At 46.1% G+C, this 93,445-nt stretch carries 88 protein-coding genes, 4 tRNA genes and 2 other RNA genes (1 of these 94 cut by a window edge); 63 read left to right on the plus strand and 31 right to left on the minus strand.

The window, feature by feature from the left end:
- The 14 genes from uppS to tilS form a co-directional block, all read left to right on the plus strand.
- Positions 1-562, plus strand: partial view of a polyprenyl diphosphate synthase gene (gene uppS, locus IEW88_RS04135; protein WP_008900627.1) — the 3' portion only. It extends 206 nt beyond the left edge of the window; the window shows 562 of its 768 coding nt (coding positions 207-768); its start codon lies off the left edge, out of view; it ends in the stop codon at positions 560-562.
- Positions 563-567: 5 nt separating this feature from the next.
- Positions 568-1,431, plus strand: a complete 864-nt coding sequence (locus tag IEW88_RS04140) for a phosphatidate cytidylyltransferase (protein WP_053425488.1) — start codon at positions 568-570, stop codon at positions 1,429-1,431.
- A complete protein-coding gene (gene ispC / locus IEW88_RS04145) occupies positions 1,431-2,624 on the plus strand; it encodes a 1-deoxy-D-xylulose-5-phosphate reductoisomerase (protein ID WP_147904931.1) in 1,194 nt (397 codons plus the stop codon). Before IEW88_RS04140 ends, ispC begins: the two co-directional genes overlap by 1 nt.
- A complete protein-coding gene (rseP, locus tag IEW88_RS04150; protein ID WP_147904930.1) occupies positions 2,624-3,976 on the plus strand; it encodes a sigma E protease regulator RseP in 1,353 nt (450 codons plus the stop codon). The genes ispC and rseP overlap by 1 nt, the downstream gene beginning before the upstream one ends.
- Positions 3,977-4,003: 27 nt before the next feature.
- Positions 4,004-6,496, plus strand: coding sequence for an outer membrane protein assembly factor BamA (gene bamA, locus IEW88_RS04155; RefSeq protein WP_147904929.1), 2,493 nt, complete (start codon positions 4,004-4,006; stop codon positions 6,494-6,496).
- A 20-nt stretch (positions 6,497-6,516) separates the two neighbouring features.
- Positions 6,517-7,035 (plus strand): OmpH/Skp family outer membrane protein, encoded by a 519-nt coding sequence (locus IEW88_RS04160; protein WP_147904928.1) that lies wholly within the window; start codon positions 6,517-6,519, stop codon positions 7,033-7,035.
- The gene (lpxD, locus tag IEW88_RS04165; protein WP_147904927.1) at positions 7,035-8,081 is read left to right on the plus strand and encodes a UDP-3-O-(3-hydroxymyristoyl)glucosamine N-acyltransferase; all 1,047 of its coding nucleotides are present in this window, start codon (positions 7,035-7,037) and stop codon (positions 8,079-8,081) included. Before IEW88_RS04160 ends, lpxD begins: the two co-directional genes overlap by 1 nt.
- Positions 8,082-8,098: 17 nt before the next feature.
- Positions 8,099-8,551 carry a 3-hydroxyacyl-ACP dehydratase FabZ gene (fabZ, locus tag IEW88_RS04170; RefSeq protein WP_053425494.1) on the plus strand — a complete coding sequence of 151 codons (453 nt, stop codon included), beginning with the start codon at positions 8,099-8,101 and terminating at the stop codon, positions 8,549-8,551.
- A 1-nt stretch (position 8,552) separates the two neighbouring features.
- Positions 8,553-9,323, plus strand: coding sequence for an acyl-ACP--UDP-N-acetylglucosamine O-acyltransferase (gene lpxA / locus IEW88_RS04175; RefSeq protein ID WP_053425495.1), 771 nt, complete (start codon positions 8,553-8,555; stop codon positions 9,321-9,323).
- Positions 9,323-10,498, plus strand: coding sequence for a lipid-A-disaccharide synthase (gene lpxB, locus IEW88_RS04180; protein ID WP_147904926.1), 1,176 nt, complete (start codon positions 9,323-9,325; stop codon positions 10,496-10,498). Before lpxA ends, lpxB begins: the two co-directional genes overlap by 1 nt.
- Entirely contained in the window at positions 10,495-11,118 is a 624-nt protein-coding gene (gene rnhB / locus IEW88_RS04185) for a ribonuclease HII (RefSeq protein ID WP_147904925.1), read from the plus strand. The genes lpxB and rnhB overlap by 4 nt, the downstream gene beginning before the upstream one ends.
- A complete protein-coding gene (gene dnaE / locus IEW88_RS04190) occupies positions 11,111-14,581 on the plus strand; it encodes a DNA polymerase III subunit alpha (protein WP_147904924.1) in 3,471 nt (1,156 codons plus the stop codon). Before rnhB ends, dnaE begins: the two co-directional genes overlap by 8 nt.
- A gap of 17 nt (positions 14,582-14,598) precedes the next feature.
- Positions 14,599-15,555, plus strand: a complete 957-nt coding sequence (gene accA / locus IEW88_RS04195) for an acetyl-CoA carboxylase carboxyl transferase subunit alpha (protein WP_147904923.1) — start codon at positions 14,599-14,601, stop codon at positions 15,553-15,555.
- Between the two features lie 115 nt (positions 15,556-15,670).
- Positions 15,671-16,966, plus strand: coding sequence for a tRNA lysidine(34) synthetase TilS (tilS, locus tag IEW88_RS04200; protein WP_147904922.1), 1,296 nt, complete (start codon positions 15,671-15,673; stop codon positions 16,964-16,966).
- 97 nt (positions 16,967-17,063) lie between these two features.
- Here tilS and IEW88_RS04205 read toward each other — a convergent pair whose 3' ends face one another.
- Complete coding sequence (locus IEW88_RS04205) at positions 17,064-17,972, minus strand: GGDEF domain-containing protein (RefSeq protein WP_053425500.1); 909 nt, start codon at positions 17,970-17,972, stop codon at positions 17,064-17,066.
- A gap of 156 nt (positions 17,973-18,128) precedes the next feature.
- Complete coding sequence (locus tag IEW88_RS04210; RefSeq protein ID WP_053425501.1) at positions 18,129-19,274, minus strand: patatin-like phospholipase family protein; 1,146 nt, start codon at positions 19,272-19,274, stop codon at positions 18,129-18,131.
- A gap of 129 nt (positions 19,275-19,403) precedes the next feature.
- Here IEW88_RS04210 and IEW88_RS04215 point away from each other — a divergent pair, with 129 nt between their 5' ends.
- The 3 genes from IEW88_RS04215 (at position 19,404) to ffs (ending at position 21,035) form a co-directional block, all read left to right on the plus strand.
- On the plus strand, positions 19,404-20,276 hold the full coding sequence (locus tag IEW88_RS04215; protein WP_053425502.1) for a DUF3014 domain-containing protein: 873 nt from the start codon (positions 19,404-19,406) through the stop codon (positions 20,274-20,276).
- Entirely contained in the window at positions 20,276-20,866 is a 591-nt protein-coding gene (locus tag IEW88_RS04220; protein WP_147904921.1) for a lysophospholipid acyltransferase family protein, read from the plus strand. The genes IEW88_RS04215 and IEW88_RS04220 overlap by 1 nt, the downstream gene beginning before the upstream one ends.
- A 71-nt stretch (positions 20,867-20,937) precedes the next feature.
- Positions 20,938-21,035: signal recognition particle sRNA small type (gene ffs, locus IEW88_RS04225), an RNA gene on the plus strand.
- Positions 21,036-21,111: 76 nt separating this feature from the next.
- On the opposite strand, the gene IEW88_RS04230 is transcribed toward ffs, so the two are convergent.
- The 9 genes from IEW88_RS04230 to hisG form a co-directional block, all read right to left on the minus strand.
- A complete protein-coding gene (locus IEW88_RS04230) occupies positions 21,112-21,612 on the minus strand; it encodes an LURP-one-related/scramblase family protein (protein ID WP_147904920.1) in 501 nt (166 codons plus the stop codon).
- A gap of 178 nt (positions 21,613-21,790) precedes the next feature.
- Positions 21,791-22,423: a bifunctional phosphoribosyl-AMP cyclohydrolase/phosphoribosyl-ATP diphosphatase HisIE gene (gene hisIE / locus IEW88_RS04235; protein ID WP_053425505.1), complete on the minus strand. Its 633-nt coding sequence runs from the start codon at positions 22,421-22,423 to the stop codon at positions 21,791-21,793.
- Positions 22,420-23,193: an imidazole glycerol phosphate synthase subunit HisF gene (gene hisF / locus IEW88_RS04240; protein WP_147904919.1), complete on the minus strand. Its 774-nt coding sequence runs from the start codon at positions 23,191-23,193 to the stop codon at positions 22,420-22,422. Before hisF ends, hisIE begins: the two co-directional genes overlap by 4 nt.
- Positions 23,175-23,912, minus strand: coding sequence for a 1-(5-phosphoribosyl)-5-[(5-phosphoribosylamino)methylideneamino]imidazole-4-carboxamide isomerase (hisA, locus tag IEW88_RS04245; protein ID WP_147904918.1), 738 nt, complete (start codon positions 23,910-23,912; stop codon positions 23,175-23,177). The genes hisF and hisA overlap by 19 nt, the downstream gene beginning before the upstream one ends.
- 36 nt (positions 23,913-23,948) lie before the next feature.
- Positions 23,949-24,551 carry an imidazole glycerol phosphate synthase subunit HisH gene (gene hisH / locus IEW88_RS04250; RefSeq protein ID WP_147904917.1) on the minus strand — a complete coding sequence of 201 codons (603 nt, stop codon included), beginning with the start codon at positions 24,549-24,551 and terminating at the stop codon, positions 23,949-23,951.
- Positions 24,551-25,621: a bifunctional histidinol-phosphatase/imidazoleglycerol-phosphate dehydratase HisB gene (gene hisB / locus IEW88_RS04255; protein WP_147904916.1), complete on the minus strand. Its 1,071-nt coding sequence runs from the start codon at positions 25,619-25,621 to the stop codon at positions 24,551-24,553. Before hisB ends, hisH begins: the two co-directional genes overlap by 1 nt.
- Positions 25,618-26,700 carry a histidinol-phosphate transaminase gene (gene hisC, locus IEW88_RS04260; RefSeq protein ID WP_147904915.1) on the minus strand — a complete coding sequence of 361 codons (1,083 nt, stop codon included), beginning with the start codon at positions 26,698-26,700 and terminating at the stop codon, positions 25,618-25,620. Before hisC ends, hisB begins: the two co-directional genes overlap by 4 nt.
- Positions 26,697-28,040 (minus strand): histidinol dehydrogenase, encoded by a 1,344-nt coding sequence (gene hisD / locus IEW88_RS04265; RefSeq protein ID WP_147904914.1) that lies wholly within the window; start codon positions 28,038-28,040, stop codon positions 26,697-26,699. The genes hisC and hisD overlap by 4 nt, the downstream gene beginning before the upstream one ends.
- A 3-nt stretch (positions 28,041-28,043) precedes the next feature.
- Entirely contained in the window at positions 28,044-28,946 is a 903-nt protein-coding gene (gene hisG, locus IEW88_RS04270; protein ID WP_147904913.1) for an ATP phosphoribosyltransferase, read from the minus strand.
- Between the two features lie 448 nt (positions 28,947-29,394).
- Between hisG and IEW88_RS04275 the strand changes: the two genes are divergently transcribed.
- The 8 genes from IEW88_RS04275 to IEW88_RS04310 all read left to right on the plus strand — a co-directional run bounded on the left by IEW88_RS04275 (position 29,395) and on the right by IEW88_RS04310 (position 37,935).
- Positions 29,395-29,655, plus strand: coding sequence for a hypothetical protein (locus tag IEW88_RS04275; RefSeq protein WP_053425513.1), 261 nt, complete (start codon positions 29,395-29,397; stop codon positions 29,653-29,655).
- Between the two features lie 89 nt (positions 29,656-29,744).
- Complete coding sequence (gene yoaA, locus IEW88_RS04280; RefSeq protein WP_147904912.1) at positions 29,745-31,664, plus strand: DNA repair helicase YoaA; 1,920 nt, start codon at positions 29,745-29,747, stop codon at positions 31,662-31,664.
- A gap of 27 nt (positions 31,665-31,691) precedes the next feature.
- The gene (gene tsaB / locus IEW88_RS04285; RefSeq protein WP_147904911.1) at positions 31,692-32,414 is read left to right on the plus strand and encodes a tRNA (adenosine(37)-N6)-threonylcarbamoyltransferase complex dimerization subunit type 1 TsaB; all 723 of its coding nucleotides are present in this window, start codon (positions 31,692-31,694) and stop codon (positions 32,412-32,414) included.
- 66 nt (positions 32,415-32,480) lie between these two features.
- A complete protein-coding gene (locus IEW88_RS04290; protein ID WP_053425516.1) occupies positions 32,481-32,786 on the plus strand; it encodes a hypothetical protein in 306 nt (101 codons plus the stop codon).
- Between the two features lie 90 nt (positions 32,787-32,876).
- Positions 32,877-33,620 carry an SDR family NAD(P)-dependent oxidoreductase gene (locus tag IEW88_RS04295; protein ID WP_053425574.1) on the plus strand — a complete coding sequence of 248 codons (744 nt, stop codon included), beginning with the start codon at positions 32,877-32,879 and terminating at the stop codon, positions 33,618-33,620.
- Entirely contained in the window at positions 33,617-34,096 is a 480-nt protein-coding gene (locus IEW88_RS04300; protein WP_147904910.1) for a DUF2878 domain-containing protein, read from the plus strand. Before IEW88_RS04295 ends, IEW88_RS04300 begins: the two co-directional genes overlap by 4 nt.
- Positions 34,089-34,592, plus strand: a complete 504-nt coding sequence (locus IEW88_RS04305; RefSeq protein WP_147904909.1) for a chalcone isomerase family protein — start codon at positions 34,089-34,091, stop codon at positions 34,590-34,592. Before IEW88_RS04300 ends, IEW88_RS04305 begins: the two co-directional genes overlap by 8 nt.
- A gap of 529 nt (positions 34,593-35,121) precedes the next feature.
- Positions 35,122-37,935: a TonB-dependent receptor gene (locus IEW88_RS04310; protein WP_147904908.1), complete on the plus strand. Its 2,814-nt coding sequence runs from the start codon at positions 35,122-35,124 to the stop codon at positions 37,933-37,935.
- 102 nt (positions 37,936-38,037) lie between these two features.
- On the opposite strand, the gene IEW88_RS04315 is transcribed toward IEW88_RS04310, so the two are convergent.
- On the minus strand, positions 38,038-39,345 hold the full coding sequence (locus IEW88_RS04315) for an alkaline phosphatase (protein WP_147904907.1): 1,308 nt from the start codon (positions 39,343-39,345) through the stop codon (positions 38,038-38,040).
- A 262-nt stretch (positions 39,346-39,607) separates the two neighbouring features.
- Between IEW88_RS04315 and IEW88_RS04320 the strand changes: the two genes are divergently transcribed.
- The 3 genes from IEW88_RS04320 to IEW88_RS04330 are packed head-to-tail and all read left to right on the plus strand — an operon-like array spanning position 39,608 to position 41,866.
- Positions 39,608-40,204 (plus strand): Slp family lipoprotein, encoded by a 597-nt coding sequence (locus IEW88_RS04320; RefSeq protein WP_053425521.1) that lies wholly within the window; start codon positions 39,608-39,610, stop codon positions 40,202-40,204.
- Positions 40,167-41,027 carry a class I SAM-dependent methyltransferase gene (locus IEW88_RS04325; protein WP_053425522.1) on the plus strand — a complete coding sequence of 287 codons (861 nt, stop codon included), beginning with the start codon at positions 40,167-40,169 and terminating at the stop codon, positions 41,025-41,027. Before IEW88_RS04320 ends, IEW88_RS04325 begins: the two co-directional genes overlap by 38 nt.
- A complete protein-coding gene (locus tag IEW88_RS04330) occupies positions 41,027-41,866 on the plus strand; it encodes an alpha/beta fold hydrolase (RefSeq protein WP_147904906.1) in 840 nt (279 codons plus the stop codon). The genes IEW88_RS04325 and IEW88_RS04330 overlap by 1 nt, the downstream gene beginning before the upstream one ends.
- On the opposite strand, the gene IEW88_RS04335 is transcribed toward IEW88_RS04330, so the two are convergent.
- Entirely contained in the window at positions 41,848-42,378 is a 531-nt protein-coding gene (locus IEW88_RS04335; protein WP_188713504.1) for a hypothetical protein, read from the minus strand. The two genes, IEW88_RS04330 and IEW88_RS04335, sit on opposite strands and share 19 nt — an antisense overlap.
- Here IEW88_RS04335 and fadD point away from each other — a divergent pair.
- The 3 genes from fadD to IEW88_RS04350 all read left to right on the plus strand — a co-directional run bounded on the left by fadD (position 42,360) and on the right by IEW88_RS04350 (position 46,777).
- Positions 42,360-44,018 carry a long-chain-fatty-acid--CoA ligase FadD gene (gene fadD / locus IEW88_RS04340; RefSeq protein WP_147904905.1) on the plus strand — a complete coding sequence of 553 codons (1,659 nt, stop codon included), beginning with the start codon at positions 42,360-42,362 and terminating at the stop codon, positions 44,016-44,018. The genes IEW88_RS04335 and fadD overlap by 19 nt on opposite strands.
- An 83-nt stretch (positions 44,019-44,101) precedes the next feature.
- On the plus strand, positions 44,102-45,247 hold the full coding sequence (rnd, locus tag IEW88_RS04345) for a ribonuclease D (protein WP_147904904.1): 1,146 nt from the start codon (positions 44,102-44,104) through the stop codon (positions 45,245-45,247).
- Between the two features lie 153 nt (positions 45,248-45,400).
- The gene (locus IEW88_RS04350; protein WP_229670291.1) at positions 45,401-46,777 is read left to right on the plus strand and encodes a DUF4397 domain-containing protein; all 1,377 of its coding nucleotides are present in this window, start codon (positions 45,401-45,403) and stop codon (positions 46,775-46,777) included.
- A gap of 58 nt (positions 46,778-46,835) precedes the next feature.
- Here IEW88_RS04350 and minE read toward each other — a convergent pair whose 3' ends face one another.
- Genes minE through minC form a run of 3 tightly spaced genes read right to left on the minus strand, consistent with a single transcriptional unit; the run spans position 46,836 to position 48,624 of the window.
- On the minus strand, positions 46,836-47,096 hold the full coding sequence (minE, locus tag IEW88_RS04355) for a cell division topological specificity factor MinE (protein ID WP_008900582.1): 261 nt from the start codon (positions 47,094-47,096) through the stop codon (positions 46,836-46,838).
- A 4-nt stretch (positions 47,097-47,100) separates the two neighbouring features.
- On the minus strand, positions 47,101-47,910 hold the full coding sequence (gene minD / locus IEW88_RS04360) for a septum site-determining protein MinD (RefSeq protein WP_053425526.1): 810 nt from the start codon (positions 47,908-47,910) through the stop codon (positions 47,101-47,103).
- Positions 47,911-47,922: 12 nt separating this feature from the next.
- Positions 47,923-48,624, minus strand: coding sequence for a septum site-determining protein MinC (minC, locus tag IEW88_RS04365; RefSeq protein WP_147904903.1), 702 nt, complete (start codon positions 48,622-48,624; stop codon positions 47,923-47,925).
- 141 nt (positions 48,625-48,765) lie between these two features.
- Here minC and IEW88_RS04370 point away from each other — a divergent pair, with 141 nt between their 5' ends.
- The 5 genes from IEW88_RS04370 to IEW88_RS04390 all read left to right on the plus strand — a co-directional run bounded on the left by IEW88_RS04370 (position 48,766) and on the right by IEW88_RS04390 (position 52,029).
- Positions 48,766-49,044 (plus strand): YcgL domain-containing protein, encoded by a 279-nt coding sequence (locus IEW88_RS04370; RefSeq protein ID WP_053425528.1) that lies wholly within the window; start codon positions 48,766-48,768, stop codon positions 49,042-49,044.
- A 3-nt stretch (positions 49,045-49,047) separates the two neighbouring features.
- Positions 49,048-50,187 (plus strand): lytic murein transglycosylase, encoded by a 1,140-nt coding sequence (locus IEW88_RS04375; protein ID WP_147904902.1) that lies wholly within the window; start codon positions 49,048-49,050, stop codon positions 50,185-50,187.
- The gene (locus tag IEW88_RS04380) at positions 50,184-50,846 is read left to right on the plus strand and encodes a fumarylacetoacetate hydrolase family protein (protein WP_147904901.1); all 663 of its coding nucleotides are present in this window, start codon (positions 50,184-50,186) and stop codon (positions 50,844-50,846) included. The genes IEW88_RS04375 and IEW88_RS04380 overlap by 4 nt, the downstream gene beginning before the upstream one ends.
- Before the next feature lie 13 nt (positions 50,847-50,859).
- Positions 50,860-51,357: a YcgN family cysteine cluster protein gene (locus tag IEW88_RS04385; protein WP_147904900.1), complete on the plus strand. Its 498-nt coding sequence runs from the start codon at positions 50,860-50,862 to the stop codon at positions 51,355-51,357.
- A gap of 66 nt (positions 51,358-51,423) precedes the next feature.
- On the plus strand, positions 51,424-52,029 hold the full coding sequence (locus tag IEW88_RS04390) for a mechanosensitive ion channel domain-containing protein (protein ID WP_229670293.1): 606 nt from the start codon (positions 51,424-51,426) through the stop codon (positions 52,027-52,029).
- Between the two features lie 61 nt (positions 52,030-52,090).
- On the opposite strand, the gene cysZ is transcribed toward IEW88_RS04390, so the two are convergent.
- Positions 52,091-52,807, minus strand: a complete 717-nt coding sequence (gene cysZ, locus IEW88_RS04395) for a sulfate transporter CysZ (RefSeq protein ID WP_147904899.1) — start codon at positions 52,805-52,807, stop codon at positions 52,091-52,093.
- A 185-nt stretch (positions 52,808-52,992) separates the two neighbouring features.
- Between cysZ and IEW88_RS04400 the strand changes: the two genes are divergently transcribed.
- The 4 genes from IEW88_RS04400 (at position 52,993) to IEW88_RS04415 (ending at position 59,830) form a co-directional block, all read left to right on the plus strand.
- On the plus strand, positions 52,993-56,394 hold the full coding sequence (locus IEW88_RS04400) for an AAA family ATPase (RefSeq protein ID WP_147904898.1): 3,402 nt from the start codon (positions 52,993-52,995) through the stop codon (positions 56,392-56,394).
- 19 nt (positions 56,395-56,413) lie between these two features.
- Entirely contained in the window at positions 56,414-57,253 is an 840-nt protein-coding gene (gene zipA, locus IEW88_RS04405; RefSeq protein ID WP_147904897.1) for a cell division protein ZipA, read from the plus strand.
- Between the two features lie 89 nt (positions 57,254-57,342).
- On the plus strand, positions 57,343-59,373 hold the full coding sequence (ligA, locus tag IEW88_RS04410) for an NAD-dependent DNA ligase LigA (RefSeq protein ID WP_147904896.1): 2,031 nt from the start codon (positions 57,343-57,345) through the stop codon (positions 59,371-59,373).
- Between the two features lies 1 nt (position 59,374).
- Positions 59,375-59,830, plus strand: coding sequence for a DUF2919 family protein (locus tag IEW88_RS04415; RefSeq protein WP_147904895.1), 456 nt, complete (start codon positions 59,375-59,377; stop codon positions 59,828-59,830).
- Positions 59,831-59,837: 7 nt separating this feature from the next.
- On the opposite strand, the gene IEW88_RS04420 is transcribed toward IEW88_RS04415, so the two are convergent.
- The 5 genes from IEW88_RS04420 to IEW88_RS04440 form a co-directional block, all read right to left on the minus strand.
- Positions 59,838-61,454, minus strand: coding sequence for a response regulator (locus IEW88_RS04420; RefSeq protein WP_147904894.1), 1,617 nt, complete (start codon positions 61,452-61,454; stop codon positions 59,838-59,840).
- A 369-nt stretch (positions 61,455-61,823) separates the two neighbouring features.
- Positions 61,824-61,899 (minus strand) — tRNA-Val (locus IEW88_RS04425).
- Positions 61,900-61,937: 38 nt separating this feature from the next.
- A tRNA-Val gene (locus IEW88_RS04430) sits at positions 61,938-62,013 on the minus strand.
- A gap of 35 nt (positions 62,014-62,048) precedes the next feature.
- Positions 62,049-62,124 (minus strand) — tRNA-Val (locus tag IEW88_RS04435).
- Positions 62,125-62,174: 50 nt separating this feature from the next.
- Positions 62,175-62,250, minus strand: a tRNA-Val gene (locus IEW88_RS04440).
- A gap of 184 nt (positions 62,251-62,434) precedes the next feature.
- Between IEW88_RS04440 and gltX the strand changes: the two genes are divergently transcribed.
- Together gltX and IEW88_RS04450 are read left to right on the plus strand one after the other, a co-directional pair.
- The gene (gene gltX, locus IEW88_RS04445) at positions 62,435-63,847 is read left to right on the plus strand and encodes a glutamate--tRNA ligase (protein WP_147904893.1); all 1,413 of its coding nucleotides are present in this window, start codon (positions 62,435-62,437) and stop codon (positions 63,845-63,847) included.
- 114 nt (positions 63,848-63,961) lie between these two features.
- Entirely contained in the window at positions 63,962-64,741 is a 780-nt protein-coding gene (locus IEW88_RS04450; protein WP_053425536.1) for a DUF481 domain-containing protein, read from the plus strand.
- 62 nt (positions 64,742-64,803) lie between these two features.
- On the opposite strand, the gene serA is transcribed toward IEW88_RS04450, so the two are convergent.
- From serA to IEW88_RS04475, 5 genes are all read right to left on the minus strand, one after another.
- Complete coding sequence (serA, locus tag IEW88_RS04455; protein ID WP_147904892.1) at positions 64,804-66,030, minus strand: phosphoglycerate dehydrogenase; 1,227 nt, start codon at positions 66,028-66,030, stop codon at positions 64,804-64,806.
- Positions 66,031-66,062: 32 nt separating this feature from the next.
- A complete protein-coding gene (gene rpiA / locus IEW88_RS04460; RefSeq protein WP_147904891.1) occupies positions 66,063-66,719 on the minus strand; it encodes a ribose-5-phosphate isomerase RpiA in 657 nt (218 codons plus the stop codon).
- A 114-nt stretch (positions 66,720-66,833) separates the two neighbouring features.
- Complete coding sequence (locus IEW88_RS04465) at positions 66,834-67,424, minus strand: 5-formyltetrahydrofolate cyclo-ligase (RefSeq protein ID WP_147904890.1); 591 nt, start codon at positions 67,422-67,424, stop codon at positions 66,834-66,836.
- Between the two features lie 143 nt (positions 67,425-67,567).
- A non-coding RNA gene (ssrS, locus tag IEW88_RS04470) (6S RNA) lies at positions 67,568-67,752 on the minus strand.
- Positions 67,753-67,778: 26 nt separating this feature from the next.
- Positions 67,779-68,084, minus strand: coding sequence for a cell division protein ZapA (locus IEW88_RS04475; protein WP_185148630.1), 306 nt, complete (start codon positions 68,082-68,084; stop codon positions 67,779-67,781).
- Positions 68,085-68,186: 102 nt separating this feature from the next.
- Between IEW88_RS04475 and IEW88_RS04480 the strand changes: the two genes are divergently transcribed.
- From IEW88_RS04480 to IEW88_RS04530, 11 genes are all read left to right on the plus strand, one after another.
- Positions 68,187-68,768, plus strand: a complete 582-nt coding sequence (locus IEW88_RS04480; protein WP_053425579.1) for a UPF0149 family protein — start codon at positions 68,187-68,189, stop codon at positions 68,766-68,768.
- 12 nt (positions 68,769-68,780) lie between these two features.
- Positions 68,781-70,094, plus strand: a complete 1,314-nt coding sequence (gene pepP / locus IEW88_RS04485) for a Xaa-Pro aminopeptidase (RefSeq protein ID WP_147904888.1) — start codon at positions 68,781-68,783, stop codon at positions 70,092-70,094.
- A 15-nt stretch (positions 70,095-70,109) separates the two neighbouring features.
- Positions 70,110-71,351: a 2-octaprenyl-6-methoxyphenyl hydroxylase gene (gene ubiH / locus IEW88_RS04490; RefSeq protein WP_147904887.1), complete on the plus strand. Its 1,242-nt coding sequence runs from the start codon at positions 70,110-70,112 to the stop codon at positions 71,349-71,351.
- Between the two features lie 33 nt (positions 71,352-71,384).
- A complete protein-coding gene (locus IEW88_RS04495; protein ID WP_147904886.1) occupies positions 71,385-72,590 on the plus strand; it encodes an FAD-dependent monooxygenase in 1,206 nt (401 codons plus the stop codon).
- 344 nt (positions 72,591-72,934) lie between these two features.
- On the plus strand, positions 72,935-74,014 hold the full coding sequence (gene gcvT, locus IEW88_RS04500) for a glycine cleavage system aminomethyltransferase GcvT (protein WP_147904885.1): 1,080 nt from the start codon (positions 72,935-72,937) through the stop codon (positions 74,012-74,014).
- 253 nt (positions 74,015-74,267) lie between these two features.
- Positions 74,268-74,657, plus strand: coding sequence for a glycine cleavage system protein GcvH (gene gcvH, locus IEW88_RS04505; protein WP_053425545.1), 390 nt, complete (start codon positions 74,268-74,270; stop codon positions 74,655-74,657).
- Positions 74,658-74,884: 227 nt separating this feature from the next.
- The gene (gene gcvP / locus IEW88_RS04510) at positions 74,885-77,776 is read left to right on the plus strand and encodes an aminomethyl-transferring glycine dehydrogenase (protein ID WP_147904884.1); all 2,892 of its coding nucleotides are present in this window, start codon (positions 74,885-74,887) and stop codon (positions 77,774-77,776) included.
- A 522-nt stretch (positions 77,777-78,298) separates the two neighbouring features.
- Positions 78,299-79,189, plus strand: a complete 891-nt coding sequence (locus IEW88_RS04515; RefSeq protein ID WP_147904883.1) for a retron St85 family effector protein — start codon at positions 78,299-78,301, stop codon at positions 79,187-79,189.
- A 164-nt stretch (positions 79,190-79,353) separates the two neighbouring features.
- Positions 79,354-80,325: a retron St85 family RNA-directed DNA polymerase gene (locus tag IEW88_RS04520; protein WP_147904882.1), complete on the plus strand. Its 972-nt coding sequence runs from the start codon at positions 79,354-79,356 to the stop codon at positions 80,323-80,325.
- Between the two features lie 357 nt (positions 80,326-80,682).
- A complete protein-coding gene (gene drt2 / locus IEW88_RS04525; protein WP_147904881.1) occupies positions 80,683-81,963 on the plus strand; it encodes an antiviral reverse transcriptase Drt2 in 1,281 nt (426 codons plus the stop codon).
- A gap of 82 nt (positions 81,964-82,045) precedes the next feature.
- The gene (locus IEW88_RS04530) at positions 82,046-82,468 is read left to right on the plus strand and encodes a hypothetical protein (RefSeq protein WP_147904880.1); all 423 of its coding nucleotides are present in this window, start codon (positions 82,046-82,048) and stop codon (positions 82,466-82,468) included.
- A gap of 27 nt (positions 82,469-82,495) precedes the next feature.
- Here IEW88_RS04530 and IEW88_RS04535 read toward each other — a convergent pair whose 3' ends face one another.
- Positions 82,496-82,711, minus strand: coding sequence for a hypothetical protein (locus IEW88_RS04535; RefSeq protein ID WP_127687189.1), 216 nt, complete (start codon positions 82,709-82,711; stop codon positions 82,496-82,498).
- Between the two features lie 130 nt (positions 82,712-82,841).
- On the opposite strand from IEW88_RS04535, the gene IEW88_RS04540 reads away from it, so the two are divergent.
- From IEW88_RS04540 to IEW88_RS04580, 9 genes are all read left to right on the plus strand, one after another.
- On the plus strand, positions 82,842-83,216 hold the full coding sequence (locus IEW88_RS04540; RefSeq protein ID WP_147904879.1) for a hypothetical protein: 375 nt from the start codon (positions 82,842-82,844) through the stop codon (positions 83,214-83,216).
- A 79-nt stretch (positions 83,217-83,295) separates the two neighbouring features.
- Positions 83,296-83,661: a hypothetical protein gene (locus IEW88_RS04545; protein ID WP_147904878.1), complete on the plus strand. Its 366-nt coding sequence runs from the start codon at positions 83,296-83,298 to the stop codon at positions 83,659-83,661.
- A gap of 13 nt (positions 83,662-83,674) precedes the next feature.
- Positions 83,675-84,421, plus strand: a complete 747-nt coding sequence (locus IEW88_RS04550; RefSeq protein ID WP_147904877.1) for a hypothetical protein — start codon at positions 83,675-83,677, stop codon at positions 84,419-84,421.
- A gap of 1 nt (position 84,422) precedes the next feature.
- Entirely contained in the window at positions 84,423-84,830 is a 408-nt protein-coding gene (locus IEW88_RS04555; RefSeq protein WP_147904876.1) for a hypothetical protein, read from the plus strand.
- A gap of 94 nt (positions 84,831-84,924) precedes the next feature.
- Positions 84,925-85,602 carry a hypothetical protein gene (locus tag IEW88_RS04560; RefSeq protein WP_147904875.1) on the plus strand — a complete coding sequence of 226 codons (678 nt, stop codon included), beginning with the start codon at positions 84,925-84,927 and terminating at the stop codon, positions 85,600-85,602.
- A 158-nt stretch (positions 85,603-85,760) separates the two neighbouring features.
- Positions 85,761-86,771 (plus strand): ImmA/IrrE family metallo-endopeptidase, encoded by a 1,011-nt coding sequence (locus tag IEW88_RS04565; protein ID WP_147904874.1) that lies wholly within the window; start codon positions 85,761-85,763, stop codon positions 86,769-86,771.
- 116 nt (positions 86,772-86,887) lie between these two features.
- Complete coding sequence (locus tag IEW88_RS04570) at positions 86,888-87,142, plus strand: type II toxin-antitoxin system Phd/YefM family antitoxin (RefSeq protein WP_147904873.1); 255 nt, start codon at positions 86,888-86,890, stop codon at positions 87,140-87,142.
- Positions 87,132-87,416 (plus strand): type II toxin-antitoxin system RelE family toxin, encoded by a 285-nt coding sequence (locus IEW88_RS04575; protein ID WP_147904872.1) that lies wholly within the window; start codon positions 87,132-87,134, stop codon positions 87,414-87,416. The genes IEW88_RS04570 and IEW88_RS04575 overlap by 11 nt, the downstream gene beginning before the upstream one ends.
- A 525-nt stretch (positions 87,417-87,941) precedes the next feature.
- A complete protein-coding gene (locus IEW88_RS04580) occupies positions 87,942-88,376 on the plus strand; it encodes a type II toxin-antitoxin system MqsA family antitoxin (RefSeq protein WP_147904871.1) in 435 nt (144 codons plus the stop codon).
- Positions 88,377-88,682: 306 nt separating this feature from the next.
- Here IEW88_RS04580 and IEW88_RS04585 read toward each other — a convergent pair whose 3' ends face one another.
- Together IEW88_RS04585 and IEW88_RS04590 are read right to left on the minus strand one after the other, a co-directional pair.
- Positions 88,683-89,723, minus strand: coding sequence for a methionine synthase (locus tag IEW88_RS04585; RefSeq protein WP_147904870.1), 1,041 nt, complete (start codon positions 89,721-89,723; stop codon positions 88,683-88,685).
- 70 nt (positions 89,724-89,793) lie between these two features.
- Positions 89,794-90,798: a DUF1852 domain-containing protein gene (locus tag IEW88_RS04590; protein WP_147904869.1), complete on the minus strand. Its 1,005-nt coding sequence runs from the start codon at positions 90,796-90,798 to the stop codon at positions 89,794-89,796.
- A gap of 305 nt (positions 90,799-91,103) precedes the next feature.
- Here IEW88_RS04590 and IEW88_RS04595 point away from each other — a divergent pair, with 305 nt between their 5' ends.
- Complete coding sequence (locus IEW88_RS04595; RefSeq protein WP_147904868.1) at positions 91,104-92,063, plus strand: capsular polysaccharide export protein, LipB/KpsS family; 960 nt, start codon at positions 91,104-91,106, stop codon at positions 92,061-92,063.
- A gap of 30 nt (positions 92,064-92,093) precedes the next feature.
- On the opposite strand, the gene ggt is transcribed toward IEW88_RS04595, so the two are convergent.
- Positions 92,094-93,356 carry a gamma-glutamyltransferase gene (gene ggt, locus IEW88_RS04600; RefSeq protein ID WP_268237852.1) on the minus strand — a complete coding sequence of 421 codons (1,263 nt, stop codon included), beginning with the start codon at positions 93,354-93,356 and terminating at the stop codon, positions 92,094-92,096.
- Between the last annotated feature and the right edge of the window lie 89 nt (positions 93,357-93,445).

The following is a 93,445-nucleotide window of genomic DNA, read 5'->3' on the forward strand; positions in this document are numbered from 1 at the left end:
CTGGCGTCGACCTGAAGACGAAGTCAGCGGTTTGATGCAGCTGTTTTTACTGGTATTACAGCAGGAAGTGAAAACCCTGCACAAAAACAATGTACGGCTGAATATTATCGGAGACTTGTCTCCTTTTAGCGACAAACTAAAACAACATATTAAAGAGGCGCAACAGCTTACAGCTCAGAATACAGCTTTGACCCTGAATGTGGCTGCTAATTATGGCGGACGCTGGGACATAGTGCAGGCAGCACAACAATTAGCGCAAAAAGTCGCTGATGGTGAGATGACTGCAGCACAAATTGACGAACAATTGTTATCAGGTTGCATGCAAATGCATGACCAGCCCGAGTTGGATCTAATGATCCGTACCGGTGGTGATGTACGCATCAGTAACTTTTTGTTGTGGCAAGCTGCTTATGCTGAGTTATGGTTTACCGAAACCTTATGGCCTGACTTTGATGATCAGGTGTTTTCGGAAGCTTTGGCAACCTACGCCAGTCGGGAGAGGCGTTTTGGTTGTACCGGAGCACAGATCCGTGAGCTGGCAATGCGTCCGATACAAGGATAACCAATTTGTTTAAGCAACGAGTAATTACAGCCCTGATCATGGCGCCTTTGGCGCTAGCCGCAGTTTTTTTCCTACCTCTACACTATTTTGCCATTTTTATCGCTGCCGCTTTTTTGATTGGGGCCTGGGAGTGGAGTTTATTCTGCGGCTACAGAACCAAACCCAGCCAATATAGTTTTATAGCCATTGTGGCCCTGAGTATGGCGCTGATTTATTGGCAATTGCCAGATACGGCCTATTGGCCTGTACAGCTGGATCATTTAAGCAACAGCTTATTAGCCATGGGTGTGGTGTGGTGGTTGATAGCAGTGCTGCTGGTATTAAGTTATCCGCGTAGCAGCCAAAGTTGGGCTCAGGGCCATTTACGCCGGGCTTTAATGGGCTGGTTCACCCTGGTGCCAGCCTGGACAGCTTTACTTTTGATCCGCTCTGTCGATTTTCATCAGTCCAGTTACACTGGAGCCTGGTTGATTTGTTTACTGTTAGGTATTGTTTGGGCTGCTGATATAGGCGGTTATTTTATTGGTAAGCCTTTTGGTAAACGCAAATTATTGCCAGCTGTCAGTCCGGGTAAAACGCTGGAAGGTATGCTCGGTGGTGTCGGTTTTGTGATGCTGCTGGTTACAGCTGTGGCTTATTACCAAGGCTTTCCGGAAGAAACCGTCACCTGGTATCTGGCCGCTTTAGTGCTGACTATTTTGTCGGTATTTGGTGATCTAAGCGAAAGTATGTTTAAACGTGTGGCTGGCTTAAAAGACAGTGGCAGCATTATCCCGGGTCATGGCGGTATTTTGGATCGTATCGACAGCCTGACGGCCACAGCACCGTTATATGCTGTGTTGGTTGCCTTGATCGGAGGCTTCGCGTAATGCGGACTTTAGTGATCCTGGGCGCTACAGGCTCTATAGGCTGCAATACACTGGATGTTGTGGCTATGCACCCCGATGACTATCAGGTGTTAGGGTTAACAGCTGCCACTCAGGTGGATAAGCTGTTTGTGCAAATTCAGCAGTTTAAGCCTCGTTATGCGGTGATGACAGACCCATTAGCCGCAGACCAATTACGTCAATTGGTGAAAGAGGCTAATCTTCCGACTGAAGTTTGGGCTGGTGCTGGGGCCCTTTGTGATTTAGCTGCTCATCCTGATGTCGACATAGTGATGGCCGCTATTGTTGGTGCAGCGGGTTTATTACCTACTTTAGCTGCTGTTGAACAAGGCAAAACTGTATTACTGGCTAATAAAGAAGCGCTGGTGATGAGTGGTGAGTTGTTTATCAATAAAGTGCAGCACTATGGTGCGACTTTATTGCCGATAGACAGCGAACACAACGCTATTTTTCAGTGTTTGCCTGCCGCTTTACAGCAAAATACCGCCACACAACAATTATCTGATTACGGTATCAGTAAACTGTTGCTGACTGGCAGTGGTGGCCCGTTTTTACGCAAAGACCTGCACGAATTCTCAAGCATTACGCCCGCTCAGGCTGTAGCTCATCCGAACTGGGTGATGGGGCAAAAAATCTCAGTCGACAGCGCCACCATGATGAATAAAGGCCTGGAATTTATTGAAGCGCGCTGGTTATTTAATTGTGCTGCCGACGACATTCAGGTGGTGATCCATCCACAAAGTATTATCCATTCGATGGTGCAATACACAGACGGCTCTGTGCTGGCACAATTGGGGCAGCCCGATATGCGTACTCCTATAGCTCATGCGCTGGCTTACCCAAAACGTATTCAGACTCATGTCAAACCGCTGAATTTTTTTGAATTAGCCGATTTCAGCTTCTCTAAACCAGAACCAGCGCGATACCCGAATTTATATCTGGCGATAGCTGCCTGTAGTTATGGTCAGGGCGCTACCACGGCGCTGAACGCTGCCAATGAGATGACAGTCGCGGCATTTTTAGCTGGTCAGATTCGCTTTACGGATATAGCGCAGCTGAATGAAAAAGCGTTGGAGCGTTTTGCCTCTATAAAAGCGCCTGATTTAGAAAGTATTCTGAGCCTTGACCAACAGGCCAGAATTTATGTGCACGATCAATTGAAAAAGGTGAGTTAATGTCGGGTTTTATCTGGAATTTAATCAGCTTTGTCATTGCTATTGGCCTGCTGGTGACTGTGCATGAGTTTGGTCATTTTTGGGTGGCTCGAAAAAATAATGTGCTGGTGAAACGTTTTTCTATAGGTTTTGGTAAAGCTATTTACCGTTGGCGCGACAAACAAGGCACTGAATTTGTAATTGCTATGATCCCATTGGGTGGTTATGTCCGGATGCTGGATGAGCGGGTAGACCCTGTATTACCGCAATTTAAAGACTTAAGCTTTAACAGCAAAACGGTTTGGCAACGTATGGCCATTATTGCCGCAGGTCCTGTGGCAAATTTTCTGTTCGCTATTGTGTTGCTGTGGGGCATGTATTTAATTGGTGTGCCGAATATCAAGCCTGTGATAGGGCAGGTAACAGCCGAATCTATTGCTGCTAAAGCAGGTGTGCCAGCCAATGCCCAAATCACGGCAATTAATGGTGAGTCTGTGGAAGACTGGCGCGCTATCAGCTTATTGCTGGTTGAGCAAGTCGGTAGTCGGGCTGTGGACATTACAGTGCAGCAACTTGAGGGCAGCGACCAAAGTTATCAGCTGGATTTAACAGATTGGGCCTTTGACCCGGACAAACAAAGCGTTTTTGGTAGTTTAGGCCTGGAGCCACTGCGACCAGAGGTTCTCAATGAGATCAGCCAGATCCAGCCAGGTTCAGCAGCTGAAACTGGGGGTTTGCAGTTGGGTGATAAACTGGTTTCTGTGGATGGAAAAGCTGTAGCTGACTGGAACTCCGTGGTCACTTTGGTGCAAAACAGCCCTGATAAGCCTCTGCTTTTTGGTATCGAACGTAACGGGCAGAGCATGGATATTCTGGTCACTCCTCAAAGCCGTGAAACCGCTGATGGTTTTCATCAGGGGTATTTGGGGGTCAGTCCAAAAGTTTTACCCTGGCCTGAACATTTATTGTTCACTCAGCAATATGGCCCTGTACAGGCGGTTGTTGTTGGGGTAGAAAAGACATGGCAATTGGTGCGGTTAAGCTTCTCAATGATTGGAAAATTCATTTTTGGTGATATTTCTGTCAAACATTTAAGTGGACCAATTTCGATAGCACAAGGCGCTGGAAGCAGCGCAGATATTGGCTTGATTGCCTTTATTTCCTTTTTAGCACTGATCAGTGTCAACCTTGGGGTGATAAATTTACTGCCCCTACCTATTTTGGATGGTGGCCATTTAATGTATCTTGTGCTGGAACTAATACGCGGCAAACCTGTCTCTGAGAAGGCGCAGGAGCTGGGTTTCCGGATCGGAGCTCTGTTGCTGCTGACATTAATGGGAATTGCGCTGCTCAACGATATTTCTCGTTTGTAATAAACTAATCAAAAGTAGTCCAAAACAATGACAATTAAACGATTAGTAGCCGCGATGTTACTTGCTGGTTTAAGTAACTCGGTGCTCGCTGAACAATCATTTACTGTGCAAGACATTCAGGTCGAAGGCTTGCAACGTGTTGCGCTTGGTGCAGCATTAAATAATCTGCCGTTTAACATTGGCGATACCATCACAGATACGACTTTATCCCGCAGTATCAAAAGTCTGTATGCTGCAGGGCACTTTGACGATATTCAGGTGTTTCGTGATGGCAGTACTGTTATTTATCGCTTAAAAGAGCGTCCAACCATCAATAACATTGAGTTTGATGGCAACAAAGACATCAAAGAAGAGCAGTTAAATGAAAGTTTAACAGGTCAAAAGATTATTGTTGGCGAGCCTTTAGATAAAACCGTGATCAAAGAAGTTGAAAACGGCTTAACAGAGTTCTACCACGGCGTAGGTAAATACAACGCCACGGTCAAGATGAAGGTCACGTACTTACCTCGTAACAGGGTCAACCTGAAGATTGAATTTGAAGAGGGGGATGCCGCTTCTGTCCGTCAGATCAACGTGGTAGGTAACGAGTTATTCAGTGACGAAGAGCTGCTGAAAAATATCGAATCTAAGTACGATTTGCCCTGGTGGCGCTTTTTGTCTTCAGACCGTTACCAAAAGCAAACCTTACAAGGTGACTTTGAGAAAATTCGTAGTTACTACCTAGACCGGGGTTACCTGCGTTTTAACATTGATGCGAATCAGGTTTCCGTCAGTACAGATAAAAACTCAGTGTATGTGACGCTGAACGTGACTGAAGGTGAGCAGTACACTATTACTGGTGTGGATTTTGTCGGTGACTTAATAGGTCAGGATGCTTTTATTAAGGCACTTTTGCCGCTGAAAGCAGGACAGTTATACAACGGCGCTCTGGTGACCTATACCGAAGAGAGTATTGCTAAGTTACTGGCCCGTTTTGGTTATGCTAATTCTAAAGTTCGTACCATCCCGACCATCAATGATGATACCAAAGAAGTGGCTTTAACCATCAGTGTGGAGCCAGGAAAGCGGGTGTATGTGCGTCGTCTGGAAGTCGCAGGTAATGCCTCAACCAAAGATGAAGTCATTCGTCGTGAAGTCCGTCAGATGGAAGGTGCCTGGTTATCCAACGATGCGCTGGAGTTGTCCAAAGAGCGTATTCAGCGTTTACCTTATATCGAAAAAGTCGAATTCGAAACCAAAGAAGTTGCTGGTGTAGATGACAAAGTTGATGTCAGCTACAAAATTAAAGAACAGCCGTCAGGTAACTTTAATGCCGGTATCTCTTATGGTGATTTCCAGGGCTTGTCCTTCCAAATTGGGGTTGAACAGCAAAACTTCTTTGGTACTGGTAACTCGGCTGGAATCAGCTTAAGCACTAACAGATACAACAAACAGATTTCGTTGTCTGTTACAGATCCCTACTTTACGCTGGATGGGGTGAGTCTGGGTGGGCAGATTTTCTATTCAGACACAGACTATTCCAGTTTGTCGTCTAACTTAGAAGCCTACAAACAAAAACGTTATGGTTTTGGCGCTTCTATTGGTTATCCGATTAACGAATACAACAGGTTAAACTTCGGCAGTAACTATGCTGTGAACGAAATTAACTCTTTGTCTGAATATGATCAGTTGCGTCATTTCAGAGCTGTACTGATGGATAAGAATGACCCGGATGGCGGCTACAAGTTTACTAACTATGAACTGGTTGCAAGTTGGATCCAAAGCACATTGAACCGTGGTTTATTCCCAACAGCTGGTCATGAAATGGTATTAAGTGGTCGTATTACGACACCTAATTCTGATTTGCAGTACTTCAAAACGACTTTTGAAGCCCGTAAGTACATTCCTTTAAGTAATGACCACCGCTGGTCGTTCTTAAGTAAGCTGGAACTTGGCTATGGTAATGGTTACGGTAGCAAAGATGGTTATGATTATACGCTGCCATTTACCGACAACTTCTATGCTGGTGGTCAGAATTTACGTGGTTTTGAAGCTCGTATTATCGGTCCTCATGCGATTTATCGTCAGATTAGTACAGTTCCTGGATTACCTAATCCAACAGGGCTGGCCGGGGCTTTCCCGACTGACCCAAGTTTTGACACTTATTTAGTGTCACCACGATCAACGGGTGGTAATGCCATGGCTATTGCTACCCTTGAGTTAATCACACCAACACCTTTTGTTGGTGAGGATTATGTGAACCAGATACGTACCAGCCTGTTTGTTGATGCAGGTAACGTCTGGGATACAGAGTTTGATTTAAGTCGTTACGACGGTCTAAGCCCAACGACAAGTCAGAATTTTAACAGTCCTGCGCTGTTAGACTATTCAGATCCAGGCTTAATACGTATTTCGACGGGTCTTTCTCTGCAATGGATTTCGCCTATGGGTCCATTGACATTTAGTTTGGCTAAAATCATCCAGAAAGAAGAGGGTGATGATCAAGAAAACTTTAGTTTCAATATTGGTACTACATTCTAAATTTATGGGAAATGGAAAACATGTTTAAGCAAAGCTTAGCAAAAACTGCATTAGTGTTGATGGCTGGTCTGTTCATGGCTGGTACTGTTGCAGCAAAAGAAATGAAAATTGGTTTGGTGGATGTGCAAGCTATTGTCGCTCAATTGCCTCAAACGACCTCTATTCAAAATACATTAAAAGCTGAGTTCGAAGGCCGTATCGCTGAAGTACAAAAGCTGGAAAAAGACATTGCTTTTAATCAGGAAAAATTAAAGCGTGATGGCGCAACCATGAACGACCAGCAGAAAAAAACTCTGCAAGGCGAGATGGAAAAACAAATGCGCAGTTACGAGCAGTTAGCTCGTCCATTGGATGAAGACTACCGTAAGCGTCAGGCTGAAGAGCGTAATAAGCTGATGGGCTTAGTGAAAACTGCCATCGATGCTATTGCGAAAAAAGACAACTATGACCTGATCTTAAATGCTCAGGCTGGTGTGTTCGTTAAACCTGAATATGACATCTCTAATGCTGTTGTAGCTCAGGTGAGCAAAGCCAAATAATGGCTAAGCTTACTCTGGCTTTTATAGCTGAGCAGCTCGATGCTCAGCTAGTTGGAGACGCCACGGCACTGATCAGTGCCGTTGGCACATTAGAAGACGCCACAGGATCTCAGTTAAGCTTCTTATCCAACAGCAAGTACCGTAAATTCTTACAATCGACTCAAGCCGGTGCTGTGCTGATCAAAGCTGAGGACCAGAGCTATTGTCCGGTCAATGCACTGATCGTAAAAGACCCTTATGTGGCATTTGCGAAAATAGCTCAATTATTAGATTCCACACCTGCTGCCGCTTATGGGCGGGGGCAGAATATAGTGATAGACCCTTCTGCTTCCGTAGCGGATTCTGCCGTTATTGGCCCCAACGTGGTGATATCCGCTGGAGCTGTGATAGGTGAGAATGTACAGATTGGCGCCGGTTGTTTTGTTGGTGAACAGGCTCATATAGCCGATGGCTGTAAAGTTTGGCCTAATGTGACCCTCTACCACGGCGTACGGCTTGGAAAAAACTGTCTGGTGCACAGCGGCGCAGTGATAGGTGCAGATGGTTTTGGTTTTGCCAATGAACGTGGCCGCTGGCTAAAAATTCCTCAGGTCGGTACTGTCATCATAGGTGACGATACTGAAATTGGCGCTAATACCACCATAGATCGTGGTGCATTAGGCGATACAGTGATTGGCAATAACGTTATTCTGGACAATCAGGTACAAATTGCTCACAACGTGCAGATTGGCGATCATACCGCCATTGCGGGTTGCACAGTGGTCGCGGGCAGCACTAAAATTGGCCGTTACTGCATTATTGGTGGTGCTTGTGCTATCAATGGTCATATGGAGATTTGTGATGGCGTGCAAATCACCGGCATGTCGATGATTATTAAGTCTATTACCGAAAAAGGTATCTATTCATCCGGTACTCCGGCCAGCACTAATCTGGAATGGCGGAAAAATAGCGTCCGGTTTCGTCAACTGGATCAGATGTATCAAAAATTACGGGAACTTGAACAGCAAATGGCTGTTTTATCCCAACCGCCTTCAAAAGACGAATAAAATAAAAGAGGTTCACTTTGGCTAACCAATTGAATATCCTTGAAATACAGGAAATCATGGCCCTGTTGCCGCATCGCTATCCATTTTTAATGATCGACCGGGTTTTGGATTTCACTCCAGGCGAATCTTTGACTGCTATTAAAAACGTGACTATTAACGAACCTATATTCACTGGTCATTTCCCTACTATGCCAATTTTCCCAGGCGTGTTAATTCTGGAAGCGCTCGCCCAGGCCACGGGTATTTTGGGCTTTAAAACAGTAACAGAACGTGCTGAAAACGAGCTGTACTTATTTGCTGCTATAGACGAAGCTCGTTTTAAGAAACCAGTAGTTCCTGGTGATCAGCTGGTATTAGAAGTGAAGTTCTTAAAAGAACGCCGTAATTTGTGGAAGTTTTATGGTGAAGCCAAAGTGGATGGCCAGGTCGTTTGTAGTGCTGAATTGATGTGTGCCAGAAGAGAGCTTTAATATGATCCATCCTACCTCTGTGATTGAAACAGGTGCTGTACTTGGCCAGAACGTCAAAGTTGGACCATTTTGTTATATCGCTGCCAATGTGGTGATCGGTGATAACACTGTGCTTGAATCTCATGTGGTGCTCAAAGGCCCGACCGTTATAGGTAAAGGCAATCACTTTTACCAGTTCACCAGCATAGGTGAAGATTGTCAGGACAAAAAATACAACGGCGAGCCAACGGAACTTATTATTGGTGACAACAATGTATTCCGTGAAAATTGCACTGTGCATCGTGGCACTATTCAGGACAAAGGGGTCACCCGTATAGGGTCGAATAACCTCTTTATGAATAACACTCATGTGGCGCATGACTGCGTGATTGGTGATAACGTGATTTTTGCCAGCGGTGCTCAGTCTGCCGGCCATGTGCACATTGGTGACTGGGCTATTTTAGGCGGTATGAGTGGTATTCATCAGTTCTGTCATATAGGTGCTCATGCCTTTATCGGTGGAGGCTCTATTGTAGTCAAAGATGTTCCTCCTTACCTGATGGCACACGGCTCCCATGCTGTTCCGGCTGGTTTAAATGTTGAAGGTTTAAAACGTCGTGGCTTCAGCGCCGATGCGATTTTAGAAGTACGCCGCGCTTATAAAGAAGTCTATCGCAAAGGTTTAACAGTGCAGGAAGCTCTGGATGCTCTGGCAGAGAAATCTGCCGAATTCCCGGAAGTCAAAGCCTTCACTGATTTTATCGCCAACTCCAGCCGTGGCATTATCCGCTGATGGGTGAATTGCAATCCAAGATAGCTCCTTATTCAGTGAAAGTCGCCTTAGTCGCCGGAGAACATTCCGGCGATATTTTAGGTGCTGATTTAATTCGCGCTTTGAAGCTTTTGTACCCGCAGGCTGAATTTTATGGCATAGGCGGTGAGCGGATGAAAGCCGAAGGCTTTAGCGCTTTGTTTGATATGGAAGAGCTGGCGGTGATGGGCATAGTGGAGGTGTTAGGCCGCTTGCCACGTTTGCTGCTGGTGCGCAAAGAGCTGCTGGGGCATCTTACTGCCACACAGCCTGATGTCTTTATCGGTATAGACGCACCGGATTTTAATATTCCGGTGGAGCTCAAACTCAAAGCCGCTGGTATTAAAACTGTACATTATGTCAGCCCGTCGGTCTGGGCCTGGCGGCAAAAACGTATTTTTAAAATAGCCAAAGCCACCAATATGGTGCTGGCGTTATTGCCTTTTGAAAAAGCCTTTTACGATAGATTTGATGTGCCATGCAGTTTTGTGGGGCATACGCTGGCCGATCAAATGCCTTTGCAGCCTGATAAAGCCGCAGCCAAAACTGAACTGGGTTTAAACCCCGAAGCACCAGTGCTGGCTATTATGCCGGGTAGCAGAACCAATGAAATCAAATTATTAGCTGCAGATTATCTGCTTGCTGCACAGGAACTAAAACGTCAGCAACCTGATTTGCAGCTGATTTGTAATATGGTGACAGAACAAAAAGCGCAGTTGTTCAAGCAAATCAAACAACAGGTCGCGCCGGATTTAGTGGTGCAACTGGAAATTGGTAAAGCCCGCACTACTTTAACGGCGGCTGATGCTGTGTTTATCGCCTCAGGTACTGCCACCTTAGAAGCCATGCTGGCCAAAACCGCTATGGTGGTGGGCTACAAGATGAACTGGCTGACGCATCAAATTGCCAAATGGTTAGTGAAATTGAAGTTCTTTAGCCTGCCGAATTTATTGGCTGATAAAGCCTTAGTGACTGAACTGCTGCAAGAGCAGGTAACGGTAGAGAATTTAGTCAAAGCTATGGCACCTTTATTACAAGATCAAAAAGCGCAGCAAGCATGCGTTGGCTCTTTTACAGAGCTGCATCAATTGATCCGCTGTAACGCCAGCGAACAAGCTGCTGCGGCAATAGCAAAAGTGATGGAAAACCCTGTATGAGTGTTAAAGCTCTGAATGCTGAAACGTACCAAAGACCAGCAGTCGCATTGATTTGTGGTGTAGACGAAGTAGGACGGGGCCCGCTTGTTGGCGCTGTAGTGACAGCTGCTGTAATACTGGATCCGAATAACCCTATTATTGGCTTAAACGATTCGAAAAAACTGTCAGAAAGAAAACGCCTGCAGCTTGCTGAAGAAATTAAAGCTAAAGCTTTAAGCTGGAGCTTAGGCCGTGCTGAAGTACATGAAATTGACAGTTTAAATATTCTCCACGCCACTATGCTGGCGATGACCCGTGCTGTACAGGGCTTACATATCAAGCCGGAATGGGCCTTAATAGACGGCAACCGTGTGCCGAAAGATATAGGTGTTCAGGCCAGTGCTGTGGTGAAAGGGGATGCTTTAGTGCCGGAAATCAGTGCTGCTTCTATTTTGGCCAAAGTGGCGCGGGATGAAGAAATGCAGCAGCTGGATGCCACTTATCCGCACTATGGTTTTGCTGGTCATAAAGGTTATCCGACTGCTGAGCATTTAGCTGCCATTAAAACCCATGGTGTGATCGCAGAGCACAGACGCAGTTTTAAGCCAGTCCGGGATGTATTGGAGCAGATGCATGGCTGATCCGGCTTTTATTCATTTACGAGTGCACAGCGACTTTTCGATGGTCGATGGCATCAAAAAAATAAAGCCTATAGTCAAAGCGGCGAAAGAGCTGAATATGCCTGCGCTTGCTTTAACAGACCAGATGAACATGTGTGGTCTGGTGCGTTTTTACAGTACTGCGCACGAAGCTGGTATTAAGCCGATAGTAGGTGCTGATTTATGGGTGCAGCATCCGCTGTTTCCGGGCGAGGCTTGTCGTTTATTGATTTTGGCCTCTGATAATACCGGCTACCAGAACCTGACCATGTTGCTGTCCAAGGCCTATTTACGTGGCCATGTGCATCATAAACCACAGATTGATCACGACTGGCTGGTGGAATACAAAGAAGGCCTGATTGTCTTATCAGGTGCTAAAGACGGCCCTTTAGGCAAAGCCTTAATTAAAGGTAATGCACCCAGCGCTTTGGCCTTAGTGCAGTTTTATCGTGAACATTTCCCAAACCGGTTTTTTATTGAACTGACCCGAACTGGTCGTCCTGACGAAGAAACTTATATTCAGGCTGCAGTAGAGCTGGCAGAGCGCGAACAGTTGCCTGTGGTTGCCACTAATGAAGTGGTGATGTTAAGCCCTGACGATTTTCCTGCTCATGAAATCCGTGTTGCCATTCATGATGGTTACACTTTAGAAGATAAAAGACGGCCAAAAAATTACAGCGAGCAGCAGTATCTGCGATCAAGCGACGAAATGCTGGAGCTGTTCTCCGATATTCCTGAAGCCTTACAAAACTCAGTTGAAATCGCCAAACGCTGTAATGTCACCATACGTTTAGGGGAATACTTCCTGCCGGCTTTCCCGACTGGTGGTTTATCCGACGCTGATTTTTTGGTTTTAAAATCAAAAGAAGGTCTGGAAAAACGTCTGCTACAGTTATTTCCTGATCCACAAGTGCGTGAAGTTAAACGGGTTGAATACGACGAACGTTTAGATATTGAACTTGGCGTTATTAACCAGATGGGTTTCCCTGGTTACTTCCTGGTCGTGATGGAATTTATCCAGTGGAGTAAAGACAACGATATTCCGGTAGGCCCTGGCCGGGGGTCGGGTGCTGGTTCCCTGGTGGCTTATGCACTGAGCATTACCGACCTTGACCCGCTGGAATTTGACTTACTGTTTGAACGTTTCTTAAACCCAGAACGGGTATCAATGCCTGACTTTGACGTCGACTTCTGTATGGACAGGCGCGACGAGGTGATAGAACACGTCTCCGACATGTATGGCCGTGAGGCGGTATCTCAGATTATCACCTTCGGTACTATGGCGGCTAAAGCTGTGATCCGTGATGTAGGACGTGTCTTAGGCCATCCTTATGGTTTTGTTGACCGAATCTCTAAGCTTATTCCACCCACGCCTGGCATGACACTGGAACAGGCTTTTAAAGAAGAGCCACGTTTACCTGAGCTTTATGAGGCCGATCAGGAAGTGAAAGACCTGATAGACATGGCACGTCAGCTCGAAGGTGTCACCCGAAACGCCGGTAAACACGCTGGTGGTGTGGTGATAGCGCCGACTAAAATTACCGACTTTGCACCTGTCTATTGCGATGAAGAGGGCAATAACCCCGTCACTCAGTTTGATAAAAACGACGTGGAATATGCAGGTCTGGTCAAGTTCGACTTCCTGGGTTTGCGTACCCTGACTATCTTGCAGTGGGCTGTGAATATGACCAACGAGCGTCTGGCCCGTGAAGGCAAGCCGCTGGTCGATATCAATACGATACCGCTGACCGACCGTAAAAGTTTTGACGTGCTGATGAAGGCGGATACCACAGCGGTATTCCAGCTTGAATCCCGTGGTATGAAAGACTTAATACGCCGTCTGCAACCCGACTGCTTCGAGGATATGATAGCGCTAGTGGCGCTGTTTCGGCCTGGTCCTTTGCAGTCCGGCATGGTGGATAACTTTATCGACCGTAAACGCGGCCGCGAAGAGATTTCCTATCCGGACTCGACCTGGCAGCATGAGTCACTCAAACCTATTCTGGAGCCGACCTACGGTATTATCCTGTACCAAGAACAGGTCATGCAAATCGCGCAGGTGTTGTCTGGTTATTCACTGGGCGGCGCTGACTTATTACGCCGTGCTATGGGTAAAAAGAAACCAGAAGAGATGGCTAAGCAGCGCGATACCTTCCGTGATGGTGCTGTGGCGAATGGCGTCGATGCCGAACTATCGATGAAAATCTTCGACCTGGTAGAGAAGTTCGCAGGCTACGGTTTTAACAAATCTCACTCCGCTGCTTATGCGCTGGTGTCCTACCAGACGCTGTGGATGAAGGCGCATTATCCGGCTGAGTTTATGGCCGCCGTCATGTCTGCCGATATGGATAACACCGATAAAATCGTTATTCTGGTGGATGAATGTGAGCACATGAAGCTCAAATTGATCCCGCCTGATGTGAATTCTGGTGAATATAAATTTACAGTAAACCGCCAGGGCCATATCGTCTATGGCATAGGCGCGATAAAAGGTGTGGGTGAAGGTCCGGTTGAAGCTATTTTAGCGGCGCGCGCTAAACACGGAAGCTTCACAGACTTGTTCGACTTCTGTAATAAAGTTGATTTAAAACAGCTGAATCGTCGCGTCATTGAAAAGCTGATTTTATCCGGTGCTATGGACCAGTTAGGCCCACACCGTGCGGCGATGATGGCGACTTTAGAAGAAGCGATGAAAGGCGCAGAGCAGCAGGCCAAAGCCGAAGCCATGGGCCAGTCAGATTTATTTGGTCTAATGGCGCCCGAGCCTGAACATGCCGCCAGTGCCTTTAAACAAGTGCCAATCTGGCCGGATGAAGTCTGGTTGGAAGGTGAAAGGGAAACCTTGGGTTTATACCTGACAGGCCACCCGATCAACCGTTATCTGGAAGAGTTACCGCATTACAGTACTGGCCGTTTAGTCGATATGCAGCCAGGTCGACGCGATCAGGTGGTGCATGCAGCAGGTTTAGTCTTGTCTGTACGCACAATGATCAATAAAAAAGGCAGACGCTGGGCTATTGTCACTTTAGATGACAAATCTGCCCGCTTAGATGTACGTTTTTTCCCCGAACAGTTCGAAAACTTCGAGCATTTGCTGCAAAAAGACAAAATTTTGGTGGTGTCGGGACAGGTCAGCTTTGATGATTTCAGTGGTGGCCTTACAATGTCCGGCCGCGAAGTAGTGGACATCATAGCTGCACGGGAAAAATGCTTAAAATCTTTGACCTTAACTGTACATCAACAGCAAATGGGACTGGATTATCTGCAAAAACTGCAGCAAGCTATGCACGAATTTAAATTAGGCACAGTGCCTGTAAAGCTGGTGTACCAGCGTGACGAAGGTCAAATCACTGTGGCTCTGGGCACCGAATGGTGGGTGACCCCAACAGACGCTTTGTTGCATCAATTGCGACAATTAGCAACAATACAACTGGATTTTCATTAATTAGGTAGTGACAGTCGATGATGCTGAATTATTTAGAGTTTGAGCAACCGATTGCGGAACTTGAAGCCAAAATAGAAGAACTTCGCAAAGTAAGCCGCAATGGCGAGTTTGATCTCGGCCTTGAAGAAGAAGTAAACAAGCTAAAGGAAAAAAGCTTAACTCTGACCAAAAAGATTTTCGCAGAGTTAGGTGCCTGGCAGGTTGCTCAGTTAGCCCGTCATCCGTTGCGTCCTTACACGCTGGATTATATTAAACATATTTTCACTGACTTTGACGAGTTTGCCGGTGATCGTACTTTTGCTAACGATCCTGCCATTGTCTGCGGTACAGCCCGTTTAGGTGATAAAACTGTGATGGTGATTGGTCATCAAAAAGGCCGTGACACTTCAGAGAAAATCAAACGTAACTTTGGTATGCCAAAACCTGAAGGCTACCGCAAAGCCTTGCGTATGATGGAAATGGCGGAGCGTTTTAATTTGCCCATTATCACCTTTATCGACACGCCTGGTGCATACCCAGGTGTGGGCGCTGAAGAACGTGGTCAAAGTGAAGCTATAGCCCGTAACCTGAAAGTGATGGCTGGCCTGAAAGTGCCGGTGCTCTGTACTGTGATAGGCGAGGGTGGTTCTGGTGGTGCTTTAGCCATTGGCGTCGGCGATCAGGTCAATATGCTGCAATACAGCACCTATTCGGTGATTTCACCTGAAGGTTGTGCTTCTATTTTGTGGAAAAGCGCTGATAAAGCCCCTATTGCTGCCGATGCCATGGGCATTACTGCACCGCGTTTAAAAGAACTGAACCTGATTGACGACATCGTCAGTGAGCCTTTAGGTGGAGCACACCGCAATCACGAGCAAATGGCGCAAAGTTTAAAGCAGGCGTTATTGCGTGATTTGGCCAAGCTGGAAAAACTCAGCCTTGAAGAATTGCTGGACAGACGGTATAAGCGTTTAATGTCTTTTGGCTACTGCTAATAGAGCCGTTGTGCCTGAAGCTGTATAAAATCAGCGGGCATAGTGGGAAAGGGCGGGGATAAAAACCGCCCTGCAAGCCGCCGTAAGGCGGTTTTTGTATTTAGGATCATTGTTTTTGAATAGTTCTGAGTTACTGGCACCACTGCGCTTGAACATCCAACAGCTTGGTTTAAACCTGCTGGTGCTTGGCTTATCCGGTGGGCTGGACTCTATGGTGTTGCTGGAACTTTGCCATCAGTTGACTCAAAGTTCAGCTGTCAAGCTCAAAGCTGTGTATATCCATCATGGTTTAAGTGCCAATGCCGATCAGTGGGCTGCTTTTTGTCAGCAGCAATGCCTTAAGCGTAACGTTCCCTTTGAAGTACAAAAAGTACAGCTGAACCCTACTGCCAATATTGAAGCTCAGGCCCGTGCCGCCCGTTATTCGGCTTTAGCTGCTTTTGTTACCACTCCCCAAACTGCATTATTAACGGCTCACCATGCCGATGATCAACTGGAAACTTTGTTGCTGGCACTAAAACGTGGCGCAGGTCCGGCCGGTTTATCCGGTATTGCCGCTTTGCAGCCTTTTGCTGCAGGTTGGTTAGTGCGGCCTTTATTAGATTTTAGCCGTGAGCAACTGGAAGTCTTTGCACAAGGGCAGCAGCTTAAGTGGATCGAAGATGAAAGTAATAACGACAATAGATTTGACCGTAACTTTTTGCGTTTAGAGGTCATTCCGTTACTGCAACAGCGCTGGCCGGCGTTCCGACAAAATGCGCTACGTTCTGTTGCCCATATTCAGCAGCAACAGCAGTTTGTTGAGAAACAGCTTGATCAGCTATTACCTGCTGTAATGCATGAGGCTGAATTAGATTTAAAACTACTAACGTTGCAAGACTTAATCACACAAAAGCTGTTAGTGCGCCGCTGGTTGGCTTTAACTGGGCTTAATCCATCCACCGACTGGCTGGAGCGATTCTTTTCTGAGTTGATTCAGGCTAAAGCCGACGCTCAGCCTCTGCTGGAACTGGATGGGTATCAAATCCGCCGGTTTGCCAACAAGGCTTATATCACGCAAGTTACAGAGGTTCCGCAGCCTGGGGTTTGGCTCGAATTAAAACCAGGACAACAGTTAAACACTGTGGTAGGTCAATTTATCCTGAACGTGGAAAACAAAGGTACAGCTTTGTTACTCACAGGTGATCCTGTGTATCTGGTATTTGGGCTTTTTAGCTTGCCGTTTAAACCTGCAGGACAGCGGCATAATAAAGAGTTAAAACAGTGGCTGAAGTTGTGGGCTATACCGCCCTGGCAACGCTTGCTGTTGCCTGTGCTGGTGCAAAACAATCAGGTAGTTGCGGTTATAGGACTTGCCTCTAACTCGACTAAAGAACAAGCCACTGCTTTTATCGACTGGCAAAAACCTTAAACTAAAACTGCGCCAAATCGCGGGTAAAAAAAAGGGCTGTTGGATCTTCTGTCCTTTAGCCCCAAGGTTCGACGACTAAAACCTATACTGATCCGCATCAGGCCTGATTCAACAACGCCACCTTCACTGCATTTTTACCCGCTAATTTAGCTTGTGATAAAGCTTCATCAGCACGGCTGAATAACAGTTCTGATTTTTGATTGGGTGCCAGATGTGCTAAACCTGCGCTCGCTGTGACTGCAAACTGATTACAGACATGATGCTGGTTGATCGCCTTCACCAGACGATGAGCGACCAATTCAGCCGACAAGGCATCGTCTGCTGTCAGTAAGATAGCAAATTCATCACCACCAAAACGGAATAAACAATCGCTGGCTCTTAAGGTTTGACGCATAGCATCAGCCACTGCAATCAGCACATCATCACCAGCAGGGTGACCAAAGTTGTCGTTGGTTTGTTTAAAGTTATCCAAATCCAACAGAATTAATGCACAGGCTTCTTTGCGTCTGTGTGCCAACTGCACTGCACGCTCAAACTGATCGTCAAAATGACGTCTGTTTCCCAAGTCGGTTAAGCTGTCTTTTAACGCTAACTGTTGTAAACGCACAACCACCAGCGTATTGCGAAGTGGATACAGCCATTGACGTTCCAACTGCCATAACTGATGCTGGATCAACGGAGTAAACGCCTGATCAGACTGATAATTCAGCTCCGCCAGGCACTGCTCATTGAGCATCAACACACTGCGATGCTCAAAATGGCCATCTTCAGAGCCCGGTGCCAGGTATTTGCCTACAGCGGTTTGCAATTGGATAGAGCGCAAAGGCAAAACTTTGCCAGCGGCCATTGAATAAATCTGGAGTTGATCTGCAAGATCCAGACTGGTTTGTAACTGCTCTGGCAGAGTCGCCGGATCTGTCGATAAACCAGACCAATGCGGCTGACTGGTGACGCCAGCGTAGCTGGTTCCACTTAAAGTCATATCTTGTAAACCATATAATTCCACTGCCGATACTCCGGAGCATATCAAGGATATCTGGAATTTGCAGGTATTGTGCCACTTTAATAAGTGAATGATCTTATTGATTTTTTCAATTATGCATTTAGTAATGACGACTTTTTGACGGCAAAGGCTGGCTAAAATTTGCCTCTGATAGCACCTTCATGAACGCAAGAAATCTAACAGTTCAGGCATTTGTTGTATGGCATCCTGATAACCAATTTCAATCAGGCGTTTGGTATAAGACTTCTCAAACAACAGGTAGCTGGTCAAGCTCGATTCTGAATGCTGGGTGATGCCTGTTAACCGCAATAAACTTCGAACGGCCATCGGCAGCTGCAAAAAGTGCTGGCTGGCAATTTCATTAAAGTTCACGCTGGGATTGATTAAAAAGCTTTCTACTTTCTTCAGATCAGTCGGAATATTGTGTGCGTTTAAGGTATCTACGGTTTTATTGATCCTGTTCATGCGTTCTAAATCGGCATTCAGCGTATCCGAAAAAATCGTATCCAACAAATGACCAGCCACAGTAGCTAAACCAGGATGATGCGGCATAGCGTTCGCCAAGTCGCGGGTTCTGGGTTGCTCTAAACCTATGATCAGTATTTTTTCGGCTCCTAAATGAATAGGAGCACTCAGTGGTGATAACTGATTGACTGAACCATCGCCATAATAATGTTGGTGAATACGCACAGAAGGAAACACCAGAGGGATAGCAGCTGAAGCTAATAAATGATGAATACCCAGTAAAGTTTTTTGGCCACAGCGTTTGGCTCTGCGCCACTCGCTGGCTTCATTGCCTTGAAAAAAAGTAATGGAGTCTCCCGTGTTGTAACTGGACGCTGTGACAGAAACGCTGGATAAATAACCGCCCTGAATGTTACGGTCTATGCGCTGTAAATCAACAATGTTATGCAGCAACAAACGCAGAGGTTTATTGTCCAGTAAGCTGACAGGCCTCTTATTGGCATAACCAGCTTGAAAGGCGCTTAAAAAACCACGTAACAAATGCCAGCCCAGACGTAAATAATCAGAGTAGTACACTTGATGGGTATGAAAATTGCGCCAGACCCACTCAATTTTTTTTACGCCTAAATGAAAGCACGACGCATAGCAGGCAATACCAGTGGCATTGATGGCCCCTGCAGAGGTGCCACAAATAATCTCAAACGGAATTTTACTATTGCGTGGGTAATGCTGAGCCAGTGCTTTAAGCACGCCGACCTGATAAGCGGCTCTTGCTCCGCCCCCTGTCAGCAGCAAAGCAACTTTTTTATTAGTGTTTTCACCTTTTTTATTATCAGTCACTGAAACTTCTTAACTCTTTACAGACTCTCTGTTTATATATTGCTGAAAAGCAAAATAAATGCAACGCTATAGCTAGTTTTTCAATGGCTTAATATCACTGTCCCGAATAAGTGAAAGGAAAAAACAGAAATGACCGAGAAGGCTCCTGGCACAGGCCAGCAACAATATTACATAGGTTTAGCAGTGGTCGCTGTGACCCTTATTGCGATTGCCTGGTTTTTCTTCCGGGCTGAGGATACTTTGGTTGCAGAGCCTGAACCTACGCCAGTTCCGACCGTGCAACAGCCAGCACCTGCTGATGTACTGACTGCAGATAAAGAACCTGTCGATAGTTTGACAGTACAGGCTCAGGATGAAACTCCTTTGCAGGAGACACCACTGGACGATGCTGTGGCGGTTGAACCTACAGTGAAGTTACCCAGTCTGGATAACTCAGATGCAGAAGTGAAAAGTGGTTTATTAGGTTTACGCTGGAAGGCCGGTTTAGCCTCGTTGTTTGTGACAGAAGACATGATCCGCCGTTTTGTGGTCAATGTGGATAATATCGCTCAAGGCACATTGCCAAAAAATCAGCCACTGTTTCAACCCATGACAGTGAAGTTTGCCACCTTACCTGCTGATGGCGGAGCAGTGCAGCTGGACCCGGCTAACTTTGAGCGTTATGAGCCTTACCTGCAATTGCTGGAAAGCGTTTCAGTGACTGAAGTGAAACGTTTATTTGAATACTATTATCCGCTGATGCAGCAGGCTTATGCTGAGTTAGGCTACCCCAATGCTCAGTTTCGTGTACGTTTGCAGGAAGCGATTAAAGTACTGTTAGCAACTCCTGAAGTGGCCCCCCCTATGGTATTAGCCCGTCCTAACGTCTATTACACTTATGCCGACCCGGAGATTGAAGCTTTGCCTTTAGCGCAACGTCAAATGATCCGTTTAGGGCCTGACAATCAAAAACGCTTAAAACGCGTGTTAGAAGCACATCAGCTGGTGCTGGCTCAGCCTTAATGCCGGCTTTACCTGCTATTCCGGCAAGTTTGCCACGCCGTCACAGTAACCTTGGCCAGAAACTTGGCCTCTGGTTGCTGAAGCTGCTGGGGGGCTGGAGTATTCAGGGCGAAGTTCCTGCCCACAAAAAGATGGTCATTGCTGTTGCCCCTCATACCTCGAATCAGGATTTTTTTGTTGGTATAGCCGCAGCTTTGGCTCTGGATCTTAACATTCGTTTTTTAGGCAAACACAGTATCTTTGTCTGGCCAGTGAAAGGTCTGTTGACTGCTTTGGGAGGCATCCCGGTCGATCGCAGTCATGCTCATGGCGTAGTAGGACAGGTGGTTGCTGAGTTCGAACAAAGCGATGCGTTGCTCTTGGGGTTATCGCCTGAGGGCAGTCGAAAGAAAGTAGCACAATGGCGTTCCGGATTTTGGCATATCGCCAAACAAGCCGATGTACCTATTTGTTTGGTCGGGCTGGATTATCAAAGCAAACAGTTTGTATTTGGTCCTTGTCTAACCCCTGGTGAAAATTTCGCCGATGATTTGCAGCAAATGCGCGCATTTTTTCAGCAAATGACCGCAAAATATCCAGAAAATGCTTAAGTTCTTGCACAGCCAAAAGCTTTTAAGCATAATGCGCGCACCAGTTTTACTGGTACCTTCAATGGTGGCCTCATCGGTCCTCCCGCAATACTAATTCGTTCACCTGGTCAGGTCCGGAAGGAAGCAGCCAAAGCGGATAACGTATGTGCCGGGATGTCGGCTGGTGAGGTCGCCACCCAACTGTTCTCTGTAACTACCTGCTGTAGTTATGTGTTGCCTAACAGTCAGGCTTGACTGCATCTGTATCAATCATCATCTACTGTCGAGTTTTTACCTGAGTGTTGAATGCGGTCTATGACAATCACTGCTGCCAGCAACTGGGCTGTTAATTTAGGCTCGTAAATATCCACACCGTAAGTATCTGACCAGCTAAACCAGGACTTCGACACTTCTGCCAGTACCTTGCCGTTTTGGCTGATTTTGTATTCGTGTTGCCATAAATTACCGTGCATCTCAAGTTCGCCTGCTGGGCCTGTTATCGTAAAACGACTGGTCCAGAACGGCCAAAAACATTTGCGGATCAGCCACTCACTGCCATCAGCGCAGATCAATCGGCAAGCCGGCATGATGGTCAGATACTTACGTTTGATTTTTAAAAGCTCCACGCCGCGGCTGTCAAACAGGGTTTGGCTGCTGGAGATACTGAAAAACTTGCCTTTGGCGCTAAAAGCCGCGTTGCCGTTTTCATCTTCAATAGTAAAGCTGTCGGTCAGGCTGAATATCTTTTGTTTGATTTTATATTTCATGGGGGCAGCTCCTGCTTTAACATCAGCCTTATGCTGCCTGAGTTTTACGCTGGAGCAAAGTCATAACATAATGATTTACAAAAAAGTCGGGGAGGAGAGTGGATCTATTGTCTTGCGAATAACGCAGGTCAGAGCAGCAAATAACGCCGATAACCTGCTTGTAAGAAAAAGTGGTAGCTTAGTTTTTGTTCTGATGCCGTTGTCGCAATACCTCAAGTACATCATGAAGCGCCAAATCCTGGCTTTTCAGCAATACCAATAGGTGATAAATCAAATCTGCAGCTTCGTTTTTTAGCTCTTCACGATCGCCTACTGTGGCTGCCAAAGCGGTTTCCACACCTTCTTCACCGACTTTTTGCGCGATGCGTTTGACGCCTTTGGCAAATAAAGAGGCGGTGTAGCTGGAGCTTGGATCTGCGCCGAAGCGGCTGTGGATCACTTGTTCTAACTGGTCCAAAAAGGCTAAGTCGGGCTGATTGGCATCGCTTTCATGCCAGCAACTTTCGGTACCGACATGGCAGGTCGGGCCAATTGGTAGTGCTAAAGCCAGAATACTGTCCTGGTCGCAATCGGCGGCCATGCTTTGCAATTTCAGCGTGTGGCCTGAGCTTTCGCCTTTGGTCCATAAGCGGTTTTTACTACGGCTGAAAAAGGTAACATCACCGGTTTCCAGACTTTTTTGCAGCGCTTCTTTGTTAGCAAAACCCTGCATCAACACTTTGCCGGAGCGGGCGTGCTGGACTATGACCGGCAATAAGCCATCGCCTTTGCTGAAATCCAGCTGGTCCAGATTGGTTAGATTTAATTTCATGGCCTGATCTCCAGCTTACGTTCTAATAAAAAGGTTTTTAGCTCTGGGATTGGAATAATGCCTTTGTGAAACACTGAAGCGGCCAAAGCGCCGTCTACATCGGCTTGTTCAAATACATCGGCAAAGTGCTGCATAGCTCCTGCGCCACCACTGGCAATCAGCGGCACTTTGCAGGCATTTCGCATCAGTTGCAGTTGTGTGAGGTCATACCCCTGACGCACACCATCCTGATTCATACAGTTCAGTACTATTTCACCAGCGCCAAGCTCCTGCACCCGCTTTAACCAGTCCAGCGTTTGCCAGCGGGTTTTCTGAGTGCGGCTTTCATCACCTGTGAACTGATAGACCTGATATTGGCCTGTTTCTTTATCAAAAAAACTGTCGATACCTATCACCACACATTGCTGACCGAAACTGTGTTCCAGCTCGCTAATCAGTTCAGGTCGCGCCAGGGCAGGGCTATTGACAGAGATTTTATCTGCACCCATTTCCAGAATAAGGCCAGCATCAGCCACAGATTTAATACCACCGGCGACACAAAACGGAATGTCGATGACTTCAGCAATACGGCGTACCCAGCTTTTATCCACCACACGGCCATCGCTTGAGGCGGTGATATCGTAAAACACCAGCTCGTCGGCGCCTTGTTCGGCGTAGGCTTTAGCCAGCGGCACTATATCGCCAATGATTTCATGGTTACGAAACTGCACGCCTTTGACCACCTTGCCATCGCGCACATCTAAACAAGGAATTATGCGTCTTGCCAGCATTGCATTGCCTCCTCTGCAGTAAACTTACCTTCCAGCAAGGCCCGGCCTAAAATCACCCCTGCTACGCCTGTGGGTTTTAAGGCTTTGATATCAGCTAAAGAGCCCACACCACCCGAGGCTTGCCACTGAATTTGTGGGTACTTTTGTACCAGCTCGGCGTACAGCGCCACATTTGGCCCCTGCAAAGTACCGTCTTTACTGATGTCGGTGCAAAGCACATGTTTGGCACCTGCTGCAATAAAACCATCCAGCACTTGTTCAAGGGTAATAGTCGACTCTTCAATCCAGCCGTGGCTTGGCAGAGTTTTATCGCCTTTGGCATTAATAGAGACATCAAGCGCCAACACTATTTTGTCGCCGCCATAACTGCGTAACCAGCCTTGCACTGTCTCTGGCTCACGAATAGCGACACTACCTACGACTACGCGGCTGGCGCCAGCTGCTAATAACTGTTCTACATCAGCTGCGGTGCGCACACCACCACCCACTTGTACTGGCAGAGGTGCATTTTTCATTAAGCTGGTTAATAGCTCAAGTTGACGATCCGCGGCGTTTTTTGCTCCTGTTAAATCCACCAGATGCAAAATACCTGCGCCAGCTTTGGCGTATAAGTCGCGCAGCTGCAATGGAGTTTGCTGATATTCAGTGGTTTTATCGTAGCTGCCCTGATAGAGCCGCACTGTTTTACCTTGTATTAAATCTATAGCTGGAATAATCACGTTCAATCCTGTAACGGCAAGGCCGGATGAGAAAAATTAACCACTAAAAGCCAAAAAATTCTGTAATAAACGCGCGCCGACAGCACCTGAACGTTCAGGGTGAAACTGTGCGCCCAGCTTATTGCCTTTGCCTATCACAGCGGCAAAATCACTGCCGTAGTTGCAGCGGGCTAGCGTAGTATCAGACGGCGCTACTGCAAAACTATGGACAAAATATACATAGTCTTTTTCGCCTATGCCTTTAAGTAGCGGGTGATTTTGCGCACTCTGTTCCACCTGCAACGTATTCCAGCCCATATGAGGCAAACGTAGATCATCGACTTGCATGCGTTTGACCTGGCCTGGTATTAAACCTAAACAGTCGACATCACCTTCTTCGCTGCGGTCTGTTAAAAGCTGCATACCTAAGCAGATACCCAATAACGGCTGTTCTGCTTGCTGCAAGGTGGTGATTAAATCGCGTTCACGTAAATTCGCCATCGCCTGACGGGCAGCGCCTACTCCGGGCACCAATAAACGGCTGGCCTTTTTAATCACGCCTAAATCACGGCTGACTTTAGCATCCACACCCAGGCGCTGAAAGGCACAATAGACAGAGCTGATATTGGCGCAGCCAGTATCTACAATCACCAAAGACATTAAAGCACTCCTTTACTGCTTGGCAGGGCTTCGCCTGATACTTTAATCGCCTGACCCAATGCACGGCCAAAGGCTTTAAATAAACCTTCCACCATATGGTGTTTATTGCCCGGGCTGACCGATAAGTGCAGCGTCATCAGCATGGCATCACTTAAAGATCGGAAGAAGTGATGTACCATTTCCAGGTTCATAGTACCAACAGCACCCTGGCCTAAATCGGCATCAAACTTCAGCAGTGGACGGCCGGATAAATCCAGCACACATTCAGCGCGGCATTCATCCATTGGCAAGACAAAACCAAAGCGGGTAATGCCTTTTTTATTGCCTAGCGCTTGTTTGAGTGCCTGACCTAACGCCAGCGCTGTATCTTCCACACTGTGGTGATCGTCGATGTGCAAGTCGCCTTTGACTTTTAACTGCAGGCTAAAACCACCGTGGGTGGCGATTTGATCCAGCATATGGTCAAAAAAGCCAACGCCGGTTTCAATCACATTGCCACCTTGCTGGTCTAAATCGACATTCACCTGAATATCAGTTTCGCGGGTCACACGATTGACGCTGCCTTTACGGCCTTTGCTTAACAGCTGTTTAGTGATTTCTTTCCAGCCTAAGGTTTCGCGGTCGTAACGGAACGAAGGCAAGCCCATATTTTCCGCCAGTTGCACGTCGGTTAACCGATCGCCAATGACAAAAGAGTTGGTGAAATCCACTTTGCCTTGCTGCAGATAGTCTTTCACTAAACCCAGCTTCGGCTTACGGCAGCTGCAGTTGTCTTTATCAAAGTGCGGGCAAATCAGAATATCGTCAAAACGAATGCCCTGAGAATTGAGCAACTGCATCATTTTTTCCTGCGGCGCATCAAAGCTATCACGCGGGAAACTGCTGGTGCCCAGGCCATCCTGATTGGTCACCATCACTAAGGAGTAACCCGCGGCCTGTAATTTCAGTAATGAAGGCACCAGATCCGGCTCGTAGGATAGTTTTTCCAATGAATCCAGTTGTTTATCTACAGGAGGCTCTTCCACCATAGTGCCGTCACGGTCGATAAATAAAATAGCTTTGGCACTCATAAAGACTCCTGTTTTTGTAAAGAAGAATAAGACGACATAATCTGCTGTAACTGCGCCATTTCAGCTGGCGAGCCAATGGAGACCCGCACCACCTGGCCTAAACCCAGTTGACTGGATTGGTTACGAATAAGCACCCCTTGCTCTGCTATAAAGCTAACCAGCGCCGCGGCATCAGGTACAGACAGCAACACATAGTTGGCCTTGGACGGATACACACGGCTGACATAAGCTAAAGTTTTGGCAAAAGTACTAAAGCTTTCGCGTAAGCTATTAATTTGCTCAACCGTCGCACGCATTTTTTGCTGGCCCTGGCTTGATAACGCCTGCACTGCAATTTCAGCCACAGGGGCTGGCACAGGGTAGGGCGCAATCATCTGGCGAAGTGCCGCAATCACAGAAGGCTCTGCCAAAGTAAAACCACAGCGCAGGCCTGCCAAAGCAAAAGCTTTGGATAAAGTACGCAGCACCACTAAGTTATTGTACTGGCTTAATAAACCAGCCACTGAAGCTTCAGGGGCAAATTCAATATAAGCTTCATCAACCACTACCAAAGCTTTGTCTTTATAAAACTCCAGCACCTCGATAATTTGCTCGCGAGGTATTAAATCCCCTGTTGGGTTATTTGGACTACAAATAAACACCAGTTTTACATTGGCTTTTTGCGCAAATAAGGTTGGCAGATCCAAAGTTAAATCTTGGGTTAAAGGTACTATATTGACATCCACCAGCTGACTTTCGGCGCTGATTTTATACATGCCATAAGTCGGCGGGCAAATGCTGATGGCATCTTGGCCTGGTTCACAGAAACTACGAATAAGAAGCTCAATGCCTTCATCAGCGCCACGGCTGGTCAGCACCTGATTGCTTTCCACGCCTGCGTAAGATGCATAAGCGCTGATCAGCTCTTTTGGCTGACAATCCGGGTATCTGTTGTACTGGCCTGACAGTGTATAGTCTGTTGCCATCGAGTTTTCGTTGGCATTCAGCCAAACTGAGCCGCCACTCATGCTCAAACGGGCTGAAGCATAAGGCACCAGTTGTTGCACTTTTTGCCGGGCTAAACTGCTGATACGGCTCATGATGGATTTCCCTCTGAAATTTGTGCTGCAAGTTCTAACTCTGCTAATCGGAACGACACCGCATTGGCGTGCGCATCTAATCCTTCGGCTTTGGCCAATTTGACAATAGTTGGGCCTAAATCGCGCATGCCAGCTGCTGTTAAAGTCTGCACTGTGTAACGACGATAAAAGTCGGCCAAACTTAAACTGCTGTGATTACGGCTGTAGCCATAAGTGGGCAATACGTGGTTAGTACCACTGGCATAATCACCAGCTGATTCCGGCGTATAAGGACCAACAAAAATACTGGCGGCGTTGGTCAGCTTGTTAAGCAAGCCTTGGTCGTCAGAAGTTTGAATAATTAAGTGTTCAGGCGCGTATTGATTGCTCACTTGTGCCGCTGTGGCTAAATCCGGCGTTAAAATCAGTCTGCTGTTAGCAAGAGCTTTTTGAGCAATTTCAGCGCGCGGTAATAAAGTGGTCTGACGTTTTAGCTCACTGATGGTATTGACCAGCAAAGCTTCGCTTGGGCTGACCAACACCACTTGGGAATCCGGGCCATGTTCGGCCTGAGATAATAAATCTGCCGCTACAAAGACCGGATTGGCGTTATCATCGGCAATCACCAGCACTTCAGAAGGGCCGGCAGGCATATCAATAGCAGCGCCACGTGCATCCTGGCTGACTTGCTGTTTGGCTTCAGTAACAAAACGGTTACCAGGGCCAAAAATCTTATCCACTTTGCCAATGGTTTCGGTGCCATAGGCCAAAGCCGCCACGGCCTGAGCTCCACCTAAGGTGTAAATCTCCGTGATGCCACACAGTGATGCGGCATACACAATTTCAGCGGCAATATCACCAGCTGAAGGCTGACCAGGAGGTGTGACTAACACCACACGGCGACACCCAGCCAGTTGAGCTGGCACTCCCAGCATCAGTACAGTCGATGGCAAAGGCGCACTGCCACCGGGCACATACAAACCGACCTGATCCAAGGCGCTGTAATTCAGTTCACAAACTACACCTGGCTGAGTTTCAATGCGGATGTTTTGCGGCAACTGAGCCGCGTGAAAGCTGTGGATATTGCGATATGCAATCTGAATAGCAGTTTTTAGCTCATCGGATAATCCCGCTATTAAGCTTTGTTGCAGCTGATCAGCCAAGCGCAAAGGGTTGCTTTGCAGCTTGTCGAATTCACGGCTAAAACGTTGTAAAGCGGCATCGCCTTCAGTGCGCACAGCACGGATAATGTCCTTCACTGTCTGTTTTAAACTGTCGGATTCCTGCTGCAGCGGGCGCTCTAATAGAGCCTGCTGCGCAGTTTTATCCAGTTGTTGCCAGTTACTGATCTGAAACTGCATCTTTTACTCCATCATCTTTTCAATGGGTAATACGAGAATAGAGCTGGCTCCTAAGCCTTTGAGTTGCTCCATGGTTTCCCAGAACAACGTCTCGCTGCTGACCACATGCAAAGCCACTAAATCCTCATTGCCCGCCAGTGGCAATAACGTTGGATTTTCGGCACCTGGCAGCAGAGCTATCACCTCCTGCAAGCGAGCTCGTGGCGCGTGCAACATAATGTATTTGCTTTCATTGGCTTGCATCACACCCTGAATACGTGGCATTAGCTTTTTGATCAGTTTCAGTTGTTTTTCATCGGCTAAATCGCGGCGCTGAATAAGCACAGCTTTGGAGCGGTAAATCACTTCCACTTCTTTTAAGCCATTGGCTTCTAAAGTCGCACCAGTGGAGACTAAATCACAGATTGCATCGGCTAACCCAGCACGCGGCGCCACTTCAACTGAGCCTTTTAAGTTGACGATACGGCAATTGACGCCGTTTTGTTTTAAATAGCGATTCAGTAAACGTGGGTAGGTGGTCGCAATGGTGCGGCCTTCTAAATCTTTAACAGACTTATAATCTTCTTCCTGTGGTACTGCGATGGATAAGCGGCAGCCACCAAAATCTAAACGGGCCAGCACAGTGTAATCGTAGGTTTCGTTATCCAACTGGCGCTGTAAGGACACTTCTTCCAGCACGTTTTCGCCAACAAAACCTAAATCACAAACACCGTCCATCACCAGGCCAGGGATGTCATCATCCCGCACCCGCAGTAAGTCGATATCCATGTTTTCGACATGGGCAATCAGGCGTTGTTCGCGTAAGTTGATTTTTAAACCGCAGCTGGTTAAAAGTGCCTGAGAGTCTTGCGACAGGCGACCTGACTTCTGAATGGCGATACGTAATCTGTTGGTTGTAACTGTCATAATGTAAGTACCTTTTAAAATCGTAAAACAAAAACCCCGGGATTTTAGCCCCGGGGTTCAGTTGGAATTGGTTTACACTTTCTCCACCGTAGGCTAGTTATGACCTAGCCTGCAATGTCAACAAAGACCGGCTAGTCGGATAAATGATGGTGATGATGCCAGTGAATGTTGATAATCATGAAAGTAACTCCTCGTTAAGATGTATACAAGCTAGCGGCTTTTTATCGTTCAGGCAACAGAATTTTTTGTTTCAACTGTATTTCGTTTTGAGGCTGATTTTTGCTATCTGTTTGTTTTTATTTGTTTATATGGTTTTTTTTGTTGTTTTTTATAGTCTGAACTGAATAAGTTATAAAAAAATAACTCTAAAGAGGAGATTGAAAAACAATCAGGTTGTATAGATAAAGTTATTTGTGTTACTGCCGATAACAGAGCAAAGGAGGGGTTTATGGACGCTTTATTTCCCTATTTGTATAGAACACCAGGCACGCCAGCTGAACAGTCTGGACCTATGATCGCGCCTGTGTACAAAGATGCCAAGATCAGTGCTTATGAAAAAGAGGAAAAGCGTTTCCTGATTTTACTGAAAGATCAGCCAAAGAAACGCCAGGACAGGCGTCGTCGTGACGACTATCCACCTGCGCCTCAGACCACTCCTGAGGAAGAGCAGCGTGTGGATGACGAAGGACATTTAGATATTTTTATCTAGCCAAGGCATAATAGCGCAAATTCTTGCCGGGCCTTGTTTATGTTGTTGTCTGTTCTTCTCCCCATCAACTCTGTGTTCTTTTACTGCTTATGTTAAAAAAAGTGCAGCAGGCTTTTGCCGAACAAGGAGCTTTATCTAAAGCTATCGAAGGTTTTAAAGCCCGTGAGCCACAAAAGCTGATGGCGGCTTCTGTGACCAAATCCATTGAAAACGGCAACGCGTTATTAGTGGAAGCGGGCACAGGTACTGGCAAGACTTACGCTTATTTAGTACCTGCTTTGTTATCCGGCAAAAAAGTGATTTTATCCACTGGTACCAAGAACCTGCAGGAGCAGCTGTATTTCCGCGATTTACCTACAGTATTAAAAGCTCTGGCTTTGCCGGTCGATACTTCTTTATTAAAAGGCCGTTCCAACTATTTATGTTTATTCCGTTTAGATCAGCATTACCAGCATGTGCCAACCGCAGATGCGGCTGTGATCAATGATTTAAGCCTGATCAAAAAGTGGTCCAACGAAACTCAAAGCGGCGATATAGGCGAGCTGACTTATATAGCCGAAGACTCCAAGGCTTTGCCACTTGTCACCAGTACAGCAGACAACTGCCTGGGTAAAGACTGCCCATCCTATGAAGACTGCTATTTGCTGCGTGCCCGCAAAAAGGCGATGCAGGCTGATTTAGTGGTGGTGAATCACCATTTGTTTTTTGCCGATATGGCGCTGAAAGACACGGGTTTTGGTGAGTTGTTACCGAATATGGATGTGGTGATCTTTGATGAAGCCCACCAAATTCCGGATATCGCCAGTGAGTATTTTGGCGAAACCTTATCCAGCCGTACTTTGCTGGAGCTCTGTAAAGAGCTGGAGCTGATTTGTAAAACTGAATTACGTGATCATCCGCAATTGAGTAAAACAGCAGACAAGCTGGCAACTTTAGTGCGGGACTGGCGGTTACTTTGGTCGGATGAACCTGAACGCGGCAACTGGCGTGACAGCAGTAAAAGACCTGATGTGCAAGTGGCGCTGACCCGTGTCTCTGAAGCCATGGGTATGTTGTATCAGGTGCTTAAAGGCAGCTTGGGTCGCAACGAAGTGGTGGATCACTGTTTTGAGCGGCTGGCTTTGGCTAAAACTCAGCTGGAAAAACTACAGGATGTCAGCAAAACTGGTGTGAGTTTTTGGTATGAAACCACCAGACAGCATATCAGCTTGCATTTAACGCCTTTAAGCATTGCCGATAAATTCCGCGAGCTGGTGTTTGCCGAAAAACGCAGCTGGATTTTTACTTCAGCAACCTTGTCGGTGGATCAGGGGTTTGCCCACTATATTGAACAAATGGGCTTGCAGCAGGCAGATACTCTGCTACTCGACAGCCCTTTTGATTACGAACAACAAGCCATGTTGCTGGTGCCGCGTTATTTACCTGAACCCAATGATGCCCGTATGGGCAAAGCGCTGCTAAAATTGGCGGTGCCTTTAATTGAAGCCAATCAGGGCCGCTGCTTTTTCCTCTTTACCAGCCACAGAATGCTGCAGTGGATGGCCAACGAACTGCCACAGCATTTGTCTTTGCCTGTGCTGGTGCAAGGGACAACCAGTAAACGCTTATTGCTGGAACAGTTTGTTGAAACCAAACATGCTGTGCTGCTTGGCACCGGCAGTTTCTGGGAAGGTGTGGATGTGCGCGGAGACACCCTAAGCTGCGTTATTATCGACAAGCTGCCTTTTGCATCGCCTGATGATCCTTTATTACAAGCTCGTAATGAAGATTGTCAGATGAAGGGCCTCGACCCATTTGCTTTAGTGCAATTGCCACAAGCAGTGATCACCTTAAAGCAGGGCGTTGGGCGTTTAATCCGTGACGTGTCAGACCGTGGTGTGCTGGTGATTTGTGATAACAGATTAGTGACCCGGCCTTATGGTTCAGTATTTTTAAAAAGCCTACCGCCAATGCGCCGTAGCCGGGATCTGGGCGCTGCGATAAAGTTTTTAGAAGATTTACCCAAATAAAATGAATTGTAGAAAAGGAGCCACCTGTTGAAATTACTGGCATTAGATACCTCAACCGAAGCTTGTTCAGTGGCTTTAACTGTTGATGGCAAAATTTGGACTTTGGATGAAGTTTGTCCGCAGCAACACAGTAAACGTATTTTGCCTATGGTGCAGCAGTTGTTGTCTGAAGCGGGCTTAACCCTGCAACAACTGGATGGTCTGGTGTTTGGCAAAGGCCCTGGTAGTTTTACCGGTGTGCGTATTGGTGTGGGTGTATGTCAGGGTTTGGCTTTTGGCGCTGAAATTCCGGTTTATGGTGTATCAACCCTGGCTGCTATGGCACAAGCTGCATACAGACTGCATCAGGCTCATCAGGTGGTGGCTGCTATAGATGCACGCATGAATGAAGTTTATCTGGCCAGTTTTCAGTTAGATGAGCTGGGGCTGATGCAAGCGTTAAGCACTGAAGTCGCGGCTAAACCAATTGATTTATCTGGTCCTGTGTTAAAAGGTCATATTTGTGCTGTGGGAACTGGCTGGAAAACTTATGCGCAGCAACTGGAAGACTGGCATAAAACTGGCAACAGCGGATCCGAGGATCTGGCGCAAGTTCATCATAGCCCTGTGATTCTGTATCCTTCAGCGCAGGATATGTTGAGTCTGGCGGCAACTCCGTTCCGGCAGGGGCAGTTTATTGCCGCCGAACTGGCAGAACCGACTTATGTGAGGGACGAAGTGACCTGGCAAAAGCTCCCTAACAGATCATAAAAGTGACTTGGCGAATTTTTTTGCTAAGTTATACTGGCAGCAAATAAAGGCGAACTTTGAGCAGTTATGACAATAGCCGTCAGTCGTGATGTACCCAAAAGCCCCAGTGTCGGGCTGGTATTTCAGGGCAATAAAACTAAAGCCGTTGAGGCTGAACAGCAAAGTAAAACCATACTGGTACCTTCAGGTTCCGGTGTGCGTGCTGATGCTCAGGTTTTGTCTATGCTGGATCAGCAGGAAGCCCAAAAACGTACCACCTACGATCAACCCAAGCAGCGTAACCAGCAGGCCTTAAACGCTTACGAAATGCTGGCTAATCAGGAAAAACGCGACAAAATACAACAGATGTTTAGTCTGGATTTATACGCTTAGGTCGCCTCAAGCAACGCTGTTTTTTAAAGCTGGGATCCACCTGACGAGAATACACGTATAAACCGTACTATTAGTTTTGAGTGTATGTTTATGTCCCGTTACTGTTTAATCACTGGTGCAAGTTCAGGTTTAGGTCGTGAGCTTGCCATTCAATACGCCGAACAAGGCTGGCAAGTGATCGCCGTTGCACGTTCCGTCAACGCGCTGAATGAACTACACAACCAATACAAAAACATCCATGCTTTTCCTTTGGATTTGACCAATACAGAACTATTCTCTGCCGCTGTCGTGCAGTTGAGTCAACAGATCCCTGCGTTGGATCTGGTTATTCTCAATGCTGGCAGCTGTGATTATGTCGATGTGACCCAGCTGCCTTTGGATATTTTTGACCGCACTATGGCGCTGAACTTTCAAGCTCAGGTTGCTGCAGTGAAATTGTTATTACCTCTGCTACAAAAATCAGCAGACGCAACCCTGGCTATCGTCAGCAGTCTGGCTCACTTGTTCCCTTTTACCAAAGCTCAGGCTTATGGTGCCAGCAAAGCCGCTTTAAGTTATTTCGCCGACAGCTTGCGAGTTGATTTGACAGGCAGTGGTGTAGGTGTTTGTTTGATTGAACCCGGTTTTGTCGACACTCCTTTGACTCAGAAAAATGATTTTAAGATGCCTTTTTTGCTACAGGTCGAAGATGCAGCAGGGCGGATCCGTCGCGGACTTGATGCACAGCAACAAAGGATACGTTTTCCAAAACGTTTGGTGTGGAGCCTGCATCTGCTGAATTGTTTGCCCTATTCGTTGCGTTGCAAAGTCGCTGCCGGGATGCGTCAGTCATGACTAAGATGAATTGGCCCGTACTGATTGGCTTCAAACTGAGCTGGTTTGCCCTTGTCTTGTTGCAAAATATGCTGCTTATTCCGGTATTACTTTTTGTATTCTGGGCCTTGTGGCGTTGTAACAGGGCTGAACGTTTGGCGTGGTTGGCTCTGGCTGCGGTGGGCATAGCTCTGGATTCGGTGTTGCAATACAACGGTGTATTAAGTTTCACTTCTTCTGAGTGGCTCCCCTTGTGGATGCTGGCATTGTGGTTGGTGTTCAGTTTAGTGGTGGTGCAGGTATTTTCAGCGTATCTACAAAATTACTGGCTGGCGGCACTTATTGCGGCTGTGTCTGGTCCAATGGCATATCTGGGCGGCGCAGCATTAAGTGGTCAGATGCAGGTGAGCAACACCACAGAAGCTTATATAGCATTAGCTTTATGTTGGGGCTGCTTTGGTGTGTTAGCAGGATGGAGCAGACGATTTTATGCGTAACATTTTAGTGATCTTAGCTTTTGCCTGGAGCTTTAGTTCCCAGGCTATGCCAGATAATATCAAGCTCGTTGGGCAAGGCCAGTTTAGTTATTTATTCTGGGACTTGTATCAGGCTCAACTGTACACCGCAGATGGTCAATGGAGTAACTACCAGCAAAGTGCACCGCTGGTGTTGAAGCTCACTTATCAGCGTGATATCAGTAAAGCTGATTTTATTGAAGCGACAGTGGATCAATGGAAACATCTGCAGGGTAAGGTGTCTACTCAGCATCAGGAGTGGGCCAAACAATTGGATCAGCTTTGGACAGATGTCAAAAAAGGCGACCAGTTGAGTTGTGTTTTATTAGCTGATGGTACAGTGCAGTTTTACTTCAATGATAAGCTACTTGGCGATGTAACAGACCCTGCTTTCGGTCCGGCATTTTTAGATATCTGGCTGTCGGAGAAAACATCTGCGCCAAAGCTGAGAAAACAATTGCTTAAAACTTCAGCATAAAAAGTGAGGCGCGACTTGGGGTGATGCTGGCTTTCTGTACTGCATCCAAACAAAATCTGCGCTTCCTGTTCCTTCTGACTGTATTTCTAATTTAGTTTGTCGTGTTTTTCATCTCATTTACTTTCAATTTTGTTACAAAACAAAAGCGGCTCCGCATTTGTTTATTTATTCATCTTTCCTCAAAAGGCCGTAAATAAGGCTGATTTCATTATTTTTGTTAATAAACAGCTAGATAGCTCGATTGCGCCGTTTTTGGTTGTTTAATTCTAGTACAGCTATGTTGTTTATTTTGTGTTCGCTTTCATATGTTGTTGATTCTTATCATTAATTTAACACCTGTGTTATTTGCGGCAGATGCCAATTAACGTGACTATTTAAGCCTCAAAAGCGGTTGACCCCGACAAAAAATTACCTTTATTATCCGCCGCCGTTTTGGGTTGTCCCAATGCAGGCGTGTTGTAACTTCAATCGGCGCCCATGTCGATTGCCGTAAAAATAAAGCCACTACTCGGTGGTCCAGGGAGACAAAATGTTTGTAAGTAGTAAGTTGTCAAAAGCTGTAAGTTTGGCTGTTGCTTTTGGCGCTGTATCAGGCGTCACTTTTTCTGGTTCAGTACATGCTCAGGAAACTGATAATGTTGAACGTATTCAGGTTACTGGTTCAAGTATCAAACGTACTGACATTGAAGGTGCTTTGCCGGTTCAGGTTCTTGACCGTGCTGCTATCGACCGTTCAGGTCTGGCAACTGCTGGTGACTTAATCCAGTCTATTCCTTCTATGCAGGGTTTCACTACTGATGGTGATTCTGTAGGTGGCGGCGGTGGTGGTATTAAAACTGCTTCTTTACGTGGTTTAGGTTCTGACTACACTCTGGTTCTGATCAACGGTCGCCGTATGGCACCACGTGGCTCAGGTTCTACCATTGACCTGAACTCTATCCCATTAGCAGCTATTGAGCGTGTTGAAGTACTGACGGACGGCGCATCTGCTTTGTACGGTTCTGACGCTATCGCTGGTGTAGTTAACTTCATCACTAAGGATGACGCCCAGGGTGTGAACCTTTCTGCTCGTTACAACAAGCCACAAGAGAAGAATGGTACCAGCGATAACTTCTCTATCACTGGCGGTTTAGGCGATTTTGATGCAGATGGTTACAACGTGCTGGTGTCTTACAGCCGTGATTCACAGGAACAGTTAAAAGCGACTGACCGTGAGTTTTCCAAGACAGGTATTATCCCGTTCAATTTAAATAACAAACAATATTACTACGTTGCAGGCTCGCCAAATGCCATCCCTGCTAACGCTCGTTATGTATACACTGGCGCTGATGGTAAACCGGTTAACTCAGCTGTATTTAACCCTTACGCGAACCAAAATGGTGGCTGTGCTACTGATAACTTTGAAGCTTCAGGCTTATGTCAGTTTGACTACACTACGACAGTAGAAATTCTGCCAGAAAGTGAGCGTGATTCTTTAATGCTGGGCGCGGACGTTGCGCTGACTGATGACGTGAAGCTTTTTGCTGATGTAATGTACTCTGATTTCTCTCAGACTACCCGTATCGCTCCTAACGCAACAGGTTTCTTCCCATTAGCTGCAGATTCTGCCTTAGCACAGCAATACGTGATGCCTTATGTTGATCCTGCTCACCTGGGTTCAGTTACGTCTGTACAGGCACAATGGCGTGCATTACCTCTGGGTGGCCGTGCTACAGAGTGGAACACTAAATCAACGCATATCGTGACTGGTGTTGAAGGTGTGTTTGACACTATCGACTACTCAGCTGCTTTCACTTACTCAAAGAACGATACTGACGAAAACATTGCTGGTGGTTACCCGATCTTTGATAAATTCATGACAGCTGTAAGTTCTGGCTTAGTCAACGTCTTTGATACTCCGGATAAAATCAGTGCTGAAGGTCTGCAGGCTCTGCAAGATTCTCAGTACTATGGCAACTGGAGCAACGATACCACTGAAGTAAAAGGCGTTGATATCAAAGCCTCTACTCCAGTGTATGAATTGCCTGCCGGTGATGTTTATATTGGTACAGGTGTTGAATTCCGTAACACTCACTATGTCAGCTCATTGTCTGATGCAAACAAACAGGATCTGCTGTTAGGTGCAAACATCGGTTCAGAGTATGACTTAAGCCGTGACAACTACGGTGGTTTTGTTGAAGTGATAGTTCCGGCTCTTGAGAATCTGGAACTGACTGGTGCTGTGCGTTATGACAACATTGGTGAAGTGACCTCTGACTTCGTGTACAGCGAAGATGGTATCGCAGGTCCAGGCAGCTACAAAGTCAACGATTCAATGAACGACACGACTTATAAGTTGGCATTACGTTACAACGTGACTGATGATTTATTAGTACGTGCGTCAACAGGTACTGGTTTCAAAGCACCTTCTATGTTGGATTTAGGCCAGCCTAAAGTTGAATTCGGTGTGACAAGCAGCCCGTACTCTTGCCCATTTGCTGGTACTTCAGACCCGCTGGCTGCAGTATGTAGCCCGTCTCCACAACAGTTTGAAGCTTTCAGTCAGGGTAACCCGAACTTAAAACCAGAAGAGTCTGAACAGTACACTTTAGGTTTTGTTTATGCGCCTGATAACAACTTCAGCTTCAGCATGGATTACTGGAACATTGAGCTGACCAACCTGGTGACTTCTGTGACTGAGTCTCAGATCGTCAACAACCCGGGACGTTACCGTGATCTGTTCACTACCAAGACCAACAAGGCAACAGGTCAGGAAGAACTGGCTATCATTTTCGCCAGCGTCAACGTAGGTCAGTCTATCAACAAAGGTATTGACTGGGACTTAACTGTAGGTAATGACTTATCTTTTGGTCGTTTAACTACGACGCTTGCTGGTACTTATGTATTAGATAGCAAATATACCCGTCCTGGTACTACGGATGACTGGATCAGCAGCTTAGGTCGTTTTGGTGATGACAATGAAGTTGTATTCAGAACTTTAGCTAAGTTCAGCAACACCTTAACGCACGGTGATTTCACTCACAGTGCAATCCTGAACTACCGCAGTGGTTATGAAGATCAGGCTCAATATGCCGCTTCACGCACAGTGCGTTTAGGTTCAGTAACAGGAGCCGGTGCAGACGTTCAACTGAGCGTGCCGTCTTACGCTACTATTAACTACCAGACCAAGTACCAGGCGATGGAAGCTCTGGGCGTAACTTTTGGTATTAATAACTTAGCTGACCGTGCTCCTCCGCTGTCATTACGTACTGGCGGTGCTGGTCACCAGGTTGGTTTCGACCCACGTTACACTGACGTATACGGTCGTACTTTCTACTTAGGCCTGGACTACAAGTTCATGTAATCTGAAAAGCTAAGGGCGTTTCTGTACTAAGCAGAAGCTTCCCTTGAGCAAATAAAAAACCCCACTGCATGCAGTGGGGTTTGTTTTTTCAATAACTAAATATTACTTTTGCTGTTGGATAAACTGGATCAGCTTTCCGGCAATTTCAGTATTGTCCTGAAAACCTGCGAATAGGTGTTTATCTGCACCGTAAGCCAGAACTGGTACATCAGCTGCCGTATGGCCACCGCTGGTCCAGCCTGTTGTCGAATGGTGATCAATACGTTGTTTGACTGCAGTCGCCAGAGTCTTTTGCCCTTGGCTGCGGGCTTTACTGAGTAACGCTTGTTCATCCGAGCTCAGCTCAAGACCAGTCAGCCCTAACCATGCCTGATACATCACTTTTTCATCTTTCAGAGCTAACAACTGGCCAGCGATGTAGTCACCGGAATGTTTTACTTTTTTAATGACATCGCGTTTCCAGCTGTATTGACCGCCGGCACCCAAAGATAAACCACCGGTTTCATGATCAGCTGTTACTACTAAAATAGTATCAGGATGATTATCCACATAAGCCTTGGCCACTTTAATAGCTTCAGCAAAATCGTGCATTTCAGCCATAGCGCAGGCTATATCATTAGCATGACCACACCAATCAATCTGGCTGCCTTCAATCATCACCACAAAACCTTTTTCGGCCGGCGACAACAGCTCCAGTGCTTTTTCTGTCATCTGTTTCAGTGGCAAAGGTTGTGGGTTGTCTAAGGCACTCTCAAACCCCTTAGGTGCAAACAACCCTAAAGCAGGCAGCTTGTTCAGGGTTTTTAAGCCAGTCCAGCTGTCTGTATACTGAAAACCCGCCTGTTTAAATTCCTCGACCAGATTACGGTCTTTGCGGATGAAATAACTGGTACCGCCGCCAAGCATTAAATCGGCAACGATCTGGCCATTTACTTTGTTGTCTATGTAATCATCTGCGATCTGATCATAGTTTTGACGGCTTTGGTCATGCGCCAGAAAACCAGCAGGAGTGGCGTGGTTAATTTGCGCCGTGACGACCACACCTGTCTGCATACCTTGAGCTTTGGCAATTTCCAGCATAGTGGTTAAAGGTTTATGGTCGTGATCAACCGCGATAGCACCGTTGTAGGTTTTATGAGTGCTGGACAGTGCTGTTGCAGCTGCAGCAGAATCTGTGACTACGGTGTCGTCATCCGGATAGGTGCTGGCATTACCAATCCATAACTCATCAAATACAGTACGCTCTACGACTTTGGTATGCGGGTTATCCATGTAATACCGGTAAGCTGCTAAATACGCAGGGCCCATGCCATCGCCAATCATATAAATAATATTTTTTGGGGCTGCAGTCACAGCAAAAGATGTAGAAGCAAGGCAAGCAAGACTGATCAAACTTAATTTTCTTAACATAAGAATACTCTGTGGGTAACTAAAAATCTGGTGCGACCAGAGCCGGTATGGTGAGGTTATCTTACGTCAGTGACCAAAATATGACAAAACTGTAAAGAGTCCAAACGCGACCAATAGACGTAAAAGCAGGACTGAACCAGGTAAGAGTAAAACTTCAGATATAAGTGTTGCGGAGCCGATCACGCTTGGCTTAGAGTAGTGACGGAACTAAAGCCGCTACACCTTATCTAAAAGGCCGTGTAGTTAATGAGGTTAAAAAGTCATGAGTAAGAAGTTTGTCGTTGTTGCTTTGAGTCTGATGGCGTTGGCTGGCTGTGCCAGTTATCCGGAACCAGTGCGTATTGCTGATAACGTAGCCTTAACCAGTTATGAAAATGCCACTCAACAGAATATAGATTTTGGTACAGCACGGTGGAGTGGTGTGATTGCAGAGATCAGTAATCAAGCCAATCAAACCCGTCTGGAGGTTGTGTATTTCCCGTCAGGCTCTAATGGTCGTCCGTCTGTGTCTGATCAAACTCAGGGCCGTTTTGTGACTTACATCAAAGGCTTTTTAGACCCTATGGTGTACCAGCGAGGTAAGTCGGTTACAGTGCTTGGAGAGTTGACTCGTGCTGAAGTTGGCAAAGTGGATGAGTATGAATACCGTTATCCGGTGATTAAAGATGCGAGGGTGTATTTATGGCCAAAACAGGAAGAACGAATTGAGGTCATTGATACCTGGCCTATGATGCGTCCTTATCCTTATTACTGGGGCTACAGTCCTGGTATACGCGTCCGCACTATTACAAAACAACATTCGACAATACAAGGCCCAGTACATGTTGACAATAATAAACAAAATAAAGTGCAACCTTAATTTAGTTATAGTTTCAGCTGCGCTTTGTAGCGCAGCTGCCTTAGCTGAAACTCCTTCTGCACCCGATCTGGCTGCGCTAGCGGATCATTCATTTCGAAGCGCAGAAGATAAAGCCCGAAACCAATACCGTCACCCGGTTGAGACTTTGACGTTTTTTGGCATTCAACCGAATATGTCTGTGCTTGAGATATGGCCTGCCCGCGGTTGGTATACAGATATTCTGGCGCCTTATTTAAAAGATCAAGGCAAGTTAAGCATCGCTAACTTCCGTGTAGATGACGGTACTATGCAAGATGACAGGAAAATCTTCTGGAGTCGCATCAGTGAAAAACTCAGCCAGCGTATTCTGCAACATAAAGATCACTTTGGAACTGTGTCGCAGACTGAATTTGATCCACCTGCTTACATGTATCTCGGGGCTGCCCAACAATACGATTTAGTACTTAGTTTCCGTAACGCACATATCTGGAACGAACAAGGTTATTTGCTGGATGTATTTCGCGCTGTATTTGATGTACTCAAACCTGGTGGGGTCTTTGGTATAGTCGAACACAGAGCGAGTCGCGTCTCCGAAATCTCCAGTTCGGCTGTAGAAGGTTATCTTGACGAGTCTTATGTGATTGCAGTCGCGGAGCAAGCCGGTTTCACTTTGCAAGCCAAATCAGAAATCAACGCGAATCCAAAAGATACCAAAGATTATCCAAAAGGTGTGTATGCCTTACCACCAACTTTGGCTATGGGCGCTGTAGACAGAGCTAAATATCTGGCTATAGGCGAGAGTGACCGTATGACTTTAAAATTTGTCAAAACCGTCAGTCACTAATGCAGGCAGTGAAGTTTTCGCTGCCCACTCTATCATTAGCGGGATGGCAACAAGGTCCGGAGACACAACAGGTCACTTTATGTCTGCATGGCTGGCTGGACAACGCTGATAGTTTTTTACCTCTTTGCGCTCACCTTACAGAATTGAATTTAGTTTCGATTGACCTGCCTGGGCATGGTCAATCCGATCATCGCAGTCCTGACGCCCATTATCATTTCTTAGATTGGATTTATGATCTGGCTACACTGATTAAAAGTGCGGGTTGGAAACAGGTCGATATTATCGGTCATTCAATGGGTGGCATGATTGGTTCTGTGTTAGCCGCTGTTATGCCGCAGATGGTACGCAAATTAGTATTGATCGACAGTCTGGGTCTGGTGGCAGGAGACGCAGCTAAAATCACTGAACAAGTTCGCACTGCAATTCATCACAGATGGCAAAGTCCACAGAAGCAAAAACCAGTTTACCCCGATCTGCATAGCGCTGCATTGGCCAGACAAAACCAAAGTGATTTTGACCTTGCAGCGGCACTGATTTTAACTCAAAGGGGCTCCATAACTTGCACTGAAGGAATCACCTGGTCAGCAGATATGCGTTTGCGGGAGTCCTCAATCTATCGATTGTTGCCACCACAAGTGACACAGCTGCTGCAGGATATTCAATGCCCAGTGCTTGCTATTTTGGCCACTGATGGTCTGGACATGATGCAACAAGCGCGACAACAGTATCAGTATTGTTATTCACAGCTAGAACTGGTGGAGTTAAGTGGTGGGCATCATTGCCATATGACTCAGCCGGAAAAAACGGCCAACGCAATCCGTCAATTTTTACTGTCCTGACGATTTTTTATGCTCTGCAATCCTGCAGAGCACCCTTGCGGGCCAGCTAGAGCTGTTAAAAATCGTTCCTGACGATTTTTTATGCTCTTCAATCCTGCAGAGCACCCTTGCGGGCCAGCTAAAGCTGTTAAAAATCGTTCCTGACGATTTTTTATGCTCTGCAATCCTGCAGAGCCCCCTTGCGGGCCAGCTAGAGCTGTTAAAAATCGTTCCTGACGATTTTTTATGCTCTTCAATCCTGCAGAGCACCCTTGCGGGCCAGCTAAAGCTGTTAAAAATCGTTCCTGACGATTTTTTATGCTGTTATAGTCGGGGTCAGAACTGCTGATTCCGCAGACAATTGTGAAATGAAAGCAATTGTGGGATGATGCAGGATTAGAGTAAAAACTCAGTGCCATTTTGTAGCAGATATCACCGAGGTCTGTACAAAGGGCCAACGTACTAACTATAACTACTATAACTAAAAAATAATAAATACCACGAGGAGAGGACAGTGGATCGAGTCTGGTCAAAAAATTACCCTGAAGGCGTTCCGGCTGATATCAATGCCGATCACTACGCATCGTTATTAGAAGTTTTTGATGAAAGCATCAAAGATTATGCAGGCAGAACTGCCTACATTAATATGGGGAAAAGCATCACCTACGCTGAATTAGATCAATTAAGCTTAAAGTTTGCCGCTTATTTGCAGCATCAATTAGGTTTGAAAAAAGGTGATGCAGTGGCTGTCATGATGCCTAATCTGCTGCAGTACCCTGTCTGTATTTTAGGTATTTTACGTGCAGGTTGTGTGGTGGTGAACGTTAATCCACTGTACACGCCCCGCGAATTGCAGCATCAGCTGCTGGACTCACAAGCCAAAGCCATTATCATTGTAGAGAACTTTGCTCACACCTTGTCTGAGGTTCAGGACAAGGTGAAGCTTGATCATGTGATCTTGACGCATATGGGCGATATGTTAGGTCTGGTGAAAGGCACTATAGTCAACCTGGTGGTCAAGCACGTTAAAAAACTGATCCCTGCGCACAACTTGAAAAAGTACGTCACTTATAAACAGGTGATAGCGGCCGGTAGTGCTGCAGCTTACAAAAAGCCTGTTGTGGTTGGTGAAGACCTGGCCTTTTTACAGTACACAGGGGGCACCACTGGCGTATCCAAAGGCGCTATGTTGACGCACCGTAATATGATAGCCAACCTGGAACAAGCAGCGGGCTGCTTAGACCCACTGCTGAGCAAAGGCAGTGAATTTATTGTCACAGCCTTACCTCTGTACCATATCTTTGCTTTAACAGCTAACTTCCTGGTTTTTATGAAGTATGGCGGTACTAATCTTTTGATTACTAACCCGCGAGACATGCCTAACTTCGTTAAGGAGCTGGCGAAATATCCGTTTACAGCATTAACCGGAGTTAATACATTATTTAATGGTTTACTCAATACTCCGGGCTTCGCTCAGCTTGATTTTAGTAAGTTAAAGCTTGCTCTGGGTGGAGGTATGGCTGTACAGCGTCCTGTGGCTGAGCGTTGGCAGAAAGTCACCTCAACCCGTCTGGTTGAGGGATATGGTTTAACTGAATGTGCGCCTTTAGTCACAGTAAGCCCCTACAATTTGCCCGCTTATAACGGCAGTATAGGTTTTCCTGCGCCTTCGACTGACATTAAACTGGTGAACGATGCAGGCGTTGAAGTGGCTGCTGGTGAAGCCGGTGAAATGTGGGTGAAAGGCCCCCAAGTGATGAAAGGTTATTACAACAGACCAGACGAAACAGCTAAAGTGTTAAATGCTGAAGGCTGGTTAGCCACTGGTGATATAGCTCGTGTTGATGACGATGGTTTCTTCTACATAGTCGATCGCAAAAAAGATATGATTTTAGTCTCAGGTTTTAATGTCTATCCAAATGAGATAGAAGAAGTCGTGGCAATGAACGATAAAGTATTGGAAGTTGCTGCCATTGGCGTGCCGAACGAATCTACAGGCGAAGCCGTGAAGATTTTTGTCGTGAAAAAAGATCAAAGCTTAACTGATATTGAACTCATACAACATTGTAAGGAACGTTTGACGGGCTATAAAGTGCCGAAGCTGGTAGAATTTCGCACCGAACTGCCAAAAACTAACGTAGGTAAAATCTTAAGGCGAGAGCTGAAAGGTTAAACCTGAAAAAAACCGGCTTTTGCCGGTTTTTTTACGACGAAAAATTGGTTAAAGAAATAGAAAGAGACAATCAAGGATTTAAAATGATGTATCAACTTATAACCTCCTCCTCTGCTTTAGCTGCGTTTTGTGCGCAAGCCGCCACCGCTGAGGTATTAGCTGTTGATACTGAATTTGTTCGGCAGACGACATTAAGTCCAAAGCTTGGCTTGATCCAGTTGTTTGATGGCAAACAACTGGTGCTGGTCGACCCGTTAGCTATTGATGATTGGAGTTCTTTGCAACAGCTGTTTGCTGATCCGGCAGTCTGTAAAGTGGTGCATTCCTGCAACGAAGATTTAGAAGCTTTAGCCACTAAAGATCTGTTACCCGTATTGCCTCTGATTGATACTCAACTGGCTGCCGAACTGGCAGGTTGGGGCGGAAGTCAGGGCTATGCCAAATTGGTACAACGAGTTTGTGCTATTGAGCTGGATAAAAGTGAATCCCGCACTGACTGGATAGCACGACCCTTATCTGCATTACAGCTGGATTACGCAGCCAAAGATGTAGAGCATTTGCTTGATGTATATCAGGCGCTGAAAACTGAGCTGGTGGCAAAAGGCCAATACGAACTGCTGCTTGCTGAAGGCGAACATTTAATAGCACGTCGCTCTTTTGGCTTGCCTCTATCATTTCGTCATCTGGAACTGAAAAACAGCAATCTGCTGACGCCACGTGAGCTTGCCATTTTGCGTGAATTAGTGATTTGGCGTCAGGAGTATGCGCAGCAGCATGATATGGCGCTGGGTTTTATCTTCAAAGATCATCATTTATTGGATATCGCTAAACGCCGTCCCGGTAGCCTCGAGTCAATGTTTAATATCCCTGAATTGCCTGGCCGTGAAGTGCGCCGTCATGGTAAAGCTGTATTGGCTTTGATTGAAAAAGCCAAAGCGTTGCCGCTTGAAGAATGTCCTGCTCCTTTTTATCACACTGATGTATTTCAGGGCTTTAAAGAAGAAATGCAAAAAATCACAGATGCTATTAAAGCCGCAGCGAGAGAGTCTGGTATTCCTGCTGAATTTATCGCTGTTCGTCGCCAAAGCACTGAGTTTTTCAATTGGTGCTGGCGGGTCAGTGATAAAGACAGGGGGCTGTTGCCTTTACCTGAGTTTTTGCGAGGCTGGCGCCGCGAGATACTGCGTAAGCATCTGCCTGTGCCTGCACATGCCGCTGAATTGATCTGATCAAGCTTTTACTGCGTAAATACGAGCCTTTCTGAATATGGTTTAATGCATTTTTTTAGAAAAATCATCCGGTTTTTTGCAAAAAAAGCCGTTGATCTAGTCAAAATTTGTCGTCGTAACCCTTTTGCAACATAAACAATCAAAAGGGTATTTATGATGAGATGGACAAATAAACTATGTGTCGTAGGTTTCGCGCTGCTTGCTATCGCAGGTTGTAACGATTCTGACTCTCCACCAGAAATAATAGCTCCGCCACCTGTTAACGCGACAGTTAAAGTTGTGCACGCAGTTTCTGATGCACCAGATGTCGCGATCACCGCTAATGGTAGTGTAGCCGTTGAAAATCTGGCTTTTGGTGATGCCGCAGGACCAGTTTCCGTCGCACCTGGTAATTTCAGTACTTCTGTTGGTGCCAAATTACCTGGTGGCACCCAAGCCACAGTGATCCCACAAACCAGCATTTCTTTAGCAGAAGCAACTGATTATGTAATTTTTGCTGTTGGTAAAGCAGCTGACAGTAGCATCGAACCTTTGGTTGTTAACTTTCCTCAAACAGCAGTAAGTAGCGGTAATGTACGTCTGCGCGTGGTACACGCTGCGGCATCTGCTCCAACAGTTGACGTGCATTTGACAGCTCCTGCTGCTGAATTATCCGCAGGTACTGTGGCCGCGACTCTTGAATTTAGCGCCAATACAGGCGATGTCACTGTTCCTGCTGGCGACTACAGAGTGCGTATCACTCCAGCTGGTGATTTGAGCACTGTAGTGTATGACTCAGGCACTGTCGCTTTGACTTCCGGTCTGGACTTAACCATAGCTGCGTTGGACAGCAAGTTTGCTGGTGATTCGCCCGTCTCTTTATTAGCTTTAGTACAAGGCGGCGATACCAGTCTTGAGCTGTTGGACCAGGGCTCTGTCTCTGCGGTCCGTGTGGTGCATGATGTATCTGATGCGCCAGCTGTTGACGTGTTAGTTAACAATGCTGAAGCTATCAATGCCTTAGCTTTCCCTAACTTTACTGATTACGCTGAATTGGCTCCAGACACATATAACGTCAAAGTAGCTGCGGATGCGGATAATTCAGTTGTCGTAATTAACGCTGACCTGGAGCTGGAGGCTGGTGTTTATTACACTGTGCATGCAGTAGGTTCGTTAACTGAAAACAGTATTGAGCCTCTGGTAGTAGAAGATAAGCCACGTCGTATTGCCACCGCCGCACAAATTCGTGTGATCCACGGTTCTAGTCTGGCAGGCCCTGTCGATGTGTATTTAACTGCAACTTCTGATATTTCAGCGGCTACAGCAGCACTGAGCAACGTACCTTTCAAAGCGGACTCTGGCTATATCCAGGTACCTGCAGGTGATTATTTTGTCACTGTAACACCAACAGGCAGCAAAACAGCAGCTATTGGTCCTGTCGCTGTGACCTTAGATACCAATAAGATCTACACTGCAGTAGCGCGGGATGGTCAGGGTTTGACCGCTGATCTGGGATTGATCCTGTTGGACGACTTTAATAACGTACAGTAAAACTTAATAAAAAAAGAGGCAGGATCACAGATCCTGCCTCTTTTTAGTTTTTTAATTATTATTTTTTGTCGTCAGGGAAGGTGACGTTTAACTCCAGCACTGACAACTCGTCTGAACTTTTTTCCAGAGAGACAGACACCTGATCATCCGCTATATCGACATATTTGCGGATCACGGCCAAAATATCGCGTTCCAGCTGTGGCAAATAATCCGGGCTGTTGCGTCTGTTGCGCTCATGGGCGACGATGATTTGTAACCGCTCTTTGGCAGTTGAAGCGGTATTTTTTTTCGTTGAACGGAAATAATCCAATAACGACATTCGCTTAGCCTCCAAATATACGTTTGAGCAAGCCTTTTTTCTCCACATTCAGGAAACGGAAAGGCACGTCTTCGCCAAGCAAACGGGCGACTGTATCTAAATAGGCCTGACCTGCGTCACTTTCTTCATCCAGAATAACCGGAGTACCGGAGTTGGATGCATTTAACACAGCCTGAGATTCAGGAATGACACCTAAAAGTTTAATCGCCAGAATTTCGCCGACATCTTCTACACTCAGCATCTCGCCTTTGACGACGCGCTCAGGATTGTAGCGGGTTAACAGCAAGTGTTCTTTGATACCAGGTAAGCCTTGTTCAGCACGACGTGATTTGCTGCTGAGCATACCTAGAATACGGTCTGAGTCACGGACTGACGACACTTCAGGGTTAGTCACAACTATTGCTTCATCGGCAAAATACAACGCCATCATAGCGCCTGATTCAATACCGGCAGGCGAGTCACAGATGATGTAGTCAAATTCTTCTGCCAGCTCGTTCAGAATGCGCTCTACGCCTTCTTTGCTCAGAGCGTCTTTATCTCGGGTTTGGGAAGCAGGCAGAATAAACAGGGTGTCGATACGTTTATCTTTGATCATCGCCTGTTTTAAATTCGCTTCACCGTTAATCACATTAACGAAATCGTAAACCACACGACGTTCACAGCCCATGATTAAGTCCAGATTTCTCAAACCTATATCGAAATCGATAATCACGGTTTTAAAACCGCGCATCGCGATACCTGTGCCAATAGCTGCGCTTGACGTAGTTTTGCCTACGCCACCTTTACCTGATGTAACAACAATGATTTTTGCCATCGCAAAATATCCTTAAAGCAAATCTGCTAAAACCAACTTATCGTCCTGCAACCCAATGCAAGCCGACTTACCCCAATATTCGCCTTGCAGACTGTCACTGAGCCAGTAACTTCCGGCTATGGAGATCAGTTCAGCTTCCAGCTTGTGACAAAACACGCGTTTTTGACTATCTCCGGCAGCGCCTGCTATGGCTTTACCACGCAAGGTACCGTAAATATGTATATTGCCATCGGCAATGACTTCAGCGCCGGCACCTACAGTACCACGGATCACTAAATCTGCACCTTTGGCATAAATTTGTTGGCCGGAGCGAATGTTTTGCTCCACCACTTTGGTCTCCATCACAGGAGCAGCAACGGCGGCTTCTGTTTTTGTTTCTTTTTCTTTGCTTTCTTTGGCCGGAGTTTTACTTTTGCTCAATTGCAATGAAGCCAAACCAGCGGCCTGAGCCACTTTTTTTAGTTCAGCAGATGCACCACATACACCGACCAAGACCAGCTCGAGTTCCTTGAAAACTTCAGCAATAGCTGCGAAATCAGGAGCTTGAGTTACAGACTCGACATTAATCACCACAGGTGCGCGGTAAAAAAAGGCTGGAGCTTGCGCCAATTTTTGTTGCAACTGAGTTTTTACTGCAGCGGCAGACAAGTCCTGACAATACAACACAGACAGTGGAAATAAACTGCCTTTTAATTCAAAGGAATGATCAGACATAGCTCAAAATGCGCACTTTATTATTTGTTTAATGACGGCAAAAAATCGTGTCAGCCTTTATTTGCTTGGTACGCAAGGCTGGTGCTTCATGTTATAGTTTGCGCCCCTGTTAGGCAAGTTAGTCAGAGTAGTTTTTGTCCTATGTTATGTGTCATTTATAAAAGTCCGAAGCTGGACCAAACCTATTTGTACGTATTGCGCCGTGATGACTTTAGCGCTGTACCTGAAGCCTTACTGAAAACCTTTGGCAAACCCCAACTGGTGACGCTGGTGAATCTGGCCACCAAAAGCAAACTAGCCCACGCAGATATTGATAAAGTCAGAGCACAACTGACAGAACAGGGCTTTTATTTACAATTGCCTCCGCCGCCTGAAGATTTACTTAAAGCGCATAAAGAGAGCTTGCAAAACAAGGAGTAACAGATGAAGTTGACTCAAATCGCAGTCATTGTGGTCAGTAGTTTATTGTTATCTTGTACCAGCACTGTGTCTGGCAATGCCCAAACTAAAACACAAACGGTAAAAACTGCGCCTGTCGCTAAAGTACCTGCCCTGCAAAAAGCCCAAACAGCCTCTGTGTCTGCATTACCTGCGCAAGATGCTTTGAATAAAGGTAGTTTTGAACAATACGCAGCTTCTTTAAAACAGCAGGCCTTAGACAAAGGCTATTCCAAAACTCTGGTCAATGAGGTATTCGCCAGCTTAAAGCACTACAAATCTGCAGTAGTGGCAGATAAAAAGCAGCCTGAATTTACTGAAACCTTAGATACCTATTTACCGAAGCGTGTGAGTAAACAACGCATTGCGCTGGCGCGTAAATATTACAAGGAGCATCAGCAAGAGCTGGAAAGCATAGGCCAGAAATATGGGGTACAACCGCGTTTTATTGTGGCTTTATGGGGGCTTGAGAGTAGCTTTGGTAAGTTTATGGGCAACTATTCAGTACCTTCTGCTTTAGCCACTATGGCCTATGATGGCCGCCGGGAGTCCTTTTTTAAATCTGAATTCTTTCTGGCACTGGATATTCTGCAGCAAGGCCATGTCAGCTTGGCAGATATGAAAGGCTCATGGGCTGGTGCTATGGGCCAAAGCCAGTTTATGCCCAGTGCATTTATGTCCTATGCTCAGGATGGTGACGGTGATGGTCACATCAACATTTGGCAAAGCCGTACTGATGCTTTCGCCTCTATTGCCAATTATTTAAAAACCCGTGGTTGGGACAATAGCCAAACCTGGGGCAGAGAAGTAAAAGTACCGAATAACTTCGATTTCTCTTATGTGATCCCAAAAGGCAGTAAAGACAGAACTCAGTGGCTGCAGTGGTGGGCTAAATCTGAACGTTCTTTAGCGGCCTGGCAAAGCTTAGGGGTTCGCACCACTGAAGGCAAAGCTTTGCCAAAGCGTGATATCAAAGCTGCATTGGTGATGCCGGATGACGAACAAGGTCGGGTCTATCTGGCGTACAGCAACTATCAAACGCTGATGCACTGGAACCGGTCTTATTATTTTGTCACCAGCGTAGGTTATCTGGCGGATTTAATAGTAGCTGAGGATAAAGCATGAGTTATCAGCATAAAGATCTGCAAGGGCAGGCGATCCATCTGCCGGTAGGCAAAGCACTGTGTATTGGTCAGAATTATCAGGACCATATCGCTGAAATGAACAGCAAAACGGCACCGGAAGCACTGTTCTTTATCAAGCCCAGTACAGCTGTCGTTGATATCCATCAGTCTTTTCCTATCCCAGACCAGTTAGGTGCTGTGCATAATGAAACTGAGCTGGCCGTGCTGATTAAAGCCCCCTTAACCAAAGTGACTCCAGAGCAAGTGCTGGACGCTGTTTGGGGTTATGGTCTGGCGCTGGATTTAACACTACGGGATCAGCAAAAGAAACTAAAAGAGCTCGGACGGCCCTGGGAAATTGCCAAAGGTTTTGATGGCGCTTGCCCTGTCTCTGGTTTTATTGCGGCTGATGAACTGGGTGATGTGCAACAGTTAGAGTTTGGCCTGAAGGTGAATGGTGAGACGCGTCAGCAAGGCGATACCCGTATGATGATCCGTTCTGTGACTCAAATCATCAGCGAAATGTCACAGTTTTTTACTTTGCTACCTGGTGATCTGGTACTGACAGGCACACCAGCTGGAGTGGGGCCACTTTATAGTGGCGATCAGTTAGAATTAACTCTGGCCAACAAGCTACATATTAAGACGTCAGTACGCTGACAGAGAGGTTGAAGTGTTAACAGCAAAATTCTGGGAAACAAAAAGCCTGGAACAAATGACAACAGAAGAATGGGAAGCAGTCTGTGATGGCTGCGCCAAATGTTGTCTGAATAAATTTATCGATGATGAAGACGAAGAAGCCGAAGGCCCAACGGATTACATCAAACCAGATGAGCAAATCCATTTCACCAACATAGCGTGTCGTTATCTGGACAGCCATAAATGTGCCTGTACTGTGTACGAGCAGCGTACAGTGCTGGTGCCGGATTGCGTCAAGCTGACGCAGGATAATTTAAAAGACATCTTTTTTATGCCCAATAGCTGCAGCTATCGTCGTTTGCACGAAGGCCGTGGTTTACCGTCCTGGCACCCGCTTCTGAATAATGGCAAAAAAAGCCTGATGCATAAAAAGCAAATGTCAGTGCGCAACAAAACCATTTCTGAAGATGCGGTCGATATGGAAAAGTTTGAAGATTATATTGTGACCTGGGCTATTAACGATCTGGACTAACCATTTTCAGTATCGGTTCAGTTGGGCAAGCAAAAATAGCGTTTTTTGATTTTGAGGGTGATGGTTGTGCAAGAAGCCATGCAGATTTTGCATCAGTTAAAACAGTTAATGGCCACTTTTAGTCCGGCCATAGTGCAGATGGTGATCAGTGCAATCATCATTTTGATTTATATCATTTTGAGCCGTCGTATTGCGCCTTTTGTTTATCGCACTATAGCGGCCAGTGTATTAAAAGATGAAATGAATCGCCGCGCTTTAGTGGTGTTTCATATACTGCTGTTTTTACTGCTGGTTGTTGTCCTAAGTGTAGTCTGGGGCATCGACATCAAAGGGTTGCTGGTTCTTGCGTCTTCAATGATTGCAGTGATAGGTGTGGCATTATTTGCCGCCTGGTCGCTGTTGAGTAATATCACTGCCTTTTTTATCATGTTAGGCCAACGTAATTTTGCACCAGGTGCTGAAGTGAAAATTATTGATGGTGCGAACCATGTTGAAGGCAAGGTGGTGGAAATCAATTTGTTCAGCACAGTACTGCTGACAAAAAACAACGAACAAATTGTCTATCCGAATAACCTGATCGTGTCCCGTCCAGTGGTAGTGCAACATCAGTTCAAAGCAGATAAAAGCAAAACGGCACACAGATGGCGGCGCAGACACCCGGATCACCGCTAACCTGAAATTGGGGTCAGATCACATTGTTAACTGTTAACAATGTGATCTGACCCCATTTTTATTAATCTGGCAGGCGCAGTGCTTCTCTGAATTTATCCACCCACATAGCAGTTGCGCCACAAACAGCTACCGGCATAATCAGTAAGTTAATCAAGGGTACTAAGCTCAGCAGATACACACTGATGCCAAACCCATAACTGTGTTTCCATTGCAGTTTGAGCGCCTTTCTCATGGTGCTAAAAGGCACTTTGTGGTTATCAAACGGATAGTCACAGTACTGAATAGCCAGCATCCAGCTGCAGAATAAAAACCACAACAACTGACCTATGCCCGGCAGGATAAAAAACAGCAGTAAAAAGCCGATGGCGCGCGGCAAACAATAAACAAACTTTTGCCATTCACGGCCCAGCATACGCGGTACATCTTTTAAAAATGCGGCCAGGCCTTGATCTGGCAGCGGCTGACCCGTTAAATGCAGCTCAGTTTTTTCCGCCAGTAAGGCGTTAAAAGGGGCTGCGATAAAATTAGCCACCATGGTGAAGGTTAAAGCTAAACCCATCACAATAGAAAACAGCGCCAAAGGCCAGACTAAAAAGCCGATAAAACTCAGCCAGTCCGGCAAGGTTGCTACGACCTGATCGACCCAGCCACCTAACTGACTGAATAAATAACCAAAAGCCAGCGCAAACAGCACCAGGTTGATACAAAGTGGCACCACCACATAACGTTTTAAGCCCTTAACCCGGATCAGGTTCAAACCTTTCATCAAATAATGCATAACTTTTATACCTCAACAGGGATCCAGGTCCAGGGCGAGCATATAGGCCATGTATCTGAGTCGCAACATAAAATCCGTAAGCAACTTTTTCAGCGCAGGAATACAAAGCGGCCGTGACAGCAGCACTGCTGTTCTGTTACATTCACTTTTGTTAACAAAACCTCGGCCTTATTGTTCAGGGACAGATGCGTCTTAAGCAAATTAAATTAGCGGGTTTTAAATCCTTCGTTGATCCTACCCAGGTGGCTTTTCCTGCTGCAATGACTGCTGTAGTGGGACCAAACGGCTGCGGAAAATCTAACGTTATTGACGCTGTACGCTGGGTGCTGGGCGAAAGCTCGGCAAAAAACCTGCGTGGTGATGCGATGACAGACGTTATTTTTAACGGCTCCACGCAGCGTAAACCCGTGTCTCAGGCTTCTGTTGAACTGATGTTCGAAAACACTCAGGGCCGTTTGCAAGGCACGCTGGCTGATCGTAGTGAAATAGCCATCAAACGTTTAGTAACGCGGGATGGCCAGTCGAATTACTTCCTTAATGGTACTAAATGTCGCCGCCGTGATATCACAGATATCTTCCTCGGCACAGGTTTAGGCCCACGCAGTTACGCCATTATTGAACAAGGCATGATTTCACGGCTGATTGAATCCAAACCTGCGGACTTGCGTATTTTTATCGAAGAAGCGGCCGGTATTTCGAAATACAAAGAACGCCGGCGCGAAACTGAAAACCGTATTAAACATACCCGCGAAAACCTGGACCGTTTATCTGATGTGCGCGAAGAGCTGGGTAAAAACCTCGATAAGTTAAAACGCCAGGCTGCAGCTGCGGCACGTTTTAAAGAACTGAAAGCGCAGGAGCGTAAGCTCAAAGCGGAATTGGCCTGTGTGAAATGGTTACACTTTCATGGCCTGCTGCAGAAAACAGAGTTGGATATAGAGCACAAGCTGACCGAAATAGAACAATTTCAGGCGGCTCAATCCGGTGATCAATTGCTGGTGTTGCAACTCAAAGAGCAGCAACAGGATTTACGCGCTGAGCAGCAACAAGTGCAGCAGCAGTATTATCAGGTCGGTAATCAGATCACGCGCTTAGAGCAACAGCAACTGCACCAACGTCAGCGTCGCCAAAGCCTGACCGATGAGCTGCGGTCCTTGCAACTGACTTTGCAGGAAGCTGACTCTTATATGGCGCAGCAGCGAGAGCAACTGGCAGAACTTGAATTCCAGCTCGAACATGCAGCACCAGATAGCGAACTGAAACAAGAGCAATTTGAAAGCCTGACCGAACAAGCGGAGCAAGCTCAAGAACAACTGCTGCAGGCTCAGAGCGCACTGCAGCAATGGCAGCAACAGTTTTTTGCCTTGCAGCAACAGCAGCAACAGAATCAGCTCAAAGCGCAGCACAGCCAACAGCAACAGCAGCAGTTACTCAACCGTATCAGCCAGTTACAACAAGAGTTAGCGCAACTGGATGCGGTGGCCGACTCGAAAGCTGCAGAGCCATTACTTACCAAACAGCACGAAACACAGCAGCAACTAGAGCTACTGCAACAGCAAAGTTCTGAAGCTGAGCAAGGTTATCAGGATTTACAGCACGCACAGCAGCAATACAAACAGCAGCAACTGGTACGGCAAAGCGAATTAAAGCAGCTAAAAAACCAGCAGGACAAACTCAGTCAAATTCAGCGGCAGGTGAATCAGCAGCAACAGCAGCTGTTAAAGCAGCTGGAGATTGAACCGCAATGGGCCAGGGCTGTTAGTCTGGTGCTGGGCGAATTACAGCATGCAGTGATGGAGCAGGGGACAGAGCAAAGTTATGTCGCGCCAACTCAACTGACTGCCAAAGCCGGTACTTTAGCTGCGGTGATCCGTTCAGGCCTGTATCCGGATCCCTTTCATAGTGTGTTGCTGGCCGACAGCATCGAACAAGCGCGGGCATTGCAACAGCAGCTAGAACCACAGCAATCTGTGATTTGCCCGCAAGGCATTTGGCTTGGCAGCAACTGGCAGTTAGTACCGGGACAAGCGGCTTCTGACAACTACTTAACCCGGCAACAGCAATTGCTGGAACTGGCGGAACAGATCCAGCAGCTTGAACAACAGATAGCGGAACAGCAGCAGCTCGAAGTGCGCTTCGACACAGAAGTCGCAACGAGCAGGCAGCAGTGGCAACACAGCCAACAGCAATTGCAGCAAACCAAAGAGCAGCTGCAAAAAATCAGCACCGACCTTTTATTACTGCAACAACAGCAGCAATTACAACAACAAAGACGCTTACAGGCATCTACAGAGCTGACGGCTCAGCAGCAGGATTTTGAGTTATTAAGCCTGCAGCTGGATGAGCTGGAGCAACAATCCGAAGCGTTGGACGAGCAGTATCAGGCACAAAAAGCCAAAGAATGGCAGTTGCAGCAACAACAAACACAAAGCCAGCAGCAGTATCAACAACTTAAACAACAGCAAGATGCTGTGCGTCAGCAACTGCAGCAACTGCAGCTGGAGCAACAAAGTGCGCAAAAGCAGCTAAGTTTCAGCCAGCAGAATTTGCAACGTAGCCAGCAACAACAGCAGCAATTGCAGCAGCGCTTCCAATTGGTGCAGGAGCAATTGGCTGAAGTGTCAGAGCCGGATGCTGAGCAACATGAAAGCTTGCAACTATTACTGGAACAACGGGCTGAAGTTGAACTTTTAGTGCAGCAAAAAGCCGAAGCTTTGCATCAACTGGATGATAAGCTGCGTCAGGCCGAGCAAGGTCATCAGGGCGTTGCGCATTTACTGACGCAAAAGCAAAAAGAATTAGCCGATTTGCAGCTGGGTGCCGAAGGATATCGGGTGCGCGCCAATAATATGCTGGAGCAACTGACAGAGCTGCAGGTCAATTTTAAAGAACTGAGTGAAACTTTGCCCGCCGAAGCCAACGAGCAGGAATGGCAACAACAACTGGAAAAAACGCAGGATGCAGTAGGGCGTTTAGGGCCTATTAATCTGGCGGCTATTGAAGAATTTGAACAGCAGGACGAGCGTAAACAGTATCTGGATGCGCAGCATCAGGATTTAGTCTCAGCGCTTGAGACTCTGGAAACTGCGATTCGTAAAATTGATCGGGAAACCCGGCAAAAATTTAAAGAAACCTTTGAGCAGGTGAACGATGGTCTGCAAACTTTGTTTCCAAAAGTTTTTGGTGGAGGTAGTGCCTATCTTGATTTAACTGAAGAAGATCTGTTAGAAACAGGTGTAACTATCATGGCGAGACCGCCAGGGAAAAAAAACAGTACAATTCACTTACTCTCGGGTGGTGAAAAAGCGCTAACCGCTTTATCATTGGTGTTTTCGATTTTTCGATTAAATCCGGCACCTTTTTGCATGTTGGATGAAGTTGATGCACCTTTGGATGATGCAAACGTAGGCAGATTTTGTAATCTGGTACGGGAAATGTCTGAAACTGTGCAATTTATTTATATCAGTCACAATAAAATTGCCATGGAAATGGCGGCACAATTAATGGGGGTGACCATGCAGGAACCCGGTGTGTCCAGAGTTGTGGCTGTAGATGTGGAAGATGCTGTGAAAATGGCACAAGCCTAAAAACTAAAAGGTAAAAGAGATGGCTGAGGAATTACGTTTAGTCTTGATTGTTTTGGGTGTATTGGGTATCAGCGCTTTAGCTTTACACGGCTGGTGGACAGTCCGGAAAAATAATAAGGACATTGGCAAATACGAAGTGGATGCCTCGGCAAATGCCGGTCCAAAGGCTGATGGATTTGATGAATTGGGTATTGGTCGCAAGCGTGTATTGCAACCGGGCGAAAAACCGCAACCTAAACCAGCACCAACAGTAGCTCCAAAAGCCAATAAATTACGTGAACCAGTGAAGGTGCGTCGTGAGCCAGAATTAAACGAGCCGTCGCTGGATATGGGCAGCTTTTCTGCCACAGACGAGCCTTATGCTGAAGCTGTAGCCGAAGAGCAACAGGCCGCTTACGAAGCTGAAAAAGATCAAGGCGCTCAGGCACCAGCGAACGAAGTGTTGATCCTGTACGTATTGCTGCCGGAAGGTGAAGAAATTAACGGTTCCTTGTTATTGCCTTCGTTACTGACCTTAGGTTTTAAATACGGTGAGATGAATATTTTCCACCGTTTCCAGGACAACGCAGGTTCAGGCGAAGTACTGTTTTCTTTGGCCAATATGTTTAATCCAGGCACCTTCGATTTAGAAGACATGGATAAAATGAATACCCGTGGTTTAAGTCTGTTTATGACCTTGCCAGGGCCTGGCGAAGCCTTACAGAACTTCAACCTGATGCACAGTGCCGCTAAAAAACTGGCCGATGAATTTGGTGGTCAGGTACTGGATGGTCAGCGTTCAGTGCTGACAGTACAAACAGTGCGGCATTATGTGGAAAAAATCCGCGAGTTTCAGCGTCAACGCCTGATCCACGGTTAATACAGAACAGCTATTAAACAGGCCCCGTTATCGGGGCCTCGTTATTTTAGAATCGAAGATTTCAGAATTTAAGTGTCCGGGTACCTCAAATGAACCAAGCTATCCAACAACGCCTGCAGCAGCTCAAAGACCAACTGGCTTATCACAATCACCAGTATTACGTGCTGGATAACCCCAGTATTCCGGATGCTGATTATGATCAGCTGTTTTTGGAATTAAAGCAGATTGAGCAACAGTACCCAGAACTTATCACACCTGATTCCCCGACCCAACGAGTGGGGGCTGCCCCTTTAAGCAAATTTGGTCAAATCAGCCATCAGGTCGCTATGCTGTCGCTGGATAACGCTTTTGATGCCGACGACTTCGCTGCTTTTTACAAACGTATGGCTGATCGTATCGATGCAAGTAAAGACTTTGAGTTTTGTGCAGAGCCTAAGCTGGATGGTTTAGCCGTCAGTATTCGGTACGAGCACGGCCTGTTGGTGCAGGCTGCCACCCGAGGTGATGGCTTTACCGGCGAAGATATTACTGCCAATGTCAAAACCATCAGAGCTATACCACTAAAGTTACAAGGCGAAGTGCCAGCAGTGTTGGAAGTTCGGGGTGAAGTTTTTATGCCGCTGGCGGGTTTTGAGGCAATGAACGAAAAAGCCAGAGCTTCAGGCGATAAAGTGTTTGCCAACCCTCGTAATGCCGCAGCGGGTAGCTTACGGCAGCTGGATCCAAAGATCACGGCCACTCGTCCTTTGATGTTTTATGCCTATGCGGTAGGAGCAGTGGAAGACACAACTCAGCTCTTAAACGGCAAAAGCCATCATGCCCGTTTGCAACAACTCAAAGCCTGGGGCTTACCAGTGTGTCCGGAAATCCGCCATGTCACTGGTTTGCAAGCCGCTTTGGATTATCAGCAAAGCATTTTAACTAAACGCGCCATTTTGCCTTATGAAATAGACGGTGTAGTGCTGAAGGTCGATGATTTAGCCCAGCAGCAAGCTTTAGGTTTTGTTGCCCGTGCGCCTCGTTGGGCCATAGCTTTTAAATTTCCGGCTCAGGAAAAAACCACCACTTTACTGGATGTCGAGTTTCAGGTCGGTCGTACTGGCTCAATTACGCCTGTTGCCCGTTTAGAGCCTGTAGTGGTTGGCGGCGTGACAGTCAGTAATGCAACTTTGCATAATCAGGATGAAATTAACCGCTTGGGCGTCAAAATAGGCGATACCGTGATAGTGCGCAGGGCAGGAGACGTGATCCCACAAATTGTTTCTGTGGTACAAGAGCAGCGGCCTGAAAGCGCACGTGACATCCTGTTTCCAACCCTTTGCCCTGTCTGTCAGTCCAGCATTGAACGGGTTGAAGGTGAAGCTGTAGCGCGTTGTACGGGCGGCTTATTTTGTGGAGCTCAACAAAAAGAAGCGCTGAAACATTTTGTCTCTCGTAAAGCTATGGATATTGAAGGTTTAGGTGACAAAATTATCGAGCAGCTGGTCGATCAGCAACTGGTGAAAACTCCGGCGGACATTTTCCGCCTGGATATGCCAGCTTTGGTGGGGCTTGAGCGAATGGGCGAAAAGCTGGCGCTTAAATTACTGAAATCTATCGAGGATTCAAAACAAACCACTTTGCCACGTTTTATTTACTCCTTAGGTATTCGTGAAGTAGGGGAAGCGACCGCGCTGAATTTAGCCAGTCATTTTGCTGCTTTGGATGCACTGCAGCAGGCAAGTATTGAACAGCTGTTAGACGTGCCGGATGTTGGAGCTGTAGTGGCAGGTAACATCCAGCATTTTATGGCCGAAGAGCATAACGCAGCCGTCATAGCTCAATTGATTGACGCTGGTATCCACTGGCCTGTGATTGAAAAACAGCAACAAGGCGAACAGCCACTGGCCGGTTTAACACTGGTACTGACCGGAACTTTAGTCAGCATGGGCCGTGATGATGCCAAGGAAAAACTACAACGTTTAGGCGCCAAAGTATCAGGCTCTGTCTCTGCTAAAACTTATGCGGTGATAGCAGGGGACAATGCAGGCTCTAAACTGGCTAAAGCGACAGAGTTGTCTGTCCCCGTCTGGACTGAGCAGCAGATGCTGGATTTGTTTGCACAGCATGGGCTGAACTGAAATGTCACAGTTTTATCCGCTTTTGGATAAGTATGGCCTGACCCGGATACCACTGCGGTTCTACGCCGTGTTGCTGTTATCACTCAGGCCTTACATTCTGTGGATTTTAGTGCTGACTATGCCAGAAGGTGGCGATAAATTACTGGCTGCTGTGTATCCTAAAAGTAATGATTTTTTAACCGCTTGCCTTATCTGTGCACCTCTACTTTTAGTGGTCACAGCCTTGAGTCAGCGTAAAGAGAAAGGGAGTCAGGGCTGGTTTAAAGTATGGCGTCAAAGCCGTTGGATCATGTTAGTTATTGTTGCCACAGATCTGGTGCATAGTTTGACGCACTTACCCAACTATGTGATGCTCAAAGCGCCCTGGCTGCTAATCTCACCCATGTTGTTAGTGCTTAGCTTATGGTGGTTGCTGAAAAATCCTGTGATGAAGCAGGTGGTGACTGAGTGGCCTTAGTGCAGCCTTAAATCGCTATTTTTTGCTGGCTTTGCAGTTGTTGCCAGCGTTTTTGCTGCGCTTCACTCAGTTTGGTTTTGGAAAGCATCACCTCACACTGCAACCTGAGTTGTTCAGTTTGAATGGCAGGATTGATGTTCTCTGTTGAACTTAGTGATTGCAGCAAATTCAGAGCAATACCGACATTACCCGGCATAATATGAAAGGCTTGGATAAAGGCGTCTAACGCCTGATGCCATTGGCCTTTTTCGTACAGTAGTACAGCGTTGTTGTTGAATTCTCTTGGCCCCATAGGCAAGGTTTCACGCTCTTGCAGTTCTTGTTTGAGATAGCTCAGAAATACCGAGTCGACATTTTTCAGCTTATTTTCGTCCTGAGTCAGCTGCCTCAGTAATTCTCTGGAACGGCTTAATAAGCCCACTTCATGCAAAGCTTTGGCTTTATCCAGAATATCTTCGGGACCCAGCTCTCCTTGGGTTTTATCCAGAGTGAGCAACATTTGCTTCGCTTTATCTATTTGATCTTTCAAATAATAAATCCGAGCCTGCACTACGGCTTGTTGTTGTTCTTTCTGTGGCTCAGGGAAGAGTTGGCGCATATTATTTAAGGTCTCATTGGCGACCTTGGATAAGCGGATGATGTGTTCCTCTTCATCGATACTTAAAGCGTAATCAATAGAGGCTCGTGCCAGGTTCAGATACAAATCAGGCTGTTCGTAGATAGAGAAACGGGCAAATCTAAGCAAATCTCTGGCAGCTTTAAATTGTTGCTCGTAGTCATGGGTTAAACGCGACAGGTTCATTAGTTTTTGTTGCCGTAATAAATTACGTGGTGCCATATCTGCCGCTTGTAACAGCTCTGCCTGAGCTTTTTTATACAGATGCTGGCGCAGATGGATCTCAGCTAATAAATCCAGCGCAGCCAGTTTTAAATCAACCTTGTTCAGTAAAGGTTGTAACAAGGCTATCGCTTCAGAAAAGCCTTCCCGCTGAATTAAGCAGCGGGCTAAACCAAGTTTTACCCATTGCAGACTGTCGTGCTGGATCAGGTTGCTGTAAAACTGTTCGCTTTCAGTCCAGCGGCCTGCTTGTTGCAACAGCTCGCCTTTGATTTTCAGCAGCATGTTGTGGTATTTGAGCTGATAACCCTGTTCCAGCCATTGCTCCAGCATTTTCAGTGCCTGCCCGGTTTTGTTTAGATCCATCAAGGTATACAAAGGGCGGAATAATTTTTTACGTTGGACAGTACGATCTATACGGGCTTGTAAGTCTTTAATGGCGTAAGGCTTCACCATAAATTCGTCAGGCTGCAATTCTAAAACGCTATGCACCAGGCTTGGGTTTGTTTCTGCGCTGATAAAAATAAAGCCTGTACTGTGACTAAATAAATTACGAGCTTTTAACTCCTGATACAGCTGATAACCATCTTTGCCATTCAAATTAAAAGAGCAAATAATCAAATCAAAGGTTTTGTCACGGCACTGAGTTAAAGCCACAGCAGAATTTTCAGCATAAATAAAACTGCTATAGCCCAGACTCTCCAGCGCATAACGCAGATAATTCTGAGTTAAAGGCTGTTCATCTACAACCAGTATCCGGACGTCTTTGTTAAGTTTTACTGTCATAGATGAATTAGGTGTTTTTATCATTTGTATCAAATATAGCCATTAAATTGATGAAAATCTCGACTTTTTTCAAATGAATTCAACAGCTAAGGTTTTTCTGATTTAGGAAATTTATAGATAAGTGAAAAAATGGTAAAAACAAAACGTGTGGATTGAATAAAATCAAAGAGTTAACTGGATTCTGTTTTGTAAATAAAGTGCGGTGCTTTCCGAAAGGTTTTTGGTGGATGCTACTGGGTTCGAATCAGTCTGCCTTGGTCTTTTGTGAAGAGTGCGATGTTTTCCGAAAGGTTTTTGGTGGATGCTACTGGGTTCGAACCAGTCTGCCTTGGTCTTTTGTGAAGAGTGCGATGTTTTCCGAAAGGTTTTTGGTGGATGCTACTGGGCTCGAACCAGTGACCCCCGCCTTGTAAGGGCGGTGCTCTCCCAGCTGAGCTAAGCATCCTGGGACTATTCTTTGTTACGCGAAGACATCTGATAAGATGGTGGACGCTACTGGGTTCGAACCAGTGACCCCCGCCTTGTAAGGGCGATGCTCTCCCAGCTGAGCTAAGCGTCCTGGGCATTGTTACTTTTATTCACATTGAAATGTGATGGTGGATGCTACTGGGTTCGAACCAGTGACCCCCGCCTTGTAAGGGCGATGCTCTCCCAGCTGAGCTAAGCATCCTGGGCATAACAACTGACTACAACGATACATCTTAAAGTTTTGATAAAAGATGGTGGATGCTACTGGGATCGAACCAGTGACCCCCGCCTTGTAAGGGCGATGCTCTCCCGGCTGAGCTAAGCATCCATCGTGTGGTCGGCCGTCATTATAGGGGGCACGGTTTTTGTGTCAATAATATTTTTAGCTTTGTGAACCGTATGCTTTAAAAGTAAGCAGTTAAATCTTTTGTCGCATCATAGCTTCTCCCGTGCAATCACGGCTTTGCATTGGTACAATAGCGCCCAATTTTTTGGCCTTCAGTGGATTTTTTATGTCTATAGTTACTCGTTTCGCGCCAAGCCCTACAGGTTATCTGCACGTTGGTGGCGCCCGTACAGCCTTATACAGCTGGCTGCATGCTCGTAAAACCGGCGGTACTTTTATTCTTCGTATTGAAGATACTGATTTAGAGCGTTCAACGCAGGAATCTGTTGATGCCATTTTAGAAGGTATGGAATGGTTAGGTCTGGATTATGACGACGGCCCGTACTACCAAACCAAACGCTTTGATTTATATAAAGAAGTCGTTGCTCAGTTGTTAGCTGAAGGCAAAGCCTACAAATGCTTCTGTACTGTGGAAGAAGTGGACGCCATGCGCGAAGCGCAAATGGCTGCTGGCGAAAAACCGAAATACAACGGTATGTGGCGTGATCGTACCGACCACCCAACAGATAAACCTTATGTCATTCGCTTCAAAAACCCTCAGGATGGGGTGGTGGTGATTGACGATTTAATCAAGGGCCGGATTGAAATTGCGAATGCTGAGCTGGACGATTTAATCATAGCCCGCAGCGACGGTACGCCCACTTATAACCTGACCGTAGTGGTCGACGACTGGAAAATGGGTATTACGCACGTCATTCGTGGTGACGACCATGTCAACAACACTCCACGTCAGATGAATATTCTGGCCGCTTTGGGTGCCGACATTCCTAAGTATGCTCATGTACCTATGATTTTAGGTGACGATGGCAAACGCTTATCCAAACGTCATGGCGCAGTAGGTGTAATGCAATACCGCGAGAACGGTTTCCTGCCAGAAGCTTTGATCAATTATTTAGTGCGTTTAGGCTGGTCTCATGGCGATCAGGAAATTTTCAGCAAAGAAGAATTGGTCCAGCTGTTTGATTTAAGCAACTGTAACCGCGCTCCTTCAGCTTTTAACACCGATAAGCTGATTTGGTTAAACCAGCATTATATGAAAACGCTGGCACCAGACTATGTAGCCAAACATTTAGCCTGGCATGTGGCTGAGCAGAAGCTGGATATCAGCACTGGCCCGGCTTTAGCCGAACTGGTGAAAGTGCAGGCTGAACGGGTGAAAACCTTAAAAGAGCTGGTCGAAGTCAGTCGGTATTTCTACGAAGACTTTAGCGAGTTTGAAGAAAACGCAGCGAAAAAACACTTACGCCCAGTGGCTGCAGAACCTCTGGTTGCTGTTCAGACTAAACTTGCTGAACTGAGCGACTGGTCGGTAGAGGCTTTACATCAAGCTATTAACGATGCAGCTGAGAGCCTGGGTTTAGGCATGGGCAAAGTAGGTATGCCTTTACGTGTAGCTGTCACAGGCGGTGGTAACTCACCAGCTTTGGATGCAACTTTGGCACTGATTGGCAAAGAGCGGGTGTTAAAACGCATCAGCATGGCACTTGAGTACATCAGCAACAGAGCTTCTGAGTCATAAATCGTAGCGGCGACCTTTATGGTCGCCCGTCTTGCGTCAAAATCTGCTTCAGCAAGGCTGCATTCATTTGCAGCTGTCAAAATCGTTTTTATTTTTTAACAAGGGTTATACAAGATGCGTTTAGTAGTCGCATTGTCGGCGGTACTACTGTGTTCAGTAGTCTCTGTGCAAGCACAAGAATTTCAGAAAACACATGGTGAAGAGCAAAGCACTATTCCGCCTTGGGGTGGAGATGTTGAAGTCGGTGTCGTGTTAAGTCGCGGTAATACCGAAGCCACAGCTGTGCGCACCAATGCGGAGTTAAAACATGAGCTGGAGGATTTTCGGAACAAATACTACATCCAGACCTTGTTGCAACGTAACACTCAAACCAACAGTGCTACTGGTGAAAAAGAAGACAACACCACAGGCCAACGGGTTGGTTTGACTGCACAAAGTAACTATAAATTTTTCCGTTCAGACAGCAGTTTATTCGGCCGGGCTGCCTACTTAAACGACCGTTTTGGTGCTTTCCGCGAGCAATCCTCAGTAGCCGTCGGTTATGCCAACAGGTTATACGAAGAAGGTCAGAACTACTTAGACTTCGAAACCGGTCCCGGTATCGCATATGACAGACCGTCCGAAGGTGAAAGTAACTCAGGTATGATTTGGTACGCTGCCGGTAACTTTGAGTATCACTTCTCAGAAACCAGTAAGTTCAAACAAACGCTGGAATACGCTATTTCGTTAGACGGTCATAACACCAGCTATACCAGCCGTAGTGCTATCACAGCACAAATTAATAACGAGCTGGCGCTGCGTTTAAGCCTGAATATTAAATACGATTCAGATGTAGGTGTGGATAAGAAAAGCACAGACTCAGAAACCGCAGCTTCTATCGTCTATTCGTTCTAAAAATAAAATTGGGGTCAGATCACATTGTTAACTGTTAACAATGTGATCTGACCCCAATTTAGTTAGTGCAGGACGCGGGCGCGCAACGTCCCTGGGATCGCCTTTAACTCATTTAAAGCCAGATCGCGATCCTGAGAATCTATATCGATCACCACATAACCAATCTCAGCGTTGGTTTGCAGATACTGACCCGAAATGTTGATGCCGTGTTTAGCGAAGGCTTCGTTGATTTTGGTCAGCATACCAGGCTGGTTTTTGTGGATATGCAGTAAACGTGAACGGCCTTTGTGCTCAGGCAGTGAAACTTCAGGGAAATTCACTGCAGACAAAGTCGAACCGTTGTCGCTGTATTTCACCATCTTGCCTGCTACTTCAAAACCTATATTCTCCTGCGCTTCCTGGGTAGAACCGCCAATATGTGGCGTCAGGATCACATTGTCGAATTCGCGCAGCGGGCTGATAAATTCTTCATCATTGCTGGTCGGTTCTACAGGGAATACGTCTATCGCCGCACCGGCCAGTTTTTTTGCTTTCATCACGGCCGCTAAAGCGTCAATATCGACCACAGTGCCGCGTGAAGCGTTGATCAAAATGCTGCCTTGTTTCATCAGATCTAATTCAGCTTCGCCGATCATATTTTTGGTCTGAGCGGTTTCAGGCACGTGCAAAGTCACTACGTCTGAGGTTTTCAGCAAAGTACCAAAATCGACTTGTGTGGCATTACCTAACACCAGCTTGTCTTCGATATCGTAAAACTGCACACGCATACCAATGTTTTCCGCCATGATGCTCAGCTGAGTACCAATATGGCCGTAACCTATAATGCCTAAGGTTTTACCACGGGCTTCAAAGGACTGAGTTGCAGTTTTTTGCCATTCACCACGGTGGGCTGCCGCATTACGCTCCGGAATACCACGCAGCAACATAATGATTTGACCTAATACCAGCTCAGCTACAGAGCGGGTGTTAGAGAAAGGCGCGTTGAATACCGGAATACCACGCATTAAAGCCGCGTCTAAATCGACCTGATTAGTACCGATACAGAAGCAACCCACAGCGGCCAGTTTCGTAGCCGCATCCAGCACTTTTTCGGTCAGTTGGGTGCGTGAGCGAATACCAATAAAATGCACATCACGGATTTTTTCAATCAGTTCAGCTTCATCCAAAGAGGTTTTTAAATACTCAATGTTGCTGTAGCCCTGATTCTTAAAGCTTTGCACCGCACTTTGGTGCAAACCTTCCAGTAACAGGATCTTGATCTTGTCTTTGGGCAGCGAAAATTTTTCCATTTTACTTCTCTTTAAAGTGTTGCAATTTAAATTCAGTTTAAGACCTGTGTGCCTTCGGCCGTACCGACCAGAACTATATCTGCCGCACGACGGGCAAAAATACCGTTGGTGACTACGCCGACCAGGTTGTTTATTTGTTGTTCTAATTCTTCTGGCTCTGTAATGCTAAGGCCATGCACATCTAAAATGATATTACCGTTGTCAGTCACTACGTTTTGACGCCACACCGGGCGACCACCCAATTTTTCCAGCTCGCGCGCTACATAAGCGCGAGCCATAGGAATGACTTCTACAGGTAAAGGGAATTTGCCGAGTACATCCACTTGTTTGGTTTGATCGACAATACAGACAAACTTTTCAGCCACAGCTGCGACAATTTTTTCACGGGTAAGCGCAGCGCCACCGCCTTTAATCATATGCTTTCGCGGATTAATTTCGTCTGCGCCATCGACGTACACAGCAAAACTTTCCACTTCGTTTAAATCCAGCACGGTAATGCCTAAAGCACGCATTTTTTCAGTCGATTGCACTGAACTGGAAACCGCCCCTTTGATCTGATCTTTGATGGTAGCGAGCGCGTCAATAAAGTGATTAACGGTAGAACCTGTGCCTACACCGACAATAGTGCCAGCTGTTACGTAATCTAAAGCTGCCCAGGCAGCGGCTTTTTTCATCTGATCTTGAGTCATTGGGGTACCGTTTTTGTTTTACTGCGTTTAGCCATACAGACGGATAGTAGCCGAAAAGGGGGATCGGGCAAAAGGGGCAAAAGGCAAAAGAGCTGAAAGAATTTTAGTATTTACTTATCGTTCACTAAAAGTACGAAAACGGCTGGGAGTGCAAATGAAGGGTAGAGGAATATCCCAAGCTTCGACGGGTACTGATTCCACTTGCTGGCAATCATGGGCTAAGCCAATCAGCTGTGGTTTTGTGGCAGCAGAATCTAACTGACTTAAGGTTCTGTCATAAAAGCCGCCACCCATGCCCAAACGTTGGCCTTGCAGATCAAAAGCTACTAAAGGTGTAAAGATTAGATCCAACTGGCTGACAGGGCAAAGCAGACTGCAATTCAGCTCTGGCTCGCCAATACCGAACTGATTGGGTTGTAACAAAGTCGTTGGGGTATAAAGCTGAAACACCAGATAACCAGGCACGACAGGATGCAATAACGGCAGGTACAAGTTTTTGCCTTGCTGCCACAAGGCCTGAATAAGAGGCATGGTATCCAGCTCACCATCATTGGTCAGGTATAAAGCTATGTGCTGAGCTTGCTGTACTTCAGGGCGAGGCAGTAACTGCTTTACTAAATCCAGACTGGCCTGGTGCTGCTGCTCTGCAGATAAAGAACGGCGCAAATGACGAACATGGCTGCGAAGCTGTTGGCGTGAAGTCAAAACACTAAACCTGAGATTTTAAAAATAAACCGGACTATAAAACAGAAAGGGTGAGCTGCAAAGCTGCAGTTTTAAGACTGTCTCTATGATTGAGCTGAGGGAGTGAAGCCATCAAAGCTGCGGCTTCAAGAACGAGGGATAAAATTGTCTCCGAATTGCCGTGTCAAGTATCAGCCCTTGAACCTAAGGTTCAAGGCGGGAGTCAGTTTGTCACCGTAGGCTTCTCGGTACGAGCCGAGCCTGCACAAAAGCAACAAGAAGGAGCCCCTAAAGTAAAACAATTATCGGCTCAGGGACATCTACCTAATCACTGACAACTCAGAGAACGAACTCAGTATAACACCAGCTTTTTGATTATTCCGCCTTCTTTTTCACTTCGACGAGCTCATTGCATAAATTTAGAGCAATCATCAGCAAAACGTCCTCATTCATATGCACGCCTGGTTTGAATTTTGTACTGGCGACTCGTTGTTCCAGTTCATCAATGGCCGCTTGCAGCCGTTGTTCTTCACCTAAAGGACAGGAAACTTTCAGCACACGGCCTAAAACTGAAATCGTCAGTTGCTTAGGTTTTGCACTGGCGGCAGGTTTTACTACAGGTTTTTTCACTACAGCTTCAGCCGGAGGTGGGTCAACGGGACGAAATTTACGTAAATGCATGATAGTTCCCTTAGGCCTGCGATTGGGGCGTCCATCTGTTGGCGGGTAGAACCAGCAAATGGTAGGATAGCTGCCTTGAAAAGTCGCTTGGGCCGAAAAATTATGACGACAGAAATTTTTAAATCTTACGATCACTGGACCAGTTTGCTGGATCAATCTTACCTGATGGCGTCGGCCGCCGAAGTACATGGCTTGATCGCAGGTTTGCTAAGTGGTGGTGTGAGCGCAGAACCGGCGAAGATTTTACCAGTTCTGCATGACTTCTTAAATGATGGACAAGCCTTATCTGCCCCTGTTAAAGCAGATATTTCTGATTTAATTATGCAAACGTCTGAATCTTTGGCACAGACCGACTATTCCTTCGCGTTATTGCTGCCGGGCGACGACGATTCCTTGCCGGAACGTCTCGAAGCTATGGTCGAATGGACCCAGTCTTTTTTGGTCGGTTTTGCTATTCAACAGAACGATTTATCCATTTGTTCGGCTGAAGTAAAAGATGCGATAGAAGAGCTGACCGAAATTACCAAAATTGACGTATTTGCCATAGATGACAACAGCGCCGAGAGTAACGAAGAGTCGTACTTTTTAGTGCTGGAGCATATTCGTTTGCTGGTGCTGACTTGCTTTAACGAAGTAGGGCTGAAATTCAGCAAAAACGAAGTTCAGAATAAAACTTTGCATTAAGAGCCTTTCGCAATGAATTTGAGTCTCCATCAAAACAGACGTGAGCGCTTGCTTACATTTATCTCAAACAACAGCGTAGTGTTGGTGCCAGCTGCAGTGGAATTAACCCGCAGCCGCGACACCGAATATCCTTTTCGTCAGGACAGCGACTTCTTTTATCTGACAGGTTTTAACGAACCCGATGCGCTTTTGATCTTAAGCAAAGACAATTCTGGACAGACTGCTAGTCTGTTGCTGTGCCGCCCTAAGGACCAGTTGGCTGAAATCTGGCAAGGCCGCCGTTTAGGGCCAGAGCAAGCCAAAGCTGTATTGGGTTTGGATGCTTTGCCTGTTGCAGAGCTGGATACAGAGCTTTTAAAAGCACTGAATCAAAAAACTACGCTTTATTATGCGCAGGGCACTTACGCAGAATTTGACGCTAAAGTAGCAGCTACCTTAGCCACCTTAAGGCGTTACCCTAAACGGGGCTACGTGGCACCGACAGTGCAGCAGGATTTACGGCCTGTCACAGCCGAAATGCGTTTGTTTAAAGATCAAGACGAAATTCATCAGATGCGCCAGGCCGGTTATATCAGTGCCAAAGCGCATAAAAGAGCGATGCAAGCTGCCAAAGCTGGTGTGTGGGAGTATCAGCTTGAAGCCCATATCCTGCATGAGTTTGCTATGCATGGTGCACGTTTCGCTGGCTACAACACCATTGTGGGTGCTGGTGAAAACGGCTGTATTTTGCATTACACCGACAATAGCTGTCAGCTCAAAGACGGTGATTTAGTGTTGATTGACGCTGGCGCTGAGTATCAGGGCTATACGGCCGATATTACCCGTACTTTCCCGGTTAGCGGTAAGTTCAGCCCGGAACAGGCTGCGTTATATCAGGTGGTACTGAATGCTCAGTACGCTGCTTGTGCAAAGGTAAAACCTGGCAATAAGTTTAAAGATGCGCTCGACGCAGCTTGTTTAGAGCTAACTAAAGGCTTATTGGAGTTAGGCATTTTACAAGGCGATCTGGAGCAGCTAGTAAAAGACAACGCCTGCAAAACCTATTTTATCCATGGCTTAGGCCACTGGTTAGGTTTGGATGTACATGATGTTGGTGCTTACAAAGTTGCTGGTGAAGAGCGGCCTTTTGCACCGGGCATGATCTTAACCATAGAGCCGGGTTTATATATCCCCACAGGGTCGCCTTGTGATCCGAAGTGGTGGGGCCTGGCTGTACGGATTGAAGATGATTTGCTGGTCACAGCACAAGGGCACGACAACTTAACAGACTTAGTGCCGAAAGAAATCGCCGAAATCGAAGCCTTAATGGCGCAGGGCCACAGCTAACAACAGGATTGATGGATGTCAGACACTCACAGTGCAGAACAAGCTTTGGATCTGGTGATCGCAGGCGGTGGTATGGCCGGATCACTGCTGGCTTATGTGCTGCTGAGTCAAAACCCTGCATTAAAGCTGGCTATTGTTGAACAAAGTCCTGTGCTTGGTAATGACGAGCAGCCCTCCAAAGTCAGCTTCGATAGCCGTAGCATAGCGCTGGCCCATGGCAGTGTGGAGCTACTGCAGCAATGGGGCTTATGGCAGGATTTAAAGCAAAGCGGCTGCGCTATTGAGCATATTCAGATTTCCGACCGTGGTCATTTTGGTAAAACCTACTTAAATGCTACCGATCATCAGTTATCCGCTTTAGGCCAGGTGATTGAAGTCGAAGCCATAGGCGAAGTGCTCTGGCAAAAACTTAAGCACTTCACAACACAAGGCCGTTTAAGCTGGTTTTACAAGGACGCTATTAGCGCCTTAAATCCAACCACAGAGTTACAGCACATCAGCCTGAAAAGTGGTGCGCAACTGCAAAGCAAGTTACTGGTGATAGCTGAGGGCGGTTTATCTCCAAGCCGCACTTTAGCGGGTTTTGAGCTGAAGTCGGATGATTATCAGCAGCATGCGCTGATTGCCAATATAGGCTTAGCCGACTCGCATCAACACAAAGCTTTTGAGCGTTTTACCCCAACAGGGCCACTGGCTTTATTGCCGTTAACCAGGCAGCGGTATTCGCTGGTCTGGACTTTAACGCCAGAACAAGCAGCACAGCATTTAAACCAAAGCGACGCAGAGTTTTTAGCCGCTTTGCAGCAAGCCGCAGGCCACAGGGCAGGGGTATTTAAATCTGTCGGTCAGCGGGTGGTTTATCCGTTGAGTTTAAAACGGGCCACTGAAGCGGCGCGCCATCGCACTCTGTTACTCGGTAATAGTTTGCATAATCTGCACCCTATAGCAGGCCAGGGTTTTAATCTGGCCATTCGGGATATTTTTAGTTTAAGTCTGCTTTTGCAAAAACATCAGACGGATGTGGGTTGTTATCAATTAACCAAAGCTTATCAGCAGGCGCGTTTACCTGATATGCAACAAGTGATTTTGTATACCGACTCCTTGGTTCGGCTATTTTCCAATTCATCCCGCCTGATGGCGCTTGGCCGTAACACAGGCTTGTTTGGGTTAAACCTTTGTCCTGATTTAAAACAAGTTGTGGCTAACCAGGCCATGGGACTGAATTCTATTCGCCAGTTAAAGGCGCTTTTGACTTAAAAAAAGAACCTTCGCCTAAAAAAGAGATCACCAATGGTCGAAAATGATATTTGTATAGTAGGTGCAGGCAGTGCAGGTTTAACCCTGGCGCTGTTGCTGGCCGACTCACCGCTTAAAATTGCTGTGCTGGATAAAGACCCGGCGCCAGAGCTGGTCGCTCCCAGCTTAAAGCGGGTGAGCGCACTGAATCAGGCATCAAAACGCTTATTGAGTCAGTTGGGCGTTTGGCAGGATTTAACCTCAGCTGCGCCATATACCGATATGAAAGTATGGGAAGCCGATAGTTTTGGCCGTATCGAGTTTTCTGCGCTGGAACAAGGCTGTGATGAGCTCGGCTGGATGGTCGACAACGAACAGCTGCGTGCCGTGCTTTACCGCAAACTAAAAAGCAAAGCCAATGTCAGTTGCTTGTTTCAAAGCCGCATTCTAACTATCAGCAATAGCGAACAACAAAACCTGCTGACGCTTGAAGGCCAAAGCCCAATCCTCTGCAAACTGCTGGTGGCAGCCGATGGCGCTAACTCCTTTGTCCGTCAGCAACTACAGATGCCTATCGCCTTTTGGGATTACCAGCATCAGGCCTTAGTAGCACAAGTTCGTACCACACAACCGCATCAAAGCTGCGCCCGTCAGGTATTTTTACCCACAGGCCCGCTGGCCTTATTGCCATTGGCCGACCCGAATCTGGTTTCTATTGTCTGGAGTACCAGCCCGGAGCAGGCCGCTGAATTACAAGCCATGCCCGCCGATCAGTTTAATAAAGCTTTAACAGCAGCCAGTAATTCTGTGCTGGGTTTGTTGCAGCTTGAATCGGACATCAACAGCTACCCGCTAAAAATGCGTTATGCCAGCGAATGGGTATTGAATAAAACCGTGCTGGTGGCCGACGCTGCTCACACCATTCACCCGCTGGCGGGGCAGGGCATGAACCTAGGTTTAATGGACGTTGCCGCATTAGCAGAACTAATAGGTCAGCAAATTAACGCGCAAAAACCTATTAACGAGCAACGTATGCTGCGAAATTACGAGCGCTGGCGCAAAGCCGAAGCTCAAACTCTGATCGCCGCTATGGAAGCCTTTAAACAAGGCTTTGGCCGCCAAAACCCGCTGCTGAAATTAGTGCGCGGTGTGGGAATGTCGCTGACCGACAAACTACCTTTCGTAAAACAAAAAATAATGGCAGCGGCTTTGGGTGATTCTGGCGATCTTCCTTTAAAAGCAAGACCTGCAGCCAAGTGACAGGCTGTTAAAAGATCTAAAATTGCAGGGTTGTTGGCTACAACTCTGCTATTCGCATTATTAAATCTAATCCAAAAGGGGCTGTTGGCCTCTGGTGCCATCGGTTATAATCCACTTCATCTTAAAAATGTCATCCGGTTATAAGCAGATTTCTGTGACCAACTGATGACAGCAAGTCTGAGTGTTTGAAGTTGCATAACGCGGCCTGAAAGCTCCAGCGGCACAGGCCAGAATTTAACGTCTGCTTTGGCAGCGGTACCTAAGTAGTTTGAAGTTACAGCGAGATTGCAAAGTCAATAAAGCTGTAGCCTCAAATACGACGGTAAAAACTGGGAAAAATACAGATGGCCCAAAAAACAGTATTATTCGCAAAGCATGTAGAATGTGGCGCAAAGATGGTGGACTTTCACGGCTGGGATATGCCGCTGAACTACGGTTCACAACTTGAAGAACACCACAATGTCCGCCAGGACGCTGGTATGTTCGACGTCTCTCACATGACTATCGTTGACCTGCAAGGGCCAAACACCCGTAACTTCCTGCGTTATTTACTTGCCAACGACGTCAACAAACTGACTGTGTCAGGCAAAGCCTTATACAGCGGCATGTTAAACGAAGCCGGTGGCGTGATTGACGACTTAATAGTGTATTTCCTTGCAGAAGACTTCTTCCGTTTAGTCGTCAACTCAGCCACCCGCGAAAAAGACTTAGCCTGGATCAACCAGCAAGCCGCAGCTTATAACGTCACTGTAACCGAACGCCCAGAGTTCGCCATGATTGCAGTGCAAGGCCCACAAGCCAAAGCCAAAGTAGCCACCTTATTAACAGAAGAGCAAAAAGCAGCTGTTGCTGGTATGAAGCCATTTTTTGGTGTTCAGGCCGGTTCTTTGTTTATTGCAACCACTGGCTACACAGGCGAAGACGGTTATGAAATCTCTTTACCTAACGAAGAAGCCGCTGACTTCTGGCAAAAACTGCTGGACGCTGGTGTAAAACCAGCTGGTTTAGGCGCTCGTGACACCTTACGTTTAGAAGCAGGTATGAACCTGTATGGTCAGGATATGGACGAAACTGTATCTCCGCTGGCAGCCAACATGGGCTGGACTATTGCGTGGGAACCAAGCGACCGTAACTTTATTGGCCGTGCTGCTTTAGAACAGCAAAAAGCCGCCGGCACTATGAAGCTGGTAGGTTTAGTGATGGAACAAAAAGGCGTATTACGTCACGGCCAAAAAGTTGTGACTGAAGGCGGCGAAGGCGAAATCACTTCTGGTACTTTCTCTCCTACTTTAGGTTTCAGTATCGCAATGGCCCGTGTACCAGCTTCGACTGGCGACACAGCTGAAGTGGATATCCGCGGCAAACTGGTTCAGGTGAAAGTCGTAAAACCTAACTTTGTTCGTATGGGTAAAAAAGTAATTTAATACACCGGTCGTACTTGAAGCTGCGGCTTTGTGGACTGCGCCATGTCGCCGCCCCGCAACTTCAAGGTACTAGGGTATAAATACAGCGGCTTGTTTTGTCTGAAGCTTTAGTGGCTAAAAAATAAACAAACAAGGCGAGCCGTCATAAGCTTGCGGCAAAAGCATAGCTTCGCTATGTTGTTTGCCAGAGTCAGTTTGTAGACTGGCTGCAATTAAACAGCACATAAGCACAACAGCACCAAGGAATATAACAATGAGCAACATCCCTAACGAATTAAAGTACGCCCCGTCACACGAGTGGGTTCGTGACGAAGGCAACGGCGTTTTCACCGTAGGTATTTCTGAGCACGCTCAGGACCTGTTAGGTGACATGGTATTTGTTGAATTACCAGAGGTGGGTGACACTGTTGCTCAGGGTGACGACGTCGCTGTAGCTGAGTCTGTAAAAGCAGCATCAGACATCTACGCTCCGGTATCTGGCGAAATCGTTGCAGTCAACGATGCATTAAACGACTCACCAGAGCTGGTGAACAGCGCGCCATACGGTGACGGCTGGATGTTCAAAATCAAGATTTCTGACGAATCTGAACTGGCAGGCTTATTAGACGCCGCTGGTTATCAGAACGTTGTTGATTCTGAATAAGTAGATTCAAAACAACTATAAAAGCCCTGTCTGCACAGGGCTTTTAATTACCCGTAGTATTTGAAGTTGCAGCCTGAAGGATTGCACTGAAAATACTAAGGGTACGTAAACCAAGGTTAGGCGGGGTTTCATACCCCCAACAGGGATTTTACTTACAGCTGGGCCAAAACCCGCTGCTGTGCGTAAAGATCCAGCATATTGTTAAGACCATTTAGGAACTTCAAGGTATGACCACTTCAGCTGTGAAAACCCTGTCGCAACTTGCGAACAACCAGGAATTTATACAACGCCACATAGGCCCGGACGCTAACGAAACAGCAGCTATGCTGGCTGAATTAGGCGTAAGCAGCATGGAAGAGCTGATCGCACAAACTGTGCCTGCTTCCATTCGCCTGCCAAAGCCATTGGCGACTGGTGAAGCCACAACTGAAGCGGACGCTCTGGCGTACTTAAAAGCGGCTGCGAATAAAAACAAAATGTTCAAAAGCTACATTGGTATGGGCTACCACCCAACGCTGACACCAAACGTTATTTTACGTAACGTGTTAGAAAACCCGGGTTGGTACACTGCCTACACGCCATACCAGCCGGAAATTGCTCAGGGCCGTTTAGAAGCTCTGCTGAACTTCCAACAAATTTCTTTAGATTTAACAGGCATGGAGCTGGCATCAGCTTCATTACTGGACGAAGCCACTGCAGCTGCTGAAGCTATGGCGCTGGCTAAACGTGTAGCAAAAAGCAAAGCCAATACCTATTTCATTGCTGACGACGTACACCCACAAACCATTGACGTAGTGCGTACCCGTGCGGAAATGTTTGGTTTTGACGTGATCATTGGTAAAGCCACTGACGCAGTGAACCACGACGTATTTGGTGCTTTATTACAGTACCCTTCTACGACGGGTGAAGTGCGTAACGACAGCGGCTTAATTGCTGCGCTGCAGGCGAAAAAAGCCGTAGTAGCGGTAGCAGCCGACATGATGAGCTTATTGTTATTAAAATCGCCAGGCGAATTAGGCGCAGATGTAGTATTAGGTTCTGCCCAGCGTTTTGGTGTGCCTATGGCTTTTGGTGGCCCACACTCAGCCTTTTTCGCGACTCGTGACGATTACAAACGTTCTATGCCAGGCCGTATCATAGGTGTGTCGAAAGACCGCCGTGGTAATCAGGCGCTGCGTATGGCAATGCAAACCCGTGAACAACATATCCGTCGTGAAAAAGCCAACTCCAACATCTGTACTGCACAGGTGTTACTGGCAAACATGGCGTCTTTCTTTGCTGTGTACCACGGCCCGGAAGGACTGAAAAACATTGCTGAACGTATTCACCGTTCTGCTGACGTATTTGCAGCTGGCCTGCAAGCCAAAGGCGTTTCATTAGTACACAACACCTGGTTCGACACTGTTACTTTTAAAGTTACAGATCGCGCCGCTGTTGTAGCACGCGCTATCGCCGCTGAAGTGAACTTACGTACTGATATCGCAGACAGCTTAAGCGTAAGCTTTAACGAACTGACCTCTGCTGCTGATATCGCTCAGCTGTTTGACATCGTATTAGGCGCTGGCCATGGCTTAGACGTCACTAAGTTAGACGCTGACATCGTAGCTAAAGGCTCAAACTCTATTCCTGCTGATTTGGTTCGTACTTCCAAGTACTTAACGCACCCGGTATTTAACCAATACCACAGTGAAACTGAAATGCTGCGTTATATCAAAAAGCTGGAAAACAAAGACTTAGCACTGAACCACTCAATGATTTCTTTAGGTTCGTGCACCATGAAGTTAAACGCCACAGCCGAAATGATCCCGGTCACATGGCCAGAATTTGGTTCCTTGCACCCGTTCGTGCCACGCGACCAGGCTGAAGGTTACTACGACATGATTGGCGAGCTGGCCAACTGGTTAGTAGAGATCACAGGCTACGACGCCGTGTCTATGCAACCAAACTCAGGCGCTCAGGGCGAATACGCCGGTATGATCGCCATTCGTAAATACCACGAAAGCCGCGGCGATTCACACCGTAACGTGTGTTTAATTCCTGTGTCTGCGCACGGTACTAACCCTGCAACAGCAGCTATGGCTTGCTTTGAAGTAGTACTGGTAGACTGCGACAAGAGCGGTAACATCGACATGGCTGACTTAAAAGCCAAAGCCGAAGCTGTATCCGACAAGTTAGCCGCCATTATGGTGACTTACCCATCCACACACGGTGTGTTTGAAGAGTCTATCCGTGAGCTATGTGACATAGTGCACGCGCACGGTGGCCAGGTGTATATGGACGGCGCCAACATGAACGCTCAGGTAGGTATTACTTCTCCTGGCTTTATCGGTGCTGACGTATCGCATTTAAACCTGCACAAAACCTTCTGTATTCCTCACGGCGGTGGCGGCCCGGGTATGGGTCCTATAGGTGTTAAGAAACAATTGGCTCCGTTTATGCCAAACCACGCTGTCGTTAAAATTGAAGGCACTGGCGCAAATAACGGCGCAGTATCTGCAGCTCCATTTGGTAGCGCAGGCATTCTGCCAATCAGCTGGATGTACATCAAAATGATGGGCGGCGACGGTTTACGTCAAGCCACTGAAATGGCGATTTTAAGTGCTAACTACATGGCGAAAAAACTGGGTGACTTGTTCCCAGTGCTGTACGTAGGTACTAATGGCCGCGTAGCGCACGAATGTATTATCGACATGCGTCCATTAAAAGAAAAAACCGGCGTCACCGAAATGGACATCGCCAAACGTTTAATGGACTACGGCTTCCACGCCCCAACTATGTCATTCCCGGTAGCCGGCACGCTGATGATCGAGCCTACTGAGTCTGAGAGCAAAGTAGAGCTGGACAAATTTATCACCGCCATGACCTCTATCCGCAATGAAATTGCCAGGGTAGAAGCAGGGGAGTGGACTGCAGACAACAACCCACTGCATTTTGCGCCTCACACCATGGAAGATATTTTCGACCCAAGCTGGGACCGCCCATACGAGCGTCAGTACGCAGCATTCCCTGCACAGTACGTGGCAGAAAACAAATTCTGGCCAACAGTCACCCGTATCGACGACGTATACGGCGACCGCAACCTGATGTGTGCATGCCCTAGCCCGGAAGATTATAGGTAATTGAAAGGGGTCAGATCCAACACCGCGCAGCGGTTTGGCTTTGACCCCAGTTTGCCAACTGCGGTCGGATTTATCTGAGTGCAGATGGTAGATGGCTAGTGATTGATTTACTTTGAAACCCGCCCTTTGAAGCGGGTTTTTTGTTTTGAGGATTCATAGCAACAATGTTAACTGTCATATTGCCAATACAAATCGTCTGTTTACACCTAAACCAAAATTAATAGCTGCGTATCGCTTAACATTTAACTTGGTAAAGTTGTCTAGAAATCAGTTACTTATTGGAATGGGTTCTAATATCTACAAGTTGAGTAATCTCGTTGTCAAAATTGGTAATTTGTTTTAGTCTGAGTCCAAAGTTATCTAACGTCCAAGCATGCTTTAAAAAGCAAAATAATCTGCTGCGCTAGTTCATTGACTCACTGACTAAGTTTATAGATGAATTATGATTCGATGAGCAACGGCCTGTTGATGACGTAAAGTGGTGTTAAAACGCATAGTTGCCGGAAGGGGATTTTTGTATCAATGCAGAAAAATCTGAGAGATAACGAAATGGCTGAAATAGCTAAGATCGTTAAAGAAACAATATTCATTCCTAGAAATCAAAAAAAAGTAACGGTATTCCTTTGCGGTGCAGATATAAAAGATGAAAGTACATCACGATCTAAAATGGCAGCTGTTTTCAGTGACTATCCTAGATACGAAATCTTATATCCTGAAGACTTATTTGATGATTTATTAGCTGGTCAGGGCCAGCACAGTTTGCTTAAGCTCGAAAATATTTTAGCTGACAGTGTAGATGCAATCGTTCTATTTCCTGAAAGTCCAGGCTCGTTTGCTGAATTGGGGGCATTTTCTAACAATGAAAATCTAGCAAGAAAAATGATTGTGCTATCCAATAAGAAGTATAAAAGTAACAAGAGTTTTATTAACTATGGCCCCAATAGGCTTATTCGCTTATCTAAAACTGGCAAAGTTATAAATATTAGTTATGACGATTTAGATGATTCTGTAGAAAAGCATAAGATTTATAGAAAAGTAAATGATTACATATCTAAGATAAAGAAAACGCACCCAGTTAAAGCTGATGTTACTAATATTCTAGAAGTTGAAAATTTTATTTTACCCTGTATATACCTCATTGATGAAGTTAATAATATAGCCTTATATCAATTGATTGAATGTGCGACATCTCATGACAAAGTGCTGTGCGAAATTGCAACGAAGTCGTCTCTTGGGAGATTGACTGCGCAGAGATTAATTATGCGAACTCCTTTGGGGTATAGGGTAACGACTTCAGGCGCTGAATATGTGCGTAATACTTTTAAAGCTCAATGTTTAGATAAAGCTCGAATCGAGCTTCTTAATTCTCAAAATCGTAGAAATGCGCGGGTTAAGTATGATAGAGTCAAATGAGGCGCACACCTTTAGCGAGTGGGTCAAGTACTCACTGGGTAGTGTTTCGCTATCCTGCACTAAATCCAGAAGCATGCCGTATATAAATATGCTGCACAATCATCGCTCGATGATTGCACCGCATTTTTATATCCGATTCTTTAGACGTAAAGGTGTTGCGCCTAATGTCCAATAAATCATATATATACCGGCTAAAAAATCTTGGTTTGCCTGCCATTGAATCAATAGATGATTTGGCTGATGCATGTAGACTATCGCTAGGAAAGGTGAAGTATTTATCTTACCGTACAGAATATCTGTATAAAGTTTTTTGTATTCCAAAAAAAACTGGTAAAACAAGAACAATTTCTCAGCCTAATAGAGAATTAAAAGCTCTGCAAGCTTGGGTTTTAAGAAATATACTAGACAAACTTTCATCTTCTGAACATTCAAAAGGGTTCGATAAAGGAGCATCTATTTTAGATAATGCGTCTCCACATGTTGGTGCTAACTATATATTGACGATAGATTTAGAAGACTTTTTTTCGAACGTTAAAGCATCACATGTGTACAAAATTTTTCATTCAATAGGCTATAACGATAAGATTAGTGCGATATTGACCAATATTTGCACTTTCAAAGGCGCACTTCCTCAGGGCGCACCCACTTCTCCTAAGTTAGCTAATTTGGTTTGTGCCAAGTTGGATTCAAGACTCCACGGCTACGCTGGACCAAAAGGAATCGTTTATACACGATATGCTGATGACTTAACTCTATCAGGGCAAACTCCACAAAAAATTTATAAGGCTAGTCAGTTTATAGGTACGGTTATATCTGATGAGGGCTTTTCTGTTAATAAAGCAAAGACTAATATTTGTGGTACACAAAAGCAAAAGAAGGTAACAGGTTTAGTTGTTTCGGAGCATCATGCAGGTATTGGCCGACAAAAATATCGCGAAATTAGGAGTAAAATTCATTATCTTTTTGAGGGGAAGAGCAACGATTTTCATCAAGTAAATGGGCTGCTAGCTTTTACATATTCTGTAGACAGAAAATCTTATAAAAGAATTTATAGTTACGTAAACAAATTAAAATTGAGATATTCCGGTTCAGAAGCATCAAAAAAAATAGCCGCAGAAATAGGTATAAAAGCATGATTGTATGGTCTGGCTTAGTTTTTAGCTGTACTTTGAAAAAGTCTACTTGATTTTTCACAACCAAAGAGTAATTATCGGAACGCTCAGTTTGTAGAAACTGAGGTGTATCACAAGCTGTCAAGTGCTATCTGAACCAGTAACTGGAAGATAAGCTGCTTGAAGCTATGGCAGGTGCTTACTAGACTCATGTCGAACACTCCTGACACAACGATATTGTAAATCATATCTGACATTCGTGGCCCAGTGTTTTCAGCACTGCGAATGCGTATTTAATACGTGTGTTAAGCCCGGATAGGGAACTGGAAGGCCACAATCCTTTACCTTTCCGGGTTTTGCAACTACCAGCAAGGATCGCTGATGCCCACCGAAAATAACTGGTATAGGAATCGAGGATATATTCATTTCGACGCCCCGGTTAACCTGAAAAAAGCTATTAAAATTGTTACATCACCTGAAACTATATCAACACATGCATTTTATCCGTTGATTCACTACACAATCGATAGCTTTAAAGTATTCAAAAACGAGCATGGAAAAATTGAAAAGAAAGGAAAGCAGCGGCCAATAGCTTATGCTTCCCATGTAGACTCCCATATTTATGCATATTACGCCCAGTTGCTTGCTGAGAAATACGAGGGCGCTCTTAAGGCAGAAGGTTTAGGCGGAAATATTATTGCTTTTAGATCACTGGGGAAAAGTAATATTCATTTTGCGAATGATGCTTTTGAGGAAATTGTGCGACGTCGTTCGTGTTCTGCCATAGCAATTGATATAACAGGATTTTTTGACAACCTCGATCATCAACTACTCAAGCAACAGTGGAGTAACGTACTCGGAGTTGAAAAGTTACCCACTGATCACTTTAACGTTTTTCGCTCTGTTACCCGTTATTCAAAAGTTAACCGCGACACTCTGTATACCCGTTTGAAGATCTCTAAAAATAATCCCAAATATGATCGGATGAGAGTCTGCACAGCAGATGTATTTAGAAACGTTGTTCGAGCTGGGAAATTGATTCAAGTCCATCAGGATACTAAGGGAATTCCACAAGGATCTCCTATCAGTGCTTTGCTATCAAATCTTTATATGCTGAGTTTTGATGTTGCCGCAAAGCAGATTTCTGAAAAATATGAGGGGACTTACTACCGTTATTGTGACGATATGTTGTTTATTGTTCCTACGGCGTATAAAGACCTGATTCAACAAGAAATTACAGAAGAAATTGTTAAGGTTAAGCTCGAAATTAATCCTAAGAAAACTGAGGTAAGAGATTTCTGGCCGAGTGGCGCTCACTTGAAGGCCAATAAGCCTCTTCAGTATCTTGGTTTTATTTTTGATGGAACACACAAACTTCTTCGCTCCGCTGCGCTTGCCAAATTTTCAAGCCGAATGAAAGCAGGTGTCAGGTTAGCCAAAAAGACTAGAAACAAAGCCAATCAGCAAGAGCGAGAAGCAGGATCTAAAGAAACCCCATTGTTTAAACGGAAGCTTTACGAGCGATATTCACATCTGAGTAAACGTAATTTCATTACATATGGCTACAGAGCCTCAGGAATTATGAATTCAAATGCCATCCGAAAGCAGCTCAAGCCTCTATGGGGGCGCTTGCGAGCAGAGTTTGAAGACGAGAATTCATGATCTCTAGACTTCAGGAAACTGCTGTCGTACGTCCTAAAACTTTTGCCTCGTAAGTTGATATTAAGGTAACAAAAGGGATTTTATGCATATCGAATGTCCACATTGTAAAGAAAGCAATGAGTTAGCTTTTGGTGAAAATATTCACTGCCATAAGTGTGAGAAAAACTTTCAAGGCTTCTCCTTCCGGCAATATAAAAAGCCATTGATCGGCACAGGCACAGCCTTAATCATTGGTATTGTTGGCGCGCTGAAAGTAGACGCAAACTTCTTTGAACCCAAGCGCTACTCAACTGGCGCTATTTACCAGATCATTAGTTCATGCGCTAACCCAGATAGTTCTTTGTTAACCAGTGACAGACGCGATAGCCTGGCTGCCGCCTGTATTTGTGCCTTGGACAAAACTATGCAAAAAATTGATGCTCAGGACTTGTCTGCAAAAGCTAAAGAATTTAAAGAACTATTCAGCGCAAATATTGGGTCATGCCGACAAACAGAAAGCTGGTAAAAACCAGCTTTCTAATTATTACGAGGGTTAGCGTTTACTTGGTGGGTTGTTGCCTCTGCCGCCGCCAGAAGGATTACCTGTTTTGCTCGGGCCATTTGGTGGTGGAGTTTTGCCGCTGGCATTTCTCACTCCTGCTTTGGTGGCTCGGGACGAAAAGGACGACTTTTCTACCTGGCCGCCGCCTTTTTTGGCTTGAGCAGATTGAATACGAGAAGCGTCTGTTTGAGTCATTGGTTTAGTCATAGTGACCTTTCCTTTTTAGTGAGGCCTCCGCTGAGGCCGAAGTTTAAAGTTAATATTTCATTGTTGTCAGCTTTGCAGAGCTTGGCTGACGGAGCTAAGTTACTAACCCTTCAGGGACAAACGGGGACAAATGACAAAAGTTTTGGATGTTCAGGAAAAAATTAAGCAAGCACTTGACCGCATGGGCTGGTCTCAAAGGCGCTTTGCCGAAGTATTGTTTTACGAGATAACAGATGATGAAGCAGATGATTCCGAAGAACAGATTGATAAGTTTTACCAAAAAGTGAAAAAGTCCCTGCAAAGACCGACAACATCTACCGAGCTTCTGGAATCATATTTTGTAATTCTTACCAAACAAGCAGACTACAAAAAAGCGCATCTGGTTCATGAAACCAGTGCCAGGTTGGACTTTGTCGATCAAAGTATTCTGAAAGCTGTTTCTTCAGCAGGGAAAGATTTACTTGAACAAATGGATCTGGCCGAGCGGGAAGCTGAGGAGCTTTGAATATACTCAGTTATTTTGTTTCACGGTAGTCGCTATTTTGCTTTGTTTGTTCACTTGATGGATTAAGGATGATGATTTTATGGCAAAACGTTATTACCGAAGAAAATCAAACACTTCGATTATTTCGGACACTGTATTTATCGGGGCCAGATTACCATGGTGGGGCGCATTAGTGTTGGGCGCAGTGCTCTTCGTCATATTCTATTTTGCTATCCCAGCGTGGATTGAAAGCAAAATACTTGTTCATGGCGATAGTCCGCTTCTTTTCGCCGTTTCAGAAGTGATGAGCAGAAGAATGCATTGGTCTCAATATATTGGAATTGCTTGCGGTTTGGTTGGCGTGTACTTTGCGATACGTAATTTCTTAGTGGCAAAGTCAGCATTTTATCCAGAGCGAGGCATCATCGGGTTTGTTGCACGTATGCTTGGGCGTGAGATTAATTGAGAGGCTTCAACTTATGGAAGTGGCATATCAAAAAAGAATTTGCCTGTTTCTCGACATTTTGGGCTTTTCTGCGCTGGTAAAAAGCCAGAGTTGTGAAGTTGTTCACAAAATCGTTCAAGACATCAAAGGTGAACTGAAATCGAATAAGATTGCAATTGGTCAAATATATAGCGAGCCAATTGCGACAACCTTTAGTGATTGCATTGTGTTGTCTATCGAAGCTGATGAATCAGATGTTGAGCAAGCATCAAATATATTGGTAAGTGCTACCGTAAAAATGCTGCAAGAGACTTATCTTAATCAGCGAATTGCTCTCAGAGGAGGAATGGCATACGGCGAACTATTCCACCACAGAACTGATGGCGTCTTTGGTCCAGCAATGATCAAAGCCTACGAACTTGAAAGCCAATTTGCCGACTGGCCAAGGGTAATTTTCGATCAAACTTTGATAAAACATTTCAAAGACAAAGCTCGCCTACCCAGTATAGGTTTTACCAATTACGGTGATGGTTTCTGGGGCGTTGATTGCTTAAATCGAATTGAGGACGTTCTGGATCAAGAACGTATTTATGACTTTGAGACGGCAACCGGCAAAGAGTTCTTAGAGATGCTGCAGTGCATAAATAAGATTACTGAAGAAAAGCTTGAAGATCACTATGGTAACCCTAAGGTCTACGCCAAATACCTAAAACTTCGTGATCGTATTTATTCGCTGTTAAAGAGATTTAATCAATCGCCGCCTTACTTTGCCAGAGATTGATATGAATACTTCCAACAAGTTTAGCTACTATGCAGATCTCAACATTCCTGTTTACGGGATTGAGTCTGCCTTGATGAATGATTCTGCTGTGGTAAAAAATGTTGGATATGGCACTTGTCTCTGGTTATCTGAGGATGGTGATTTCTTAGAGATTGAGTGTTTATTCCCTGTTTCTACTGAGCCTTATTTGTCAGGTTGGAATGGCAGAGTTGAAGATCATTGCCCTCGTTTTGTGCTCGGTCCGTCAGTACCTTCTAATGATACTCCCGTGACTGTGGTTGATTTTGACGTGGCCTTTATCCTGAAGTGGGGCAATGGCAGCGTATATAAGTACGGTATGAATGGTCTTGTACTGATAGATAATGGTCATCTCATGGGTGTTGGAGTTTTGAAAACTCTTGATTTATAAAATTATCTGAAGTTTATCGGATGGTTCAACTTAGGCAGTAGAGAAAAATACTTCTACCCACCAGCCGTTTACAGAGCACGAAAAGGAATTGATAGTGCAAGACCAAGTAAAGCAAGCAGAGCCAACGCCAAGTTTGAAGAAGCTGAAAATTTTTACGTTCGTGTTTACCACGGCTTTTTGTATCTGGGTGCTGTTTTATCCACGTTATGACTCTATGGAGCTGATTGCCGGGTTGCTGTTTTTCCCGGTTGCTGCGGTGCTTGCCTTTGCAAAACCGGAGGTTTTTGCACTCGATAAGCTTGAGCGAGCAACCACAGGGGTGAACCTGATCCCTTATGTTATGTGGGTAGTAGGCTGTGTCACCTTAAGTCTGGTACTCCGTATCAGGTTCTCAAACGAAGTCTTTTTTCTGCCGTTTTTTGTGCCTATGGTTTTGCTTTCGTCCTACATCGTCTGGGTACTGGCGTATCGGTTAAGTTGGGCTTCTGTTGTTGTTTTAGGTGTGTTTTACACGCACAGTCTGATTATTTTGAGTAACGAGCTAAGCCCGGCTGAAACTGAAGTTGTGATCAGCGGCCCTGTAGTAAGAAAGTATATAAGTAAAAAGCCTAAAGCCTATATGTTGGTGATGCAGTATAAAAAGGAAAAACGACATATTCAGGTAGGCGAGGGTACTTACGAACGCACCGAAAAAGGTGATTTAATATGTATTAAAGATAGAACAGGCTGGATTGGCCTAACCTCTGTTTGGTATGTGAAATGCCCTTCCTGAATCGTTTATTCACTGGGGTAATGCTCGATTGAAGTTATTGTTGATAAGGCTGGGGGCTTGGTTAAAAGTCCCTGATTGCCCTGAGATCGCACTTTTACCACTTTCCCGAAAACCCTACTAAGCTTAACTGATTGTTTTTTGTACCAAAGGTAACAGTTATGCTTGCATCAAAAGATCAGATCAAAGCCGACAGGCTACGAATGAATAACCCTTATGCTCATATGGATGAGGATGGCGGCTTTAGTGCTTTGCTGCCTGTTTATGAAGATAACGGGCATCAGGACCCTTATTTATCGCTCAACAACGGTGATAACTCGGATGAGGTTTGGGCAAAAGTGGATATGTCGGCTCAGCCTGAAGCTGTGCTATCAAAGCCAGAAGCTGACGCTATTCACCCATTACAGCGTGGGCACCAGAACCCTTGTGCGCATAATCAGCATGATGAACAACCACCAGTTCTGCAGTTTCCGGACATGCCAGCAGATAAACAGGGGCATATTGCTTTACAGCAAATAGCCAAAGCAGCCCGTCAGTTGGCGCATTCAACTTACATTGAGCGTGATAGCCTATGGCCTGAAGGTGTGCCAGAGGAACCGGTGCAGTTACTGAACCCGGAAAAAGCGTTTTATTTATTGGGTTACGCCTACCACGAAGTAGATACCTTGGGCGAAATAGAACCTGGTGTTGATGTGGCCGGTATTATCGATAAAGACAGGAAAGAAGTGTTTATCTCCAGGCGTTACCCAGTTGCGGTGCGTAACTTTACCGCTGCTCATGAGCTTGGTCATGCCATCATGCATCAACAATCTGGCCTGCATCGTGACAAGCCTATTGATGGCAGTACCGGAGGCCAAAGAGACTCTATCGAAAAAGAAGCCGACTATTTTGCTGCCTGTTTTTTAATGCCGGAAAAACTGGTATGTAGCGTTTTTAAACAGCGTTTTCCTGAGGAAGTGTTAAACCATGAGGTGTTGCGTGACTTGCTCAATCGTAAGAACGACAAGAAAACAGAAAAGCAGTTAAAAACGTCGCGTGGCTTGGCGCGGGCCTTAGCGGGTTTGGATAGCATCAACGGCCATGCCGTGCCGTCTTTGGCTGAGTACTTTAAAGTGTCGGTGGGCGCTATGGCATTTCGGCTGGAACAGTTGGAGTTAGTGCCGGAGTATTAGGTGTAGGTGCAAAGCTTTGTCGTATATTTGGTGAGATACAGCAAAGCTCTGGCTTAAACCGAAAATAAAACCTAAAATAAGACCTATATTAAAGTCGACTCAAAGGTGGATCTCCCATGGCAACTGTACACAGCATTCTGGCGGAACGAACCAGTAGTATTACAGAACTGAAAAAGAACCCTATGGCGGTAGTAGCGCAGGGTGAGGGTTTTCCTGTCGCTGTTCTTAGTCATAATCAGCCTGCTTTTTACTGCGTACCAGCCGCAGCTTATGAAGCGTTAATGGAGCGCCTGGAGGATTTAGAGCTGGCGGCTTTGGTTGCGGCAAGAGCTGATCAGCCGGAGGTTGAGGTCGATATTAATGACCTATAAGCTGGTTTTTAAAGAAGAAGCTTTGAAAGAATGGAAAAAGCTGGAACCTTTGATCCGGGAACAATTTAAGAAAAAGTTGATAGAGCGCCTTGAGGCTCCTCATATTGAATCCGCTAAGCTTAGAGGCATGAAAGACTGTTACAAAATCAAGTTACAGAGCGCCGGTTACCGCCTTGTGTATCAGGTTCGGGATCTGGAGATTGTGGTCTCTGTTGTGGCTGTAGGGAAAAGAGATCGCAATCAGGTATACAAAGCTGCGTTATCCAGATTGTGAAGTTGTAGTTTTTTTAGCTTGCTGCTGTGTTGGAATTTTGGAGCTTGCTATCACTGGTATAGGGGCACTGCGAAAGGCCTGAGCTTATTCATGCTTTATTTAATAAGAGCAGGAGTTAACCTTAGGCTATTCGCTACTCATAACATGAATAAAAGATGCGGGCACAACTCCTTGATTTTCCAAACTTATCTCATTTGGGCCTGGATCTTAGGAGTATGGGAAGTACAGCTGATTGGCCACTCAACTGGCAATAAAAAACCCCTAAGCAGTTCAGTCACCGAAGTGGCGTCACCGATAGGGGCCGTGTTGCCGGGAACTGTAGTTCCGGCTGTTTCGTTAGTCAATAAAATAGTTTTAGCTTGTGTTCATTCAAACCACTGCTTGAGTTTGACTTCGTGTTTCTACTTACCGTAATGGTAACTTCGCTGTTTTCAGCAACCATTCCAGCATTTGCTCTCAACAAAACGGGGCAGGTGATTTTAGTGGTATCAAGTCACCCATCAGGTAGCTAAAAAGGAGAGTTGTATGCAAGGTAAAGATCTTTGCCCTTTATGTGGCGAAGGATATTTAGCACATCAGCGTGGCTCTTTGCTTGTTGACTATAAAGGGCAAACTGCAGCTATCGTCAGCCATTTCTCTGTGTGTGATCACTGTGGTTCAGAGCAGGCAGACGCTGCTCAGTTGCGTGATAACAAGCGCGCTATGGTTGCTTTTAAAAAGCAAGTGGACGGTTTTTTAACTGGCGCTGAGGTAAAAGCAATTCGCGAGCAACTTGGTATTACTCAGGCGCAGGCTGCCAGAGTCTTTGGTGGCGGCCCGGTCGCTTTTGCGAAGTATGAAGCCGATGATGTAACCCAATCTGAGGCAATGGATAAATTGATACGGCTTTCAGCCAGTTCAGTGGATGCTTTTCATATTCTGGCTGAACAGGTTTGCTTAGTTCAAACTTCTGAAATTTAACTTTGTTTTGTTGATGTATCACAATGAAGGTCAGTTATTTAGTCTTCAAATCTGCCAACATCCTTCTTCATCACTCATAAACAGAGTGACCTTCTCCCTGAAATGCATTAAAACCTATAAATGGCACGATGCGAAAACCTATGGATGATAAAACACTAAAACCCGGTGATTAATCCTTAGAACTGTTGCCCTAAGGTTGACTGCGTGCAGTAGTTGCTTTTTGTATTTTATTTTGTGCACTAATAGCTTAATGCACAAAATATTGGTCATAAACTTGAGTTGTTAACTGCCGCATTCAACCAATTACTACCTCGCCGCCAGCTCCCTGCGCACTATCTCTGCTCCTGCTGCTAAGGCATTGAGTTTGCCTCGTGCTATATGGCGCGGTAAGGGGGCCATGCCGCAGTTGGTGCATGGGTAGAGGTGATGCGCGTCGACAAACTTTAGTGCCTGGCGCAGCGTGGCTGCCACTTCGTCCGGGGTTTCAATGTTGTGGCTGGCGACATCTATAGCGCCGACCATGACTTTTTTGCCGCGGATCAGTTCCAACAGCTCCATAGGCACCCGTGAGTTGTGGCATTCCAAGGACACAATATCGATGCTGGATTGTCGCAGCTTCGGAAATACCGCTTCGTACTGACGCCACTCGCTGCCCAGCGTTTGTTTCCAATCGGTATTGGCTTTAATGCCATAGCCGTAGCAAATATGCACTGCGGTTTCGCATTTAAGCTGTTTCAGGCCGTCGGCGGCTTGTTCTAAAGCGGCAATACCCCAGTCGTTTACTTCGTCAAAAAACACATTAAAAGCGGGCTCATCAAACTGGATAATGTCGACACCGGCTTCCACCAGCTCTTTGGCTTCCTGATTCAGAATTTTGGCAAACTCAAAGGCCAGCTTTTCGCGGCTTTTGTAATGCGCGTCGTACAGGGTGTCAATCATGGTCATAGGGCCTGGCAGCGCCCATTTAATTGGCTGTGTGGTTTGCTGACGTAAAAATTTGGCGTCTTCGACAAAGACTGGTTTTTGTCGGCTGACAGGGCCAACCACTGTTGGTACGCTGGCGTCGTATCTGTTGCGAATACGCACTGTTTCACGTTTTTGAAAATCTACGCCGTCCAGATGCTCGATAAAAGTGGTGACAAAGTGTTGGCGCGATTGTTCGCCGTCACTGACGATATCAATGCCAGCCTGTTGTTGTTCCTGCAGCGATAAACGCAAAGCATCCTGTTTGCCGTCTGTTAATTCCTCGCCCTGCAATTTCCACGGCGACCATAAAGTTTCAGGTTGGGCCAGCCATGAAGGTTTAGGTAAGCTGCCTGCTGTTGACGTTGGAAGTAATTTGTTCATGAATGTATTGCTCGCTCGTTCAATGAAAGATGGTATTTATCGCTGCGCTGCCTTTAACGCTGCGCTGCCTTTAACGCTGCGCTGTTTTTAAAGCTGAGCCTTGCTCCAGCACTCGGCTTAACAGCGCTTGGTGCGGCTTTATAAAATGCTCTTGGGCAAACTTGCCTTGTTCTACTGCTAAGCGGCTGCGCTCTGCTCTGTCGTAGACAATGTCTGTTAAGGCGTGATCAGGATTCTTTAAGTTTGGCTGATAACGCTCACCGGCCGCGTTATAGGCGTTGTAAATTTCTGGCCGGTAGATTTTTTGGAAGCTTTCCATGGTGCTGATGGTGCTCGCCAACTCCAGGTTGCTGTAGTCGTTCAGTAAATCGCCAAAGAAGTAAAAAGCCAAAGGCGCAGCACTGCCAGCAGGCATAAAGTAACGCACCTCTAAGCCCATTTTTTTGAAGTATTGCTCTGTTAATGAGGTTTCATTTGGCTGGTATTCCACCCCTAACACCGGGTGTTGATTGCTGGTGCGCTGGTAGGTTTTGTTGTCGGATACGCTCAGGCAAATCACAGGTTTTTTGTGAAAGTGCTGCTGATAAGTTTCTGAATTGACAAATAATTGGAAGAGTTTGCCATGCAAATCACCAAACTGCTCCGGAATACTAAAAGCTGGCTGGTTTTTGTTATGTTCCAGCAGCACCACGCTAAAATCATAATCCCGCACATAAGAAGAAAAGTTATTACCGACTATGCCTTCAATGCGCTGGTTAGTTTTGTGGTCGAGAATAGTGGTTTTTAATACTTCGATGGCCGGAAACTGCTGATCATGGTTCGTGCTGGCGCCCTCTATTTGAATAGTCACAGAGATAATATCCAGTTGTAGCGAATAGCGGTTTGAGTCTGGGTTATCCCAAAACACCAGGCTATTAAAACGCTGGTTGATCATCGCCAGAGTGTTACGCAAATTCTGCTGACGGCGCTCACCACGAGCCAGGTTGGCAAAGTTGGTGGTGATACGGGTGTTGTTGGCTGGTTGATAATTTTCATCAAAACCAATGCTGTGAATGCTGAATTTGAAGTTGCTCATCGTCTTTGCTCTCTCATGCGCTGTTTTGTGTCACAAATATCCATTAAGAAGTCTGGACGTCTAAAGTTTGTGTGTCAGTTATACGCTGATAACAGCACAAAGAACAGTGGTTTTATTTCATCTGCACTATGAAAGATCTTCATGTTGGGCTGAGGCGCTTGATGAGGAGGCCAACTTGAACCAGGGGAATTCTTACTGTTTGCCCTTGCTGCAAAACTTTTTAGTACTGTTTTTCTCGCAAGATTGATTCAATGTCACAGAAACAGCGTAGATTAAAACCTGTTTAAAGAGGGTGTAGCTAAGGTATGTCGGGCAAGATGGTTCAATCTGACGCAAGTTCCAGTGATGACAGTACAGTGTTAGCGGGTGTTTCTGCCTGTAACAGCGCCTTTTATCAAACTCAGCCAGACCAGGCTTATGTGGTTCTGTTTACCTTAAATCCAGTGGAGCAAGTACCGATCTGGTTAGCGGCGCTTGCCGACTGGTTTGGGCGATATTCTATTAGTCTGGTGTATCGGCATCCATTGCAGTCGCTGCCATTGGAGTTTTTTCAGCGAAGTTTGGGTACTTTATTGTGGAGTGGTTCAGTACCAGAGTTTGAGCCTTTAAAACGATTTTTACAGGCCAATGCTTTGAAGTTTAGCTTTGTGGAATGTGGCTTTTTCCCTCAAACGCAGCATGTATATTTTGACAGACAGGGGATTAACGTCGATTCCAGTCTGGCGATGGATCCGCTGAACTGGTTGCCAAAGGACATCGGGCCAATTCTGCGGAGCAAACGTCATGAGTTTTTCCGGAACGTACCGACTTATTCTGAGCAGCAAGACTATATTTTTGTGCCTTTGCAGTTAGCTCAGGATTCAAATGTGCAGTTGAATTCAAGGTTTGTGAATGGCATGCAAGAGTTTATTCACTACGTCGAGTCTTTGTATCCGCATGACACTTTGGTATTCAAACGCCATCCACGTGACAGCAGCAGGTATCAGCTCCGTTCCAGAGGTAGCCACTGGTCTGCGGATTGTTCACGAGCTCTGATCAAAGGAGCTAAAAAGGTGCATGGCATCAACTCTACCGTATTGTTTGAAGCTGAGCTGTATGGCACACAAACCATCATTGAAGGTGATTGTTTGTTAACCCGCCATGCGGATAAAAAATCTGAATTACTCAGTGCGCTGATGTTGTGGCAATTTGATGTGCAGCAACAGGATTTTTGTGTGAGAAAGATTGCCCAGCGCAGTTACCTGGCGCTGGAGCCTTACCTTTGAGTATTACAACAAGCCAAAGATTGTTTGGCACTAATACTGAATGACTTTAGCCACACCACGGGAACGCGGATCGGCGGCTGCTTTGACTGTTGTGGCTGTGACTTGTATCGCTTGCACATCACCTAAATTCCAGCCTTGGGTATGCAGCTTGTAACCTTTTTTCTTCAGCTGTTGTTGCACTTCTGCTGATAGTGGGCTGTATGGCTCCATGGTGATCTGATCTTTGGGCAATAACTGGTGATGAAAACGTGCGGCGGCCACGGCCTGTTGCAACGGCATATCGAAGTCGAACAGGTTGGTGATCACCTGGAAAATAGAGGTGATGATGGTGGAGCCTCCTGGCGTGCCAACCACCAGTTCGACCTGATTGTCTTTGACCAACAGGCTGGGCGTCATGGAAGATAACATGCGTTTACCCGGGGCTATGGCATTGGCATCGTTGCCTACTACGCCAAATACATTGGGCACACCGGGTTTGGCAGAAAAGTCGTCCATTTCGTTATTCAGTAAAAAACCTGCACCTTGCACAACCACGCCGCTGCCAAAATCCAGGTTCAGCGTGTAGGTGTTGGAGACCGCATTGCCGTGCTTATCCAGAATAGAAAAGTGCGTGGTGTGATAACCCTCCAGGCCGGGTTTAATGGCTTTGGTGGCCGAGATGTTAAGTGGGTTGATCTCTTTAGCGCGTTGGTCGAGGTAGTTGCTGTCGAGCAATTGCTGTTGCGGCACTTTGACAAAACCAGGGTCGCCTAAATACTCTGCCCGGTCAGCATAAACCCGTTTTTCCAGCTCTGCGATTAAGTGCACATACTGACTACTGTTGTGCGTTACTCCGTGAAAGTCGCTGCTGCGGCGCTGCTTTAAGCCTAATAATTGTGCCAGCGCTATGCCACCAGAACTTGGCGGCGGGGCGCTGATGAGTTGTTTATCCTGCCATGGTGTGACTAAGGCCTCACGCCAGCCGGCGCGATAGGCGGCTAAATCTTCCATAGTGATAAGGCCTTTGCCCCGCTGCATTTCTGCCACCAGAAGCTGTGCGGTTTTGCCTTGGTAAAAATCATTTGGGCCTTGTGCGGCTATGCGTTTTAAGGTGTCAGCCAGTTCGGGTTGTTTAAAGTTTTCGCCCGCTTTCATTGCGCCAAAATACTGCGCAAAGTTAGTTTTACCCTCCAGTTGCTGCAGTAAATCAGCGCGGTACTGGTACTGATTTTCCGCTACGATAAAACCTGTTTCAGCGTAATGAATAGCCGGAGCTACGTAACCGTTCATTCTACGCCGTCTTCCAGCCCTAATTCCCGCGCGATAATCTGAACTCCTGAATTTACAGGAGAACGATCATGGCAAGAATTCATCGCAGCGCCGCGCAGTGGCAACATTTTATT

The sequence above is a fragment of the Rheinheimera tangshanensis genome (genome assembly GCF_014645135.1).
In the GTDB taxonomy this organism is placed as follows: domain Bacteria; phylum Pseudomonadota; class Gammaproteobacteria; order Enterobacterales; family Alteromonadaceae; genus Pararheinheimera; species Pararheinheimera tangshanensis.

Coding starts and splice junctions, on each gene's coding strand:
- ispC (WP_147904931.1), top strand. CDS start 1,431: ATGCGGACTTTAGTGATCCTGGGCGCTACAGGCTCTATAGGCTGCAAT.
- rseP (WP_147904930.1), top strand. CDS start 2,624: ATGTCGGGTTTTATCTGGAATTTAATCAGCTTTGTCATTGCTATTGGC.
- bamA (WP_147904929.1), top strand. CDS start 4,004: ATGACAATTAAACGATTAGTAGCCGCGATGTTACTTGCTGGTTTAAGT.
- IEW88_RS04160 (WP_147904928.1), top strand. CDS start 6,517: ATGTTTAAGCAAAGCTTAGCAAAAACTGCATTAGTGTTGATGGCTGGT.
- lpxD (WP_147904927.1), top strand. CDS start 7,035: ATGGCTAAGCTTACTCTGGCTTTTATAGCTGAGCAGCTCGATGCTCAG.
- lpxA (WP_053425495.1), top strand. CDS start 8,553: ATGATCCATCCTACCTCTGTGATTGAAACAGGTGCTGTACTTGGCCAG.
- lpxB (WP_147904926.1), top strand. CDS start 9,323: ATGGGTGAATTGCAATCCAAGATAGCTCCTTATTCAGTGAAAGTCGCC.
- rnhB (WP_147904925.1), top strand. CDS start 10,495: ATGAGTGTTAAAGCTCTGAATGCTGAAACGTACCAAAGACCAGCAGTC.
- dnaE (WP_147904924.1), top strand. CDS start 11,111: ATGGCTGATCCGGCTTTTATTCATTTACGAGTGCACAGCGACTTTTCG.
- accA (WP_147904923.1), top strand. CDS start 14,599: ATGATGCTGAATTATTTAGAGTTTGAGCAACCGATTGCGGAACTTGAA.
- IEW88_RS04215 (WP_053425502.1), top strand. CDS start 19,404: ATGACCGAGAAGGCTCCTGGCACAGGCCAGCAACAATATTACATAGGT.
- IEW88_RS04220 (WP_147904921.1), top strand. CDS start 20,276: ATGCCGGCTTTACCTGCTATTCCGGCAAGTTTGCCACGCCGTCACAGT.
- IEW88_RS04230 (WP_147904920.1), bottom strand. CDS start 21,612: ATGAAATATAAAATCAAACAAAAGATATTCAGCCTGACCGACAGCTTT.
- hisIE (WP_053425505.1), bottom strand. CDS start 22,423: ATGAAATTAAATCTAACCAATCTGGACCAGCTGGATTTCAGCAAAGGC.
- hisF (WP_147904919.1), bottom strand. CDS start 23,193: ATGCTGGCAAGACGCATAATTCCTTGTTTAGATGTGCGCGATGGCAAG.
- hisH (WP_147904917.1), bottom strand. CDS start 24,551: ATGTCTTTGGTGATTGTAGATACTGGCTGCGCCAATATCAGCTCTGTC.
- hisB (WP_147904916.1), bottom strand. CDS start 25,621: ATGAGTGCCAAAGCTATTTTATTTATCGACCGTGACGGCACTATGGTG.
- hisC (WP_147904915.1), bottom strand. CDS start 26,700: ATGAGCCGTATCAGCAGTTTAGCCCGGCAAAAAGTGCAACAACTGGTG.
- hisD (WP_147904914.1), bottom strand. CDS start 28,040: ATGCAGTTTCAGATCAGTAACTGGCAACAACTGGATAAAACTGCGCAG.
- hisG (WP_147904913.1), bottom strand. CDS start 28,946: ATGACAGTTACAACCAACAGATTACGTATCGCCATTCAGAAGTCAGGT.
- IEW88_RS04275 (WP_053425513.1), top strand. CDS start 29,395: ATGGACGCTTTATTTCCCTATTTGTATAGAACACCAGGCACGCCAGCT.
- yoaA (WP_147904912.1), top strand. CDS start 29,745: ATGTTAAAAAAAGTGCAGCAGGCTTTTGCCGAACAAGGAGCTTTATCT.
- IEW88_RS04290 (WP_053425516.1), top strand. CDS start 32,481: ATGACAATAGCCGTCAGTCGTGATGTACCCAAAAGCCCCAGTGTCGGG.
- IEW88_RS04295 (WP_053425574.1), top strand. CDS start 32,877: ATGTCCCGTTACTGTTTAATCACTGGTGCAAGTTCAGGTTTAGGTCGT.
- IEW88_RS04300 (WP_147904910.1), top strand. CDS start 33,617: ATGACTAAGATGAATTGGCCCGTACTGATTGGCTTCAAACTGAGCTGG.
- IEW88_RS04305 (WP_147904909.1), top strand. CDS start 34,089: ATGCGTAACATTTTAGTGATCTTAGCTTTTGCCTGGAGCTTTAGTTCC.
- IEW88_RS04310 (WP_147904908.1), top strand. CDS start 35,122: ATGTTTGTAAGTAGTAAGTTGTCAAAAGCTGTAAGTTTGGCTGTTGCT.
- IEW88_RS04315 (WP_147904907.1), bottom strand. CDS start 39,345: ATGTTAAGAAAATTAAGTTTGATCAGTCTTGCTTGCCTTGCTTCTACA.
- IEW88_RS04320 (WP_053425521.1), top strand. CDS start 39,608: ATGAGTAAGAAGTTTGTCGTTGTTGCTTTGAGTCTGATGGCGTTGGCT.
- IEW88_RS04325 (WP_053425522.1), top strand. CDS start 40,167: ATGTTGACAATAATAAACAAAATAAAGTGCAACCTTAATTTAGTTATA.
- IEW88_RS04330 (WP_147904906.1), top strand. CDS start 41,027: ATGCAGGCAGTGAAGTTTTCGCTGCCCACTCTATCATTAGCGGGATGG.
- rnd (WP_147904904.1), top strand. CDS start 44,102: ATGATGTATCAACTTATAACCTCCTCCTCTGCTTTAGCTGCGTTTTGT.
- IEW88_RS04350 (WP_229670291.1), top strand. CDS start 45,401: ATGATGAGATGGACAAATAAACTATGTGTCGTAGGTTTCGCGCTGCTT.
- minE (WP_008900582.1), bottom strand. CDS start 47,096: ATGTCGTTATTGGATTATTTCCGTTCAACGAAAAAAAATACCGCTTCA.
- minD (WP_053425526.1), bottom strand. CDS start 47,910: ATGGCAAAAATCATTGTTGTTACATCAGGTAAAGGTGGCGTAGGCAAA.
- minC (WP_147904903.1), bottom strand. CDS start 48,624: ATGTCTGATCATTCCTTTGAATTAAAAGGCAGTTTATTTCCACTGTCT.
- IEW88_RS04370 (WP_053425528.1), top strand. CDS start 48,766: ATGTTATGTGTCATTTATAAAAGTCCGAAGCTGGACCAAACCTATTTG.
- IEW88_RS04375 (WP_147904902.1), top strand. CDS start 49,048: ATGAAGTTGACTCAAATCGCAGTCATTGTGGTCAGTAGTTTATTGTTA.
- IEW88_RS04380 (WP_147904901.1), top strand. CDS start 50,184: ATGAGTTATCAGCATAAAGATCTGCAAGGGCAGGCGATCCATCTGCCG.
- cysZ (WP_147904899.1), bottom strand. CDS start 52,807: ATGCATTATTTGATGAAAGGTTTGAACCTGATCCGGGTTAAGGGCTTA.
- IEW88_RS04400 (WP_147904898.1), top strand. CDS start 52,993: ATGCGTCTTAAGCAAATTAAATTAGCGGGTTTTAAATCCTTCGTTGAT.
- zipA (WP_147904897.1), top strand. CDS start 56,414: ATGGCTGAGGAATTACGTTTAGTCTTGATTGTTTTGGGTGTATTGGGT.
- ligA (WP_147904896.1), top strand. CDS start 57,343: ATGAACCAAGCTATCCAACAACGCCTGCAGCAGCTCAAAGACCAACTG.
- IEW88_RS04415 (WP_147904895.1), top strand. CDS start 59,375: ATGTCACAGTTTTATCCGCTTTTGGATAAGTATGGCCTGACCCGGATA.
- IEW88_RS04420 (WP_147904894.1), bottom strand. CDS start 61,454: ATGACAGTAAAACTTAACAAAGACGTCCGGATACTGGTTGTAGATGAA.
- gltX (WP_147904893.1), top strand. CDS start 62,435: ATGTCTATAGTTACTCGTTTCGCGCCAAGCCCTACAGGTTATCTGCAC.
- IEW88_RS04450 (WP_053425536.1), top strand. CDS start 63,962: ATGCGTTTAGTAGTCGCATTGTCGGCGGTACTACTGTGTTCAGTAGTC.
- serA (WP_147904892.1), bottom strand. CDS start 66,030: ATGGAAAAATTTTCGCTGCCCAAAGACAAGATCAAGATCCTGTTACTG.
- rpiA (WP_147904891.1), bottom strand. CDS start 66,719: ATGACTCAAGATCAGATGAAAAAAGCCGCTGCCTGGGCAGCTTTAGAT.
- IEW88_RS04475 (WP_185148630.1), bottom strand. CDS start 68,084: ATGCATTTACGTAAATTTCGTCCCGTTGACCCACCTCCGGCTGAAGCT.
- IEW88_RS04480 (WP_053425579.1), top strand. CDS start 68,187: ATGACGACAGAAATTTTTAAATCTTACGATCACTGGACCAGTTTGCTG.
- pepP (WP_147904888.1), top strand. CDS start 68,781: ATGAATTTGAGTCTCCATCAAAACAGACGTGAGCGCTTGCTTACATTT.
- ubiH (WP_147904887.1), top strand. CDS start 70,110: ATGTCAGACACTCACAGTGCAGAACAAGCTTTGGATCTGGTGATCGCA.
- IEW88_RS04495 (WP_147904886.1), top strand. CDS start 71,385: ATGGTCGAAAATGATATTTGTATAGTAGGTGCAGGCAGTGCAGGTTTA.
- gcvT (WP_147904885.1), top strand. CDS start 72,935: ATGGCCCAAAAAACAGTATTATTCGCAAAGCATGTAGAATGTGGCGCA.
- gcvH (WP_053425545.1), top strand. CDS start 74,268: ATGAGCAACATCCCTAACGAATTAAAGTACGCCCCGTCACACGAGTGG.
- gcvP (WP_147904884.1), top strand. CDS start 74,885: ATGACCACTTCAGCTGTGAAAACCCTGTCGCAACTTGCGAACAACCAG.
- IEW88_RS04515 (WP_147904883.1), top strand. CDS start 78,299: ATGCAGAAAAATCTGAGAGATAACGAAATGGCTGAAATAGCTAAGATC.
- IEW88_RS04520 (WP_147904882.1), top strand. CDS start 79,354: ATGTCCAATAAATCATATATATACCGGCTAAAAAATCTTGGTTTGCCT.
- drt2 (WP_147904881.1), top strand. CDS start 80,683: ATGCCCACCGAAAATAACTGGTATAGGAATCGAGGATATATTCATTTC.
- IEW88_RS04530 (WP_147904880.1), top strand. CDS start 82,046: ATGCATATCGAATGTCCACATTGTAAAGAAAGCAATGAGTTAGCTTTT.
- IEW88_RS04535 (WP_127687189.1), bottom strand. CDS start 82,711: ATGACTAAACCAATGACTCAAACAGACGCTTCTCGTATTCAATCTGCT.
- IEW88_RS04540 (WP_147904879.1), top strand. CDS start 82,842: ATGACAAAAGTTTTGGATGTTCAGGAAAAAATTAAGCAAGCACTTGAC.
- IEW88_RS04545 (WP_147904878.1), top strand. CDS start 83,296: ATGGCAAAACGTTATTACCGAAGAAAATCAAACACTTCGATTATTTCG.
- IEW88_RS04550 (WP_147904877.1), top strand. CDS start 83,675: ATGGAAGTGGCATATCAAAAAAGAATTTGCCTGTTTCTCGACATTTTG.
- IEW88_RS04555 (WP_147904876.1), top strand. CDS start 84,423: ATGAATACTTCCAACAAGTTTAGCTACTATGCAGATCTCAACATTCCT.
- IEW88_RS04565 (WP_147904874.1), top strand. CDS start 85,761: ATGCTTGCATCAAAAGATCAGATCAAAGCCGACAGGCTACGAATGAAT.
- IEW88_RS04570 (WP_147904873.1), top strand. CDS start 86,888: ATGGCAACTGTACACAGCATTCTGGCGGAACGAACCAGTAGTATTACA.
- IEW88_RS04575 (WP_147904872.1), top strand. CDS start 87,132: ATGACCTATAAGCTGGTTTTTAAAGAAGAAGCTTTGAAAGAATGGAAA.
- IEW88_RS04580 (WP_147904871.1), top strand. CDS start 87,942: ATGCAAGGTAAAGATCTTTGCCCTTTATGTGGCGAAGGATATTTAGCA.
- IEW88_RS04585 (WP_147904870.1), bottom strand. CDS start 89,723: ATGAACAAATTACTTCCAACGTCAACAGCAGGCAGCTTACCTAAACCT.
- IEW88_RS04590 (WP_147904869.1), bottom strand. CDS start 90,798: ATGAGCAACTTCAAATTCAGCATTCACAGCATTGGTTTTGATGAAAAT.
- IEW88_RS04595 (WP_147904868.1), top strand. CDS start 91,104: ATGTCGGGCAAGATGGTTCAATCTGACGCAAGTTCCAGTGATGACAGT.